The 113966-nt window shown below is 69.6% G+C and carries 103 protein-coding genes (2 of these 103 running past the window's edge); 54 read left to right on the plus strand and 49 right to left on the minus strand.

Translation table 11 applies throughout. The features are described from left to right. A protein-coding gene (locus tag ACWEQQ_RS06965; RefSeq protein WP_452338978.1) for a hypothetical protein crosses the window boundary here: on the minus strand, positions 1-178 show its 5' portion. The gene continues 101 nt to the left of window position 1, outside the view; 178 of the gene's 279 nt are visible here — the first part of the coding sequence; it begins with the start codon at positions 176-178; its stop codon lies off the left edge, out of view. A gap of 92 nt (positions 179-270) precedes the next feature. On the opposite strand from ACWEQQ_RS06965, the gene ACWEQQ_RS06970 reads away from it, so the two are divergent. Both ACWEQQ_RS06970 and ACWEQQ_RS06975 read left to right on the plus strand, forming a co-directional pair. Then, positions 271-882, plus strand: coding sequence for a TetR/AcrR family transcriptional regulator (locus ACWEQQ_RS06970; RefSeq protein WP_452347542.1), 612 nt, complete (start codon positions 271-273; stop codon positions 880-882). 127 nt (positions 883-1009) lie between these two features. After that, positions 1010-1189 (plus strand): hypothetical protein, encoded by a 180-nt coding sequence (locus ACWEQQ_RS06975; RefSeq protein WP_452347543.1) that lies wholly within the window; start codon positions 1010-1012, stop codon positions 1187-1189. Here the strand turns inward: ACWEQQ_RS06975 and ACWEQQ_RS06980 are convergent. From ACWEQQ_RS06980 to ACWEQQ_RS07015, 8 genes are read right to left on the minus strand one after another with little or no spacing between them, the layout of a single operon-like run. Then, on the minus strand, positions 1186-2184 hold the full coding sequence (locus ACWEQQ_RS06980) for a phosphatidylinositol-specific phospholipase C (protein WP_452347544.1): 999 nt from the start codon (positions 2182-2184) through the stop codon (positions 1186-1188). The two genes, ACWEQQ_RS06975 and ACWEQQ_RS06980, sit on opposite strands and share 4 nt — an antisense overlap. Positions 2185-2244: 60 nt before the next feature. Beyond that, a complete protein-coding gene (locus ACWEQQ_RS06985; RefSeq protein ID WP_452338975.1) occupies positions 2245-2913 on the minus strand; it encodes an FHA domain-containing protein in 669 nt (222 codons plus the stop codon). After that, entirely contained in the window at positions 2913-4202 is a 1290-nt protein-coding gene (locus ACWEQQ_RS06990) for a vWA domain-containing protein (protein ID WP_452347545.1), read from the minus strand. The genes ACWEQQ_RS06985 and ACWEQQ_RS06990 overlap by 1 nt, the downstream gene beginning before the upstream one ends. Beyond that, complete coding sequence (locus tag ACWEQQ_RS06995) at positions 4199-5302, minus strand: phosphatase (RefSeq protein ID WP_452347546.1); 1104 nt, start codon at positions 5300-5302, stop codon at positions 4199-4201. The genes ACWEQQ_RS06990 and ACWEQQ_RS06995 overlap by 4 nt, the downstream gene beginning before the upstream one ends. Continuing rightward, entirely contained in the window at positions 5299-7707 is a 2409-nt protein-coding gene (locus ACWEQQ_RS07000) for a tetratricopeptide repeat protein (RefSeq protein ID WP_452347547.1), read from the minus strand. The genes ACWEQQ_RS06995 and ACWEQQ_RS07000 overlap by 4 nt, the downstream gene beginning before the upstream one ends. After that, complete coding sequence (locus ACWEQQ_RS07005) at positions 7704-8885, minus strand: hypothetical protein (RefSeq protein WP_452347548.1); 1182 nt, start codon at positions 8883-8885, stop codon at positions 7704-7706. Before ACWEQQ_RS07005 ends, ACWEQQ_RS07000 begins: the two co-directional genes overlap by 4 nt. A gap of 7 nt (positions 8886-8892) precedes the next feature. Beyond that, positions 8893-9852 carry a glutamate ABC transporter substrate-binding protein gene (locus ACWEQQ_RS07010; RefSeq protein WP_452339036.1) on the minus strand — a complete coding sequence of 320 codons (960 nt, stop codon included), beginning with the start codon at positions 9850-9852 and terminating at the stop codon, positions 8893-8895. Between the two features lie 5 nt (positions 9853-9857). After that, positions 9858-11084: a hypothetical protein gene (locus ACWEQQ_RS07015; RefSeq protein WP_452338970.1), complete on the minus strand. Its 1227-nt coding sequence runs from the start codon at positions 11082-11084 to the stop codon at positions 9858-9860. A 360-nt stretch (positions 11085-11444) separates the two neighbouring features. Between ACWEQQ_RS07015 and ACWEQQ_RS07020 the strand changes: the two genes are divergently transcribed. The 3 genes from ACWEQQ_RS07020 (at position 11445) to ACWEQQ_RS07030 (ending at position 16175) form a co-directional block, all read left to right on the plus strand. Further along, positions 11445-12866, plus strand: coding sequence for an ammonium transporter (locus ACWEQQ_RS07020; RefSeq protein ID WP_452347549.1), 1422 nt, complete (start codon positions 11445-11447; stop codon positions 12864-12866). Then, positions 12866-13234, plus strand: coding sequence for a hypothetical protein (locus ACWEQQ_RS07025; RefSeq protein WP_452338969.1), 369 nt, complete (start codon positions 12866-12868; stop codon positions 13232-13234). Before ACWEQQ_RS07020 ends, ACWEQQ_RS07025 begins: the two co-directional genes overlap by 1 nt. Positions 13235-13343: 109 nt before the next feature. After that, positions 13344-16175 (plus strand): hypothetical protein, encoded by a 2832-nt coding sequence (locus ACWEQQ_RS07030; RefSeq protein ID WP_452347550.1) that lies wholly within the window; start codon positions 13344-13346, stop codon positions 16173-16175. Positions 16176-16208: 33 nt separating this feature from the next. Here ACWEQQ_RS07030 and ACWEQQ_RS07035 read toward each other — a convergent pair whose 3' ends face one another. The 4 genes from ACWEQQ_RS07035 to ACWEQQ_RS07050 all read right to left on the minus strand — a co-directional run bounded on the left by ACWEQQ_RS07035 (position 16209) and on the right by ACWEQQ_RS07050 (position 18934). After that, entirely contained in the window at positions 16209-16553 is a 345-nt protein-coding gene (locus ACWEQQ_RS07035) for a hypothetical protein (protein WP_452347551.1), read from the minus strand. After that, complete coding sequence (locus tag ACWEQQ_RS07040) at positions 16550-17722, minus strand: hypothetical protein (RefSeq protein WP_452347552.1); 1173 nt, start codon at positions 17720-17722, stop codon at positions 16550-16552. The genes ACWEQQ_RS07035 and ACWEQQ_RS07040 overlap by 4 nt, the downstream gene beginning before the upstream one ends. Positions 17723-17869: 147 nt before the next feature. Further along, entirely contained in the window at positions 17870-18448 is a 579-nt protein-coding gene (locus tag ACWEQQ_RS07045; RefSeq protein WP_452347553.1) for a hydrolase, read from the minus strand. A gap of 33 nt (positions 18449-18481) precedes the next feature. Further along, entirely contained in the window at positions 18482-18934 is a 453-nt protein-coding gene (locus tag ACWEQQ_RS07050; protein ID WP_379385248.1) for a MarR family winged helix-turn-helix transcriptional regulator, read from the minus strand. A 213-nt stretch (positions 18935-19147) separates the two neighbouring features. Between ACWEQQ_RS07050 and ACWEQQ_RS07055 the strand changes: the two genes are divergently transcribed. The 7 genes from ACWEQQ_RS07055 to ACWEQQ_RS07085 all read left to right on the plus strand — a co-directional run bounded on the left by ACWEQQ_RS07055 (position 19148) and on the right by ACWEQQ_RS07085 (position 25104). Further along, entirely contained in the window at positions 19148-19633 is a 486-nt protein-coding gene (locus ACWEQQ_RS07055; RefSeq protein WP_452347554.1) for a methylated-DNA--[protein]-cysteine S-methyltransferase, read from the plus strand. Further along, positions 19630-20355 (plus strand): 2OG-Fe(II) oxygenase, encoded by a 726-nt coding sequence (locus ACWEQQ_RS07060; protein ID WP_452347555.1) that lies wholly within the window; start codon positions 19630-19632, stop codon positions 20353-20355. Before ACWEQQ_RS07055 ends, ACWEQQ_RS07060 begins: the two co-directional genes overlap by 4 nt. 12 nt (positions 20356-20367) lie before the next feature. Beyond that, a complete protein-coding gene (locus tag ACWEQQ_RS07065; protein WP_452338963.1) occupies positions 20368-20625 on the plus strand; it encodes an Ada metal-binding domain-containing protein in 258 nt (85 codons plus the stop codon). Between the two features lie 34 nt (positions 20626-20659). Further along, positions 20660-21784 (plus strand): AAA family ATPase, encoded by a 1125-nt coding sequence (locus tag ACWEQQ_RS07070; protein WP_452347556.1) that lies wholly within the window; start codon positions 20660-20662, stop codon positions 21782-21784. 33 nt (positions 21785-21817) lie between these two features. Then, entirely contained in the window at positions 21818-22474 is a 657-nt protein-coding gene (locus ACWEQQ_RS07075) for a TetR/AcrR family transcriptional regulator (RefSeq protein ID WP_452347557.1), read from the plus strand. Between the two features lie 150 nt (positions 22475-22624). Then, positions 22625-23686: an esterase/lipase family protein gene (locus ACWEQQ_RS07080; RefSeq protein ID WP_452347558.1), complete on the plus strand. Its 1062-nt coding sequence runs from the start codon at positions 22625-22627 to the stop codon at positions 23684-23686. A gap of 92 nt (positions 23687-23778) precedes the next feature. After that, positions 23779-25104 carry a lipase family protein gene (locus ACWEQQ_RS07085; protein ID WP_452347559.1) on the plus strand — a complete coding sequence of 442 codons (1326 nt, stop codon included), beginning with the start codon at positions 23779-23781 and terminating at the stop codon, positions 25102-25104. Here the strand turns inward: ACWEQQ_RS07085 and ACWEQQ_RS07090 are convergent. Further along, complete coding sequence (locus tag ACWEQQ_RS07090; RefSeq protein WP_379403581.1) at positions 25035-26294, minus strand: PucR family transcriptional regulator; 1260 nt, start codon at positions 26292-26294, stop codon at positions 25035-25037. The genes ACWEQQ_RS07085 and ACWEQQ_RS07090 overlap by 70 nt on opposite strands. A gap of 159 nt (positions 26295-26453) precedes the next feature. Here ACWEQQ_RS07090 and ACWEQQ_RS07095 point away from each other — a divergent pair, with 159 nt between their 5' ends. Beyond that, positions 26454-27083, plus strand: coding sequence for a TetR/AcrR family transcriptional regulator (locus ACWEQQ_RS07095; protein WP_452347560.1), 630 nt, complete (start codon positions 26454-26456; stop codon positions 27081-27083). Positions 27084-27123: 40 nt separating this feature from the next. Here the strand turns inward: ACWEQQ_RS07095 and ACWEQQ_RS07100 are convergent, their stop codons facing one another. After that, positions 27124-28317 carry a hypothetical protein gene (locus ACWEQQ_RS07100; RefSeq protein WP_452347561.1) on the minus strand — a complete coding sequence of 398 codons (1194 nt, stop codon included), beginning with the start codon at positions 28315-28317 and terminating at the stop codon, positions 27124-27126. Between the two features lie 133 nt (positions 28318-28450). Between ACWEQQ_RS07100 and ACWEQQ_RS07105 the strand changes: the two genes are divergently transcribed. Continuing rightward, positions 28451-31465, plus strand: coding sequence for a helix-turn-helix transcriptional regulator (locus tag ACWEQQ_RS07105; protein WP_452347562.1), 3015 nt, complete (start codon positions 28451-28453; stop codon positions 31463-31465). 3 nt (positions 31466-31468) lie between these two features. Here the strand turns inward: ACWEQQ_RS07105 and ACWEQQ_RS07110 are convergent, their stop codons facing one another. Beyond that, a complete protein-coding gene (locus ACWEQQ_RS07110) occupies positions 31469-32488 on the minus strand; it encodes a sigma-70 family RNA polymerase sigma factor (RefSeq protein ID WP_452347693.1) in 1020 nt (339 codons plus the stop codon). Positions 32489-32557: 69 nt separating this feature from the next. Between ACWEQQ_RS07110 and ACWEQQ_RS07115 the strand changes: the two genes are divergently transcribed. Continuing rightward, positions 32558-32956 (plus strand): SgcJ/EcaC family oxidoreductase, encoded by a 399-nt coding sequence (locus ACWEQQ_RS07115; RefSeq protein ID WP_379385223.1) that lies wholly within the window; start codon positions 32558-32560, stop codon positions 32954-32956. An 88-nt stretch (positions 32957-33044) separates the two neighbouring features. Here the strand turns inward: ACWEQQ_RS07115 and ACWEQQ_RS07120 are convergent, their stop codons facing one another. From ACWEQQ_RS07120 to ACWEQQ_RS07145, 6 genes are all read right to left on the minus strand, one after another. After that, positions 33045-33560: a L,D-transpeptidase gene (locus ACWEQQ_RS07120; protein ID WP_452347563.1), complete on the minus strand. Its 516-nt coding sequence runs from the start codon at positions 33558-33560 to the stop codon at positions 33045-33047. Positions 33561-33739: 179 nt separating this feature from the next. Continuing rightward, positions 33740-34903, minus strand: coding sequence for an MlaD family protein (locus tag ACWEQQ_RS07125; protein ID WP_452339035.1), 1164 nt, complete (start codon positions 34901-34903; stop codon positions 33740-33742). 161 nt (positions 34904-35064) lie between these two features. Next, a complete protein-coding gene (locus ACWEQQ_RS07130) occupies positions 35065-36315 on the minus strand; it encodes a glycosyltransferase (RefSeq protein ID WP_452347564.1) in 1251 nt (416 codons plus the stop codon). After that, entirely contained in the window at positions 36312-37583 is a 1272-nt protein-coding gene (locus tag ACWEQQ_RS07135) for a condensation domain-containing protein (protein ID WP_452347565.1), read from the minus strand. The genes ACWEQQ_RS07130 and ACWEQQ_RS07135 overlap by 4 nt, the downstream gene beginning before the upstream one ends. 73 nt (positions 37584-37656) lie before the next feature. Further along, positions 37657-38655: an LLM class flavin-dependent oxidoreductase gene (locus ACWEQQ_RS07140; protein ID WP_452347566.1), complete on the minus strand. Its 999-nt coding sequence runs from the start codon at positions 38653-38655 to the stop codon at positions 37657-37659. Between the two features lie 133 nt (positions 38656-38788). Continuing rightward, entirely contained in the window at positions 38789-39493 is a 705-nt protein-coding gene (locus ACWEQQ_RS07145; RefSeq protein WP_452347567.1) for a hypothetical protein, read from the minus strand. Between the two features lie 98 nt (positions 39494-39591). Here ACWEQQ_RS07145 and ACWEQQ_RS07150 point away from each other — a divergent pair, with 98 nt between their 5' ends. Further along, positions 39592-40776 carry an acyl-CoA dehydrogenase family protein gene (locus tag ACWEQQ_RS07150; protein WP_452347568.1) on the plus strand — a complete coding sequence of 395 codons (1185 nt, stop codon included), beginning with the start codon at positions 39592-39594 and terminating at the stop codon, positions 40774-40776. Between the two features lie 16 nt (positions 40777-40792). Further along, entirely contained in the window at positions 40793-41872 is a 1080-nt protein-coding gene (locus tag ACWEQQ_RS07155) for an acyl-CoA dehydrogenase family protein (RefSeq protein ID WP_452347569.1), read from the plus strand. A gap of 196 nt (positions 41873-42068) precedes the next feature. Here ACWEQQ_RS07155 and ACWEQQ_RS07160 read toward each other — a convergent pair whose 3' ends face one another. Further along, positions 42069-44966, minus strand: coding sequence for a BTAD domain-containing putative transcriptional regulator (locus tag ACWEQQ_RS07160; RefSeq protein WP_452347570.1), 2898 nt, complete (start codon positions 44964-44966; stop codon positions 42069-42071). A 231-nt stretch (positions 44967-45197) separates the two neighbouring features. Here ACWEQQ_RS07160 and ACWEQQ_RS07165 point away from each other — a divergent pair, with 231 nt between their 5' ends. From ACWEQQ_RS07165 to ACWEQQ_RS07190, 6 genes are all read left to right on the plus strand, one after another. Further along, positions 45198-45971, plus strand: coding sequence for an RsiV family protein (locus tag ACWEQQ_RS07165; protein ID WP_452347571.1), 774 nt, complete (start codon positions 45198-45200; stop codon positions 45969-45971). A gap of 71 nt (positions 45972-46042) precedes the next feature. Further along, positions 46043-48538: an MFS transporter gene (locus ACWEQQ_RS07170; RefSeq protein WP_452347572.1), complete on the plus strand. Its 2496-nt coding sequence runs from the start codon at positions 46043-46045 to the stop codon at positions 48536-48538. Between the two features lie 15 nt (positions 48539-48553). Beyond that, complete coding sequence (locus ACWEQQ_RS07175) at positions 48554-48703, plus strand: hypothetical protein (RefSeq protein WP_452338944.1); 150 nt, start codon at positions 48554-48556, stop codon at positions 48701-48703. Between the two features lie 93 nt (positions 48704-48796). Next, the gene (gene tuf / locus ACWEQQ_RS07180; protein WP_452347573.1) at positions 48797-49972 is read left to right on the plus strand and encodes an elongation factor Tu; all 1176 of its coding nucleotides are present in this window, start codon (positions 48797-48799) and stop codon (positions 49970-49972) included. Positions 49973-50050: 78 nt separating this feature from the next. Next, entirely contained in the window at positions 50051-51220 is a 1170-nt protein-coding gene (locus ACWEQQ_RS07185) for an acyl-CoA dehydrogenase family protein (protein ID WP_452347574.1), read from the plus strand. 66 nt (positions 51221-51286) lie between these two features. After that, positions 51287-52747, plus strand: a complete 1461-nt coding sequence (locus tag ACWEQQ_RS07190) for a DUF222 domain-containing protein (protein WP_452347575.1) — start codon at positions 51287-51289, stop codon at positions 52745-52747. Between the two features lie 429 nt (positions 52748-53176). Here the strand turns inward: ACWEQQ_RS07190 and ACWEQQ_RS07195 are convergent, their stop codons facing one another. Together ACWEQQ_RS07195 and ACWEQQ_RS07200 are read right to left on the minus strand one after the other, a co-directional pair. After that, positions 53177-53992, minus strand: coding sequence for an SDR family oxidoreductase (locus ACWEQQ_RS07195; protein ID WP_452347576.1), 816 nt, complete (start codon positions 53990-53992; stop codon positions 53177-53179). Between the two features lie 10 nt (positions 53993-54002). After that, the gene (locus ACWEQQ_RS07200) at positions 54003-54206 is read right to left on the minus strand and encodes a hypothetical protein (RefSeq protein ID WP_452338939.1); all 204 of its coding nucleotides are present in this window, start codon (positions 54204-54206) and stop codon (positions 54003-54005) included. 224 nt (positions 54207-54430) lie between these two features. Here ACWEQQ_RS07200 and ACWEQQ_RS07205 point away from each other — a divergent pair, with 224 nt between their 5' ends. Next, positions 54431-55459 (plus strand): AraC family transcriptional regulator, encoded by a 1029-nt coding sequence (locus ACWEQQ_RS07205; RefSeq protein ID WP_452347577.1) that lies wholly within the window; start codon positions 54431-54433, stop codon positions 55457-55459. A gap of 15 nt (positions 55460-55474) precedes the next feature. Here the strand turns inward: ACWEQQ_RS07205 and ACWEQQ_RS07210 are convergent, their stop codons facing one another. Both ACWEQQ_RS07210 and ACWEQQ_RS07215 read right to left on the minus strand, forming a co-directional pair. Continuing rightward, positions 55475-57199 carry an N-acyl-D-amino-acid deacylase family protein gene (locus ACWEQQ_RS07210; protein WP_452347694.1) on the minus strand — a complete coding sequence of 575 codons (1725 nt, stop codon included), beginning with the start codon at positions 57197-57199 and terminating at the stop codon, positions 55475-55477. A gap of 240 nt (positions 57200-57439) precedes the next feature. Then, a complete protein-coding gene (locus ACWEQQ_RS07215) occupies positions 57440-57646 on the minus strand; it encodes a hypothetical protein (RefSeq protein WP_452338937.1) in 207 nt (68 codons plus the stop codon). A gap of 263 nt (positions 57647-57909) precedes the next feature. Here ACWEQQ_RS07215 and ACWEQQ_RS07220 point away from each other — a divergent pair, with 263 nt between their 5' ends. Continuing rightward, on the plus strand, positions 57910-58572 hold the full coding sequence (locus tag ACWEQQ_RS07220; RefSeq protein ID WP_452338936.1) for a lysophospholipid acyltransferase family protein: 663 nt from the start codon (positions 57910-57912) through the stop codon (positions 58570-58572). A 314-nt stretch (positions 58573-58886) separates the two neighbouring features. Here the strand turns inward: ACWEQQ_RS07220 and ACWEQQ_RS07225 are convergent, their stop codons facing one another. Both ACWEQQ_RS07225 and ACWEQQ_RS07230 read right to left on the minus strand, forming a co-directional pair. Continuing rightward, the gene (locus ACWEQQ_RS07225) at positions 58887-59276 is read right to left on the minus strand and encodes a RidA family protein (RefSeq protein WP_452347578.1); all 390 of its coding nucleotides are present in this window, start codon (positions 59274-59276) and stop codon (positions 58887-58889) included. A gap of 86 nt (positions 59277-59362) precedes the next feature. Further along, positions 59363-59662, minus strand: coding sequence for a hypothetical protein (locus tag ACWEQQ_RS07230; protein WP_452347579.1), 300 nt, complete (start codon positions 59660-59662; stop codon positions 59363-59365). Here ACWEQQ_RS07230 and ACWEQQ_RS07235 point away from each other — a divergent pair. Both ACWEQQ_RS07235 and ACWEQQ_RS07240 read left to right on the plus strand, forming a co-directional pair. Continuing rightward, entirely contained in the window at positions 59617-60501 is an 885-nt protein-coding gene (locus tag ACWEQQ_RS07235) for an MFS transporter (protein WP_452347695.1), read from the plus strand. The genes ACWEQQ_RS07230 and ACWEQQ_RS07235 overlap by 46 nt on opposite strands. Then, complete coding sequence (locus tag ACWEQQ_RS07240; protein ID WP_452347580.1) at positions 60498-60956, plus strand: SRPBCC family protein; 459 nt, start codon at positions 60498-60500, stop codon at positions 60954-60956. The genes ACWEQQ_RS07235 and ACWEQQ_RS07240 overlap by 4 nt, the downstream gene beginning before the upstream one ends. Positions 60957-60981: 25 nt before the next feature. Here ACWEQQ_RS07240 and ACWEQQ_RS07245 read toward each other — a convergent pair whose 3' ends face one another. From ACWEQQ_RS07245 to ACWEQQ_RS07270, 6 genes are all read right to left on the minus strand, one after another. Beyond that, positions 60982-62532 carry a flavin-containing monooxygenase gene (locus ACWEQQ_RS07245; RefSeq protein ID WP_452347581.1) on the minus strand — a complete coding sequence of 517 codons (1551 nt, stop codon included), beginning with the start codon at positions 62530-62532 and terminating at the stop codon, positions 60982-60984. Between the two features lie 10 nt (positions 62533-62542). Further along, the gene (locus ACWEQQ_RS07250) at positions 62543-65140 is read right to left on the minus strand and encodes an SDR family NAD(P)-dependent oxidoreductase (protein WP_452347582.1); all 2598 of its coding nucleotides are present in this window, start codon (positions 65138-65140) and stop codon (positions 62543-62545) included. 28 nt (positions 65141-65168) lie between these two features. Next, positions 65169-66725 (minus strand): flavin-containing monooxygenase, encoded by a 1557-nt coding sequence (locus ACWEQQ_RS07255; protein WP_452347583.1) that lies wholly within the window; start codon positions 66723-66725, stop codon positions 65169-65171. Positions 66726-66846: 121 nt separating this feature from the next. Further along, positions 66847-68298: an ABC1 kinase family protein gene (locus tag ACWEQQ_RS07260; RefSeq protein WP_452347584.1), complete on the minus strand. Its 1452-nt coding sequence runs from the start codon at positions 68296-68298 to the stop codon at positions 66847-66849. A 146-nt stretch (positions 68299-68444) separates the two neighbouring features. Continuing rightward, positions 68445-69248 (minus strand): amino acid-binding protein, encoded by an 804-nt coding sequence (locus ACWEQQ_RS07265; protein ID WP_452338926.1) that lies wholly within the window; start codon positions 69246-69248, stop codon positions 68445-68447. A gap of 153 nt (positions 69249-69401) precedes the next feature. Next, positions 69402-69737: a TfoX/Sxy family protein gene (locus ACWEQQ_RS07270; RefSeq protein WP_379428042.1), complete on the minus strand. Its 336-nt coding sequence runs from the start codon at positions 69735-69737 to the stop codon at positions 69402-69404. Between the two features lie 140 nt (positions 69738-69877). Between ACWEQQ_RS07270 and ACWEQQ_RS07275 the strand changes: the two genes are divergently transcribed. Further along, a complete protein-coding gene (locus ACWEQQ_RS07275; protein WP_452347585.1) occupies positions 69878-70081 on the plus strand; it encodes a hypothetical protein in 204 nt (67 codons plus the stop codon). Positions 70082-70090: 9 nt separating this feature from the next. On the opposite strand, the gene ACWEQQ_RS07280 is transcribed toward ACWEQQ_RS07275, so the two are convergent. The 4 genes from ACWEQQ_RS07280 to ACWEQQ_RS07295 all read right to left on the minus strand — a co-directional run bounded on the left by ACWEQQ_RS07280 (position 70091) and on the right by ACWEQQ_RS07295 (position 73511). Continuing rightward, entirely contained in the window at positions 70091-70630 is a 540-nt protein-coding gene (locus tag ACWEQQ_RS07280; RefSeq protein WP_452347586.1) for a DUF4333 domain-containing protein, read from the minus strand. A 168-nt stretch (positions 70631-70798) separates the two neighbouring features. Next, entirely contained in the window at positions 70799-71425 is a 627-nt protein-coding gene (locus tag ACWEQQ_RS07285) for an MBL fold metallo-hydrolase (RefSeq protein WP_379428039.1), read from the minus strand. After that, the gene (locus ACWEQQ_RS07290; RefSeq protein WP_452347587.1) at positions 71425-72510 is read right to left on the minus strand and encodes an S-(hydroxymethyl)mycothiol dehydrogenase; all 1086 of its coding nucleotides are present in this window, start codon (positions 72508-72510) and stop codon (positions 71425-71427) included. Before ACWEQQ_RS07290 ends, ACWEQQ_RS07285 begins: the two co-directional genes overlap by 1 nt. 122 nt (positions 72511-72632) lie before the next feature. Beyond that, positions 72633-73511 carry a LysR family transcriptional regulator ArgP gene (locus ACWEQQ_RS07295; protein ID WP_452347588.1) on the minus strand — a complete coding sequence of 293 codons (879 nt, stop codon included), beginning with the start codon at positions 73509-73511 and terminating at the stop codon, positions 72633-72635. Positions 73512-73584: 73 nt separating this feature from the next. Here ACWEQQ_RS07295 and ACWEQQ_RS07300 point away from each other — a divergent pair, with 73 nt between their 5' ends. Then, on the plus strand, positions 73585-74202 hold the full coding sequence (locus ACWEQQ_RS07300) for a LysE/ArgO family amino acid transporter (protein WP_452338921.1): 618 nt from the start codon (positions 73585-73587) through the stop codon (positions 74200-74202). Between the two features lie 128 nt (positions 74203-74330). Here the strand turns inward: ACWEQQ_RS07300 and ACWEQQ_RS07305 are convergent, their stop codons facing one another. From ACWEQQ_RS07305 to ACWEQQ_RS07315, 3 genes are all read right to left on the minus strand, one after another. Continuing rightward, positions 74331-75140, minus strand: coding sequence for a hypothetical protein (locus ACWEQQ_RS07305; protein ID WP_452338920.1), 810 nt, complete (start codon positions 75138-75140; stop codon positions 74331-74333). 88 nt (positions 75141-75228) lie between these two features. Continuing rightward, complete coding sequence (locus ACWEQQ_RS07310; protein ID WP_452347589.1) at positions 75229-76239, minus strand: Gfo/Idh/MocA family protein; 1011 nt, start codon at positions 76237-76239, stop codon at positions 75229-75231. A gap of 14 nt (positions 76240-76253) precedes the next feature. Continuing rightward, complete coding sequence (locus ACWEQQ_RS07315; protein WP_452347590.1) at positions 76254-77258, minus strand: LacI family DNA-binding transcriptional regulator; 1005 nt, start codon at positions 77256-77258, stop codon at positions 76254-76256. A gap of 252 nt (positions 77259-77510) precedes the next feature. Here ACWEQQ_RS07315 and ACWEQQ_RS07320 point away from each other — a divergent pair, with 252 nt between their 5' ends. The 20 genes from ACWEQQ_RS07320 (at position 77511) to ACWEQQ_RS07415 (ending at position 102169) form a co-directional block, all read left to right on the plus strand. Then, positions 77511-78428 (plus strand): TIM barrel protein, encoded by a 918-nt coding sequence (locus tag ACWEQQ_RS07320; RefSeq protein ID WP_452347591.1) that lies wholly within the window; start codon positions 77511-77513, stop codon positions 78426-78428. A gap of 18 nt (positions 78429-78446) precedes the next feature. Continuing rightward, complete coding sequence (locus ACWEQQ_RS07325; protein ID WP_452347592.1) at positions 78447-79442, plus strand: sugar ABC transporter substrate-binding protein; 996 nt, start codon at positions 78447-78449, stop codon at positions 79440-79442. A 19-nt stretch (positions 79443-79461) separates the two neighbouring features. Next, positions 79462-80517, plus strand: a complete 1056-nt coding sequence (locus tag ACWEQQ_RS07330; RefSeq protein ID WP_452347593.1) for an ABC transporter permease — start codon at positions 79462-79464, stop codon at positions 80515-80517. Then, entirely contained in the window at positions 80514-81326 is an 813-nt protein-coding gene (locus ACWEQQ_RS07335; RefSeq protein ID WP_452347594.1) for an ATP-binding cassette domain-containing protein, read from the plus strand. Before ACWEQQ_RS07330 ends, ACWEQQ_RS07335 begins: the two co-directional genes overlap by 4 nt. Next, a complete protein-coding gene (gene iolC / locus ACWEQQ_RS07340) occupies positions 81323-82261 on the plus strand; it encodes a 5-dehydro-2-deoxygluconokinase (RefSeq protein WP_452347595.1) in 939 nt (312 codons plus the stop codon). Before ACWEQQ_RS07335 ends, iolC begins: the two co-directional genes overlap by 4 nt. Beyond that, positions 82252-83145 (plus strand): Cgl0159 family (beta/alpha)8-fold protein, encoded by an 894-nt coding sequence (locus ACWEQQ_RS07345; protein WP_452347596.1) that lies wholly within the window; start codon positions 82252-82254, stop codon positions 83143-83145. The genes iolC and ACWEQQ_RS07345 overlap by 10 nt, the downstream gene beginning before the upstream one ends. Continuing rightward, complete coding sequence (iolB, locus tag ACWEQQ_RS07350) at positions 83142-84044, plus strand: 5-deoxy-glucuronate isomerase (RefSeq protein WP_452347597.1); 903 nt, start codon at positions 83142-83144, stop codon at positions 84042-84044. The genes ACWEQQ_RS07345 and iolB overlap by 4 nt, the downstream gene beginning before the upstream one ends. Beyond that, a complete protein-coding gene (gene iolD, locus ACWEQQ_RS07355; RefSeq protein WP_452338910.1) occupies positions 84041-85906 on the plus strand; it encodes a 3D-(3,5/4)-trihydroxycyclohexane-1,2-dione acylhydrolase (decyclizing) in 1866 nt (621 codons plus the stop codon). The genes iolB and iolD overlap by 4 nt, the downstream gene beginning before the upstream one ends. A gap of 151 nt (positions 85907-86057) precedes the next feature. Then, a complete protein-coding gene (locus tag ACWEQQ_RS07360; RefSeq protein WP_452347598.1) occupies positions 86058-87560 on the plus strand; it encodes a hypothetical protein in 1503 nt (500 codons plus the stop codon). A gap of 108 nt (positions 87561-87668) precedes the next feature. Continuing rightward, on the plus strand, positions 87669-88820 hold the full coding sequence (locus ACWEQQ_RS07365) for a serine hydrolase domain-containing protein (protein WP_452347599.1): 1152 nt from the start codon (positions 87669-87671) through the stop codon (positions 88818-88820). Positions 88821-89147: 327 nt separating this feature from the next. Next, positions 89148-90080 (plus strand): alpha/beta hydrolase fold domain-containing protein, encoded by a 933-nt coding sequence (locus ACWEQQ_RS07370; RefSeq protein WP_452347600.1) that lies wholly within the window; start codon positions 89148-89150, stop codon positions 90078-90080. A 26-nt stretch (positions 90081-90106) separates the two neighbouring features. Continuing rightward, positions 90107-90682 carry a TetR/AcrR family transcriptional regulator gene (locus ACWEQQ_RS07375; protein ID WP_452347601.1) on the plus strand — a complete coding sequence of 192 codons (576 nt, stop codon included), beginning with the start codon at positions 90107-90109 and terminating at the stop codon, positions 90680-90682. Next, positions 90679-92082: an FAD-dependent monooxygenase gene (locus ACWEQQ_RS07380; RefSeq protein ID WP_452347602.1), complete on the plus strand. Its 1404-nt coding sequence runs from the start codon at positions 90679-90681 to the stop codon at positions 92080-92082. The genes ACWEQQ_RS07375 and ACWEQQ_RS07380 overlap by 4 nt, the downstream gene beginning before the upstream one ends. A 205-nt stretch (positions 92083-92287) precedes the next feature. Next, positions 92288-94240: an MFS transporter gene (locus tag ACWEQQ_RS07385; RefSeq protein ID WP_452347603.1), complete on the plus strand. Its 1953-nt coding sequence runs from the start codon at positions 92288-92290 to the stop codon at positions 94238-94240. 44 nt (positions 94241-94284) lie between these two features. Next, complete coding sequence (locus ACWEQQ_RS07390; protein ID WP_452347604.1) at positions 94285-95199, plus strand: winged helix-turn-helix transcriptional regulator; 915 nt, start codon at positions 94285-94287, stop codon at positions 95197-95199. A 69-nt stretch (positions 95200-95268) separates the two neighbouring features. Next, complete coding sequence (locus ACWEQQ_RS07395; RefSeq protein ID WP_452347605.1) at positions 95269-96729, plus strand: carotenoid oxygenase family protein; 1461 nt, start codon at positions 95269-95271, stop codon at positions 96727-96729. A 14-nt stretch (positions 96730-96743) separates the two neighbouring features. Continuing rightward, the gene (locus tag ACWEQQ_RS07400; protein ID WP_452347606.1) at positions 96744-97949 is read left to right on the plus strand and encodes an LLM class flavin-dependent oxidoreductase; all 1206 of its coding nucleotides are present in this window, start codon (positions 96744-96746) and stop codon (positions 97947-97949) included. Further along, positions 97942-99126: an acetyl-CoA C-acyltransferase gene (locus tag ACWEQQ_RS07405; protein WP_354846448.1), complete on the plus strand. Its 1185-nt coding sequence runs from the start codon at positions 97942-97944 to the stop codon at positions 99124-99126. The genes ACWEQQ_RS07400 and ACWEQQ_RS07405 overlap by 8 nt, the downstream gene beginning before the upstream one ends. 68 nt (positions 99127-99194) lie before the next feature. Then, on the plus strand, positions 99195-100919 hold the full coding sequence (locus ACWEQQ_RS07410) for a class I adenylate-forming enzyme family protein (RefSeq protein ID WP_452347607.1): 1725 nt from the start codon (positions 99195-99197) through the stop codon (positions 100917-100919). 26 nt (positions 100920-100945) lie between these two features. After that, on the plus strand, positions 100946-102169 hold the full coding sequence (locus ACWEQQ_RS07415; protein ID WP_452347608.1) for an acetyl-CoA acetyltransferase: 1224 nt from the start codon (positions 100946-100948) through the stop codon (positions 102167-102169). An 82-nt stretch (positions 102170-102251) separates the two neighbouring features. Here the strand turns inward: ACWEQQ_RS07415 and ilvD are convergent, their stop codons facing one another. After that, positions 102252-104105, minus strand: coding sequence for a dihydroxy-acid dehydratase (gene ilvD / locus ACWEQQ_RS07420; protein ID WP_452347609.1), 1854 nt, complete (start codon positions 104103-104105; stop codon positions 102252-102254). Between the two features lie 104 nt (positions 104106-104209). On the opposite strand from ilvD, the gene ACWEQQ_RS07425 reads away from it, so the two are divergent. Then, entirely contained in the window at positions 104210-104806 is a 597-nt protein-coding gene (locus ACWEQQ_RS07425) for a TetR family transcriptional regulator (RefSeq protein WP_452338897.1), read from the plus strand. Between the two features lie 7 nt (positions 104807-104813). Here the strand turns inward: ACWEQQ_RS07425 and ACWEQQ_RS07430 are convergent, their stop codons facing one another. The 3 genes from ACWEQQ_RS07430 to ACWEQQ_RS07440 all read right to left on the minus strand — a co-directional run bounded on the left by ACWEQQ_RS07430 (position 104814) and on the right by ACWEQQ_RS07440 (position 106767). After that, the gene (locus ACWEQQ_RS07430) at positions 104814-105188 is read right to left on the minus strand and encodes a nitroreductase family deazaflavin-dependent oxidoreductase (protein ID WP_452347610.1); all 375 of its coding nucleotides are present in this window, start codon (positions 105186-105188) and stop codon (positions 104814-104816) included. A 235-nt stretch (positions 105189-105423) separates the two neighbouring features. Then, positions 105424-105765, minus strand: a complete 342-nt coding sequence (locus tag ACWEQQ_RS07435; RefSeq protein ID WP_452338895.1) for a hypothetical protein — start codon at positions 105763-105765, stop codon at positions 105424-105426. A 159-nt stretch (positions 105766-105924) separates the two neighbouring features. Next, positions 105925-106767, minus strand: coding sequence for an NAD-dependent protein deacetylase (locus ACWEQQ_RS07440; RefSeq protein ID WP_452347611.1), 843 nt, complete (start codon positions 106765-106767; stop codon positions 105925-105927). Between the two features lie 125 nt (positions 106768-106892). On the opposite strand from ACWEQQ_RS07440, the gene ACWEQQ_RS07445 reads away from it, so the two are divergent. Continuing rightward, positions 106893-107684, plus strand: coding sequence for an SDR family oxidoreductase (locus ACWEQQ_RS07445; protein ID WP_452347612.1), 792 nt, complete (start codon positions 106893-106895; stop codon positions 107682-107684). A gap of 24 nt (positions 107685-107708) precedes the next feature. Here the strand turns inward: ACWEQQ_RS07445 and ACWEQQ_RS07450 are convergent, their stop codons facing one another. Then, positions 107709-108704, minus strand: coding sequence for a 1-aminocyclopropane-1-carboxylate deaminase/D-cysteine desulfhydrase (locus ACWEQQ_RS07450; RefSeq protein ID WP_452347613.1), 996 nt, complete (start codon positions 108702-108704; stop codon positions 107709-107711). A gap of 114 nt (positions 108705-108818) precedes the next feature. On the opposite strand from ACWEQQ_RS07450, the gene ACWEQQ_RS07455 reads away from it, so the two are divergent. Together ACWEQQ_RS07455 and ACWEQQ_RS07460 are read left to right on the plus strand one after the other, a co-directional pair. Continuing rightward, complete coding sequence (locus tag ACWEQQ_RS07455; RefSeq protein ID WP_452338891.1) at positions 108819-109682, plus strand: SDR family oxidoreductase; 864 nt, start codon at positions 108819-108821, stop codon at positions 109680-109682. A 21-nt stretch (positions 109683-109703) separates the two neighbouring features. Then, positions 109704-111014, plus strand: a complete 1311-nt coding sequence (locus ACWEQQ_RS07460; RefSeq protein ID WP_452347614.1) for a phytoene desaturase family protein — start codon at positions 109704-109706, stop codon at positions 111012-111014. 97 nt (positions 111015-111111) lie between these two features. Here ACWEQQ_RS07460 and ACWEQQ_RS07465 read toward each other — a convergent pair whose 3' ends face one another. Further along, the gene (locus tag ACWEQQ_RS07465) at positions 111112-111783 is read right to left on the minus strand and encodes a TetR/AcrR family transcriptional regulator (protein ID WP_452347615.1); all 672 of its coding nucleotides are present in this window, start codon (positions 111781-111783) and stop codon (positions 111112-111114) included. A gap of 70 nt (positions 111784-111853) precedes the next feature. Here ACWEQQ_RS07465 and ACWEQQ_RS07470 point away from each other — a divergent pair, with 70 nt between their 5' ends. Next, positions 111854-113272: a cytochrome P450 gene (locus tag ACWEQQ_RS07470; RefSeq protein WP_452338888.1), complete on the plus strand. Its 1419-nt coding sequence runs from the start codon at positions 111854-111856 to the stop codon at positions 113270-113272. A 35-nt stretch (positions 113273-113307) separates the two neighbouring features. Here the strand turns inward: ACWEQQ_RS07470 and ACWEQQ_RS07475 are convergent, their stop codons facing one another. After that, positions 113308-113966: the 3' portion of a TY-Chap domain-containing protein gene (locus ACWEQQ_RS07475; protein ID WP_452347616.1), read on the minus strand. 346 nt of this gene lie beyond the right edge of the window; the window shows 659 of its 1005 coding nt (coding positions 347-1005); its start codon lies beyond the right edge, outside the window; its stop codon occupies positions 113308-113310.

Here is a 113966-nt window from a genome sequence, read left to right on the forward strand (position 1 = left end):
CGCGTTCGGCGGCGAAGATATCCACCATCATGTCCGCCTGCCATCGCGGGGCACCGTAGCTCACCATCTGCTGCCGGAATTCCTCGTCGGAAACGGTGACGCGCTTGATGGTTCGGCCCGTGAGCTCGGCGGCGAGGGCGGCGACCTCGTCGAAGTCCATGGCCTGTGCGGCGGTCAATGGCGGTGTGGGACCGTCGAATCGACCCTCCTCGGCGAGGATCGCCGCGGCGAAGCCGCGGCCGATCTGCTGGAGCGGGGGGCCGGGACGCGGTGACCACTCGCGCGGTCGCCGACGCGGCCGGGTTGCAGCCACCGGCGATCTACCGGCTGTTCGGTGACAAGGACGGGCTGCTGGACGCCGTCGCGGAGTACGGTTTCGCGAAATTCGTGGCTGGCAAACGCATCGACCCCGACCCGGCCGATCTCATCGAAGACCTGCGGGCGGGGTGGGACCTCGCGGTCGAGTTCGGCCTGTCCAACCCCGCGCTCTATACCCTCATGTACAGCGAACCCGCCGGCGCCGGGTCGGCCGCATTCCAGGTCGGACTGGAGATCCTGCGCGGACGCGTCCGTCGGCTCGCTGCGGGCGGCTGGCTACGCGTCGACGAGCAGCCAGCGGCCGGGATCATTCACGCCACCGGCCGGGGCGCGGTCCTGACCTGGCTGTCGCTCCCGGAAGCTGACCGCAACCCGGCCCTGCTCACCGCTCTCCGAGAGGCCATGGTCTCCGCGGTCACTACCGAACAGCCTGCCGTTCGAGACGCCGGCCCGGCGGGCGCTGCTCGCGCTCTGCGCGCCGTCCTCCCCGAAGAGACAATGCTCACCACCGCTGAGCAACACCTACTCCGAGAGTGGTTGGACCGTCTCGCAACCGACCACTGACCGCGCCACGCAGCGTGGTCGGGACTCGACCGGGCGCTGCCATCCGCTCGTCGCCCCCGAAAGGGGTTGCGCCGCCGCATTCCTCAGGGCCGGCTGGTCGGTTGAGCCGGCCGAGGACTATGAGTTCATGGTGAGCACCGATTGGGTGACGCTGCGGTCGATGACCGGCTACCGGCTGGTCCGGCTGGCCGGAAAGATCGAGCCGGACCGATGGGACGAGCTGGTCTCGGTGTTCGCGGCGCAGGGCTGGAAATTCGGCGGCGAACTCTACGACGGCGACACGATTCTCGCCGAGGTCGAGCCTTAACCGATGTTCTTGGCGAGCAGGAGGTCGAGGACCCGGGTGTATTGGTCGGGGAAGTCCATGGGGACGATTCCGTAGTGGGCGGACTGGGTGGTGTGGGTGGTCAGGTAGTCGGCGAGTTTGGGCATGATCGCTGCCGCGTTGTCCTTGGGCCAGGCATTGTCGGCGAAGCTGGTGAAGTTGATGTACTCGAGGGTGTTGGCGGGGTCGGCGGCGGCCTTGTCGAGACAGGCCTTGACGTAGTCGAATTTGTCGCCGCCGGAGGAGCCGAAGTTCGAGGATCCGGAGTCGAGGCCGGCCAGGCCGTGGTCCTTGTAGTGGTCCTGGAGATAAATCCGGTCGGTGGTGAAGACGCCGTTGTCGCCGCCGGGCCATTGCAGGCAGCCCAGGGAATTGGCGAACTGGGCGATGAGGACGATGCGGCCGCGGGCCTCACCCAGCGCGGGGAAGCGGTTCTCCAGCCAGAACAGTGAGCGGTAGCCCTTGGTGTCGAGGTAGCCGTTGAAGATTCGCGCGAAATCGGCGCCCACGTCGTTATTGGTGCCGTCCTCCTTCTTGACCCGCATGACGAGGACTTCGCCGGGATTGCCGGCCAGGAAGGCCCGGCACTGGTCGAGCACCGTATCGAAGGTGATGCCCTGGTAGAAGCCGCTGTGGTACACGCCGAAGGAGTCCGCGGTGTGGTCCTGCAGGCCGTTGCAGCGGATGTCCAGGAAACGGATGCCGTGCGCGAATTGGTCCGGGAGCGACCAGTTCTGGGTGTGCGACCACTCGGTGCCGTTGGCGGCGCTGGTGCAGCAGGAGTCGTGGGTGCCGGGGATGGTGAGGCGCAGCAGGGAGGTGGTGTCGAGGAGCGCGGACATCCACGCCTGCGGTGATGCGCCGACGGTTCGCGCGTGCGGGATCGCCTGCGCCGCAGGGCCGGTCAGGCCGGTGGCGAGCGCGCCTGCGGCGGCGGCCAGGGTGGTGCGGGCGAAGTCTCGGCGGGTCAAGCTCATAGAGCGGGGAGCCTAACCTGGGCAATGGACCAAGATCGCCGTTTTGCCCGAATTGTGTGGTCAGCCCGGTTCAGTGGTCAGGGTGATGGTGGTCCAGCCGCCCACGTGGATGCGGTCCCCCTCCTGCAGTGGCACAGGCGTTTTCGGTGGGATGGGGTGGGGGCTGTCGTTGAGACAGGTGCCGTTGGTGGAGCCGAGGTCGGTGACCGTGAGCGTCCCGCCGTCGAGGTGCAGGATGGCGTGCGAGCGCGAGACCGCGATATCGGCGGGCGCGACCGAGAGGTCGATGGCGGGGTGCACGCCCTGCGAGACGCTGCGCTTGCCGATCAGGATATTGGGCCCCTGCAAGGGGATTCGGCGGTCGGGGTAGTAGTCGGGGAAGTCGACCCGCTCCAGATCGGGTCCCTTCTGCGCCTGCATGCGCGCGTAGTGCGCCCGGTCGGCGGAAATGGTGGCGACCCAGACCGGCGCTGCGGCTCCGTTCTCGACCGCCCCGGATTCGCCGCCGGTCGTCGCCGGCTCCGCGCTCACCGGTGGCGCGGGCGGAGGCGGCGGCAGCGCCGAGTCGTGTCCGCAGTTCTCGCAGAACCGACCCTCCGAGGGTGCTCCGCAGGACGGGCACATCGCCAGTTGCGGTGTGGCGCCACCGAATTGACCGCCCATCGGCGCACCACAGAAATCGCAGTAGTCGGTGGCGGTGGTCTCGTGCCCTTCTGTGCAGAGCGCCATCACGGCTCCTTGCGGACTCGGGCGGTCTTGGTGGAGCGGACGTCGAGGGCCATCTCGTCGGCGGGATCGATCTTGTTGCGCAGGCGAATGGTTCCGGTCCGCTCGTCCACCACGTCGACGACACTGAGCAGCAGCTTGGCGGTGTTCTCATTGCCCGACTCGCTGGCCAGGTGGTACGCGCGCTGGAGTTTGGCCGTGGCCGTGGCGAAGTCGCCCTGCTTGCGCGCGGTCAGGCCCTCCTGAACGGTCTGGGCCAGCTCGGCCTGTCCGGTGTAGTGCGCGACCCGGCGGCTGATGATCGCCGACTTGTCGGTATCGGTCGTCCAAACCGCCTTGACCAGACCCTGCCCGAGCACGTCGCCCTCGGCGAGCACGCTCACCCGCGCGGCCAGCTTCTCCCGATCCGGCGCGGCCGGCTCGAGCTCCAGCTGGATGTGATAGTCGCGATCCTCGGCGCCCCAGGAGCCCAGCGGATATTCGCCCACCTGCGGCCCGACCTCGGTGCGTCGCGCGGTGAGATCCTCGATGAACGGCGCGACCTGCTTGAGGAAGACGATCTTCGCGCCCACCGGTGTCCACACCCGCATGGTCAGGTCCGGAATCGCCTTCTCCATCGACGATTCCATCGTGGCCGCGAAATCCTGGGCCAGCAGATCCGCGGTCGCCACGGTGTCGATGGTCCCGTGCAGCGCGGAGGCGATGGGGCGCACCTCGTTCGGCTCCCAGTCCACCCCGACGCCACGGCAGTCGCAGGTGAAGACACCGATGGACTGGCGGATCTCCTCCGCCAGCCGCTCGGGCGTCTCGTGCTCGTTCTTGCCGTCAGTGAGCAGGATGGCGTGCACCATGGCCCCCGGGTGCTGCTGGGCGATCAGGCGCGACAGTCCCAGCCAGGTGCCGATCGCGGTGCCGCCGTGTGGAACCAGCTTGTCCAGCGCTCGCCGTGCGTTGGCGCGCTCCTGCGGGCTGGCCACCGCCGAGGGCCCGCGGTGCGGGAACACCACCTGCGCCTTGTCGGTACCCTCCACGATCGCGAACCGGGTGCCGTCGGGCATGACGTCCAGCGCCGCCAGCGTGGCCCGCCGGGCGCCCGCGAACTTGTCGGCCGCGCCCATGGACCCGGAGGTGTCGATGATCAGGATCTCGACCCGCGGCGGCGGCGCCACCGACACCACCAGATCGCCGGTGGCCTCGACGGTGACGATGGCGTCGACCGTGCGCACCCCCTCGGCGAGGAATGCGTTCTGGTCGATGGCTACCGAAATGCCTTTGTTCTCGGCGGAAGTCACGCTGTGTCTCCTGATGGTGCGAGGGACGGGACGGGTACGAGGGCGACGGTGATGTTGTCCTTGCCGCCCGCACCGAGCGCGTGCTCCACCAGGGCGCGCGCCGCGGGCAACGGCGCCAGCGAGCCGGTGAAGCGGGACAGGGCCGCTGCCTCGGGGAGGTAGTTCCACAACCCGTCGGTGCACACCAGCAGCACCCCGGGCGCGTCGGTGTGCAGGGTGCGCACGCAGGTGGGCGACCACTGGTGTTCGCTGTCGGCCCCCAGCCAGCGGGTGAGCACGTGCGCGTGCGGGCCGTCCATGGCGGTGGCCGCGTCCAGCACGCCGTTGTCGACCATGGCCTGGGCGAGAGAATCGTCGACGGTGAGCCGGTCGGAGTCGTCGCCGCGCAGCCAATAGGCGCGGCTGTCACCGACATTCGCGACGGTGATGTCCGCGCCGCCCTCGGCGTCGAACTGCACGATCGCCGAGACATAGGTGCACGACGGTGCTTTCCCGTCCGGCGAGCCGACCGCCTTGACCGCGTCGGCGGCGGCGGTGAGCCCGGCCATGACGCAGTCCTCGGCGGGCTGGTCCGCGGCGAGGGCGGCCAGGCAGGCGTCCAGCCCCGCCCGGGCCGCCGCACCCGAGGCGGCCTGCGGATCCTCGGAGGTCGACACCCCGTCACAGACCGTGATGACCGCGGCGGCCGGCCGATTCGGCACCGCGCCGTCCAGCACCGCCGCCGCGACCGCGTCCTCGTTGCGGGCGTGCAGCAGGCCGCGATCGGTGATCAGGCACGCGGTGCCCAGGTCGAATTCGAAGCGATCCCGTTCGGGCCCGAGCTCACCGCAGGTGGCGCAGTAGCCGTCCGGGTCGAATTCGGTTCCGCCGCAGCCGGTGCAGTCGGGCGGCGGACCGGATTCGACGGTGGCCGTGGCGCCGGTGGGTGCGAGCCGGGCACTGCGCGCCGCCTCGGCCACCGGCACGGTCGAGCCGGAGCCGGGCCGGAATTCCTTGGGCGGCAGCGCGATCACCCGGATGCCGAGTTTGCGGCCGCAGGCCTCGCAGAACCGGTCGGTATCGGCGGCGAAGGTGCCGCAGTGCGGGCAGCGGGCCGTCACAGCAGCGTCCTCGGGCGCACCGCATTGGCCTGCTCCACCAGGGCGATCCGTTCCCACATGTCCTCGGTCTCGTGCGCCAGGTCGCGATAACAGCGTTCCAAACCGGTACGTACCCCTTGTTGATCGAGCGCCACCCCCAGCAGCGGGGAGTGGTCGGTGGGCACCCTGCCCAGGCGCAGCCAGCGCAGCGCCGCGTCCAGGACTCGCAAACGGGCCTGCGCGGCACGGCGTTTCGAGTCGAGGGTCAGACTATCGATGCGTTTGCCGGCATCGCGAACCAATTGTTCGGTCAGCTCGGCGGGCTCGGCGACGGCCAGCAGCGTCTCGACCGCGGTGACCCCGGCCTCGGTGTGCACCGCCGAGGCGGCGTCGACCTGATCGAGCACCGTCACCGCGCCCGCCCGGTCGCCGGCCGCGCGCCGCAGCCGGGCCGCGCCGAAGGCGGCGCTGGTGAAGGAGCGGTCGGTGCGCCAGACCAGGTCGTAGTAGCGGGCGGCCCGCTCGCGCGCGGTCTCGGGGTCCAGTCCGTCCGCGGCCATGAGCTCGGCGGTGACGGCCAGGGCCAGCTTCGGGGCGGCCTCGCCCGGCAGCGCGCTGTAGAGGGCGTCGAATTCGGCTGCGGCGGCGGGCCAATCGCGCTGCAGCAGGCGGGCGAGGCCCGCGAACCAGGTCAGCCGCCAGTCGCCGGACAGCGTCTCGCCCACCGCGTCCAGTCGGCGCAGCGCATCGTCCGGATCGCCGAATTCCAATGCGGCTCGGATCAGCCGGAGCGGGATCTCCACCGACTCCTCGCGGCCGGTGACCACCGACTGCAGGCCCGCGGTGATCTCGCGCTCCAGGTCCTCGGGCGTGACCGCGCTGGTGGAGGCCAGCAGTGCCGCGCCGCTGTCGCTCGGGTCGACCAATGGAACCGGCAGCGCCGCGATGAGGGCGCGAGGATCACCGGGCAGCTGGTCACCGATGCCGAACACCCCGCGCGGTGGGCCGAACCGGGTGGACAGTCCCGACCGGGGTCGCCCGTCCTCGGTGGCCAGCACCTCGCGCAGAATGCCGGTGAGCTGATCGCCCATCTCGGTCATGGAGGTGAAGCGCGCGTCGGGCTCGATATCGGTGGCGCGCACCAGGAATCGGTACAGCGATTCGTGACGGGCCATGAGCGGTTCGAGCTCGGGACCGGGCAGCGGGCCGAGTTCATTGTTCACCGGCGGGATCCGCATGATGAGCGCCGCCAGCGTGCGGCCCACCGTGTACACCTCCGACGCGACGGTCGGCCCGGTCTGCGCGATCTCCTTGGCCTGGTAACCCGGTGTGCCGTAGATGGTTTCGTTCTGATCGTGCAGGCCGACGACCGCGCCGAGGTCGATGAGCTTGAGCTGCTCCTCGGTCTGCATGACATTGTCGGGTTTGAAGTCGCAGTAGGCGAGCCCGCGGTCATGGAGGTATTCGAGCGCGGGCAGCATCTCCAGGATGTAGGCGATGGCCCGCGCGGGCGGCAGATACCGCTGATCGGCCGTGCGCTGTTCGCGTAGTAGCTGTTTGAGCGATTTACCGCCCACGTACTCCATCACGATGTACCCGACCGGCTTGCCGTCCGGCCCGGTGTCCTCGGCGAAGTTGTAGATCCGCACGATATTCGGGTGATCGACCTGCGCGAGGAACCGCTTCTCCGCCACGGCCGCCCGCATGGCGTCCGCATCGCCGGTATTGAGCAGGCCCTTGAGGACCACCGGCCGGTCGTCGACCTTGTGGTCCACCGCGAGATAGATCCAGCCCAGGCCGCCGTGCGCCAGCGGGCCGAGCACCTCGTACTGGCCGCCCACCACATCCTGGCCGGACAGCTTGGGGGTGAAGGAGAATCGCGTCCCGCAGTGGGCGCAGAAGCCCTCGGCGCGACCGGGCTGACCATTGCGGCTGCGCCCGACCGGCCGATTGCACCTACCGCATTCGCGATGGTTCTCCGGCACCTCCGGATCGACGAGCACGGCCTCGGCCGGATCCCGGCGCGGCACCGACGGCACCTTGACCATGCCCGCGCCCAGCCGGCCGCGGCTGGCTCCGGAGGCTCCCGACCGTCCGGTGCGGACCGAGCGCCCGCTGCGGGAGGACCGGCCGCTGACCGTCGATCCCGTGCTCATCGCCGACGCGTGCGCGGTGGTGGCCAGCGCCGACGGCGACGCGGGCGCGCTGCCGCACACATCGCAGTAGCCGTCGAGAATCGTTCCGGTGCAACCGGGTTCGGCACAGCGGTCGGAGCCGACGGTGCTCGCCGCGCCGGCAGCGCTGGTCCCGGTCGGCGTGGCCGGCCCGCCCCCGGTGGCCGCGGGCGCCGCGCTCGGGGCGGTGCCGCAGACCGTGCAGTAGCCGTCCTCGATGGTCCCGGTGCAGCCGGGCTCGGTGCAGTTCATGATCGCCTCCCCGATTTCTGGTCGATGAGCTGGCGGTAGTCGGTGATGGCGCGGGTGACCGCGGCCAGATCGCAGGGCCGGCGCGAGAGCAGCCCCGCGGCGATGCGGGCGGCGGCGAGCACATCCTGGTCCTCGGCCACCCCCAGCCGGGCGGCCTTGGCGCGGTAGGAACTGAACCGCCCCTTCAGTTCCATCCGCCGATCGAGCAGGCCCTGCGCGAGTTGTTCATTGCGGGTCGCCGCGTCGAGCGCCCCGGTGATGCGTTGCCGCAGCTCCCACAGCACCGTGGCCACGGACGGATTGGCTTCCAGCGCGGTCAGTTCCGCGCTGTACACGGCACTGTCGTCCGGATGCCGGGGGAGCGGCGCGGCCAGAATGGTGCGCTCCACCTCGGTGCGGGCGCGATCGGCTCGCTCGTAGGTCTTGCGCAGTGCCTCGACCCGGGCCCGGGACCGTTCGATCGCCGCGTCCCAATCCGTCGCGATGGCCCGCAGTTCGGTCAGTACGGTCGCGGCCTCGCGCATGCGCCGGGACAACTCGCCCAGGCGACGGTCGAGCGCATCGGGTTCGAGGGCCAGGGGATCGGTGGCGACCTGCATGGCGAGGGCGTCGACATCGCTTGTCAGCGACTGTAATTCGGGAATCGACATGCCGGTGCGGCTCAGCTCCGCCTGCAGCGGCGCGATATCGGTCATCACCCGGGAGTGCACCGCCTCCACCGCGTCGAGCACCCGCACCACGGTCGGGAAGGCCGCGCGCATGCGGTCCAGCATCTCGGTGATGCCGATCAGCTCGATCTGCTCGCGCGGCCCGCTCAGCGAACGCTGTGACATCGGAATCGTGCTGCGCGACACCTCGACCGGCTGTCCGCGCAGCAGGCGCGTGAGCTCCTCCCGGTCCAGCGCGTCCAGGCGTCGCCGCCCGCGCGCGGTCCGGGCCTGGTCCAGCACGGTGCCCAGCCGCCCGAAGTCCTCCCACATGAGTTCCAGCGCCGCCCGCGCCGCCGCCCAGCGCTGCTCGGTGACACCGGTGGGCGGGAAGCGGCGCAACAGCACCAGCCCGGGATGCTTGTCCAGCTCCACCAGGGTCGCGGCGATGGTCTCGATTTCGCGTGCCCGCTCGGCGATTTCACGATCTATCTCGGCGACGCTGAGAATGTGCCCAGGATTCTCGTGCATGACCGGCTCAGTCGCTGTACTTGGGCGCCGGGGGACCGTTGGACGGCCCGAGCACGCTCAGCCGCTGGTTGTAGATCCGCTGCCAGGTACCGTCGGCGCGGACCCGCTCCAGCACGCCATTGACGAACCGCACGAGATCCGTGTTCTGCTTCTGCACTCCGATGGCGTACACATCGGTGGCCATGGCGTCGCCGACCACTTCGAGATTCGGGTCCTGGATCTTCAAGCCGTACAGCAGCGGCAGGTCGGTGCTGGCGGCGTCGACCTCGCCCTGCTGCAGCGCGGTCAGGCAGTCCAGCCAGTTCTCGATCCCGATCACGATGGGGCGCTGGGGAAGTGCGAACACCGCGTCCAGCGTCGTCGAGTTGGGGATGCCGCACACCTTCTTGCCGCCCAGATCGGCCGCCGAGCGAATGCCCGAGCCCTTGGTCACCAGCACCCGCTGGTCGGTCTCGAAATACACGGCGGAGAACTGGACCTGCTGGCGGCGCGCGCAGGTCGGCGTGAAGTTCTGCACGACCAGGTCGACCTCGTTCTTCGCCAGCGCATCCGCGCGATGGGCGGAGTCGATGGGACGCAGGTCCACGCGGCCCGGGTCGCCGAACAGGTCGCGGGCGATCTCGTGGGCGAGATCGATATCGAAGCCCTCGAGCTCGCCGGTCGACGGATTGCGGTAACCGAACAGGAATTGGTTCTGGTCCACCCCGATCCGGATCTTCCCGCCGGCGACGATGTTCGCCATCGTCGACTGGGCGGGCATGGACCCCGGCTGCGGTTGCGGACTCAGCGGCCGCAGGCTCGCGGTCGGGTTACAGGACTGGTCGGCGCGCTGATTGGGCGCGGTGGCGAGGACGGTGGCGCCCGCCGGCAGCCGGCTGCCGGACGGCAGCTGGAAGGGCGCGGCATCCGGCGTCGACCCGCACGCGGCGGCCAGCAGCGCCACGGCTGCCACCATCAGCATCCGCATCCGCTTCACAGGAACTCCTTCAACCGCGGCCACACCCCGACGACGATCGATCCCGCCGCCGCCAGCAGCAGCACCAGCGTGCCCAGCGGGCTCAGGGTGAGGGCATTTCCGGCCGTGTTCACATCGTCGCGCACTTCCTGGCGGGTGCGCTCGAGTTCGGCCTTCAAGGCGTCGTCGAGGGCGGTGAACTGGGCCGCGGATCCCGCGCCGTCGGTCTTGATCGACTGGTCGACCGCCCCGCGATAGTCGTTGGACTTGTAGGCGGCGAGCTCCTTCTGATGGCCGTCCTGCCAGCCCGAGAAGGCCTTCGACGCCGCGGAATTGCCGCTCAGCAAGCCGGCCAGATCCGCGCGCAGCTGGTCGCTGCCGGCGGTGAAGCGCTGCTCGCTGGCGTCGACGTCGCCGCGGGTGATGAGCTGCAACGTCTCCTCTGTGCGCGCCTGCTGGGCGAGAATCCTTGCCTGCGCGAGCCTTTCGAAGCGGGCGGTGGCCCCGGTGTCGATGGCCGCCGTGGTCGCGGCCGTGGTGGCGAGGATCCACAGCAGCGCTACCACCGTCAGACCGCCGGCCGTGACCACGCCCGGATTGATCCAGCGGTTGGTTCGCCGCACCAGAATCCACGAGCCGTAGCCGCAGGCCGCGAGCAGCAGCACCAGCGTGCCCGCGCTCCACCAGGGCAGCCCGGTGATCGCGCCCTGATCGCTGTGCAGCTGTGCGAGGCGAATGTGCTCCAGTTCGCCCGCGTCCTTCAGGATCGAGCCCTGCATGAGCGCCGACGCCTGCCGCAGATACGCGGAGCCGACCGGCAGGCCCTGCCGGTTATTGGCCCGCGCCGCCTCGACATAGCCGGTGTAACTGGGCAATTCGGCCGAGATCCGGCCCAGGATGGTGCGGGTCTCGGCGTCCGCGGCGCCGGTGGTGGCCTCCGCGAGCGCGGCGGCCGCGTCGGTCAGCGCGTTCTCGTAGCGGATCCGCACCTCGGGCGACTCGATCCCGCCGGAGAGATAGGCCGTGGACGCCGCCGCGTCGGCCGTGGACAGTGCCACGTACAGCCGCTGCGCGGCATTGGCCAGAGGTTCGGTGTGTGCCAGGACGGTGTCGTGGCGTGTGATCTTGGTGCTCTGCTGCTCGGCGGTCACCAGGCCGCCGAGCAGGGCCAGCAGTGCGAGGGCAGCGCCCACCGCACCGATGACGCCGGGCGCGGTGCGCACGAAGCGTCGCGTCCATTGCATGCCCCCGCGAGTGATCGCCGCTGAGCGACTGCGAATGGTCGCCGGTAAGCGACTCCTCAACTCCGTTTCCCCCGTTCGACCGGCCGGTGCTCCCCGTAGCCAGATCGTACGGTAGCGATCGCACCCTGTCGATCGAGTTCCAACCGGTCGGAATTCGCTGAGCGGGTCCATCATTTCGAATGCACGTGCATTCATGACCGGACCATGAAATCCAGATTTAACCGCGTGTAATCGCCGGGAAATGTTCCGGCACAACACTTGGTTCACCCGATGTGACCTTAGACACCTTATGTCACAACGTAATTTAGTGCTGGAGCGAGTCTGGTGCCTGCCCGCTCCGCGGTGAGGTAGCGCTGAAACATGTCACCGTATCCCGACTGGCTGAATCCCGGCGACAATGCCTGGCAGTTGGTAGCCGCGACTCTAGTCGGCCTGATGAGCATTCCCGGTATCGCGATCTTGTATGGCGGTCTGGTGCAACGCAAATGGGCCGTCAATACCATGCTCATGGCGTTCACCGGATTCTCGTTGGTCCTGGTGGTGTGGGTGCTGTGGGGCTTCAAGATGGGGTTCGGCGAGCCCGTCAAACTGGGCCCAGGAATACTGCGGGCCGCAATCGGCAAGCCGCACACAATTCTGAGTTCCAATAATCAAGAGCAGGCCGTGATTCCGCTGCTCGACGGGCTCATGCCCAAGTTCCGATTCTCCCAGACCACGCTGGCCTACTTCCAGTTCGTGTTCGCGGGCATCACACCGCTGTTGTTCCTGGGCAGCGTGATCGGGCGCATCAATTTCAAGGTGTGGCTGATCTTCGTCCCGCTCTGGTCGACGCTGGCGTATTCGGTCAATGCCTTCCTGATCTGGGGCGGCGGCTGGTGGTCGCAAATGGGTGCGCTCGACTACTCGGGTGGATATGTCATCCACCTGGCCGCGGGCACCACGGGCTTCGTGGCCGCGGCGGTCATCGGCCCGCGGCTGACCCGAGACCGGGAACGGGCGGTGCCCAACAACCTGCCCATGGCCGCGGCCGGGGCGGGCATCCTGTGGCTGGGCTGGAACGGCTTCAACGGCGGCGACCCGTACTTCTCGGGTGCGGATGCCTCACTCGCGGTGATCAATACCAATCTCGCCACCGCGGTCGCGGTGCTGACCTGGGTGATCTGGGACATGCTGGCCGGTCCGTCGCGGCGGCCCAATTTCCTCGGCGCGGTCAACGGCATGATCGCCGGCCTGGTCGCCATCACCCCGGCGGCCGGCTTCGTGAACAGCTTCGGGGCCATGGTGATCGGTCTGATCGCCTCGACTCTGGTGTGGCTGTCCTGGAACAAGCTCGGGCGGACCCGGCTGTTCCGCAAGGTCGACGACACCCTCGGCGTGGTGCACACCCACGGCGTGGCCGGGCTGGCGGGCGGCATGCTGGTCGGCGTGCTGGCCGACCCGAACATCCGGGTGTACCTGGGCACCGGCGGCGCGGCCGACGCCACCTACGGCGGCTGGCTCTACGGGCACAATCCGAAACTGCTGCTCTGGCAGGCGGGTGCGGCCGCGACGGTGATCGTCTGGGATGCGCTGGTCACCTTCGTCATTCTCAAGGTGCTGAGCCTGTTCATGAGCCTGCGCATGCCCGACGAAGTGCTCGAGACCGGTGACGTCGGAGCACACGAGGAAGAGGCGTATCCGGACGACACGCTCGTCCACGCGCAACCGTCCGTGCGGAAAGTGGTGCGAACGGAAGCGGCCGTGCGGCAGGACGGAGCGGAGATTCCGGCCAAGGAATCCTGATGTCGGCGCCGCTGCACCTCGGCGGCATGATCGGTTACCACAATATGGACCCGGGCGGCGGTGCGGACGCGAAACTCCTCACGCTGGTGGTGCCGCCCGGCCTGTTCGATCAGATCAAACAGGCCCTCGCCGCCTTCGGTGTGCGGCGCATGGTGGTCACCCAGGTCTATCGCGTGGACGACCGTGACAACCGCGTCGAAAGCTATCGCGGACAACGCTTCGAAACCGATGTCTCCGCCGGACTGCGAGTCGAATTACTCGCCCGGATCGAGGATGTCACCGATCTGGTGCGCATGATCGGCCGGATCGGCTCCAACCACGAAGCCTCCAATATCGAGATCTGGATGATCGACGCCCGCCGCTTGTGAACGGCCGGAAAACTCGATTGCCGCGCTTCCGCCCCGATCGTATGGTCGGGGCGGGAGTGTGCCGTGCTGATTCGAGGCGGCGTGGCAATTCATCGGTGGGAGTTCGGGTTTGGCAGTGCAGTTGGCCTTCGGCGTGGTCGCGGAACGTGATCGGCGCGCCTGGCTGGTCGAGACGGGGGAGGCGATCGACCACGACGGGCCCGAGGGTGCGGCGGTCGTCCTGGGCGCACGGGACAGCGATCCCGCCCGCGTGGCCATCGCCTGCGCCGACCTGGCCGGGCTCATCGAGCTCGGCGGCACGGTAATCGCCGGGGCCGGAATCGATCTCGGCGACGGTTTCGTGTCCGCACGGCTGGCGGGCGCCGGCGGTGACCGGCGGGACGCGGTGCTGGCGGCCCTGCGGGTGCTCAAGGTCGGCGGCGGCCGGCGGCTCGGGGATCGGACGGCGACCCTGGTCGCGCTGTTCGGGGTGACGGCCACCAAACCCGTGGGCGCGGCCGCCGAGCAGGCCATCGGCGAGGGACGCTGGGCCGCAGTGGTATTGGCGTCCGCGGCGGCGGATCTGCTCGGACCCGAGCAACTGGTGCGGGTGCTCGAGCTGCGCGCGCCCGACGGCATCGATCCGGTGCCCGACGGCGCGGCGTCGGTGCTGGCGGCGAACCTGGGCCGGGTCCTCGAATCCTGCTCGCGCCCACGGCGGCTGGAGCTGGTGCTGGACCTGTGGGAGCAGGTGTGCGCGCGGCAGCGCGCCGTGCTCGAGCGCGAGCGGCTGCTGGCGAGCCATGATCTGAGCGGACTGGAGTCGCTGCGCGAACGTTCGAACCGGTTCTACGAGCAGCAGCTGGTCGAACTCGCGCAGGGATCGACCCCGGGGCCGCTCACCCTGCCGACGGCCATTCGATTTCGCCCGACCTGGCGCAATCTCTGGAAGCACTGCGCCGAGCGGATGATCCAGGACGCGCTCGCGGCCACTGTGCTGCTGCGGGCCGCCGTCGCGGTGCACGAACTCGGGGTGGTCGCGGGCATCGACCGGGTGCGCGAGGAGATCGCCGTGGTCTCCGGGATGCTCACCTCGCGAGAGATCAAGGCGGCCAGGTATCCCGTCGGTGAGCTGAACGCCCTGCCCGTGCGGCCCGGTGTCCATGTTCGCGAGATCGATGCGTGGCTGCGGCAGCAGCAGCCGCGCAACGCCGCCTATGAACGCTTCGTGCGCGCTCGGATGCGGACCGCGCTGGCTTCCGCGATCGTGGTCGCCGAACGGTGCCGGATGCTGCTCGGCATCGACATCCCAGCACGCTCGTTCCCGGCGGAACACTGGGATTCGAACTCGCTGCGGGCCTGGCGCGCGGTCGCCGGTTACACCGCGCAGCGGCCGCCCCAGGACTGGCGTTTCGACCCGATGGTGCGCGTCCACGATCAGCCCGGCCTCGCGGTCCGGCTGGCCGGGGATCCCGCCGCGGCCGAGCATGCCTCCGACCTGCTGTGGCTCGCCGACCTCGCCGATGCCATGGCGCGGGCGCGCGGACATGAGGCCGCCGTGCCGACGCACTACTACCGGGTACCCGACTTCGAGACGAATCCGCCGGCACCGCAACCGGATCCGCTGACGCCGCGGTCGGACTCCATCCCGCTCGCGGTCGCCGGAGCCGCCCAGCTGGTCGACCTCGGGGCGACCGTCCCTGCCCGGTGCCGGGACTGGGCGCGCCTGTGCGCCGGACTGGTGGGCAGCGGTGTCGTGGCCGCCGCGCTCACCAGCGAATTCGAGGTCGCCGAACCGGTCCTCGCCCACGACGGTGCCGGGTTGCCCGGCACGTCGCTGCGGATTCAGATCGCCCGCACCGCCACCCGGCTCGCGGAGTGGTCGGACCATATGGGCAATTGCATTGCGGGACAGTGGTATCAGAGTCAGGCCGTGCGCGGGCGGAGCATCCTGCTCGGCCTGCGCGACGAGCGCGACCACCTTCAGGTCAATGCCGAACTGCGCCGGGCCGGCCGCGGGTGGGCCGTGAGCGAGATCGCCGGACGATTCAACCAGGAAGCCGATCCCGCAGTGCGGCAGGCGGTCCGGGACTGGGCCGCGACCCTCCGCGTCGAGGAGCCGGAACCTGATCCGGTGGAGTTGGCGACTGCCGAGCCGCCCGCTCGGACCCGGCGCTCGGCACCTGATCCGGTCCGTGAGGTCGGTCCCGTACTGCACGAAGCGGTCCGCAAGGCGATGGTCGAGTCGGAAGCCGCCCTGCGCGTCCTCGCCGCTCTGGCCGGGGACACCGACGGCGATCCCAAAACGCTGACCGCCCTGCGTCGTTCGGGTACCGACCGGCTCACCGCCCTGTGCGTGACCTTCCTCGACGCCAACCCCGCCGCCCTGCCCGCCCTCTGGACCGCCGGCGGCAGCCGCCCCCTCGCCGCCGCGATCGAATCCCTGGACGCCGCCCTCCTGGGCCGCTACCCCCGCCTGCCCAGCGTCACGGCCGACGCACCCGTCCCGTCGAAACGGCTGCGCGCCTTGATAAAAGAGCCGGACATCGCCGCCGCCCGCAGCATGGACCTGATCGCCCAGCGCGTCCGCGCCGCCATCGGCCGCCTCGCCCGCCGCGGCGACCCCGCCCTCACCCACGCCATCACCCGCCACCCCACCCCCGACCTGCTCTGCCCCCTGATCCTCGCTACCACCTGTACCCCCACCCACTCCACCCCGGTGACCGCGATCAGCGCCCCCCGAGCCACCACCGTTCCCGGCTACCCCGCCACCTCCCTCTCGGCCCCCGACGGCCCCTGGCTCACCGCCTGGCCCGCCGCCCTCGAACTCGGCACCCCCGACTCCGGCCCCGACCACGAAACCTTCTGGTCCCACACAGCCGACCACGGCCTCCTCATCCCCACCGCCTGGCTCGGTTCCGGCGGCTGGCCAGCCCTCTGGTCCCGAGCCCACCGGGAATAGCGTCGCCCTCCCGCGCAGGTATTCGGATCGTGCTCACGGTTGCTGGCTGCTGTTGTTCGCCGTGATCGGATCCGGCGACCGGTCGACAGGTTCGGGCTGGTTCTGCGGATCGCCTGGGTGTCGGAGGCGCGTAACCGTGTATGCCACAACGCGATACGAGAGGTAGGCGGGCACGATCACCAGCAACACGATGCGCAGCGCCATCAGGGTCGCGGCGACTGCCAGATAGCCCACGCTCATGCCGTCCGGGGAGCCGAATCCGTGTCGCTCCGACAGTGCCGCCAGGACGGGGCGCAGGGCGAGGTACAGGACGATCGGGATCAGCGGGAGCCGGATGAGACGCCATCCCGCGCGCAGCTGGGTGGTGGGGATTCTCATGTGGCGAGCTCCGGGCCGGAGGTGAGGAAGGCGAGTAGGAGGGCGTTGCCGATCACGCCCCCGTTGGCGAAGCGCAGGCGGTTGCCGCTGCGCAGGGGGAGGCCGGCGAGGTCGGTGGTGCGGAACAGGCGGGTGAAGAGGCCGCGGTGGCCGAAGGCGCGGGCCGGGGCGAGCGCGAAGCCGGTGGCCGAGACCGATATTCCGAGGATGACCGGACCGCTGTCGATATCTCCGGTGCCATCGGAACCCTGGCCGTACTCGTGGATGGCGCTGAAGCCCAGTATGTTTCGTTCCTGATGGAATAGTCCGGTCGCCAACTCCTCGGCGAGTGCGCGGTTCGCGAAACCGGCGAAGTAGGCCCCCAGCCCGGTCCCCGAGGCGCGTGGGGCATCGTGCGCGTGCGCGTCGACTCCCATGCGCTGCACCAGCAGTCCGGTGCCTCGATCGAGCTGGACCGCACGAACCTGTTGCGCCCAATGGGAGAGCACGGCCGTGTGGTCGACGCCGGTCGCGCGGCCGTGCACCGCGATGGCCGCGGCGACCGCCGCCACATCGGTGGGATAGGCCTCGCCCGGAAAGGTTTCCAGCAGTGCGGTCGGCGAGGCGAGCAGGCGGCGTCCGTAGGAGGCGACCACCGCGTCATCCTGGGCCGCGAGGTCGGGCGGGAACGCCGGGTCGACCAGCCGCGCCATCCCGAGCGCGAGCGCGGGATACGCGAGATACGCGTGCCCGTGCGGACTGTCCGGAACCGCCAGCCCGTCCTCGCCGTTCCAGGCCGCGGTGAACACGTCCCGCATCTCCGGCCGCAGACTCTTCGCTGCCGCACGAGTCGCGATGGGCGCGAACCGTTCCCGCCATTCCGGGTGCGCCAGACACACCTGAGCCAGCCCCAGGGCGGTCATCTGATGCGCGAGCAGCCCCCACATCCCGGTGATCTCCCCACCCGCGCCGCGCTCCCGCAGCTGATCATCGGCATCCTCGAACGCCACCAACTCCTGCGCAAGCCCACGGACCCGGCCCGAATCCCCATCGAACCACGCATCGGCATCCCGCCCACACCACCAGCCCGGCACCGACGCCGCCACCGACAACGCAGCCAGCAGCCCGGCCAGAATCGCAACCCAACGCCGAAACCTGTGTGCTCGAGGTATTTCGATCGGACTCCCCATGAGCCGAACCTACATTTCCCGCCCGACCCATGGCGACGCGGTGCGCAGTCGGCAACAAGATCAGGGAGCTCTCAGCGACGGAAATCGGACAGATTTCCGCAGCAGTGAGAGCGCCCCGATCTTGGTTGCTGGATGCTCCTGATCCGGTCAGAGCTTGGCGACGGCGTCCAGGACTTCCTCGGTGGTGGTGGTGACGCCGAGACGGGGGAAGATCTTCTCGACGGAGTGGGTGTGGGCGGCGGGGTCGCGGTCGGCGGCGGCGTCGGTGGCGACGATGACGTGGTAGCCGTGTTCGTGGGCGGCCCGGGCGGTGGATTCGACGCCGATGCTGGTGGCGATGCCGCCCAGGACGATGGCGGTGACGCCGCGGCGGCGCAGGTGCAGGTCGAGGTCGGTGCCGTGGAAGGCGCCCCACTGGCGCTTGGTGATCCGGATATCGGTGGGCTGGATGTCGAGTTCGTCGAGGAGTTCGTCCCAGCCGGGCGGCGGGGTGAATGCGCCGGCGGGCTGCATGGTGCGGCCGGGCGGCATGTCGCTGCCGTCCGCGGCGAAGGTGACGCGCACCAGGACGACCGGCAGACCCTTGTCGCGGAAGGCCTTGGCCAGCTCGGTTCCCCGGCGCACCACCTCGTCCGCGGGGTAGGGCTGGGTGGGGGCGGCGACGATACCGCGCTGCAGGTCGATGAGGACCAGAGCGGTGTTGGGATCGAGCAGGGTGTCGGTCAAGGTGCAATCCTTCTCTGGGAGTGGCGATTCCGGTCAGTCTTCGGTGAGCCGGGCGAGCAGCGGGATCGCGGCGATGAGCGAATCCTGTTCGCCGGGCGAGAGTTTGGTCGTGATCGCGGTGGCCAGCCAGTCTTCCTTGGCGTCGTGCGCCAGCCGGAGCAACCGCTGCCCCGCCTCGGACAGTGACAGCAGCACCTGCCGCTGATCGGTCGGATGCGGCGCGCGCACCACCAGCCCGCGCTCCTCCAGCACGGCGAGGGTGGTGCGCATGGACTGCGGCCGCACCCGCTCGGCCCGGGCCAGATCGGCGACCGACATCGGCCCCTCGTGTCCGAGCCGGCTCAGCGCCACCGCCTGGGAGGGCGTCATCTCGATTCCGGCCCGGGCCGTCCGCAACTGCCGCAACAGCCGGCTCGCCGCCACCCGCAGTTCGCTGGCGGCGGCGGCCACTGCTGCGGCCGACCTGTCCTCTCCGTTCGCGCTCACCGGCCCAGAGTGCCACAAACAAAGTCAAACTTGCAAGTTTGCCTGTCGAATTTGTGATCCTGCCAAGTGATCGCGGAGGAAGCGGGTGATCTCCACGGGCCCGGCCGACGTCTGTCCGAATGCCGCCAACGCGATGGCTGATTCCCGCCGGTCATCGGGGATCTGCTGGGCCAGAGTAGGTGAGGAAGAGACAAGAGGATGAAGGAGGAAGCGATGCGCGTTTACACCACGATGGCCAGCCCGGTCGGGGAGTTGCTGCTGGTCGGGGAGCTGCGGGGCGACTCGGTGGAACTGACCGCGGTGTCCATGGCCGGGAGCAAGAGCATTCTGGTGGAGGGGGAGTGGACTGCGGACGCCGAAGCGTTCGCCGAGGTGGTGGGGCAGCTGACCGCCTACTTCGCCGGGGAGCGGAGTGAGTTCGATCTCCGATTCGGCAGCGCCGGAACCGATTTCCAGCGGCGCGTGTGGAGTGCCCTGGAGGAGATCCCCTACGGGACCACCACCACCTACGGGGAGATCGCGGCGCGCATCGGCGCGCCCAGGGCAGCCGTGCGCGCGGTGGGTTCGGCCATCGGTGCGAATCCGCTGCTGATCGTGCGACCCTGTCACCGCGTGATCGGGTCCGACGGCTCGCTCACCGGCTACGCCGGGGGAGTGGAGCGCAAGCAGCAACTGCTGAACCTCGAGCGGGCCGCATGACCACCGCCGCCCTCGGCTCGGTGTGGGCCGGCCGGGTCGCCCAGCAGAAATGGGCGGCCCTGGCCGGTGAGCTCGACGACCACGGCCACGCGCTCACCGGCCCGCTGCTCACCGCCGCCGAATGCCGGACCCTGGCAGGGCTTTACGACGAGGAGGAGCATTTCCGCTCGACGGTCGACATGGCCCGCCACCGTTTCGGCTCGGGTGAATACCGCTACTTCACCCATGACCTCCCCGAGATCGTGGCCGAGCTGCGGTGGGCTCTGTATCCGAAACTGCTTCCCATAGCCCGGGATTGGGCCGCCCGGCTGGGCCGGCCCGGCACCTGGCCGGAACGCCTCGACGAGTGGATCGCCCAGTGTCATCGGGCCGGTCAGGTGAAGGGCTCGCAGATCCTGCTGCGCTACGGTCCCGGCGACTGGAATGCCCTGCACCGGGACCTGTTCGGCGACATGGTGTTTCCGCTCCAGGTCGTGATCGGCCTGGACGCGCCGGGCGTGGACTACACCGGTGGTGAATTCCTCATGGTCGAGCAGCGCCCGCGCGCGCAATCCCGCGGCGCGGCCATGGCGTTGCCGCAGGGGCACGGCCTGATCTTCACCACTCGCGATCGCCCGGTGCGCGGCACACGCGGCTGGTCGGCGGCGCCCATGCGGCACGGGGTGAGCCTGGTGCGGTCCGGTCAGCGCCACACCCTGGGCCTGGTCTTCCACGACGCCTGAGAGGGGAGGGCGATGGTGTACACCCTGCTCGGCGCGGACGGCCGCCCGTATGCCAGCCGGACCCCCGGCGTGCTGGGCGGCCATCGCCGCCTGAAGATCTACGGCCGCCTGGACTGTCCGGCCGCGCTGCGCGCCCTCGCCCGCGGCGGCTACACCGCCCACCGGGTCTTCTTCGCGGACGAGGCCACCGCGGTCGCGGCCGGCTATCGCCCCTGCGCGGTGTGCTCGCGGTCGGCCTATCGGGAGTGGCGGGCCGGACTCGCCGACTGATCGAGACCGGTTGGTAGCTAATACGCTGGACCCCATGCTGACCACGTTGGCCGTGGAGAACTACCGGTCTCTGCGCAAACTGCGGGTGCCGCTCGGCCGCCTGAACGTGGTCACCGGCGCCAATGGCAGCGGCAAATCCAGCCTCTACCGCGTCCTGCGCCTGCTCGCCGACTTCGCCCGCAATGGCGCGGTCGCCGGCCTGGCCCGCGAGGGCGGGCTCGAATCGACCATCTTCGCCGGACCCGGCCGCTCCGGACCGAACATCCCGCTCGTGCTCCGGGTCGGCTTCGCCGGCGAGGATTTCGGGTACGCCGCCGAACTGGGCCTGCCGATTCCGGGCCGATCGATGTTCGATGCCGACCCCGAGATCAAATCCGAGGCCGCCTGGGCCGGTCCCGTGCTGCGCCCCTCGACCGTGCTCGCCGATCGCGGCGGACCCGTGGTTCGCCTGCGCGACGAGGCCGGCGGCTGGGGCATGGTCCCGCACCCGATGAAACCGTACGACTCCATGCTGTCCGAGCTGGCCGATCCGCAACGCGCGCCGGACCTGCTCGCGCTGCGCGAGCGCATTCGCTCGTGGCGTTTCTACGACCATCTGCGCACCGACGCCACGGCCCCCGCTCGCGCACCGCAGATCGGCACCCGCACCCTGGCCCTGGCCCACGACGGCGCGGATGTGGCCGCGGCCCTGCGGACCATCCTCGAGATCGGTGACGCCGGGGCGCTGGCCGAGACCGTGGACCACGCCTTTCCGGGCAGCCGCGTCGAGATCGTGAACCGTGACGGCCGCTTCGAACTGCTGCTGCATCAGCCCAGGCTCTTCCGCCCGCTGGCCGCGCCGGAACTGTCCGACGGCACCCTGCGTTACCTGCTGCTGGCCGCCGCCCTGCTGTCCCCGCGCCCGCCGCAGCTGCTGGTGCTCAACGAGCCCGAGACCAGCCTGCATCCGGACCTGCTCGCCCCGCTGGGCCGGCTCATCGGCCGCGCCGCCGAGGACACCCAGCTCGTGGTGGTGAGCCATTCGGACGAATTGATCGGCGTCATCGACGAGTACGCCGACGACGCGACCATGATCGAATTGCTCAAACAGGAGGGCGTGACGACGGTGGCCGGACAGGAAACTGCGGATGAACCGCCCTGGTATTGGCCGGACCGTTAGTCGCTCGGTGACGTGGAAACCTATTCTGGGGACGTGAGTGTGGAAACCATCGGTGAACCGGGACCGCTGCCGCGTGGCCGGCACGGGCTGACCCGCGAACAGGTGGAGGCCTCGCAGTACCGGCGCCTGTGCACCGCCGTGCTGGAGGCGGTGGGTGAGCTCGGCTTCGCGGCCACCACCGTCGCCGATATCGTGACCCGGGCACAGGTGGCGCGCCGCACTTTCTACGCGGTATTCGGCGGGAAGGACGAATGTTTCGCCGCCGCATACGATCTCGCGGTCGGCGCGGCATTGGAACAGTTGCAGGAGACCGTCACGGGCCTCGAGGGCGTGAATTTCGCCGACCGGGTGCGGATTTCCTTCGAGATCTATCTCGGCGTGCTGTCCACGCAGCCCGGCGCCGCCCGCGCGCTGTATGTCGAAACCCTCGCGGCCGGACCGGGATTGGTGGAACATCGGCTGCGCGTCCACGAGCGATTCGCGGACTACATCATGGCGGTGGCCCGGGTCGGCGTGCGCGACGGCGATCTGACCGCCGAACCCGATCGGCAGCTGGTCGACATGCTGCTCGGCGGCATCGACGATCGGGTGCGCGCCTGCCTGCATACCAAGGGCGCCCAGGCGCTGCCCGAACTGGCGCCGTTGTTCACCCGCACCGCCATGGCCATTGTGAGCACACCGGCGCCCTGACGGCTGTTGGTCGCCACAATCGCCCGGCATCCATGCCGGGCCGCGCTGTCACCTGGCACAGCGCCCGTGACACGGGCCACAGCACGCTCCTACGGTCGCAATCGGATTCGACGCGTTCGGTCGGATCCGCCGGACGCAGTAGGAGATTTCATGAGGCCGACCATCCGTACCCTCGGCAGTGCCGTATTCGCCAGTGCCACCGCCTTCGCGGTCGCGTTCTCGACCGGCGTGGCGCGCTCCGAGCCGGATTCCATCGGCGACTCCGGCAGCAGTTCCGGCTCGGCGACCGTCAGCACCGCCTCCGACACCGTCGGCGTGGGCCCGGAGATGTCGTCCTTCCTGGCCGCTTTCGGCTACGGCCTGACCCACCCGGATGCCGCGCCGCCCGGATCCAATGACTGGAACTGCAAACCGACCGCGGAGCACCCCAATCCCGTGGTGCTGGTGCACGGCACCTGGCTCAATACCTACGACAGCTTCTCGTTCCTGTCCCCGCAGGTCGCCCGCGCCGGATTCTGCGTCTACGCCTTCAATTTCGGCCGTGAGACGCCGCTGAGCGGTGGCGGTGTCGGGCCGATCCTGCCGGGCCGCTACGGTGTCGGGCCGATGGAGGACTCCGCCCGGCAGCTCGGTCAATTCATCGATCGGGTGCTGGCCGCCACCGGCGCGCCCGCGGTCGATGTGATCGCCCACTCCCAGGGCGGACCGGTCACCAGCCAGTACCTGAAATTCGAGGGCGGCCTCGGGAAAGTCGGCAAGGTCATCAGCTTCGGCGCGACCACCCACGGCACCTCGCTGCTCGGCATCGCCACCCTCGGGCGCATCATCACCGATCTCGGCCTGAACATCCTCGGCTTCTACGAGCCGCTGATCGGCCAGGCCAATACCGAGCAGGTCCTCGGCTCGCCGTTCTACGCGAAGCTGAATGCCGACGGCGACACCGTGCCCGGCGTGGCGTACACCGCCGTCGGCACCACCCACGACGAGATCTCCAACCCCTACGAGTGGACCTTCCTCACCCCGGGCCCCGACGCCCCCGTGGAAAACCTCACGCTGCAACAGGATTGCCCCGAGGACGTCTCCGATCATCTCACCATCATGTACTCGCCCCGGGCGGCCTCCATCGCGCTGCACGCCCTGGACCCGGCCGCCCATCCCGAGCTGGTCTGCACCTTCAACCCCTGGATGATCGGCGGCAGCGGGCACATCTGAGCGACGTCCGGGGGCGCTCGCTCCCGAATCACCAGCACGAGGGAGGCCGGGGACTTGCCCCGGCCCTCTGGCTTCTCTCCGAAAGGATCACGATGACGATCGGCGATGCCGTCGAATCCGGCAGTTTCACAATGGAATCCGACCCGCCGCGCGGGGATCCCCGGCTACCCGGTGAGGATCCGTTCTACCGTTCGCCGATCGACCCGGGATCGGTTGCGCCGGGCACGATCCTGCGGTCGCGGCCGGTGCGGCTCGGCCTGTTCGGGCGCATTCCGCAGCGCGTCCGAGCCTGGCAATTGCTGTACCGCAGCACCGATCTCAACGGCCGGCCGGAGGCGACGGTCACCACCGTCCTGCTGCCCTGGGACGCGGAACCGTCCGCGGACCGCCCACTGCTGTCGTTCCAGTGCGCCATCGACGCCGTCGCGCCGAAATGCTTCCCCTCCTACGCTTTACAGCACGGCGCCCGCGCGCTGGGCGCCATCCCGCAGGTGGAATTCCCGCTCATCGCCGCCGCACTGGCTCGCGGCTGGGCGGTCTCGGTGCCCGATCACGAGGGCATCAACGGCCACTTCGGCGCGGCCCGCGAGCCCGGCCACCGTGCCCTCGACGGCCTGCGGGCCGCCCTGCGCTTCGCACCGCTGGGTCTGCATCCGCGCACCCGAATCGGTCTGTGGGGCTACTCCGGTGGCGGTCTGGCCACGGTGTGGGCGGCTGAACTCGCCGCGAGCTATGCCCCCGAACTCGATATCGTGGGCGCGGTCGCGGGCTCACCCGTGGGCGATCCCGCCTCGGCCTTCGTGCGCCTGAACGGTTCTCCCTTCGCGGGATTCGCGATGGTGTTCACCTCCGGGCTGCGCCGCGCCTACCCGGAACTGGACGGCTGCGTGCAGGGCCTGGTGTCGGCGGAGTACCTCGAACTGCTCGACCGCGCCGAATCGATCGCGACGTTCCCGCTGCTGGCCCGCTATGCGGGCCGAAATGCCAACCGGCACATCAAAGGTGGCCTCGGCGCGCTGCTGACCCGGCCCGAGATGCGGGCGGTGCTCGACGACATCCAGCCGGGCGCGCAGGCTCCCGCCATGCCGCTGTTCGTGGTCCAGGGTGTCAATGACGAGGTGATCGCGGTCGCCGACGTCGATGCGCACGTGCGGCGCTATCACGCCCGCGGCGCGCACGTCCGCTATCTGCGCGACCGGCTCAGCACGCATCTTCCCTTGCAGTTCATCGCGATTCCGGTGATGGTGGACTGGCTGGCCGACCGTCTGGCCGACCGGCCACTGCCGCCGTCGGAGGTGCGCACCGTCTGGTCGGTGGCCGCCTCGCGACGCGCCCTGTCCGAGCACCGTCACTTCGCCGCGCTGCTGGCGACCATGGTGTCCGGCCGCCCGATCCGCACCCGCTCGGACTTCCGATAGCTGCGCGCCACCAGCGCGGACCGCAGGTACCACAGCCCGGACGGCTGGGCCGGATCGAATCCGGTGAGCTGCCCGATCCGTTTGAGCCGATTGTCGACGGTATTGGTGTGCACGCCCAGCACACGCGCCGTATGCCGTCGGCTCAGGTCGTTTCCGATATGACGGCGCAGGGTTTCCAGCAGTTCCGGGTAGGCGTCCAGCGGATCGAGCAGGGTGCCGAGGTATTCGCGGGCCGGGCCCGGCCGGGTCAGCTGGTACTCCATGGCCAGGTCGTCGAAGCGGTGCAGGCCGGGCGCGCACTCCAGGCGGTGCACCATGTCCAGCAGTTCGTGCGCCTGCTCGGCGGCCTCCGGAATGCGGTGCGTCTCGGTGTGGATGACGGTGGCGGTCACCGGAACCTGTGCGGCCGTGGACAATCCGTCGACCAGGTCGCCGAGCTCGGCGGGCGTCACCTCGGCCGCGGGCAGCAGCACCGTGCCGCCGTCGGCGCTGAGCAGCGACAGCGCCCGGCCCCGACCGCCGCGGGCCAGCTCGGACTGGACCCGCCGCAGCTTGCGGCGGGCCACCACCTCACCGTCCACCCGGGGATCGTCCTCGCCCGGATGCGACGGAATGCTCAGTGCCAGCACGTAATACGACTCGTCGATCTCGATGCCGCCGGCGCGGGCCATGGTCGAGGCGGGATGCCCCGCCAGCAGGGCCGACGCCACCGTGTGCACCGCGGTGTGATGCTCGGCCACCACCGCCCGGTGCTCGCGCACATAGGACACCGCGAATGCCGAATCCACGATGGCCAGCACCTCGAACAGCCGGCGCGCGGTGACCGCGAGCCGGGCGTAGTCCTCGGGCCCGGTGGCGTCCACGATGAGATCGAAACCCACCGCGAAGCCGTCGTGCACGGCGCGGTGGATGGTCCCGATGGGAATGCCCTCGCGCGCCCAGTCCGCGCCCGCGCGTTGCAGCCGTTCGACCTTGGCGCTCACGTCACGGCCCTCCAGTACCCCGGCCGCGAGTTCCAGGCAGGTGCGGGTGACGGCGGTGACCTCCCCGCGCAGCGCGTCCCCGGGCAGGGTGCCGCAGCGGGCCACGTGTTCGGCGAAGTGCGCGACCAGGGCGGCGGACAAGCCGCGCGCATCACGCAGCGGTCCGGAAATCGGTGCGGCCGTGAGGGGTTGCGTTGCCTTGATCATGCGCGAATCCTCCACAGCTGTCTGGGAACGCCAGCGTTCCTACTGGCCCGTAACTGTAGCGTGGGCCACCTGGCGCGGCAATATCGATTGACCGCTTCCGCCGCGGACGGCCCATTGCCAGGGCCGTTTCCGGCACAGGTCAGGAGTACGATCGGCCGTATGGAAAGCCCGGTTCCGGCAGCGGATGCCACCGAGATCACCGACAAGCGGCTGCTGCGCGGCTCGCGTACCCGCAAGGTGGTGCTCGGCCGGGCCGTGGACATCGCCTCGCTGGACAGCCTGGAGGGCTTGAGCTTCGGTCGCCTGGCCACCGACACCGGCCTCAGCAAGGCGGGCATCCAAACCCTGTTCCGCACCAAGGAAGCCCTGCAACTCGCCACCATCGACTACTTCCGCACGGTCTTCGTCGACACCGTCACCCGGCCCGCCCGGGCGAAACCCCGTGGCGCCGAACGCCTGCGGGCCCTGATCGAGCTGTGGATCGACTACGCCGCCGGCCCCTGCTTCGAGGGCGGCTGCTTCCAGTCCGCGAACCTGGCCGAATTCGACAGCCGCCCCGGGCCGGTGCGCGATGCGCTGGTGGCCAATCAGCAGGACTGGCTCGACCTGCTGGCCGGCGAGCTGTCCTACGCCTGCGACCACGGCGAAATCGCCGCTCTGGACGCCGATCTGGCGGCTTTCCAGATCGACGCGGTGCTCGCAGCGGCGAATACCGCACTGCGTCTGGGGGACGACAGTGCGGTGTCGAAGGTGCGCCGGACGGTGGAGGGCTTCCTGGCCAAACCCTGATCAGCGGTGAGGCCCTTCGGTTTTCGGGCCCCGCGCACGATCAGCAGCCGGGCTTGCTCCAGAACGCCGTGCCCTCGACCTGCACCACCGGGCATGCGGTCTTGTTCCGGCTGCGTCCGGCATTGCTGTCGACGGTGCTCACGAGGGCGTCGGCGCGGCCCCGGCCCATCAGCGGGTGGTTCCTCAGAACCGCGTCGACGGTGCCGCCGTCCGCGTCGATGGTGAACGGGCAGGACACCGTCGCCGTTCCGTTTCCCGGCATCGGCTGGACGCCGGTGCACAGCGGTGTGGGCATGACGATCCCGTTGACAGTGAGCACCATCTGGTACCACACGGCGATGTCGTCCGGGTGTGGCGTGGGGTTCGTCGCCGCGCCGAAGGGCTGCCGTGCGCTGGTCAGGGTTTCGATCGCGGTGCAGTCCGGTCCGCACGGGTCGCTCCAGCTGCCCGCGACGGTGATCTTGGTTTCCGAGTCGGTGGCGTTCTCGGTCGCGGCGGCCGCGTTCCGGAGGTCGCGGTAGAGCCCGGCCACCTCGTCGGCGCTCAGGGGCGCCACCCGGATGTCGAAGGCCGGCTCGGTAATTCGATCGACCTGGCCGGAGCTCACATAGGTGGTGACGGCGCCGCTGATGATCGGGGTGGACCGGTGGCCGTCGATGGTGATGGGCACGCCCGCCGTGACCGGCCGGTGCGCTTCCGCATTGGGGTCCAGATGCCGCCCGAGGGTCGCAGGAGTCAGGGCCGCCGGCAGGTCGAGGCCGCCGATCGCCGGGGGTTCGAGCAGCTGCCGGCCGTCGGAACGGGCGGCGTCGTCGGCGGAGAAGCCGTAGGCGATCCAGGCCTCGGTGTTGCCCTGTACGAAGGTCTTGTCGCCGATCCGCTGGTACGACAAGGCTTTTCCAGGCGCGAATTCGAGAGTCCCGGACGCGTCACCGACATTCGTGACCCGCAGGTCCACGGTCGCCTGCCTGCCGTCCTGCCCGGTCAACCGGCCGGTGTAGTGCGCTCCGGGCGCATTGATCAGGGCCAGCCGGGCGCTGTTCAGATCCGCGCGCGTGGCCGCGGCCGGCGACCGGTGTGACTGCCCGATGAGCAACCATCCCGCGATCGCGAAACCCGCCACCAGGACCACGACCAGGAACAGGATCACCGGCCACCAACGCCGGCGCTCGCCGGGATCCGCCGCGGCCCACATTCCGTGCACCGACTCCACCGCCGGGTTCTCGACTGTCATTCCTGCCCATCCACATACCGATAGCTCACGCGTTAGCGCCGCGTGCACTATAAGCTGCCCGAACCTGTGAACGGGGTGCGAAATGGCCTGTCGAGTGGGCGAATTGCGACAGTCACGGCATGATCGGGGAGTGGTGAGTTTCCCCGGTAGCAGTGTCCTCGTTGGGCGGGCGGCAGAGGTGTCCGCGCTGGTCGAGGCGGTGGGTGATCCAGGTACACAGACGGTGTTGATCGCGGGGGAGGCCGGGATCGGGAAATCCCGGCTGGTGGGGGAGTTCACCGAGCGTTTGGACTCTCGGGCGATGGTGCTGCTCGGTCGCTGCCCGGAGCTGGGGACAGGGGGCGTGGCCTACGCGCCGTTCCTGGCGTTGCTGCGCGGGCTGGTGCGGCAGCTCGGCGGCGAGGCGGTGGCCACGTTGCTGCCGCCGCATCCGGCGCTGGCGAACTGGCTGCCGCAGTTGGCCGTTCACACCGGCGGCGCCGCCCCGGAGGCCGACCGCATCCGCCTGTTCGGCGAAATCCTCACGCTGCTGGAGCAACTGGCCATGACTCGGCCGGTGGTGCTCATCCTCGAGGATCTGCACTGGGCCGATGACGCCAGCCGTGAGCTGCTCACCTTCCTGGCCGCCAATCTCGCCGACGCGGACGCCCTGCTGGTCGGCACCTACCGTCCCGGCGAGGCCGGACCGCTGCGCGGCCTGGTCGCCGAACTGCGCCGCAATCCGGGCGTGCGGGTGCTGGAACTGCACCCGCTGACCCGCCACGAGGTGGGCCGCCAGCTCGCCGCCCTGCTCGCGCGCGAGCCCGAACCCCGGCTCATCACCAAGGTTTTCGAACGCAGCGGCGGCAACCCGCTGTTCGTCGAGGCGCTCGGCCAGTGCCCCGACCAGCTGCCCGCCGACCTGACCGACCTGCTGCTCGGCTTCCAATCCGGCCTCTCCGCAGACGCTCTCGCCGTGGTTCCCCCGGCCGCCGTCCTCGGCTCCCCGATCCACCACGAACTGCTGGCCGCCATCGTCGACCTACCCCCGGACGAACTGGACCGCGCCCTACGGGAATTGGTCGACCGCCACCTGCTGCACACCACCGAGACCGGCTACGAATTCCGGCACGGCCTCATCCGCCAGGCCATCTACGACCGGCTGCTGCCCGGTGAGCGCACCCGCCTGCACGCCCGTGCGGCCGCGGCGCTGCGCGCCCGCGGCGAGGCCCTCGACGCCGAATCCCGCGCCGACCTGGCCCGCCACGCCCGCGCCGCCGGGGATCTGGAGCAGGCCCTGCGTGCCTACTGGTCGGCCGCCACCGCCGTCCCCGCCACCCACCCGGAACGCCTCCGGCTCCTCGAACAGATCCTCGTTCTCTGGGATCGGGTGCCCGATGCCGAGCGGATCCTGCCCACCACGAAACTGGCTGTCCTGGAACAGATCGTCGATGTCGCGGTGGCCTGCGGCGCGACCGAGCGCGGCATCGCCGCCGCCGACGCGGCGCTGGCCCTGCTCGACCCCACCGGCGATATCGCCCCGGCCGAGTCCGCTACCGGAAGCACCGAGCCGAGGTCGGGCCGCCGCTCGGCCGGCCGGGACGACGGCGAGCGCGCCGCCGAGGCGGACGCCGACCGGTGCGAGGTCGAGCGGGTGGCGCGGATGTATCGGCGGCGGGCTTACCTGCGGGGGACCACCGGAGCCGGACCGGGAACGGATCTGGTGCGGGCACTGCAGCTGTTGTCGGTGGCGGGTGCCGGTGCCGAGCGGGCGGAGGCGCTGGTGCAATCGGCCTCCGCGCGGATCTTCCGAGGCGACGCCGCCGGGTCGGCGTCGGACGCCCGTGCGGCGCTGGTTATCGCCCAGCGACTGGAGGCGGACGCCCTCGTGGCGCGGGCGCACGCCCATCTCGGGCTGGCGGGGGCCGCCGCGGCGGAGGTGGCGGGGGATGGTTCATCCGGGCCGGAATCGGCGGCCGCGAACGAAACCGACTGGGCGCTGGATCATTTCGCCGAAGCTCATCGCGCGGCCGCCGCGGCCGGGGACGCGCGGATCGTGGTGGATGTCGCCACCTGGGAATCGGCGGTGCTGGTCGCGGCCGGGCGGTACGACGCCGCCATCGCCGCTGTCCGGCAGGGACTGCGGGCCGCGCACGAGTCGTTCCGGTTCTCCGAGTCCGCACCGATCCTGTTCGTCAAATGGGCGCAGGCGCTCGCCGCGCTCGGCCGCTGGGACGAGGCCCGGGCCGTGGTCGACGAGACGCAGTTCGACCAGTTGCCGCCGCTCAGCCGGGCGGCGCTGACCCTGTGTCTCGCGCGAATCTCCCTGGCCGAAGGGAACATCGGCGCGGCGCGGGAAGCGGCGGCCGAGGCCGGGCGGTTGCTGGGTGACAGCCGGTGGGCCGCGCAGTATCGGCTCGAACTCGTCGCATTGACCTGCGCCGTGGACTCGGCGGCGGGCGACGAGACCGGGGCGGCGGCGGTACTGGCCGGCGTGCTCGCCCAAGGGGACGGTACCGCAACCCTGTTCGCGCATCCGCACGACGCGTGGCCGCTGGTGGCGCTGGCCGCCCGAACCGCCGGAGCGCCCGCGGAACTGCTCGCGCTGGGCGACACACTGCCCGCGGTGTCGCCGGTCGATGCCGCCTATCGCGCCGTCTTCACCGCGCGGCTGGCCGGTTCGGCGGCGCGCTGGTCGGAGGCGGTCGCCGCCTGGCGCGCCGTCGAGCGGCCGCACGAGATCGCCGCCGCGCTGCTGGACGCGGCGGAATCGTATGCGGCCGAAGGGAATCGAGCAGCCGCGGACCCGGCCGTGCGGGAGGCCGCCGAGATCGCGGCCCGGCTGGGTGCACTGCCGTTGCAGGAGGCGGCCGCACGGCTGGCCGACCGGGCCCGCCTCACCGCCGGGCGAACGACGGAAGCGCCGAAACCGCACGGCGGCACCGTGTCCGGCCGGCACGGCCTGACTCCGCGCGAGCTGGAGGTGCTGCGGCTGGTCGCCAAGGGCATGAGCAATCGCGGCCTGGCGGCCGAGCTGTTCATCAGCGCCAACACCGCCGGTGTACACGTCTCCAGGATTCTCACCAAGCTCGGCGTGGCCAGCCGGACCGAGGCCGCGGCCTTCGCGCACGACCACGGCCTGCTGGCGTCCTCCGGTGACAACGTCTGAGACTCAGGGCAATCGGGCCGGCAGGTCGAAGAGCCGGAAGATCTCCTCGACCTGGTAGGCGATCAGGTTGGTGACCAGGCCGTCACGAATCGTGAAGACCTGCAGGGTGTGCAGGGCGTACCCGTCGCCGTCGCGGACGTAGGCCGCCAGTGCCGGCTGGCCATTGGCCCCGATCGGCACCAGGCGCCAATCGCTGCCGTTGATGTCGAAGACACGCGCCATGAACCCGATGTAGTCCGCGCGCCCGACGTACCAATTGAGCATGGGCGGCATTTCCATGATCACGTCGTCGGACAGCAGCTTCTCCAGCGCCGCCAGATCGGCATTGCGGAACGCGGCGACATAGCTGTCGACGACGGCCCGCTGCTCGGCGCTCTCGGACACCTCGTCCTCGCGAATACCGCTCTGGCTCAGCGTCTTCCGGGCCCGCTGCAGCGCGCTGTTCACCGCTGCCGGGGTCATGTCCAGCGCCCGCGCCACCTCGGCGGCCGGCCAGTCGAGCACCTCGCGCAGCACCAGCACCGCCCGCTGCCGGGCGGGCAGTTGCTGCATGGCCGCGACCAGTGCCAGCCGCAGACTGCCCTGGGCCACCGCGGCTTCCGACGGATCGCCGAGCAGCGCGTCCGGAATCGGTTGCAGCCAAGGGATTTCCCCGCCGTGCACCAGTGCCTCGCGCGGATCGTCACCGGGTTCGTGGCCGAGTCCGGAAGGCATGGGCCGACGGCCGCGCTGTTCGAGCGCGGTCAGACAGGCATTGGTCGCGATCCGGTACAGCCAGGTCCGCATCCCGGCCCGCTTCTCGTCGTAGCTGTCGCGTGCCCGCCAGGCCCGCAGGTAGGTCTCCTGCACCAGATCCTCGGCGTCCTGCACCGATCCGAGCATGCGATAGCAATGCGCGAGCAATTCCCGTCGGTAGCGGCCGGTGTCCGCCTCGAAGTCCACGTTCGCCATGCTCTTGCTCCTCGAATCCGGGCCCTGCTCCTCGAATCCGGGCCCTGCCGAACTTTGTACACCCGCGGCGATGAATCGGGCACGGCCCGCCGGTAGGTACTCGTGAGCCGCTCACCGCGGCCGCGATCCGAGGAGGAAACCATGACCGATACCGCCGTACAGACCGACCGCGAGGCCGTCCTCGACGTCCTGACCAACCTCTACCGCGCCTGGGCCGCCAATGACGCCGACGCCTTCGTCGCCGACTACGACCCCGACGCCACCACCGTCGTGCGGGGCGTGGTGAACGTGGGCCGCGAGGCGGTCAGGACCTCCATGGCCGCGGGTTTCGCGGGCCCGCTGCGGGATTCGCACACCGTCGACGAACCGCAGTCGGTCCGCTTCCCGGCCCCCGGCACCGCCATCGTGGTCAGCCGCAGCGCGGTGGTGCCCGCCGGGGAGACCGAGCCGCCGGCCGACGGCTGGATCGTGGCCACCTGGGCCCTGATCCAGCGCGACGGCCGCTGGCTGGTGACCTCGTACCACAACTGCCCGGCGTAGCCGCCCGAATGTCCGGCGCGTTCCGGACATGAGCGAGCCCCCTCCGGACAGGTGCCGGAGGGGGCTCGCCCACGCATTCCCGTCGTCGTTACGGCACGACCTCGACGGTGTCACCCGGGTTCAGGTAGTTGAAGAACTCGCGCGCCCCGTCCGGCGTCATGCGGATGCAGCCGTGCGACTTCTTGTCCACCGGTCCGATGTGGAAGGCGATGTCCCCGTTGAAGAACACCGCATATTCCATCGGAGCGTTGTGCATGGTGCTCCAGTGGAACGGCTTCTTGAACGACACGTGGAACACGCCCGGCGGCGTCTCGAATCCGGGCATGCCGTGCGAGATGGGCGTGGGGCCGAAGATGACCTTGCCGTTGTCCATCAGCCACGCTTCGTTGCTGCCGAGCTTGAGGCAGGCGCGAGTACCCGCCGTCTGGCACGGCGCGTTGACATCGCTGGGTGCGATGCCGGGGACGATCGCCGGAACACCGGGAACGTCCGGACCACCGGGCCACAATGGTTCGGCTTGCGCGGGCGTCGCCGCGAATCCTGCGACCGCCACACCGGCGATGACCGCCGATCGCGCCGCCAAGCCGAGGGAACTTCTGCTCATCATCGAGTTTCGACCCTCTCCTAACCTTGGCCCGCCGCCCTGTTCGATGCCGCTCTCAGGGCAAAGGGACATTGTTCGTTGGCACAAGCATGGGACCACTGGGTACCGGTGATCATTCTGACTGGTGGAAATCGAGATTCGCGGGATAAACCGCGACAGGCGCGCCGACACGCCCGAATTCACCGAACGGGTGGCAGCGTGCGCTGATTCGGGTCGACTCCGGTCGGCCGGTGCGCGCCATTGTTGGCGACATCCGGGCGCGGCGCGTTGGCGGATCCGCGAATCTGCTGGTCGTCGGGCGGATTGTCGCAGTAGTTCCAGCTGCTGAAGACGGGCACCGTGGCGATGGACGGGGGCACGGTCCGGGTCGGATAGTTGCACCACGGCCGCAGCCAGGCGTCCACGATGGTGTAGAACTCGCCGTCGTGGGCGGGCACGCCCATGGCGGAGGAGCCGACCACCAGCGCCGGGAACAGGGCGCGCAGCGCGGGCAGCCGCAGCAGCGCGGCCCGCACGATGGCGGACATGGTGGTGGCCAGGCTGTGGATCGGATCCATGTTCCGGTCCAGTACCGCATCGGCGATGCCCAGCTGTCCGGGTGCGCGGTCGAGGAGTTGCCGTAATTCGGCGTCAGCGGCGCGGGCCTGGTCGACCACGACCGACGCATTGCGGGTCAGCGTGCCGAGATCGGGCTGCGCGTGCGAGGTGGTGCCCGCGATGACGCGCAGATTCTCGATGAGGCTGACCGTCTGCGGCAGCCGGTTGTCCAAACCCGTGGTGGCGATGCTCAATCCGTCGATGAGGCCGCGCAGCTGATCGGGCCCGCCGCTGAGCGCGGTGTCCAGATTATCGAGGATCACCGCGAGCTTGTCGGGATCGATCTGCGCGATGAGCTCGCTGGTGTTCGTCAGCGTCTGGGAGACGGGCGTCGGCGTGGTGATCTTGCCGGGGTTGAACCGCACCACCTGCCCATCGTGCAGGTAGGGCGGATTGTCGGTGTTGGGCCGGAAGTCGATGTACTGCTCGCCCGCCGCCGACAGCGCCGAGACCGCGATCTGCGTATCGGCCGGAATCCGGTACCGCTTGTCGATTTCCGCGACCGCCGACACCATGGCGCCGCCGTTGCTGATCTCGATCGCCTTGACCGATCCCACCCGGTACCCGCGCCAGGTGACGTCGTTACCCGCCTGCAAACCGCCGGAGCGATCCAGTTGAACGGTGACGGTGTAGGTGCTGCCCGGTGCGCGCACCCGCGCCACATGGATCGCCAGATACGCCGCCCCGACTGCGAGTAGCAGGATCAGCGCCAGGTTCGACATCAGTGTCTTGTGCCCGCGCAGCACGCTCAAATGGCCCGCCTCCACCGCTGATCAGCGCTAATAGGATCGATGCATAGCAAACACCAGGCGAAACTGCGCGCTATCTAACCACAGTCGGGGCGTGGAATCCGGCGTGGGCGGGCCCGGGCGGGGCGGACCGCCCTCGGGCACGGGTGGGTGGTGGATCAGCCCTTCGCGTGTGCGGCCAGGTGGGCCTCGATGGCCTTCACGGCGAGGCCGACGCCGTCCTCGGCGGCGATCCGGGCGGCGAGCCGAGTGGCATTGTCGCGCAGGGCGGTATCGGTGATGGCCTGCTTCAGCGCGGCGGTGAGCCGGTCCTCGGACAGCTTCGAGTAGGGGATGGTGGCCGGGCTGACGCCGACATCGATCAGGCGTTGCGCCCAGAACGGCTGGTCGGCGTATACCGGCGCGCCGATGGCCGGCACGCCCGCGCGCAGGCCCGCGGCCGTGGTTCCGGCGCCGCAGTGGTGGACCAGCGCCGACATGTGCGGGAACAGCCAATCGTGCGGCACCTCACCGATGGTCAGCACATCGTCGCCGGCGACATCGAGTTGCAGCCAGCCGGTCTGCACGATGGCGCGCACGCCCGCCCGCGGCAGCGCGGCGCCGATGATCGTCGACATCCGGGCGCTGCCCGCGGCGCTGTCGACCATGCTGCCGAAGCCGAGGAAGACCGGAGCCGGTCCGGCGTCGAGGAATTCGACCAGGTCGGCGGGCGGCTGCCAGTCGTCGGGGCGCGGCGGCCACCAGTACCCGGTGACCTCCAGGCCGGGCCGCCAATCGCCCGGGCGCGGCACGACGCTGGGCGAAAAGCCGTTCAGGATGGGCCATTCGGCCGCGGTCCGGCCGCGGCGCAGGTCGAAGGCCGAGATCGACGGCAGTCCGAGTGCGCGGCGGAACCCGGCGATGGTGCCGGCGTAGAAGCGGTCGTTGAACCAGGCCCCGAAGTCGCCGGCCAGCCGGTTGCCGCGGGCGCCGAAGTCGTAGGCGCCCAGGGCCGCCGGGGCGTGGGCGGCGGTCGCGGACAGCGGCTGGAAACGCAGGCCGATCGCGGGGATGCCCTTGGCCTCGGCCAGCGGCAGGCCCGCGTACTCGGTGGGCGGCGGCAGCAGCAGCGCGTCGGCGGGTTCGTCGAGCAGCGTCTCGATCATGCCGAGCCCCATGCTGCGAACGCCGCTGGGGGAGGAGAACTTCCAGCCTGCCGCCAGCCGATTGATATCGGTGTCGGTCATGTCGATGTCGATATCGAGCGGCATCTGCCGGAATTCGAGCCCGCACCCGGTGATCTGCTCGGCGAACATCCAGTGCGAGGCCACCACGACCTCGTGCCCGGCGTCGCGCAGGCCCACGCCCAGTCCCGTCAGCGGGGCGATGTCACCGCGGCTGCCGATGCCGACCAGGATGATCCTGCTCATCGCACCTCCACGGTCTCGAGGATCGACAGCCACCGGGTAACGATGGCCCGCATCCGCTCGGCGCCCAGCCCGCCGTCGGGCGAGTGCACCGAATAGTGCACCTGCTCAACGCCTTCGGGCTTGCTGGTGCCGAGGAACATGCTCAGATCGAACATGGTCAGCCGGGACTGTTCGCGCGACTGGGCGTCCGGAATCCACACGCCCACATCGCCGAGGAAGTTGAAGTAGAACTTGGGGAAGTTGAAGGTCAGGAAGTGCGGCCAGCTTTCGGGGTGATGCCAGCACAGCAGGGTGAAGTCCTCCGGGTGCGGCGGATAGGTGGCGATGGCGTCGCGCAGGCGCGTCTCGAGGCTGCCCGATACCGGCCGCAGCAGCCAGGGGTAGTCGTCGGAGATCCAGGCGACCGTGCGCGACAGGTCGGTGCCCGGCCGCAGGCGGCTGTAGCGGCCGTGTTTCTGCACCTGGATGGGCCGGGCCACGCCGGTGGCGTCCTCGATCGCCAGTCCCAGTGCCACGAGCAGGATCCGGGTGTAGCTGGCGTCGTAGGCGGCGGGCAGCTCCACCAGCAGCCGCTGGGCCAGCGCGCCGTCGATGACGCCGTCGAAGTGCGCCGATTTCGGTGTGGCCGAACGGATCTGCTGATTGGGTTCGCTGTCGGAGGCCGCCAGCCAGTAGTCCCGTTCACCCACCCGGGTGGGTGCGTGGCCGTCGAGGAACTCCGCCCACTCCGAGCCGGTGGTGGTCTCGGGCGGCAGCGAGATCGCCTCTCCCGCTTCCCATTGCCGGACGTAGGTGGCGATGTCGTCCCACAGCACCCACATGGCGACGCCGTCGATGGCGACGTGGTGGGCGGTGAACAGCAGAATGTTCACGTCGTAGGAGCGGGTGAGCAGTACCGCGGTGACGACCTTCCCGGCGGGCGGATCCAGCCGCAGGTTGGCCCGGGCGGATTCCGCGTCGATCAGCTCCATGAGCGCGCCGGGGTCGAGGCTCTCGATATCGATGGTCCGCACGTCGACGCGGGCCGGGTCGATGACGCCACCGGATTCGGGTTCGATCTCGCAGGCCGCGCCCTCGCCGTAGCTGTAGCGACTGCGCAGGGCCTCGTGCGTGTCGATCAGGGTATTGACCAGTCGCTGAGCTTCTTCCAGCCCCATCGCCACCGGCACCGGGCAGGGAATGGTGACACCGAAGACGGCCGGGTTCGGGTCCCAGGTCAGGAATTTCTTGGCGGCGGCCGTGAGCCGGCCGGGGCGCAGATCGGTCATGCTTGTCCTAGCGATCGGGTACTTCGGAAGCGAAAAATGGTGTGGGCCAGGGTGATCGGGCGATGGCGGTGGGCTAGCCGACGGCGGGAGCGAGCTCGATGCGCGAGAGCACCTCGTCGCCGAGCAGGCGCAGGGCGGCCCAGCCCTCCTCGATCGGCAGCCCGCCGATCAGGGGGTTGATCAGGATTTCGGTACGGCCGCCCGCGATCTGGTCCCGCAGCTCGCCGGGGGTGAGGATCTCCAGGTAGCCGTGCGCCCGTAGCGCATCCACCGAATCCGGCACCGTCTCGTGCGGGCGCGGCACTCCGTCCCGTCGCCACGACGCGTACTCGCGGATCTCGGTCAGAATGTGCGGGCCGTAGCTGTGCCAGGCCGCATCCGGATCGGTGTGCAGCAGGGTGAGTCTGCTCCCGGGTTCGGGCTTGTGAACGAAACCAGTTGTGCCGCAACGCGCCAGCTCCCGGTAGTAGAGCTCCTCCACCTCCGGCATGGCCATCGGCAGCGACAACGGCAGCCCGAACCGCGCCGCCCGGCGCGCGGCCGCCGCGCTCATCCCGGCGATGAGCAGTTGCGGATGCGGCGTGCTGCAGGGCTTGGGCGTGACGTCGAAAGGTTGCCCATGGATCTGGATGGGTTCGTCCCGCCAGGCCGCGATCATGATCTCCAGGGCCTCGTCCATGAGCTTGCCCCGGCGCGTGAAATCCCGGCCCAGCGCGGCGTATTCCTCGGGCCGGTAACCGATTCCGGCGACCACGGTCAGCCGACCGGCGCACAGATTGTCCAGCACCGCCAGGTCCTCGGCCAGCCGCACCGGCTCGTACAGCGGCACCAGCAGCGCGCCGATGCTGATCCGCATCCGCTCGGTCCGCGCCGCCACCGCGGCGGCCAGCAGCAGCGGCGCGGGCAGCCACCCGGTCCCCGACCCGTGGTGCTCTTCGCAATTGACGACCGTGAACCCGATCCGATCGGCGTACTCCGCCATCTCCAGCGCGGCCCGGTACCGCTCGCGATGCCCGGCCGCCGGGTCGTTGACATTGGTCATGTTGAGCCGGAGCGCGGCCACCACGTTCATTCAGCCAATATCGACGCCGAAACCGCTGTCCGGCAACACTCTTCGCCGCCCCGGCCAGGTACTCGGCGCGGGCCCGCAACCACCGCGAGAGGCTCGCCGCCCTCCGGTGCTATCGGCAGGGGTACCGGGAGCGTCAGGGGGATGCGACAGGGTGCGGGGTGTCGTCGAGGAGGCCGAGTTGCGCTGCGCGGACCCCGATCTGGAAGCGGCTGCGCACCTCGAGCCGGATCATGAGGTCGGCGATGTGGCGGCGGTAGCTGCGCAGCGACATGCCCAGCCGGCGGGCGGCGGCTTCGTCGATCAGTCCGAGGTTGAGGGTATTGAGCACGGCGCGGGCGGTGGGGGTGATCTCGACTCTCACGGTGTCGAGGTGCCCGGCCAGGCCGTGGCCGGACTGCCAGCTCAGCAGGGCGAACTGATGCAGCGCGCGCAGCAGGGCGGGTTCGCGGACCAGGTAGGCGTAGGGGTGGTCGGCTCCCGCGCCGCTCCACAGCACCGCCACCGTGCGGTCGATGATCAGCACATTGTGAAAGTCGTTGTCGGTGACCCGGATCTGTGCGCCCTGCGAGGAATGCCGCAGCAGGGGCCGGCGGTCGCGCAGTTCCAGATAGTCCGGGGAGTAGAGCAGCCGCACCTGCTTGCCCGCGGCCAGCAGGTCGTCCACGACCACCTGCCCGAGCCTCAGGTGATCACTGGAGTGGGTGGGATTGGAGACCGCCACCACCGCCTCCCGCCGGGCATGGCGGAGCAGGTGGTGGACGTCCTGATCCCAGTGCCCCTCCTGGCTGAACCGGACGATGCCGGTGGCCAGGGCGCCGGTCTGCTGTCGCTGCATCACTTCCCCGATCGTGACACCGGCACCGGTCGCGCCCGGTGGATCTGGCAGCTTCCTGCCAGCCGGGCGGATCCGGCCTCGCGGCTTCCTACCTTCAGCCTATGCACATCAGTTTCAGCGATGAACAGAACCGGCTACGTAAACGGCTGCGCGAGTATTTCGCCGACCTCGTCACCCCCGAGGCGCGGGCGGCGCTGCGCCCGGGTTCGGGCGGCGAGCACGGCGACGGGACCGTCTACAAGGACGTGGTGCGCCGGCTGGGCGCCGACGGCTGGCTCGCCCTGGGCTGGCCGGAAGAGCATGGCGGACAGGGCCGTCCGATGCTCGATCAGCTGATCTTCCTGGACGAGGCCGCCGCCGCGGGCGTGCCGGTGCCCTATCTCACCGTGAACACGGTCGGGCCGACCATCATGCGCTACGGCACCGCGGAGCAGCGGGCGTTCTTCCTGCCGAGGATCGCGCGCGGCGATGTGCACTTCTCCATCGGCTATTCCGAGCCGGGTGCCGGGACGGATGTGGCTTCGCTGCGCACCCGCGCCGTGCGCGACGGGGACGAGTACGTCATCACCGGCGAGAAGATGTGGACCAGCCTCATCGAGTACGCCGACTACGTGTGGCTGGCCGCGCGCACCGACCCGAGCGCCGGCAAGCACGCTGGGCTGTCGATCTTCATCGTTCCCACGGCGGCCCAGGGGTTTTCGTGGACCAAGGTGCACACTATGGCCGGGGTCGGCACCAGTGCCACCTACTATTCCGAGGTCCGGGTGCCCGCCGCCAATCTGGTGAGCGGGGAGAACCAGGGGTGGGCGCTGATCACCAATCAGCTCAATCACGAACGCGTGGCGTTGGCCTCCGCCGCGCCGCTGCAGGAATCGTTGCGGCAGGTGACCCAGTGGGCGCGCGCCACCGTCCTCCCCGACGGTTCCCGCGTCATGGACGCCGAATGGGTGCGGCTGCACCTGGCCCGCGTGCACGCGCACGCCGAGTATCTGAAGCTGCGCAACTGGCGGACCGCGTGGGCGGCCGACCGCGGTGCGCTCGGCCCGGCGGATGCCTCCGCTACCAAGGTTTTCGGGACCGAGTTCGCCATCGAGGGATATCGGCTGCTCATGGAGGTGCTCGGCGCCGAGGCGGTGATCCGCGCCGATTCCCCGGGCGCGCTGCTGCGCGGGCGCATCGAACGCTGCCACCGGTCCGCGCTCATCCTGACCTTCGGCGGCGGCGTCAACGAGGTGCAGCGCGACATCATCGCCAAGAACGCCCTCGGCCTGCCCGTCACCCGCTGAGAAGAGGAGTAGCACTATGGATTTCGAATACACCGACGCGCAGCGGGAACTGTCGGAATTGGCTCGTGAGCTGCTCGCCGACTGGGCCGGCCGCCATCCCCGGCCCGGCGATACCGGGTTCGATCCGGACCTGTGGCGGGCCATGGCGGGCGCGGGCCTGCTGGACGCGGGGCTGCCCGAGCGTGCGAACGGCGGCGGCTACGGGCTGCTGGAACAGTGTGGCGTACTGACCGAGATCGGCCGGACCGTCGCTCCCGCACCGTATTCCACGAGTATCGCAGTGGTCGCGGCGACACTGGCCGAGTTCGGTGACGACGCGCAGGTGCAGCGCTGGGTGCGGCCGCTGCTGCGCGGCGAGACCACCTTGGCGCCGGCGCTCGCGCGTGACTTCGTCGCGTTCGAGGCCGAGCGCGGCGGGAACGGCTGGCGCATCCGTGGTTCGCAGTCGGTCGTCGCGGACGCGGCCTTCGCGGACGGATTCCTCGTCGAAGCCCGTTGCGGCGCGAATTCGATGCTGCTCCTGCTGGATCGGGGCGCCGACGGCGTCACCGTGACCGGGCAGCACGTGGTGAACGGAACGGACGCGGCGGTGCTGGAACTGCGTGATGCGCAGGTCCCGGATCGGGATGTGATCGCCGCGCCCGAGGCCGCCGCCTGGGCCCGGCGTCGCGCGGCGGTGGCCGCCTGTGCGCTGCAACTCGGCATCCTCGAACGCGCTCTGGAAATGACCTGCGAATATGCCCGCACCAGAAAGCAATTCGACAAACCCATCGGCTCGTTCCAGGCGGTGCGCCAGCGCCTGGCCGACGCCTATATCGATGTCGAAGCCGTTCGCCTGACGCTCTGGCAGGCCGCGTGGCGCGAATCCCATGGGCTCCCAGCGGAATCCGAGGTCGACGTGGCGAAATTCTGGGCGGCCGAGGCCGGTCACCGCGTCGCCCACGCCGCCATCCACATCCACGCCGGCACCGGGATCTACCTGGACTATCCGATGCAGCGCTACTTCACCGCGGCCAAACGCGCCGAGTTCGAGGCGGGTGGCGCCACCGCGCACCTGCGCACACTGGGTGCGCGCCTGGACGCGGATCTGTCCTGAGAGCTTCGGGGAAGGGGCCGGAGGCGCCGCCGGCCGGTGCCGGCGGCGGCTATCCGATCTGCATGAGCCGGATGCGCACCCCTCGTGCGCACGCGGGCATGACCTCATCGCGCGCGAGTACCCCGGGTGTTGCAGACCCGGGGAACCCGCGTGCCTGCACGCTCCCACGGGCCGATAAAAAGCGAATAAACATTCTCTATCCGGTGGCCGGTCCCGGTGCGAACAGCGTCGCCAGTGTCGGTGCGGGCAGCCCGGCGCGGCGGAAGATCTCGGCCGCGTCGGCGTGCTCGCGGGCGGCGGCCTCGTGATCGCCGCGCGCCGTGCGGGCGGTCGCGCGCAGGGACAGCGCCCGCGCCCGGTCGAGGGGATCGGCCGCCTTGCTCAGCAGTCGCAGGGCCTGGGTGGCCTCGCTTTCCGCGGCGGCGTCGTTCCCGGCGCGCAGGTGGATCTGGGCCAGCCGGGTGCGCGCCCAGCCCTCCCACAGGCGCACGCCATTGCGATGGGTCATGCGCACCGCGTCCTCGGCCAGTGCCAGCGCGAGCGCGTGCTCGCCGAGCATCGAACGGGTGGCGGCCAATTCGTGGGTGGCCCAGCCCAGTGCGACCGCGTTCGACGACTCCTGGGCCAGCGCGATGGCCCGCTCGGCCACCGCGACCGCCTCCGCGTACTGGCCGGATTCGCACAGTGTGCGGGTGGCCAGGGCCAGGATCCACGCCTCCAGCGACCGATCGTCGAGTGCGCGGGTCCAGGCGATGGCATTGGCGTAGTGCCGATGCGAGTCCTTGGTATTGCCGGTGCGCCGATCCGCCACCCCGAGCAGGATCTCGGCCAGCACCTGCAAGCGCCGTTCGGCATCGTCGGCGGGCTGCGAAATGGGTTGCAGGAACTCCAGACTCGCCTCCACCTCGCCCAGCCCGATCTGCATCATGGCGCCCAGCGCCACCCGTAGCCGTCGCGCGCTGGCATGGTCGCCGTCGCGGATCGCGGTGTCCAGCAGGGCCTTCAGGCCGTCGGCGAGCTCGCGGGCGCGGCTGCCGGTGTCCATGAGCTCCGACATCACCCAGGCCAGATCGGCCGCCAGCGCCACCGCCCGCCCGCCGAGCCGGGCCGCCTGGCGGTGCAGTGCGATGATCACCGGCCGTTCGACATCGTTCCAGGACTGGCCTTCCGCCCCGCCGGCGAAGGTGTGGCCCGGCACGGTGGTGGGCACCAGCAGCAGCGTGGTGTTGCTGTAATCGAGTGCGCCGAGCAGGTTCTTGGTGCTGGCCAGGTAGTAGTCCAGCAGCCGGACCACGATCTCCGATTCCCGTTCGCCGAGATCGCGGTTCGCGGCGGTCCCGGCCAGCCGGGCCGCGAACAGCCGCAGCAGGTCGTGGAAGCGGTAGCGGCCGGGCGCGGGCGTCTCCAGCAGGCTCAGATCGACCAGCGATTCGCACACCAGCTCGGCCCGCGCCACCGGCACGCCCAGCAGTGCCGCGGCCCCGTCGACCGGGAAGTCCGGCACATCGGCGCGGGCCAGCATGCGAAACGTCCTGGCCTGCTCGGTGTTCAGCTGCCCGTAGCCGAGGCGGAAAGCCGCCTCCAGGGTCAGGTCGCCGGTCTGCAGTACCTCGAGGCGCTGGCTCTCGTCGGCCAGCCGCTCGGCCAGCGAGGCGATGGTCCACTGCGGCCGTACCGCCAGCCGCGCGCCGACGATGCGCACCGCCAGCGGCAGGCAGGCGCACTGCTCGATCACCGCGTAGGCCGCATCCCGTTCGGCCGCAACGCGTTCGGCGCCCAGGATGCGGGTCAGCAGCGTCATGGCCTCCTTGCGCTCCAGCACGTCGAGGCGGGTACGCCGCACCGCGGGCAGTTCGGTGAGCGCGGAGCGGCTGGTGATCAGCACCGCGGTACCCGGCGTACCGGGCAGCAGCTGCGCCACCTGGGCGCTGTCGCGGGCATTGTCGAGCACCACCAGAATCCGCTTGTCGCTCAACAGTGTTCGCAGGTGTGCGGCGCGATCGTCCACGGCGGGCGGGATATCGCCCTCGGCCACCCCGAGGCCGCGCAGGAATCCGCCCAGCGCGTCCCCGGGCGGGATCGGTTCGGGGTCGACGCCGCGCAGGTTCACATACAGCTGCCCGTCGGGGAACCGGTCGCGCACCTGATGGGCGATGTGCAGGGCGAGGGTGGTCTTGCCGACTCCGCCCATGCCGCCGACCGCCGAGATGGCCACCGCCGGTCTGTCGCCGGTGAGCTGGGCCGCGATCTCCTCCGCGACCCGGGACCGGCCGGTGAAATCGGCGATGTCGGGCGGCAATTGGGCCGGGGTGACCACCGCGCGGGCGGCCCGCGGCACGGGCGGCAGCTCGGCGCGCAGGATCCGCGCGTGCACGTCGCTGAGTTCCGGTCCGGGCTCCACGCCGACGCCGTCGACCAGGGCGCGGCGGGCGCGCCCGTATTCCTCGAGTGCCTCGGCCTGGCGGCCGGAGTGGTACAGCCCGGTCATGAGCAGTGCGCGGAAGCGTTCCCGCAACGGATGCTCCTCGATGAGCGGCCCGAGTTCGGCGACCGCCTCGGCGCTGCGGCCGGTTTCGATATCGAGGGCGAGGCGGTCCTCGAGGATGGAGAGCCGCCACTGTTCGAGCCGGGCCCGCTGCCGCTCGGCGTAGGGCCCCGGCAGTCCGCCCAGCGCGGCGCCCTGCCAGCGGGCCAGCGCCGACTCCAGGGTGTCGCGGGCGTTGCCCGGATCCTCGTAGCGCAGCCGCTCGGCCGCGGCGACCTCGTCCTCGACGTCGTGAATATCGGTGCGCCCGGGCGGGAGTCGCAGGGCGTAGCCGTCGCCGATGGAGATCAGCAGGGTGGAGGGTCCGCGGTTGACGCGGTCGGGTTCCAGTTCGCGCCGCAGTTTGGCCACGTGGGTACGCAGCGCGGGCACGGCGCGCAGGACCGGGTCCTCGCCCCAGATCCCCTCGACGAGCTCGGCGGCGGTGACCGCCTTGCCCTCGCGCAGGAGCAGTGCCGCCAGCACAGCGCGCCGCTGTGGCGGACCCAGATCCAAGGGCGTGTCCCCACGCCATGCGCGGACCTCGCCCAGTACGGCAAATCTCAGCAAACCGACCTCCCCGTCCGGGAGTCTAGAGGGGTCGAGACAGCGACGATTCGCCGACTATCCTGCACCGATTCACGCCTTCCCTCGGGGAATGGGTCCGTGGTCCGGACCGTCACCCATCCTGCGCGCCGCAGCGGCCATTGGTGCGTCATTGGCCGCTTCCAAGCGGCGAGTCCGACCCTGATCGCGGGCGCCGCACCGAGACGGCCGCCCCCGATCGTCTGGAGGCACCCCATGGGGCTGAAGTCCGCCGCCGTCATCGCCATGTGCGCCCTGGCCCTGGGGCTGGCCGCCTGCCAGGCGCAGCACGCGTCCACCGGTCCGGGCGGCGTCGGCACGCCGGCCTCGACCGTGGAACCCGCCGCCGACCAGCAACGCGGGCACGGTCGCTTCGTCGCCACCACCGAGCACCTGACCAGCAGCGGCAAGGGCAGTGTCGGCTTCGACATCGACGTGCCGCAGGTACGGGTCGAGGGCACGGGCGTGAACTGGCCCGCCGGACGGGAATTCGACGATGCCATGGTGCAGGGGCTGTGGACCTACGTCGACCAGCACCAGGATCCCGCGGTGATCACCGACCCGAACAAGTCGAGCACGGTCGAGCGCATCGGGACGCACGTGCTCAGCGGGGTGCTGTACCTGCGCGTCGACTTCCACGGCGCGCACCCGGAGGACCGGCTGTTCTCGCATGTCACGAATATCGATACCGCGCAGGAGATCACGCTCGCGAGCCTGTTCACCAACGAGCAGCAGGGGTTGAATGTGCTGGCGGCGCAGACGAAGACGCAGCTGACCCGCACCCGGGTCGCCGATGTCGTCCGGTTCGACGACGTCACAGCCGCCGCCCCCACCTTCCAGGTCTGGACCGCCACCCAGGTCGGACTGCACGTGTACTTCCCACAGGGGCAGATCGGGCCCGAGGCGGCCGGCGTCGTCGACGTCACCGTCCCGTGGCCGGACCTGAACGACGTGCTGAAGCCGGGCATGCTCGCGGTGCTGTCGAGCTAGCGCCGGCCCGGCCGGCCGCCACGCCGATCGAAACCGGACAGCCGGTCCTGCCTGCCACGTAACCTGTGGACGTGGCAATCGGTGACACGTCGCGCGGCGCGGCGCGGCCCGGAATCGCGCTGGCCACCGTCACCGCGGTCCTGTTCGTGACCTTCCTCGACACCACCGTGGTCTCCGTCGCGCTGGCCGACATCCGGTCGGAGCTCAGCACCGATGTCGTGCTGCTGCAGTGGGTGGTCAATGCGTACACCCTGGTCTTCGCGAGCCTCATGCTGGCGGCCGGATCCCTCGGCGACCGGTGGGGACGCAAGCGGGTCATGGTCGCCGGGTTGGCGATCTTCTGTGCGGGATCGGTGATTTCGGCGCTGGCGGCGAGCGTGCCGATGCTCATCGCCGGTCGCGCGGTGATGGGACTGGGCGCGGCCGCGTCCGAGCCGGGCACCCTGTCGGTGCTGCGGCAGGTCTTCCCCGATCCCCGCGCCCGCGCCAAGGCGCTCGGGGTGTGGGCGGCGGTGTCCGGTCTCGCCCTGGCCGCCGGGCCGGTGCTCGGCGGCGTACTGGTCGGGGCGTACGGCTGGCGATCGATCTTCTGGTTCAATCTGATCCTCGGCGTGGTGGTGCTGGCCGCCGCGCTGCGCTATGTGCCCGAGAGCGCGGATCCGCAACCGGGGCAGCTGGATTGGCTCGGCTCGCTGCTCGGCGCGATCTTCCTCGGTGCGGTGATCTATGCCGCGATCAGTGGCGAGCACCGCGGATACGGCGCACGCCCGGTGGTCGCGCTGTTCGTGCTGGGCGGGCTCGCGTTCCTCGCGTTCGTCGCCGTCGAGAACCGGGTTCGCAACCCCGTCTTCGACTTTCGCTATCTGCGGCTCCCACCGGTGCGCAGCGCACTGTTCGTCGCCTTCGCGGTCTACTTCGGGGTCTTCTCGATCTTCTTCTTCACCGCGCTGTATCTGCAGGTGATGATTCACTACTCGGCCGGGCGGACCGCGGCGGTGTTCGCGCCGATGGCCGTGGCGATCATGCTCGGAGCGGTGGCCGCCGGATTCTGGGTCGCCCGTACCGACGCCCGCACGCCGATGTTCGCCGGCTGTGTCGTGGGTGCGGCGGGCATTCTGCTGACCCGGCACGCGCTGGACGGCACGGTGGAGTTCGCGCCGCTGGCCGCCACCCTGGCCGTCGCCGGTCTCGGGTTCGGCGTCGCCGTGGTGCCGCTCACCGCGGCGGTGCTGACCGGTGTACCCGCCGAGCATTCGGGCATGGCGGCCGCGGCCACCAACACCATGCGGCAGGTCGGGGCGGCCGTGGGCGTCGCGGTCCTCGGCTCGCTGGTCAACGGTTTCCTCACCGCCGATCTGCGGATCCGCCTCACCGAGCTCGGCCTGCCCGCCGACCTGCAACCCATCGCCATCGACGCGGTCGAACGCGGCCGCATCCCACCGGGCCTCGACCTGGCCACGGCCATCAAGTACGCACCGCACGTCCACGAGGTCCTGCAGACGGCGACCGTGGCCTTCCGGCACGGACTCGATGTGGCGCTGGTGGTTTCGGCGCTGGCGATCCTGACGGCCGGGGCGTTCACCGCGCTCACCGGGCACGACGCCGACTCCGTGCGCTGGTGGCGCGAACTGCCCCCGGCCATGGGGGCTTTCGTCATGGCGACCGGAATCCTTTCCGTCGGAACGCATCTCACCGGATACGAGACGGTCTCACGGCTGCTGCTGGCGCTCGCGGGCATCATCTGGCTGGTGCTGGCCGCCGATTTCGTCTCCCGGCAGCTGTGGGATCACGACCGCTGGGTGTCCGAGGCCGACACCCCGGCCGCCCTGACCGCGGTGGCCGCGACGACCGTACTGGGGACCCGGCTGTGCCTGCTCGGCTGGCAGGTGGTGGCCATCGCCCTGCTCGTGGTCGCGACGGTGGTGTGGCCGATGCTGCTGGTCATGGTGATCCGGCACTGGAACCGGCGGATGCCGGGCGCGGTGTTCCTGGTCTGCGTGTCGACCGAGGGTCTGTCGGTGCTGGCGGCCACCCTGGCGCAGGACGGTGCCGGCGACTGGCTCGCCGCCGCGGCACTGGTGTGTTTCGTGCTCGGATTGCTGTTGTATCCGGTGGCATTCGCGCATTTCGACATCGCGGAGATCTGGCAGGGCGCGGGGGACCAGTGGGTCATGACCGGTGCCCTCGCGATCTCGGCCCTGGCCGCGTCCAAACTCACCGCCTGGCAGCAGTGGACGGGAATCCCGCATACGGTGCTCGGGGCAGTGACGCTGGCGCTGCTCGTCGTGAGCCTCGGCTGCTACGCGATTCTGGTCGGGGCCGAGGTGATTCGCTTCCGCCCCGGATACAACGTACGGCGGTGGGCAACGGTGTTCCCGCTCGGTATGACCTCGGTCGCGGCGCTCTCGACCGGCGCCGCACTGTCGCTGTCCTGGGCGTGGACCCTCGGCCGTGTGCTGCTCGTGGTGGCGATCGTCGTCTGGCTGCTGGTCGTGGCGGAACTCGCCGCGACCAGCCGGCCCGGCCGTACCGAGCCCACTCGGCTCACCGGGGCGTCGGATCTCTGAGTGACGGTGTGCCGGATGGTGATCGGGAAAATCGATTGCGCCCGAGCCGATCCGCCCGGCACGATCGTCGGCATGTTCGCACAGTCCATCGCCGCATTCCCCGCAGTCGCGGGCGCGATGGCTGCTGCCCTGGTGGTCTTCGCATTCGACGGCGCACGACGCTGACCTTCTCCGGGACGTCCCGGGACCTCAGACGGGGAAGGTCGGCTCGCTGCTGAGGTCCCCTCGAAACCTTGACTCCCGGTTGGAGAACCGATCATGGCCAAGCAGGCCTATGTCCGCACCAAGCCGCACCTCAACATCGGCACCATGGGGCATGTCGACCACGGCAAGACCACACTGACCGCCGCCATCACCAAGGTGCTGGCCGAGCGCGGCGGCACCGCCTTCGTCCCGTTCGACCGCATCGACCGGGCGCCGGAGGAGATCGAGCGCGGCATCACCATCAATATCGCGCACGTCGAATACGAGACGGCCACACGGCATTACGCGCACGTGGACATGCCGGGGCACGCCGACTTCGTGAAGAACATGATCACCGGCGCGGCCCAGCTGGACGGGGCCATCCTGGTGGTGTCGGCGGACGACGGCGTCATGCCGCAGACCGCCGAGCACGTGCTGCTGGCCCGGCAGGTGGGTGTCGAGCACATCGTGGTCGCGCTCAACAAGGCCGACATCGCCGACGGCGAGCTGCTGGAGCTGATCGAGCTCGAGGTGCGAGAGCTGTTGTCCGCCAACGGATACGACGGCGACGGCGCTCCCGTGGTGCCGGTGTCGGGGCTGCGGGCGCTGCAGGGTGACGAGCACTGGTCGGTGCAGCTGCTGCGCCTGCTCGACGCTGTCGACGACTACGTGCCGATGCCGGTGCGCTACCTCGACGCGCCGTTCCTCATGCCGGTGGAGAACGTGCTCACCATCACCGGTCGCGGGACCGTCGTGACCGGTGCGGTGGAGCGCGGACGCGTCCAGGCGGGCGACCGCGTCGCGGTGCTCGGCTTCGGCGGCACGATCGAGTCGGTGGTCACCAGCCTCGAAACCTTCGGCCGGATCATGGAATCGGCCGAGGCGGGCGACAATGTGGCGCTGCTGCTGCGCGGCGTGCAACGCGGTCAGGTGGCGCGCGGCCAGGTGGTCGCGGCGGTCGGCAGCATCGCGGTGCACACCGGGTTCACCGCGCGGGTGCGGCTGCTGACGGCGTCGCAGGGTGGTCGGCGCACGCCGATCGTCACCGGATACCGGCCGCAGTTCTTCGTCCGCACCGGTGACGTCTCCGGTCAGGTGGCGGTGCCGGAGGGCCGCGCGATGCCGGGTGAGACCGTCGAGGTGGCGGTCACGCTCGACCGCGCGATCCCGCTGGAGCCTGGGCTCGGCTTCGCGGTCCGTGAGGGCAACCTGACGGTCGCCGCGGGGACGGTCCTCACCGTCGACGGCTAGCGGCGAACGAATCCCGGCCACTCAGTGTGGCCGGGATTCTCTCATCCGGCGTGCGAATCGTCGTCGACGATGGGGTTCATGGAACGTGGGCACTATGGGGACGACCATCGCGCATTCGCCGAACTGGCACGGGGTTTCGTGCGCAAGGAGGTCGCGCCGCACTATCTGGAGTGGGAAGAGGCGGGGATCGTGCCGCGCTCGGTCTTCGCGCGGGCGGGCGAGCTGGGACTGCTCGGATTCGCGGTACCGCAGACCTACGGCGGGCTGGGGGTGGCGGACTTCCGCTTCAATCAGATCCTCATCGAGGAATTCATGGAGGGTGACGGCGCGGGAGTAGGGCTGAATTTTGCGCTGCACAATGACATCTGCACGCCGTATCTGGTGGAACTGACCACCGAGGAGCAGCGGCAGCGGTGGCTGCCGGGATTCGTGGCGGGGACGCTGATCGCCGCCATCGGCATGACCGAGCCGGGCGCCGGGTCGGATGTCGCCGGAATCCGGACGGCCGCAGTGGATATGGGCGATCACTTCCTGGTGAACGGCACGAAGACGTTCATTACCAATGGGATCAATGCCGATCTGGTGATCACGGCGGTGCGGACCTCCGCCGAGCGGCACCAGGGCGTGACCCTGATGGTGCTGGAACGCGGGATGGCGGGCTTCGAACGGGGGCGTAACCTCGACAAACTCGGCCTGCACTCGCAGGACACGGCCGAGTTGAGCTTCACCGACGTTCGCGTGCCCAGAGAGAATGTGCTGGGCGAGGTGGGACGCGGCTTCGAATACCTGATGCGCAACCTGGCCCAGGAGCGCATGCAGATCTCGGTGGCCTGTCTGGCGCGGGCGCGGGTGGCGCTGCGCACGACCATCGAATATGTCGGCGGCCGTGAGGCTTTCGGGCAGCCGATCGGGGGGTTTCAGAACACCAAGTTCACCCTCGCCGATGTTGCCACCGAGGTCTCGGTCGCCGAGGCGTTCATCGACAAATGCGTTCTGGAGCTGAACGCCGGTCGGCTCACGCCGGCCGATGCGGCCAAGGCCAAACTGTGGGCTTCGGAGATGGAATTCCGGTGTATCGATCGGTGTCAGCAGTTGTTCGGTGGGTATGGGTACATGCGCGAGTATCCGATTGCGCGGGCGGCGGCTGATGCGCGTATTACTCGCGTGTATGGCGGCACCTCCGAGATTATGCGCGAGATAATCGGCCGCGACCTGAATTTGACCGACCGGTCTCGGGGTTGGAAATAGTGAAGTATGGTGCGATACTGGATAATTCGGATTCCTTGAATGATCTTCGGGCGGTAGAATGGGGGTATGGATTGGGGCGGGCAGATCATCGACGACATCACCGCGGTGGACGCGGTCGGTATGGTGGGTGACGCGCTCGATGTGCTGATTCAGGATCCGCTGGGACCGATCAGTGACGACGACCTGCTGGACGTGATGCGGGAATGGGAAAGCCACCGCCGTCGCATGGCCGCGTTCGAACACAAACTGATTCGTGAGGTCGAGAACCGGAACCTGCCCGAAAAGGCGGGCGTGAGGCAGACTTCGACATTTCTCGCTCAAACCTTGCGGCTGGGACACGCCGAAGCCCGCGCGCGATGCAACGCCGCGCAGTTGCTGGGTGTGCGTCAGGAAGCGGGTCGGGTGTTGGAGCCGTGGCTGACCTGGACCGCTGCCATGCAGGAAATCGGTTTGGTGTCGGTGGATTCGGCACGCATGATCGGCAAGATCATGGACCGGATCCCCGAGAGTGTCGACGCCGACCTGCGCGACCGCGCCGAGTTCCAGCTGGCGCACTTCGCAACCCAATCCACCGTCGACGACCTGCCCAAAGTCGGGGACCGCATCCTGGGCTACCTCGACCCCGACGGCGCCCTCACCAAAGACCTCGACCGGCAACGCCGCCGCGGCATCACCCTGTCCAAGCAGGGTGTGGACGGCATGTCCACGATGACCGCCGACCTCACCCCCACCGCGCGGGCGCTGTTGGATCCGATCTTCGCCGACCTGGCCCGGCCCGGCATGTGCAACCCCGCCGACCCCGAAAGCCCCTGGAGCACCGAGGGACTCGACACGGAGGCGTTGGAAGCGGTCGCCAAGCGTGACACCCGCACCCCCGCGCAACGCAACCACGATGCGCTGGTGGCGTTCCTGCGCCCGGAAATGGGCCCGACCAACCTGGGCAAGCACCGTGGCCTGCCGGTCTCCACGATCATCACCATGAGCCTGGCCGAGGTCGAAGCCGCCGCCGGGGTCGCCACCACCGCCTCCGGCGGCACGGTGCCCTTGGAGGAGGCGTTGCGGTTGGCGCAGCGGTCCAAGCCGTTCCTCGCGATCTTCGACCACGCGGGCATGCCGTTGCACCTGGGACGTAGTGAGCGGCTGGCGAACTCGGCGCAGCGGTTGGCGTTGATCGCCACCGAACGCGGCTGCACCCGTCCCGGCTGCAATGCTCCGGCCACCATGACCGCCGTGCACCACATCACCGAATGGACCCACGCCGGCGCCACCGACATCGAGAACCTGACCCTGGCGTGCGATGCCTGTCACGCGATGATCCACGACGGGCCCGGCGGCTGGAAAACCGTTGTCATGCCCCCGGATTCCGAACACGCCGGGCGGACAGGGTGGATCGCGCCACTACATATCGACCCGACCCGCACCCCGCAGGTCAACGACCGCCACCACGCGGGGGAGTTGATGGCCGCCAAGCTGGCCCAGATCCGCGACCGCACCCGCCCACCAGTGCGATGGTGGTCACGCCCCTGACCCCCGGTCGAGCCTCACCGAAGGTGAGGCCCTCCAGGCTGCCTGCACCGCCCGCGGCCTCGGCCACCACGCCGCACTACATCAACTGGCCAACCGGCTCGTCGGCACACTGCACGAGACCCGCAGTCACTACGACGAGACAACCGCCTGGTCACACCACCTCGAAAACACCACCACCGCTTGACAACTCGCCATGGAATGGCTGCCCCCACCGGACCGGGGCTCACGCCAAGCTGGGAGCCGCTGGCCGCCGATCCCGGCCCGGGACTGCAAGGATCACCTTCTACAGACGCACCGACGTAAAGTTTCAAAATGGTGGGGGCTGGAACGGGAGTTCGGCCTCGCAAGCTCGGCCCCCTCTCCCCTCCAGGCATCTTTTGTCCTTTGATCTTTTCTCTCTTTAGTTCCTGGCTTCTTTGGCTTTGGTTCTTATCGTTTGAGTCCTTGGGCGGTCGCGATCAGCCGCTCCATCGCAGTGCGGGGCAGGATGCGGCGAATTGCGAACATCAGCGGGGCATTGCTTCCTACCGCATACAGTGGCTTCGGCCGGTCCGAGTCGGCTGCTGCCACAATGGTTTCCGCGACTTTCTCGGGCGGGATCCCTTTGCTCATCTGGCTGTCGAGCGTGGCCATGAACTTGGTGAACTCCGCGGCGTGCGGAGAGTCTTCAGCGATGTACTTCATCCGTCGCTCGCTCAGGCCGGTGTCGATCTGGCCGGGTTCCACGGTGGTGATCCAGACGCCGTACGGCGACTCTTCGAAACGGGCGGCGGTCGCGAATCCGCGCAGTGCCGCCTTGGTCGCAACGTAGGAGGAGCGGTAGGGCATGGGGAAGCTCCCCAGCATGGATCCGACCATGACAACGCGCCCGTAGCCTCGCTCGCGCATTCCGGGCAGCACCGCCTGTGTCAGCGATACCGCACCGAACACGTTGAGCTGGAACAGCCTTTCGATCGCTTCCCGGGGCAGTTCGGCGAGCGGTCCGGCCTGGCTCTCTCCGGCATTGTTGATCAGTATGTCGATCGCGCCGAGTTCGGTGGTGAAGCGGTCGATCGAGTCGAGGTCGGTGATGTCCAGTGCGCGGTACTCGACTCCGGCCACGCGGTCGGCGGCGGCGATGGAGTCGGGGTTGCGGCTGGTGCCGATCACCTTGTGGCCGCGGGCCGCGAAGGCAGCGGCGGTGGCCTTGCCGATGCCGGAGGACGCGCCGGTGACCACCACGGTACGGGTCGTGTTGCTGCTCATACGGCAGACGTTATCGGGCTCGGCGGGACTCCGGCCAGGTGGTGGGCCGGCGTTGTGTCTGGACGTCGGGCCATGAACACAGGATCTCGGTGCAGTGGGCCTGGCGGCGTTCCGCGGCCGTCTCGCTGGTAACCGACCGGATGCCGAGCCACATACCGATGCCGAAGGCGGGTGCCGCCAGCGCGGGAATTAGCAGGATGGCGGTGAAGCTCATGGTGGGCAGGCCTCGATTGCTGGTCGTCGTCCGGACCGGATGTGGATGAATCGCAGGGGGGCACCGGCTGTTACGTGACGAATCGCGTGTCGACCGAAACGCATCATGTGTCGCATTCGAATCTGTCGGTTGCGCCACACCGGACGGTCTCTCGTTGATATGTTTCGCCAACCCGATGGGGAACAGACATTTGGTCGGGAGTAGTCGAAGAGGACGACGCGTACATGTTCGACTGGGATCTAGTCAGAAACACCTCCGGCGTGCACATCGTGGCGCGGCTCGCGGAGGAACGGGGGATGCCGGTGGGGGAGTGCCTGGCCGGCACGGGAGTGCCGCCCGAGGCGGTGATCGACAGATATGCGGAACTGTCTGCGCGGCAGGAGCTTACGGTGGTGCGCAATCTGCTCGCCCGATTCGGGGACGAATCGGGGCTGGGCGTGGAGGCAGGGCTCCGCTATCGCGTCTCGCTCCATGGACCGTGGGGGCTGGCGCTGCTGGCCAGCCGCACGCTGCGGGACGCCGTGCAGGTTGCCCTGCACTGCGTGGAGCCGGCCTTCGCCTTCGGGCGATTGAGCTTCGAGGAGGCGGATGGCGAAGGGCGGCTGCGGTTCGATGATTGGGAATTACCCGAGGAGGTCCGCGCCTTTCTGGGCGAGCGGGTCATGACCGGTGTTCAGGTGATCGCCCGGGAATTGTTCTCCGTGGGAGTTCCGGTGCGGCGCTTGAGTTTCCGGCACGGCGCGCCCGCCGATACCGTGCGATATCGGTCGGTCTTCGGGGTGGAGCCGGACTTCGGCGCGGCCGGCACCGAGCTCGCGTTCGACGCCGCCCACCTGGATGTGGCGCTGCCGCAGGCCAACGAGTGGGCGCGCAGTCGGTGCGAGCAGATGTGCCGGGACCTGCTGGCCCGGCGCCACGCTCGCACCGGCGTCGCGGGCGCGGTGCGGGATCTGCTGATCCGCAATCCGGGGGTGCTTCCGGATCAGTCGGCGGTGGCGGCCGAGATGTATGTCAGTGCGCGCACGCTGTCGCGGCGGCTCCACGAGGAGGGCACCTCCTTCCGCACACTGCTCGACGAGGTGCGGCAGGCGTTGTCGGAGGAACTGCTCGACCGGACCGATATGACCACCGAGCAGGTGGCGGGGCGGCTGGGCTACGCCGAGGCCGCCTCCTTCATCCGGGCCTTCCGGCGATGGCAGGGTTGTCCGCCCCAGGAGTATCGCGCGCGCGGCAGGATGCCCGAGCTGGTGTAGCCGCGGCGCTCGGTGTCAGTGCTGCGCGGTCAGGAAGGTGCCCGCGTGCAGCGTGGTGCCGAAACCGGGCGCGAACTCGCCGTACTCGTAGACCAGGTGGCCGCCGACCACGGTGGCGGCTACCGCACGGTCATTGCGGTTGACCATGCGCTGCAGGCCCGCGACGCCGGGGAACGGCGCCTCGGCGTAGGCGCTGCTGGAGCCGTCGAAACCGGCGGGGTCGATGACGGCGATATCGGCGCGGCCGCCGGCTCGCAGGTGACCGGCGTCCAGGCCGTACCAGTCCGCCAACTCGCCCGTGACCCGGTGGATCGCGGTCTCGAGCGGCAGGAATCCGCGCTGGTGCGCGCGTTCGAGCAGGCGCAGCCCGAAGTTGTAGAAGGCCATATTGCGCAGGTGCGCACCGGAATCGGCGAAACCCACCTGCATCATGGGCGAACACTGCAGCCGGTCCAGCACCTCCTCGCGGTCATTGGCGATGACGGTGCGCCACCGGAGCTTCGGGCCGTGCGTGACCGCCAGATCCAGCAGGGCGTCGGCGGGATCGATGCCGCGTTCGTCCGCTACCGCGCCGAAGGACTTGCCGACGACCTCCGGCTCGGGGCAGGACACGATCACCGCGTCGTACAGGTCGCGGTTCCACACGCGCGGGCCGTACTTCTTGGCCAGGTCCTTGCGGAAATCGCGGCGATAGGATTCGTCTGCCAGCAGTTCGCCGCGCTTCATGACGTCGCGGATATTGAGTGCGGCGACCCCGGAGCCGAACTCCTCGAACACCACCAGATCCACGCCGTCGGCGTACACCTCGAACGGGACCGGCAGGTGCTGCCACCGGAAGCGTGCTCCGCCAACGGTATTCACGATCCACGCCGCGGTGGTGGCGGCACGGGCGACGGTACGGTCGGCCTTGACGTCCATGCCGGCGATGAGGGTGGTCTTGAGCGGCTTGCGGAAACGGCCCGCGCTCTCGGCGAAGTAGCGGGCGATCTCGGCGCGGGCGGTGAGGTTGGGCGTGCTCTGATGCACGCGGCCGCGGCGGCGCAGGATCGCATTGAGGGCGTGGTACTCCCGCCAGGTGGCATACGTGGAGGGCAACTGCCGGGTGGGGAATCGGACGCCCTCCAGCTTGGAGAACGAGCTGCGAATCGTGGACAGCCCCAGGAATCCGGCGTCGAGGGCGTCGTCGAGCATGGCGCACATGCGGGCCAGCTCGGCCTCCGTCGGCCGTGCCGCGGCATCCACCGCGCGGGCCAGGCCCATCACCGTGACGCGCATATCCGAATGTCCCAGGAAAGCAGCGACATTCGCGCCGAGCGGATGGTCGGCGATGGCCTTCGCGTAGGAGTGCGGGCCGTCCCAGTCCTTGTGCTCCTTGACGGCCGAATGCACCGCGTCCCACGGCAGTGCCTCGACGCGCGCGAACAGGTCGGCGCAGTCCTCGGCCCCCGAATACACGGTGGACAGCGAGCAGTTTCCGAGCACGACCGAGGTGACCCCGTGCCGGACCGATTCCCCCAATCCGGGATTCCCGAGCACCTCGGCGTCGTAGTGGGTGTGCACATCGAGCATGCCGGGCATCACCCATCTGCCGGTGGCGTCGACCGTGCGCTCCCCGTCCGGAATCTCGCCGCCGATGACCGTGACCTTGCCGTCGGTCACCCCGACATCCGCGCGGACCGGCGGCTTCCCGGTGCCGTCGAACACCGTGCCACCGCGTATCACCAAGTCGCACCGAGCCATCGCCATCACCCTGTTCCTCAGCTCGCCATTGAGGGTTTTTTACAGGCTATAACCGAAATGTGCGGTTGGTCACGGTTCATTGTGGCGGGAAAATCATCGTTGCGGCCCACGCCATAGGGCCACGACCTGGGACTGTCCATCGTGTCCCAGGTCGCGGCGCTCCATGCCGCCACGCCGCAGGTCGAATCGGATTCCAGCGGAATGGTTTTCATCCTCATCTTCGCGATCGGCGAGCAGCGCTCAGTGAGGCGTGGGGCAGAACGGTTCGCATGATGCGGGTGGTGCCGGTGCCGGTGCCTGTGGTTCCTCGAAGTGCGCGGAATTCACCAGCAGCAGGACTGCGATGGCGAATACGAGCACCGCGGCGGACGCGACCGCCACGAATCCCCAGTTGAGTCTCGGGAAGGTGATGACCTTGGTACCGTCCTCGACGACGAGGAAGAGCACCGCGGCATTCCCCGGCGATCGGGACAATTGGGACAAAACGGTGTGACGCCACCAGTTTCCAGTCATGGCAGCACTCGCCCCTTGCTGAATTCTGTTGGGATTCTGCTGTGAGTACAGCAATCTCCAGGCTACGCCCGAAAAATCGCCATAGCAATCTGCTATTGTGCGATTTCCGCTCGGCCCCTGAGTAGTTCTGCGGTGGCGCGTACCCCGCCGCCCGGCGAGTATGAAAACCATTGCCGGACTATCCATGTGGGAGAGCAATGAACGCCGATGCACGACGCCCCAAAGGGCTGGGCAAACGAGCCTGGCTGACAACGCACCTGGTCCGACGCATTCTCCGCACGCTGGCGTGGTCGAACTTCGTCCACGTCACCGTGATCGGCCGCGACCGGATCCCGAAAACCGGCCCGGTCATCATCGCGAGCAACCACATCTCGATGCTCGACGCGGTCTTCCTCTGGGGAGCGCTCCGCCGCCGCGCCATCGCCATTGCCATGGCCGAACTGTGGTCCTGGCCGGTTATCGGCTGGCTTGTCCGTCGCCTGGGCCAGATTCCCGTCATTCGCCGCGACTCCGACTCCGGCCGCAATGCCATGGCCCACGCAGAGCGAATTCTCCACCACGGCGGTGTGCTCATCATCTACCCGGAAGGCCGCCTGGTCCCGCCCGGCGACCACGAACCCTACAAACCCGGCGTAGCCAATCTGGCCTTGACAACCGGCGTCCCCATCATCCCGGTAGCCACCACCGGCACCGACAATGTCCTCCCCATCCGCCGCGCCGCCACCCCCGCCCGCCCCTTCAACCGCCGCCACCCGGTGACCATCCACTTCGGCGCGCCCATCAACCCCGCCGACTTCGACAATCCCGAAAAGCTCCTGGACCACCTCCGCCACCAGATCGAATCTCTCCAAACCCCTTGACTCCGGCTGAGGTCGCCGCGTGAATGTGCAAGTAATCCCAGGCCGACTGCTCGAAGCGCCGACACCGGGGGCGACCGGGATGGATCGCCGAGCCTTCGGTGAATTCATCGGTCCCCGAGGCGAACTCGCGTCCTACGCGTTCGGCTGGATGGCTGAAGCCGACCCGCACGCCGCCCGGTTCACCGCCGGCATCGGGGCGGGGAATCCTGGCGGTGGGACCTTTCATGCGGTGGTGTTCGTGCACGACAACACGCATGCCTTCGCCCTCGTCGACGACCCGTTCGAGAAGGTCCCCGCGTGCAGGAAGAGCGCGGCTACGGGAGTATCGCGTCGGCTTCTATTTCGACCAGGAGTTGCGGGTCGATCAGCTGGGAGATTTGGAGCATGGTGGCGGCGGGGCGGATGTGCGCGAAGACTTCGCCGTGGGCCTTGCCCACTTCTTCCCAGCGGGAGATGTCGGTGACATAGATTCGAGTGCGGATGACGTTTTCGAGGGAGGCGCCGACTTCGCTGAGGGCGGCGGCAATTCGGCGGAGAGCTTCGCGGGTTTGTTCGGCGATATCGTCGCCGCCCACGGGCGGGCCGTCGGGGGTGGCGGCGGTGGTGCCGGCCACCGCGATCCATTGGCCGACGCGGACCGCGCGCGAATAGCCGACGATCGGCTCCCATTGGGCACCTGAGGAAACAAGCTGTCGAACGGTCATCGTCCTATTCTGCACACTGCCGGGAGTGTGCAGCGGACCGGAGCTACCTCCGCGCTACAGGCCGACACCGTGGCGGAAGTGGTGCGTCATCGATCGGGCAGGACCTGGCACAGGGCTTCGAGTGCGGGGCCGAAACCATGGTCGGAGGGCGTGCCGTAGCCGATGACCAGACCGTCGCGGTGCGGCATGCGGGCGGCGGGGTGGCGGTAGCGGCGCAGGCCGTCGAGGGCCAGACTGCGGCGGCGGGCGGCATGCAGGGTGGAATCCTCTGTGCCGTCCGGCAATTCGAGGACCGCGTGCAGCCCGGCGGCGATGCCGCTGACCCGGATGTCGGTGGCTTCTGGTCCATCGCGGGCGGCATCGCGCTGCGGCTGGTGCCCGAGCATCAGGTCGCCCGCGCCACCGCGGTCATCTTCGGCGGTGTCGAAACCGCCTCGGTGCTGGGCGTTCCCACCGGCACGTTCCTCGGCGACCGAGCGGCTGGCGCACCGCCTTCGCCGCGGTCGGCGTGCTCGGCCTGACCTCGGTGGTGTGCATGGTCTTCCTGATGCCGAGCCTGCCGGCCGAGCAGTCGGTCCACCTGCGGGACCTGCCGGCGGTGTTCGAATCCAATGCGGCCCTGCGCCTCGCGCTGATCCTGACCTTCCTGGTGATCACCGGCCACTTCCTGGCCTATACCTTCGTGCGCCCGATCCTGCACGAGCACGGAGTCGACGATCGCGCGACCGGGGTGCTGCTGCTGGTATTCGGCATCGCCGGCATCTGCGGCAACTTCCTCGCGGGCGCGCTGGTCGCGAAGAGCCTGCGGCGCACCACCCTCGGCATCGGGGTGCTGCTGGTCGCGGCCATGGCCGCGCTCGCCCTCTTCGACACGAATATCGTTGCCGCCGGTACGATCCTGATGCTCTGGGGCCTCGGCTACGGCGCCGTCCCCGTCACCTTCCAGACCCGCATCCTGCGGGCCGCCCCGGACACCACCGAAGCGGCGTCGTCCCTGTTCGTCTCGACCTTCAATTTCTCGATCGCCCTGGGCGCGCTGGCCGGCGGCATCGCGGTCGACCACGCGGGCCCGCTCAGCGTCCTCTGGCTCGGGGGGTGGTTCGATTCTGGCCGCCCTGTCGATCCTCGGCGGCCGAGCCCGGACTCCCCGGCGCGCCGTCGCCTAGCCGGTCCGGCCTCCCCGATCGTGGTGGACGGCCCGAGGGGTGGTTCGATCGGGGTATGAGCGACGGTGGAGAAGCCAGGCGAGTTGTGTCCGCAGAGCGTGAGATAGCCGCCGGGGCCGTGCGGATATTCGAATTGATCGCCGATCCGGCGCAGCAGCCCCGCTGGGATGCGAACGACAATCTCGCGCAGGCGGAGCCCGGGCAGCGGGTGCGGTCGGTCGGTGACGTCTTCGAGATGACGCTCACCCATGGCGGGGTCCGCCAGAACCGGATCGTGGAATTCGAGGAGGCGCGCCGAATCGCCTGGCTGCCTTCGGAACCCGGTGCACAGCCGCCCGGCCACCTGTGGCGGTGGGAGCTGGAGCCGTTGGGCGACAACCGGACCCGCGTGACCCACACCTACGACTGGACCCATCTGGCCGATGAGAAGCGCCTGGCCCGGGCGCGCGCCACCACCTCGGAGAAGCTGCAGGCATCGGTCGATCGGCTGGCGGCGCTGGCCGAAGAGGAGTGATCGGCCGACTGCGCGCCCAGGGTTCTCAGGAGGCCGCGTCCTGGAGCTCGCGCACCGCGGCGGTGCTGTAGCGGTAGTCGTCGAGTGGGAAATGCCTATTTTCCCAATACATTTCCAATTGGGTCGAGGGCCGGAAGGCCGCGCCGTGGCCCTGGTAGTTGATGTAGTAGGTGTTCGAGGTGATACAGCCCTGGGTGAACAGGTGGGTCCGCTTGGCCCGCCTGTCCATCCGCGCGAAGTACTCGTCGTGCGGCTGCTGCCGCACCTCCACCCGGGTTGCGCCGCGCCGGCGAGCCTCCCCGATGACCCGCGCCGCGTGCGCCGAGGTCGATTCGATCAGCGGAATATACGAACCGGGCGCGTAAGCGTAGGGCCCGACGATCAGGAAGGCATTGGGGAACCTGGGCACCGACACCCCCTGATAGGCCTGGAAGCGGTGCTCGTCCCAGAACTCGCCCAGTTCGAGCCCGTCGCGACCGTAGATCGGATAGGGCGGCGTGTACCCCTTCTCCATCACCTTGAATCCGGTGGCGCACAGCACCATATCGAATTCCCGCTCCCGCCCGTCGGCGCTGACGATGCCGGTCGGCGTGAAATGCTCGATGGCCTCGGTGACCAGATCGACATGCGGGAGGGTGAACGTCTTGAAATACGAGTTCGAGATCGACGGCCGCTTGCACCCGAAGCGGTAGTCCGGCGTCAGCTTGCGGCGCAGCTCGGGATCGCGCACCTGACTGAAAAGAAAGGCCTTCATGGCGGTTTCGGCCGCCGTCATACCCATCGAGGTCAGCCGCGGATAGTTGGAGATGGCCAGCCCTGCCCCCAGCCCCGCGTTCACGCCCACATTGCCGAGAAGGCGCACTGTCCGCTGTAGCGGCGCGAAATTCAGCACCGCGTTCGCGACCGGCCCCATAGGGAAGTCCACCTTCGGCCCGATCCAGATGGCCCGCCGCTGATACACGGTCAGCTGAGCGACCTGCTTGGCCAGTTCGGGAATCACCTGCAGCGCCGTGGCTCCGGTGCCGATCACCGCCACCCGCTTACCCCGGTAGTCGTAGTCGTGATCCCACCGGGAACTGTGCATGATCTTGCCGGTGTAGTCGCCGACCCCCGGAATATCCGGATTGTGCGGCTGCTCCAGCCCGCCGACCGCGCCGATCACATAGCGTGCCGTGATCTCCGTGCCGTCCTCGAGGGCGATCCGCCACAGATCCCGCTCCTCGTCGAAAACCCCGAGCACGACGCCCGATCCGAGCCGCAGCTTGCCGCGCAGCCCCTGCCGATCGACGACCTCCTCCGCGTACCGCTGCAATTCCGCGCCGGGCGCGAAGAATCGCGACCAGTGCGACCGCGGCTGAAACGAGAAGTTGTACACCGGCGACGGAATATCCACGGCCACACCGGGATAGGTATTGGCCAGCCAGGTGCCGCCGACCTTCGGCCACTTGTCGACCAGGACGAAGTTCTCGACCCCGATGCGGCGCAGCGCGACACCCGCGCCGATCCCGCCCAGACCCGCACCGACGATCACGACCTCATGGGTGGGCCGGGGCTGGGAACCATTGGTAGCGATCATGACTGAGACCTCACGTCCTGGATGGATCGGATTCGAGAGCGCCGCCGGACTCGGCCGCCGCGCGCGCCCGCGCGATGACCTCCGGAAGCTGTTGCCGCCGTAACTTGCCCGCGGTCGTGCGCGGCAGTTCGGGCACGAACACGATGTCGCGCGGCACCTTGTAGCCGGCCAGCGTGGCCTTGATGTGCCGTTGCAGGGTGCGTGCCCCGGCCCGCGCCCCGGCCCGGAGCACCACGGCCGCCGCCAGCCGCTGCCCGAAATCGTCGTCGGGCACCCCGACGGCCCCGGCGTCGGCCACCGCCGGATGCGCCAGCAGCGCCTCCTCGACCTCCTGCGGGAAGACGTTCTCGCCGCCGGAGACGATCATGTCGTCGGAGCGGCCGTCCACGAACAGCCTGCCCTCGGCATCGACATGCCCGAGATCACCGGAGTCCATGTGCTGTCCGACCATCGTCTTGGTCCGGCCGTCGCTGTAGCCGGCGAACACGCCCGGGTTCTTGTTGACGATCCGCCCGGTGACACCGGTGGGCACCTCGCGGCCGTCGCCGTCGACGATGCGGATGTCCACGATCCCGGTCAACGGCCGCCCCACGGTCCCGGGCGCGGCCCGCAGATCCGCGGGCGTGGCGAAGGTCCCCGCGCCGGTCTCGGTGGAGGCGTACGCGTTGAACAGCACCTCACCGAACTCGTCCATGAAGGCGGTGGCCAGCCAGGCGGGCAGGGGAGCGGCGCCGCACACCACCATCCGCAGGCTCTCGAGGTGATGGCCGCGGCGGTCCGCCGCCGGCAGATCCATGATCCGCTTGATCATGGTCGGCACCAGGCAGGCGATCTGCACACCGTGCCGCTCGATATCGGCGAGCACGGTGTCGGCGTCGAACCGGTCGTGCACGATGGCGGTCGACCCGAGCAGGAACGCCGCGGCGAGCGCCAGGAACCCGTAGGTGTGATGCAGCGGCGGGGCGATCACCATGGGCCGTCCGAGCCGCGGAATCGTTTCGATCCGGGCCAGGTCGCCGAGCGCGAGCACCATGCGCGGGCTCAGCCCGGCCAGCACGGACCGCGCGCCGAGTGTGCGGGGCGCGCCCTTGGGTACTCCGGTGGTGCCGCCGGTGAGCAGAATGATCGAGCCCCCACCCGCGGGTTCGCGCACCGGCGGCCCGCCCGCGGCGACCAGGTCCGCGACGGTCGGTAAGCTGTCCGCGGCGCCCCGCACCACCACCCGCCGACCCCGGTATCCGGATTTGTCGATCGCGGTATGGAATTCGCCGTCGTACAGCAGCAATTCCACGCGTTCGCGGTCGAGCACCTCACCGATCTGCGGCCCGGCGAAGCCGTAGTTCAACGGCACCAGATCCGCCGAGAGCCGCGCCGCCGCATAGGCCGCGATCACGAATCCCCGATGATTGCGGCACAGCACCCCCACCCGCTGCCCGCGCCGCACATCCCAGCGCGCCCGCAGCGCCGCCGCCAGCCGCTGCACCTGCCGATCCAGCTCGGCCGCGGTGATCGGGCCGTCGTCGTCGATCATGGCGGGCCGATCCGGGAACCGCGCGGCGCACACCGACAGTGCCGTGGCCAGTCCGACCCCACCGCGCAATGCCCGGGCCAGCTGGGGAATCCGGGTGGGCGGCACCAGGTTCAGCGCGCCGCTGGCCGGAATCCACCCGGCCACCGTCACCGCGTCGTCGATCAGGTTGGCGGCTCGCTCGACCCGCCCGATCGGCCCGGCCCAGTCGACCGGCCGATTGTTCCAGTTCCCGGCCTTCGCGTATGTGGTCAGCAGCCGTTGCGCCGCACGGGAATTGTCCAGCGCATAGGACAGGGGCGCGCCGGCCCGCTCCCACCACGGCCGGATCGCCAGGGGACGGTCCACGATCGCCCGGCACACCATGCTCGCCGCCTCCTCGGTCGACATGCTCGGGGTGTAGCGATAGATCCGGTACGGCCCCAGCATGTCCGAGCGCACCAGTTGCAGGTGAACGGTCGTGACATCGATGCCGTCCGCGCGCAATTCCGGTGCGGCGCCGCGCATCCAGGAATTGAACGCGGACTTGGAGGCGATATAGGCCGTCCAGCCGACACCCGGGCCGTGCACACCGGCGGTACTGATATTGACGATGTGCCCCTGCCTGCGCGCCCGCATGGACGGCAGCAGGCTCAGCACCAGGCGCATGGGGCCGAGGAAGTTGATGCGCGCGGTGTCGTCGAAATTGTCCCAGCGGTCCAGCGAATCCGACAGCCAGCGGCGAATCGATCGACCGGCATTGTTGACGAAGACATCCACGTGCCCGTGCTCCGCCAGTACGCGCGTGATGAGTGCCGCGCAGGCCTCGGTATCGGAGAGATCCGCCGGATAGGGGTGGACGGTTCCCGGGAATTCCGCGGTCTCCGAACGTAATTCCGCCAGCAGGGACTCGCGGCGGGCGACTGCGAGCACGGTCGCGCCATTGGCGGCCAGGCGGCGCGCGGTGGCCCGCCCGACGCCCGAGGACGCACCCGTCACCAGGATCACCCGGCCCGTCACGGCCGGTGCCAGGCGGCGGTCGCTGATGCCGTATCCGGCCGCGCCCAGTGCGATCCGGACCGATTTCGGCAGTTCCATCATGGCTCGACTTCCTTGTCGAACGGCGGGGTCAGGCGGGCAACCGCTCGAATTCGTAGTCGGCGAACGGGAAGTGACGATGCGCCCGCTGCGCCGAGAAGAATCCGGTGGGCCGGATATAGGTGCTGTCGCCCTGCGAATTGCGGTAGTAGGTGGGCACGTGCGCATTCAATTCGGCCAGGTAGTAGCGCATGGCCGCGCCCCGCCGATACACGCGGCGGTGATAGGCGTCGTGCACGTCCTGACGGATGGCCACGAATGTCGCCCCGCGTCGCCGCGCCTCCGAAATGGCGCGCACCGCATGGTCGGCGGTCATCTCCACGAAGGCGTGCCAGCCGCTGCCGGTCCACGAATACGGGCCGACCAGCGTCCACCGATTGGGCAGCGCGGGCAGCGAGACGCTCTCGTAGGCCTGCAACCCCTGCTCGGTGAAATACTTTCCGAGATCGACACCGTCGCGGCCGACCACCATCCCGGGCGTGTACGTCTCCGGATCGGAGAACACGTGATAGCCGGTGGCCAGCACGATCAAGTCAAATTCGCGCTCGACGCCGTCGGTGGTGCGGATGCCGTGCGCGGTGAATCGTTCGATGGGCGTGGTCACCAGGTCGACATCGTCCCGGTTGAACGCCAGCAGATACCCGGTGTTCAAGGTCGGCCGCTTGGCGATCGGCCCGTAGTCCGGGGTGAGGCCCACCCGAATCCCGGGATCGCGCACCATGAGTCGCAGCAGACCGCGATAGCCGCGAATGGCGGTCGTATCGAAGGCCCGCATGGCCGGCCGCACCACCGCCGGCGGTGCGTTCGACATGCCGCGCAGGGCGGCGTCGACCACCACCAGCACCGCGCCGTGCAGCGTCGCCTGCAGCCCGGGGACCTGCAGGGCCAGCTGCACCGCGCGCGGAATCCGCGGATTGGGTTTGGGCAGGCACCACACCGGCGTGCGCTGGAAGACGGCGAGGCTGCCCACCGCGCCCGCGATCGCCGGCGTGATCTGCACCGAGCTCGCGCCGGTGCCGATGATCGCGACCCGCTTGCCGGTGAGGTCGTAGTCGTCGTCCCAGTCCGAGGGGCGCTGAATCGTGCCCTGGTACAGCGCCAATCCGGGAATTCCGGGATCGGTCTTCGGACTGATGAACGCCCCGACCGCGCTGATGACGAACCGCGCGGTCGTCACCTCGCCAGTGTCGAGGTGCAGCGTCCAGCGGTGCCGGTCCTCGTCCCACTCCTCGCTGACCACGGTGGTCCCGAACCGGATGTGCGGATAGAGCCCGAACCGCCGCGCCACCGTCATGTGATATCGCTTCACCTCCGCGCCGGAGGCGAACAGCCTGCTCCAGTTGGGGTTTCGCGCGAACGAGTACTGGTAGGCCAGGGACGGGATATCGACTTCCAGCCCCGGGTAATGGTTTTCGTGCCAGCTGCCGCCGACCTCGTGGGCCCGTTCCAGCAGGACGAAGTCGCGCACCCCGGCCCGCTTCAGCTTGACCCCCGCGGCAATGCCGCCGGGCCCCGCGCCGATGACGGCGACCTCGTGGTCCGGAGCCGAAAGCTCAGGAGGGCGGATGTCTTTGGATGCAGTGGTCACGACGGGGACCTTCCGGACAGACTCCGGCGCTACGTTGCGCCTGTCACCCAGGGTAGTTCTGTCTGGGACAGTGATCAAGACCTTGGGGTGACGGTGAGCCCGCAAGCCGGTCCGGTGCGGCTCAGCCCGCCGCGAACCCGGTCGCCGCCGCGCCCGCCCGGCGCAGCCGCACGGCCTCGAGATCGGCCGGCTGCCCGCCGCGCGCCCGATGCCGGTCCATGACCGCGCTCAATTCCGGTGACCAGCGGAGGATCTCGGCGCGCATCGGCCCGGTCGTCGCGAGCTGCGCGACCAACCCCAGCAAGGTGACCAGTCCGCGCTGGAACGGCATCAGATACGCGGGTATCCCGAGCTGGCGGTACACATTGTCCAGCCTGGGGCTCATGGCGTCGCGGGTGCGGCCGCGCAGCCACTCGGTATCGACCCGGGACGTCTCGTGCCGCAGCAGTTCGGTGAACGGCAGCAGCTTCTCGGCCAGCCCCGCGCTGTCCAGACCGCGCTGCTCATCGGTGAACCCGTGGCTGCGCGTGGCCCGGTCCAGCTCGGCCGGCCCGCCATTGATGAGCGCGTCGGCCAGGTCGTGTACCAGCGCCGGGAACTGGGCCGGCGGCCACGCCGGGCAGGCCCCGAAATCCACCACGCCCAGGCGGCCGTCGGGCAGCACCCGGAAATTGCCGGGATGCGGATCGCCGTAGAGCAGCCCCGAGCGCGGCGCGGACGACCAGAAGAACCGGACCGCCAGCATGCCCACCCGGTCGCGCTCGGCCTGCGCGCCCGTGGTGATCAAGCGGGACAGCGGAATTCCGTCCAGCCACTCGCTGACGATCACATCGCCGCACTGCGCCACCACCTGCGGCACCCGGAAATCCGGATCCCCGGCGTAGGCTTCCGCGAAGCGGCGCTGGCTCTGTGCCTCGGCCGCGAAATCCAGCTCCATGCGCAGGCATTCGGCCAGCTCGTCCACCACCGCGCGACCGTCGGTGTGCGGCGCGAAAACCGGTGTCAGCCAGGCCAATCCGCGCAGCCGCTGCAAATCGCTGTCCACCGCCGCGCGGGCGCCGGGGTACATGACCTTGACCGCCACCGCCCGGCCGTCGTGCCAGATCGCGCGATGCACCTGGCCGATGGTGGCCGAGGCGGCCCGGCGATCGTCGAATTCCCGGAAGTTGTCCCGCCAATCCGGGCCGAAGGACGCCGCCAGCACCGTGTGCACGGTGCGCGGCAGCATGGGCGGCGCGGCGTCCTGCAGCCGGGCCAGCGCGATCCGATAGGGCTCGGCCAGCTCCGGCGGCAGGGCCAGCTCGTAGATGCCCAGCACCTGGCCCAATTTGGCGGCGCAGCCCTTCAATTCGCCCAGCACCTCGGCCATGTGCTCGGCGGTGCGCAGCTGGATCTCCCGATCGATCTCACCCGCCGGCCGGCCCAGTGCCCGCTTGCCGGCCCCGGCCGCCTGCCGCCCGGCGTAGGCCAGCGGCACCGCGGCCAGCTTCGCGGTGCGAATCACTGTGCGGGCAGGCGGATTCCCGCCGATGTCCGCATCCCCCCGTCGCGCACCGCTTCGCCGCAAACTCATCGATCAACCAACCCCTAGCGCGCGTTTCGATCGAATGCGCATCACGGAGTCTGCCACGAAGTGAAACTATGCGGTACGAAAACCTGTACGCCCCGGTACCGCGTCCTGAATGGTGAGATGCGCGAAGGGAATCCGCTGGTGACGGGTCAGTGCCGGGCGGTGACCAGGGCCAGATCGGTGAGCCGGTGTGCGCGGGCGACCTCGGCGGGCGTGAACGGCTCCCCGGTACGCAGGAAGGTCATGGCCGCGAGATCGTCGTGCGGACCGATCTCTAGCAGGGTGCCGCCGGGCGCGCGGCCCGGGTCCGGATCCGGAACGTATTGCGCACCCAGCAGTTCGGCGATCACCAGCGGCAGTTCCGCGGGGTCGGCGGCCACCCGCGCGGCCAGTCCCAGTGCGCGCGTCTGGCCGTCGACCAGGGTGAGCGCCGACGCGGGCCAGATGCCGGCGGCGACCCCGCCCGCGCGGGCGATGGCCTGGGTCAGCCGCTGCGGGCCGAGCTCGGCCGGTGTGGAGACCACCAGCTCGTCGAGCACGCCGTTCTCCAGGTGATGCACGTGCACGGCCAGGATGTTGGCCCGCCGGTCGGCGAGCTGCTTGGCCAGCAGTTCCAGCCGCCCGGGCTTGTCGTCCAGGTGCACCCGGATGCGCCAGAGCCGCTCGGCGCTGTCGAGACGGTGGCGGTGGCGCAGTTCCGGGGCGTGCAGCCAGCGGCCGAGATAGCGCATGGCGCCGGGTTCGACCACCCAGATGACGAGGATGGTGGCGGCGACGGCGAGCACGGAAACCGTTGCCAGATAGGGCAGTTCGAGGTGGACGACCAGGGCGTGCAGGGCGAGTTCGACCGGGAAGACCGCGGCGAGTTTGGCCAGCGCCATGCGGGTGCGTTTCGGATGGGGCAGACGACCGCAGACTTCGCAGGCCAGCGTATGAATCTCGGTTTGCCTCATGTTCACCACAGTGCTGGACGCAGGTTTCCCCGGCTGTGGTGCGGTGTAAAGAAGGGGTGACGGATCCCGGCAAACCTCTTGCGGCAATTGGTCATTCGGTGAAGCGGGACACAGTCGCGCCGGAGCTGTGCCCCGGCGCACACCGATTGCGCCCTATTTGGGCGGTAGCGTCTTGGCGAAATCGACCCCGCGCCGCACCCACTCGTCGAGCACATCGTCGTCGGCGACGGTCGCGGTGGTGACGCGCAGCCACCCGTGCATCTTCTTGCCGCCCATCTCCATCGGCTCGACCGACCCCGCCCGCAGCAGCGCCGCGGAGGTATCCGGATCGGTCCGCACCATCAGCCCGCCCTTGCCGCTGGCCGCGACGGCCATATTGCCGCCCACCAGGAACGCCAGGCCGCCGAACATCTTCTTCTCGACCACATTGACCAGTTCGGGCCCGAGCGCGTCCCGAATCCGGTCGGCCAGCTCCTCGTCGTATGCCATACCCGGCATTGTGACCCACCCGACCGACAGATCCGGGCCGCGGCGCGGACTCGGGGCCCGGCCGGGCGCGGACCCACCGCCACCCCGCGCTACCGCCGGATCGCCGCGAGCTTCGGCCGGCTGGCGCACGAACAGGGCCTGTGCGGCTGCTGACCTGGCTCATCGACCGCATCCGGCCCGCCCTGGACCAGTTGGACGACCTCGCCTTCGTCACCGACACCGTGGCCGCGCTCCTGGCGCGCGGCAACGGGGCGCGGCGTCGGCTCAATGCCTTCCGAACCCGCGGCCAGCTCTCGGACGTGGTGGGTGAACTGGCCGAGGCCACGCTCTATACGTGCCGATAGTCCCCGGTGTCAGGGCATCGGCTGGTCGTCGACGATCATGTCGTAGTTGACCTTCGAGCCTTCCACGTTCGTGGTCTTGGCGGTGACGCCCCAGCGGGTGCCGTCGGATTCGGTCACCACGCACCGGATGGTCGAGCCGGTGGCGCCGCGCAGCAGGCCGTTGCAGGTGGAGGACTGCGGGGCGGCGCCCACCTTCGACTGGTAGAAGTTCGAGACACTGGAAGCCACATCGTCCGGCGCGACGAAGGCGTCGGTCAGGGTCAGGTCGTAGTAGACGTCCTTGCCGTCGACCTTGGTGACCTTCGCATTGATCGCCCAGGTCTGCCCGTCGGCGGAGGTGGCGGTGCAGGTCTGGGTGGCGTCCACCTTGGCGGGCAGGCTGCCGTCGCAGGTCACGGTTTTCGCGTCCTCGTGCGACTTGTCCTTGTAGAAGCTGGTGGCCTTCGTCTGCATGTCGCTCTTGCTCACCGAGTCCGAACCTGATGATGAGCACCCCACGGCGAGCAGCGGCACGAACGTCAAGGCCAGAGCGGCTGTCAGTTTTCTCATGGACAACTTTAGGCGCCGGTTTGCCGGGAAAATCTCGCGAATGAGCTTGCGAAACCGGCGAATCCGGCGTGTCCGGGGCTGGCGCGCCGCGGTGCGGGGCGGATTAGGGAACTTGACAGAGGACCGGTCCGGCGATCTGCGCCGGACCGGTCCTGCTGCCGCGATGGGTCAGTTCACCCGGGCGCGCCACTCCTCGAGCTGTGGGGATTCCGCGCCGATGGTGGTGGATTCGCCGTGCCCGGTGTGCACCAGGGTCTCCGGCGGCAGGGTGAGCAGACGGTCGGCGATCGAGTCGACGATGGTGCCGAAGTCCGAGTAGGACCGACCGGTCGCACCCGGCCCGCCGTGGAACAGGGTGTCACCGGTGAACACCACGCCCAGGTCGGGGGAGTGGAAGCAGACCGCGCCCGGGGCATGCCCCGGGGTGTGCAGCACGTGCAGTTCGGTCCCGCCGACCTCGATCACCTGTTCGTCGGACAGCTCGCCGTCGGGGCTGGTCTCCGGATGCGTGTGCTGCCACAGCACCAGGTCGTCGGGATGCATGAGCACGGGAGCGCCGGTGGCCCTGGACAATTCGGGCGCGACGCGAATGTGGTCGTCGTGCGCGTGGGTGACCAGGATGGCCTTGACCTTGCGGGTGCCGATGACATCCAGGATCGCCTCGACATTGTGGGGCGCGTCGATGACGACGCACTCCAGGTCGTCGCCGACCACCCAGACATTGTTGTCGACGTCGAAGGTCTCGTTGTCGAGGCTGAAGGTGCCGACGGTGACGGCGTGGTCGATGTGCGCCATCAGAACACCACCACCGAGCGCAGTACGTCGCCGTGATGCATCTTGGCGAAGGCGGCTTCGATATCGGTCAGCGAAATAGTCTCCGTCACAAAGGCATCCAGGTCCAGACGGCCCTGCTTGTAGAGCTCGACGAGGTAGGGGAAGTCGCGTGAGGGCAGGCAGTCGCCGTACCACGAGGACTTCAACGATCCACCGCGGGAGAAGAAGTCGATGAGCGGCATCTCGAGGGTCATCTCCGGTGTCGGCACGCCCACCAGCACCACGGTGCCGGCCAGATCGCGCGCGTAGAACGCCTGTTTCCAGGTCTCGGGGCGGCCCACGGCATCGATCACCACGTCCGCGCCGAAGCCGTCGGTGAGTTCCTGAACCCGTTCCACCGCATCCTCTTTGGCGGCGTTGACGGTGTGGGTGGCCCCGAATCCGGTTGCCCACTCCAGCTTCCGCTCATCGATGTCGACCGCGATCACGGTGGTCGCGCCCGCCAGCTTCGCGCCCGCGATGGCCGCGTTGCCGACCCCGCCGCAGCCGATGACCGCGACCGAGTCACCGCGGCCGACCCCGCCGGTATTGATGGCCGCGCCCAGCCCGGCCATGACACCGCAGCCCAGCAGCCCCACCGCGGCGGGGGACACGCTGGGGTCGACCTTGGTGCACTGCCCGGCGTGGACCAGGGTCTTCTCCGCGAAGGCGCCGATGCCCAGGGCGGGGGTGAGCGGGGTCCCGTCGGTGAGGGTCATGGGCTGGGAGGCGTTGAAGGTCGAGAAGCAGTACCAGGGCTTGCCCTTGCGGCAGGCGCGACACGAACCGCACACCGCCCGCCAGTTCAGGATGACGAAATCGCCGGGCTCGACATCGGTGACGCCCTCACCCACCGATTCCACGATGCCGGCGGCCTCGTGCCCGAGCAGGAACGGGAATTCGTCGTTGATGCCGCCCTCGCGGTAGTGCAGGTCGGTATGGCACACCCCGCAGGCCTGCACCCGCACCACGGCCTCACCCGGACCCGGGTCCGGGATGACGATGTCGGTGACTTCCACCGGGGCGTTCTTCGAGCGTGCGATGACGCCGCGCACAGTTTGGGACAACGAAATTCCTTCCTGGCTAACCGCAATGCCTTCGACTATCGCATCCGACCCCGCCCACGTCATCTATTACCCCGGGTGACGGAAAACGAATCTCCTTGTGGCCGATCGCAACCTGTGGCCTTTCACAACAGGGATTCCGCGGCGGCTTCGGCGATCGTAGCGGCCACGAGGGTCAGTGCCGGGGAATCGAGCCGCCATTGCTGCCAGTAGAGCGGGACATCTACGAATACCTTCTCATCCAGCGGAATCAGCTCGTCCTCGGGGCGGATCATGAGGTCGGGGATCATCCCCCAGCCCATGCCGGCGCATACCGCGTCATTGAATCCGGCCGAGGACGGGATGTAATGCCGGGGCGGATCCACGGGCTTGCGGGTGTAATGGCGCATGAGCCGGAACTGCAGATCGTCCTTGCGGTCGAACAGCACCACGGGCGCGTGCGCGAACGATTTCGCATTCGCGCCGTCGGGAAACCAGGTGCGGGCGAAGGCGGGCTGGGCCATGGGCCGATAGCGCATGGCCCCCAGTCGCCGCACCGCACAGCCCTGCACCGGCGCGGCGGTGGAGGTGATGGCCGCCATGACGGTGCCGTCGCGCAGCAGGCGGGTGGTGTGTTCCTCGTCCTCGCGATGGATGTCGAACGACACCCCGGCGGCGGCGCGGCCGAGCGCCGGAATGACCCAGGTCTGCAGCGAATCGGCATTGACGGCAATGGGAATGACCACCCGGGCGGCGCCGGGCTGGTGCACGTCGCCGAGCTCGCGCGCGGTATCGCTGGTCAGCAGCTGGATTTGGCGGGCCAGCCGCAGCACCGTCAGCCCGGATTCGGTGGGCTGCACCGGTTTGGTGCGCTGCACCAGGATGCGGCCCGCGGCGTCCTCCAGCGCCTTGATGCGCTGGCTGATTGCCGACGGTGTCACGCTGAGCCTGCGGGCGGCGGCGTCGAAGGTGCCCTCGCTGATGACGGCGTCGAGCGCGCGCAGTTGGTCGAGCTGCAGATCCATAGTAAGAAATCGTAATGGTGCCTCAGAATCTTTAGCTGGCCTGGTGCTGGACGCCTGCCCTACTTTCGAGCGTGTGAACGCATCATCGGCGGCCCTGGCGGCCATTTCGGGACTCGGATTCGGCCTGTCGCTCATCGTGGCGATCGGTGCGCAGAACGCCTTCGTGCTGCGTCAGGGGATCCGGCGCGAGCATGTCCTGCCGGTGGTCGCGGTGTGCATCGGCTCCGACGTGATCCTCATGACCCTGGGTGTCGCGGGCTTCGGGGCGATCGTGAACTCGGCCCCGATGATCATGACCATCGCCAGGTACGCGGGGGCGGCCTTCCTGCTGGGCTACGCCGCCCTCGCCGCCAAGCGCGCGTTCTCCGCCTCCGCCCTGTCCGCGGGCGGCGGCGCGCCCATCGCGCTGGGCGCGGCCGTGGCCACCTGCCTGGCCGTCACCTGGCTCAACCCGCACGCCTATCTGGACACCGTCGTACTGCTGGGATCCTTCGCCAATACCTATGCCACCCCGGATCGCTGGTTCCTCACCGCGGGAGCCATTGCGGGCAGCCTGATCTGGTTCGTCTCGCTCGGCTTCGGCGCCCGGCTGCTGGCCCCGATCTTCGCGAAGCCGCGCGCGTGGCGGGTGCTGGATTCGGTGATCGCCCTCGTCATGACGGGTCTCGCTGTCGGTTTGCTGGTGAGCTGAAACCCTGGGTGGCGGTGACGGCGGTCACATGCGTCTCACCGACGGCCGGATCGCCGAGGTGTGGGGCGTGGCCGACACTCTCACCCAGCTGATCCAGCCGGGTGTCGTCACCCTGTGGGAAATCGGTCTCAGGACACGGGCTTCCACGCGCCGACGTAGTTGCCGTTGTTGTTTCCGCTGGTGGGCAGGCAGGTGACGGCCCGGCCGCTCGAGGACTTGGCCACCACGTCCTTCTTGAGATTGCAGATCGTGCCGGGCTCGTGCGTTCCGCTGGTCACGGGTCCCGGGCTGTCCCACACATAGGTCGGCGTGGTCGATCCCGCGCGGCGCGAGCACAGCAGCTGGGTGCCGTTCGGGGCGTAGCCGAAGGTCCCGGCCTCGGTCGCGTTGCACGGGAATCCGAGCGAGGGCGTGCTGACCGACAGCCAGCGGAGCGTGTCGTCTCCGGCCACATTGCAGGTCAGGACCGAGCCGTCGCCCGCGACAGCGGTCTGACCGGCCTGGGTGCAGGTCCCGCTGACCGCGGCCGCGCTGGTCGTCGTGGCGGTCGTGGTGGTGGTGGTGGTCGTCGTCGTGGTGGTGGCCGTGTCGGGCGCCGTGGTCACCTCGGCCGCCTGTGCGGTTGTCGTGGGTGACGCGGGTGTGGTGGTCGTGAGCACGATGCGCGTCGGCGCGGGGCCCGTCGTGGCATTCGGTGCCGCGTTCCAGCTGCCGTGGCCGGACAGGAGCAGGCCGCCGATGGCCAGCAACGCTACGGCGATCGTGGCCGTGAGACCAATGATCACGTACCGGCTGGCCTGCGAATTCCGCGGCCGGCCGCCACCGGGCCCGGCCTGCCGCCCGTCGTGGTCCTCGCGCACCGCGTCGAACACGACGGTGTCCTGCGTCCACAGCTCGTCCTGCGGATGATAGCCCGGTGGTATCGAATTGCCGCTCATCCCAATAGCTCTCGTCTCGGTGGTCCCGCTGTGATCACCGGGCACACCGAAGGGTAAACGGGGAGACCGCGCTGCGGTAGCCGAAGTTTCAGCGGCGGATGTCGGCCAGCCGCACCGGCTTGCCCTGATGCCGGGACAGCTCGCAGGCCTCGGCGATGTAGAAGGCCTCCAGGGCGTCGGCGGGCGGGCACGGATTTGCCAGCCGGCCGGTGATCACGCCCAGGAAGGTGGCCAGCTCCTCGGTGTAGGCGCCGTGGAAGCGGTCCATGAAGCCCGGATAGGCGGGCAGGCCCGAGGGCGATTGGCCGGGTTCGACCGAGTGCAGCGGAGCGCGCTCGTCGAGCCCGACGATGGCATTGCCCTGAGAGCCCAGCACTTCCAGCCGCACGTCGTAGCCCGCACCGTTGTAGCGGCTGAGCGCGACATTGGCCAGCGAGCCGTCGTCGAGGCGCAGCACCACCGCGGCGGTGTCGACATCGCCCGCCTCGGCGAAGAACCGGTCTCCGCGATTGGATCCGGTGGCGTAGACCTCCACCACCTCGCGGCCGCTGACCCAGCGGATGATGTCGAAATCGTGGACGCCGCAATCGCGGAACAGGCCGCCCGAGCGCGGAATGTACTCGGCGGGCGGTGGCGCGGGGTCGAGGGTGGTGGCGCGCAGGGTGTGGATCCAGCCCAGATCCCCGGCGGCGACGGCGGCGCGCGCGGCCCGGTACCCGGCGTCGAAGCGGCGCTGGAAGCCGATCTGGACCGGCACGGTCGAGCGCTCCACGCGTTCGACCACCTGCAGCGTGCCCAGAATGTCTGCGGCGATGGGCTTTTCGCAGAAGACCGGGATGCCGCGGTCGACGGCGGCGGTGATGAGGGCCGGATGGGAATCGGTGGCGGTGGTGATGACCAGGCCGTCGATACCGGCGGCGAAGAGCGCCTCGACATCGGGCGCGTACTCCACCTCGAGCTTGTCGGCGGTGGCGCGGGCGCGTTCGGCATCGGTGTCGGTGACGACGACCGCGCCCACGCCCGGTAGGGCCCTGAGGGTTTCGGCGTGGGAGGTGCCGATGCGGCCGGTGCCGGCGAGGCCCACTGTGATCGGGGACATGGCGATGGCTCCTGTCAGTCGCGGGGTGGGGCGGTGGTCGAGCGGACGACCAGGGACGGCTCCAGGCGTTTGCGCACCGGGTCGGTGCGGTCGGCGCGCAGTCGCTCGGTGAGGGCCTCCACGGCCAGCCCGCCGATGCGGGTGCGCGGCTGGTCGATGGTGGTGAGTGCGACGTGCCGCAGCGCCGCCAGCGAGGTGTTGTCGTACCCGACGACCGAAACGTCCTCGGGCACACGCAGTCCCGCCTCTTCGAGCGCGGCCATCGCGCCCACGGCGTTGAAATCGTTGCCGCACACCAGTGCGGTGGGAAAAGTGCCGGGGGAGAAGATGTTCAGCAGGGTGCGGACGGCGGCCGCGCCCCCCTCGTCGGTGTGCTCGCTGGGAATCACCATGGGTTCGAGGTGGTAGCGGGCCATGGCGGCGGTGTAGCCCTTGCGCCGCGGCGGCGCCGCGAAGGCCGCGCCGCCGTCGAGGTGCACGATGCGCCGATGTCCCAGGGCGACAAGGTGATCCACGGCCAGCGCCGCGCCGAGCTCGCCGTCGTCGTTGACGGTGTCCACGGCCGGGCTGGTGGAGGTGCGTGAGACCAGGACGACCGGGCAGCGCGCCGCCGCGTCGCGAATGGCGGAGGCCGGCAGCACCGGGGAGAGCAGGATGACCCCGCCCGGGCGGAAGCCCAGCAGGCTCTCCAGCGCGGTCCGTTCCCGTGTCGCGCTGCGGCGGCCGGTATTGAGGATGAGCTCCAGTCCGGCCTGCCGCGCCGCCTCGTCCATGCCCTCGACCACATCGGCGAAGAAGGGATTGCGCAGGTCGGACACCATGACTCCGACGATATTGGAGGTGCGGCTGGCCAGCGACCGCGCCATGGCGTGCGGCTGGTAGCCGAGTTCGGCGGCCGCGGTGAGCACCGCGCGGCGGCGGTGCTCGCTGACCTTGGGGGAGTTCCGCATGACCAGCGAGACCAGTGCACGGGAGACGCCGGCGCGGGCGGCGACGTCCTCCATGGTCGGTCTGGTCATGGTCGCCTCCCGTCGGTATCGATGTGTGTCGCACGCTACAGCGTTGCCGTGGCCCGAGGCAATGGAGCGCTCTAATCGGATATTCTGGACATCGGTATCCGGCGCCATTTCGCCTGGAAGGCAGCATTTTCCAGGTTTACGCACTACTTTTCGGCACATGTCGAACCCTTGACACCGGAGTGAGCCAGGTTACATTGTTGGAGCGCTCCAACGAGCCTCACCGATGGCCAACGACGGGTCTGGGAAGTGCCGATGACCGAACCGCTCCATCCACTGCGTATCACCCCCTTGCGCATCGCCGCCGCGCCGATCTCCTGGGGAGTCTGCGAGGTCCCCGGCTGGGGGCATGTCCTGGAACCGGACATCGTCCTGGCCGAGATGGCAGACCTCGGCATCACCGCCACCGAGTTCGGCCCGCCCGGCTACCTACCCGACGACCCCGTCGAGCTACGAAAGACCCTGAGCACCTACGGTATTGAGCCGATCGGCGGCTTCCTCGCCCTGGTGCTGCACCGCGAACCCGACCGGGCCGTCACCGCCGCCCGCGCCGCGGCCGAGCGGTTCGCGGCGGCCGGCGCCGAGATCCTGGTGCTGGCCGCTGCCACCGGGCAGGACGGGTACGACACCCGGACGCCCCTCGGTGATCGTGAATGGCGGACCCTCATCGACACCGCGGCCGTGGTCGGCGAGATCGCCGCCACCCACGGCCTGCGCGTCGCTCTGCATCCGCATGTGGGCACCCACGTCGAGACGGCCGCCGAGGTCGATCGCTTTCTCGCCGACTCCGGGCTGGACCTGTGTGTGGACACCGGGCACCTGCTCATCGGCGGCACCGACCCGGTCGATCTGGTCCACCGTCACGCGGATCGCCTCGGGCATATCCACCTCAAGGATGTCCGCGCGGCCGTGGCCGCCGAAGTACGCAGCGGCAGTATCGAATACAGCGAGGCCGTTCGGCAGGGGCTCTATGTTCCGCTGGGTACCGGAGATGTCGATATCGCGGCCCTGATCCGCGCGGCGCACGCCGGGGGATACCGGGGCTGGTACGTGATCGAGCAGGACACCGCATTGCGTCCCGGCGCTACCGCCGCGGGCCCGACGGGCGACGCTCGGCGAAGTCTGCGATACCTGGCCGAGATCGGCGCCGGTCTCGCCTCGGCTCGGATCTAGTGGGAGGTGACGACGACGATGTCCGCAATCTCCCGATCGCGCGGCCGCCGCTGGCTGCGCCTGTCGCCCTGGCTCGCGGCGGCGGCCGTGCTCGCCGCCTGTAGCGGCCCCGGTGCCGATGTCACCGGACCCGCCCAGGCCCCGGTCGCGGTGGGCACCCTGAAGTCGGTGGCCGTGGTGACGCACGGCTCGCCCGGTGACGCCTTCTGGAACGTGGTCAAGAACGGTGCGGAAGCCGCCGGGAAGGATCTTGGTGTCCGGGTCGAGTACAACTCCTCGGGCGATCCGACCCAGCAGGCCAAGCTCATCGACAATGCGGTGGCCCAGGGCGTGGACGGGCTGGTGGTGTCCATGGCCAACCCGGACGCGCTGAAGCCGTCGGTCGAGAAGGCCGTCGCCGCCGGGATTCCCGTGGTGACGATCAACTCCGGGGAGGCCGAGAGCGTCCAGTTCGGGGCCATCGGCCATGTCGGCCAGAGCGAGCGCCTGGCCGGTGAATCCGCCGGGAAGCGGCTGGCCGATGCCGGAAAACACAAGATGCTGTGCGTGATCCACGAGGCCGGGAATGTCGGCGCGAACGAACGCTGCGCCGGCGCCACCCAGGGCTTCGGGGCCGCGACCACGCTGCAGGTGGATATCAACAACCCGACCGATGTGCAGTCGCGCATCAAGGGCGCGCTGGAGGCCGATCGCTCCATCGACGCGGTGCTGACGCTGAATTCGCAGATCGCCGCCCGCGCGGTGGACGCGGTGCGCGAGTCCGCGTCGAAGGCGACGGTGGCCACCTTCGACCTGAATTCCGATGTGGTGAGCGCGATCCGGGCCGGGACGCTGTTGTTCGCGGTGGATCAGCAGCAGTACGAGCAGGGCTATCTGCCGGTGGTGATGCTGAAGCTCTACAAATCGAACCTGAACACCGTGGGCGGCGGCCATCCGGCGCAGACCGGCCCCGCGTTCGTGGACAAGAGCAATGTCGATGCCGTCGCCGCGCTGGTCGGCCAGGGCACGCGGTGACCCGGCGGGAGACGATGAGATGACAACGACGACAACGACATCCGAGACCACCACGGTCGCGCCGCCGCCGGATCGGCTGGCCATCCTCAACCGGCTGGTGGCCCGCCCCGAGGTGGGCGCGCTGCTGGGCGCGGGGGTGGTCTTCGTGTTCTTCGGTCTCGTCACCACGAAATTCCTGAAGCCACTGGGTATTTCGACCTGGCTGGACGACGCCTCCACGCTCGGCATCATGGCGGTGGCGGTGGCCATGCTCATGATCGGCGGCGAGTTCGACCTGTCCACCGGCGTGATGACCGCCTCCACCGCGTTGATCACCGGGCTGTTGGCGGTGCACGCGGGCTGGAATGTCTGGCTCGCGCTGGTGGTTTCGCTGGTCTTCGCGCTCACGGTGGGTGCCCTCAACGGGTGGGTGGTGATGCGCACCGGATTGCCGAGCTTCATCGTCACGCTGGGCACCTTTCTGGCACTGCAGGGCCTGAATCTCGGTGTGACGCGCTGGGCCACCGGCACCGTGCAGGTGTCGGGCGTGCGCGGCGCGGACGGATATCGGTCCGCCGGTTGGGTTTTCGCCTCCACCACCAAGATCGGCAATGCCAGCATCCAGGCGTCGGTGGTGTGGTGGATCGTGGTCACCGCCATCGCGGCGATCGTGCTGGCGCGCACCCGGTTCGGCAACTGGATCTTCGCGGTCGGCGGCTCGCTGCCCACCGCCCGCGCGGTGGGCGTGCCGGCCACCCGCACCAAGATCCTGCTGTTCATGACCACCGCGTTCGCGGGCTGGATCGTGGGCGCGTGCAACCTCCTGCGGTTCGCAGGCGTGCAGGCCAATCAGGGTGTGGGACTGGAGTTCCAGTACATCATCGCCGCGGTGATCGGCGGCTGCCTGCTCACCGGCGGGTTCGGTTCGGTGGTGGGGGCGGCCATCGGGGCGCTCATCTTCGGCATGGCGCGGCAGGGCATCGTGCTGGCGGGCTGGAACAGCGACTGGTTCATGCTGTTCCTCGGCGTGCTGCTGTTCTCGGCCGTGCTGGTCAACAACGCATTCAAGAAGCGGGCGGAAAGGGTACGCCGATGACCGCGACGGACAACGACAGCGCCGGGACCGCGGTGCCGCTCATCGAAACGGTCGGCATCGGAAAGAGTTACGGCGGCGTGGTGGCGCTGCGCGACGTGTCGACGGTGGTGCAAGCCGGTGAGGTCACCTGCGTGCTGGGCGACAACGGCGCGGGCAAATCGACGCTGATCAAGATCCTGGCGGGCGTGCACCAGCACGACACCGGGGAGCTGCGCATCGAGGGGCAATCGACGCGGCTGTCCTCGCCGCGTGCGGCGCTGGATCTCGGCATCGCCACCGTCTACCAGGATCTGGCGGTGGTGCCGCTGATGAGCGTGTGGCGCAACTTCGTGCTCGGCTCCGAGCCGGTCAAGCGCTACGGCCCGCTCGAGCTGCTGGATCGCAGGCAGGCGCAGGACATCGCGCGAAAAGGTCTGGCGGACATGGGGATCGACATCCCCGATCTGGAGCAGCCGGTCGGCACGCTGTCCGGCGGTCAGCGTCAGTGCGTGGCCATCGCGCGGGCGGTGCACTACGGGGCCAAGGTCCTCATCCTCGACGAGCCGACCGCGGCCCTGGGTGTGAAGCAGGCCGGTGTGGTGCTGCGATATGTGGTGCAGGCGCGCGATCGCGGACTGGGCGTCGTGCTCATCACCCACAACCCGCATCACGCCTACCCGGTCGGCGACCGCTTCCTGCTCCTCAAACGGGGCGCCACGCTGGGCAGCTACGAGAAGTCCGCGATCGATCTCACCGAGCTGACCCGGCAGATGGCCGGCGGCGCCGAACTCGAAGCGCTGCAACACGAATTGGAGCGGGTGGTGCCGTGACCGAGCTGGAGGTGCTGACGATCGGCCGGGTCGGCGTCGACCTCTACCCCGAGCAGAGCAGGGTGCCGCTCGCCGAGGTGACGACCTTCGCGAAATTCCTCGGCGGCACGGCCACCAATGTGGCAGTGGCGGCGGCGCGCCTGGGCCGCCGCGCCGCGGTGCTGACCAAGGTGGGGCCGGATGGGTTCGGGGATTTCGTGCGCGATGCCCTCGAAGGGTTCGGGGTGTCGGCACGGTACGTGGGGACGGCGGCGGGACTGCAGACGCCGGTGGTGTTCTGCGAACTGAAGCCGCCCGCGGACCCGCCGCTGCTGTTCTATCGCGCGCCCATCGCGCCGGACCTCACCCTCACCGAGGACGAGATCCCCTGGGACGTGGTCGATTCCGTGCCGCTGCTGTGGGTGACCGGGACCGGGGTGAGCGCCGAACCCGGCCGCACCACCCAGCGGGCCATCCTGGAACGCCGGGCCCGGCGCGGGCACACCGTGCTGGATCTGGACTACCGGCCCATGTTCTGGCCCGATGCGGCGACCGCGCGCACCGAGATCGGCTGGATGGTCGACCACGTGAATGTGGTGGTGGGCAACCGGGCCGAGGTGGAGGTGGCGGTCGGCACCGCCGATCCCGACACCGCCGCGGACCGGCTGCTGGCCCGCGGGGTCCGGCTGGCCGTGGTCAAGCGCGGCGCGGAGGGCGTGCTCATCGCCACCGGCTCCGAGCGCTGGACGGTGCCGCCCTGCCGGGTGGAGGTGCTGTGCGGGCTGGGCGCGGGCGACGGATTCGGGGGCGCGCTCATCCACGGGCTGCTGTCCGGCTGGGCTCCGCATCGCCTGGCCGCCTACGCCAATGCCGCCGGCGCGCTGGTGGCATCGCGGCTGGCCTGCGCCGATGCCATGCCGACCGATGCCGAGATCGAGGAGATGCTGTGCACCTGAACGATGCGCGGTGGTACGAACTGCTGCACACCCGCGCCACGGACCCCGAGGCCGTCCGGCGCGCCTACGCCGACCGGCGGCGACGCGCGAACCTGCTGTCGGACCGCGGCACCCTGTTCCTGGTGGCCGCCGACCACCCGGCCCGCGGCGCGCTCGGCGTCGGCGCCGACCGCACCGCCATGGCCGACCGCCGCACCCTGCTGGAAAGGCTGCTCATCGCGCTGGCCAACCCCGCCGTCGACGGCGTGCTCGGCTCGCCCGACATCGTGGAGGAATTGCTGCTGCTGGACGCCGTGCACGAGAAGATCGTCATCGGCTCCATGAACCGCGGCGGGCTGGCGGGCGCCGACTGGGAGATCGACGACCGCTTCACCGGCTACGACGCCGAAGCGCTGGTGAAGTACCGCCTCGACGGCGGGAAAATGCTGCTGCGCCTGGTCGATTCGGATCCCGGCACCATCCCGACCCTGGAGGCCTGCGCCCGCGCGGTCTCCGAACTGGCCGAGCACGGGCTCATGGCCATGGTGGAACCCCTGCCCTACGCCCGCGACGCCGACGGTGCGCTGACCATGCACAAGGACTCCGCCTCACTGCAGCGAGCCATTACCGTCGCCTCCGGTCTCGGGGTCACCTCCGCCTACACCTGGCTGAAAATACCTGCGCCCGAGGATGTCTCGGTGCTCGACGCCACCACACTCCCCGTCGTCATCCTCGGCGGTGCGCCCTCCGGCGACCCGGAATCCGATCTCGCCTCCTGGGGCGCGGCCCTGCGCCACGATGTCGCGCGCGGCCTGGTGGTGGGCCGCAGCCTGCTCTACCCGCCGGACGGGGATGTCGCCGGTGCGGTGCAGGCCGCCGCCCGGGTGCTGGAGGCGGCACGATGAGCTCGGTGCTGAAGGACCTGCATCGACCGGCCGGAACGCTGGCGGATTCGGGCGATCCCGTGCTGCTGACCCCGGAGGACGCGGGCTGGTCCTACGCCGGGTTGCGGGTGCTGCGGCTGGCGGCGGGGGAGCGGCGGGTGGTGAGCACCGGGGACTTCGAGGCGTTCGTGCTGCCGCTGGCCGGGGCGTGCACCGTGCGGGTGGACGGGCTGGTGTTCGAACTCGCCGGGCGGGATTCGGTTTTCACCCGGGTGACCGACTTCGCCTATGTGCCGCGCGACGCGGAGGTGGAGCTGACGACGGTGGACGGGATCGAGGTGGCGCTGCCGATGGCGCGCTGCGCGAGACGGCTGGACCCGAAATACGGTCCGGCCGAGCAGGTTCCGGTCGAGGTGCGCGGGGCGGGGCGGGCGACGCGGCAGGTCACCAACTTCGGGACGCCGGGCGCGTGGACGCACGCCGACAAGCTGAACGCGTGCGAGCTGCTCACGCCCGACGGGAACTGGTCCTCGTATCCGCCGCACAAGCATGACGAGGCCTCCGAGTGCGAGGTCGTCAACGAGGAGATCTATTACTTCCGCATCGCCGGGCGCGACGGAATCGCCACGGGGCCAGAGGGTTTCGGGATGCACCACATCTACACCGCCGACGGCTCGCTCGACGAGACCGTGGCGGTCCGGGACGGCGATGTGTTCCTGGTACCGCACGGCTATCACGGTCCGTGCACGGCCGCGCCCGGGTACCCCATGTACTACCTGAACGTGCTGGCCGGGCCCGCGCCCGAGCGATCCATGGCCTTCTGCGACGACCCCGCGCACGCCTGGATATGGGCGGCATGGGCGAGCCAGGCGGCGGATCCGCGGTGCCCGGTCACCTCCCACGAAGGACGGCTCGCATGAAGCTCACGACCGCGCAGGCCCTGGTGGCCTGGCTGATCGCCCAGCGCTCCGAAACCCTCGAAGGCGACGAAGTGCCGCTGTTTCCCGCGGCTTTCGGCATCTTCGGGCACGGCAATGTGCTCGGCCTCGGGACCGCGCTGGCCGAGCATCGCGACGAGCTGCCGCTGTGGCGCGGGCACACCGAGGAGGGCATGGCCCTGGCGGCGGTCGGGCTGGCCAAGGCCACGCAGCGGCGGCAGGTCGGGATCGCCACCTCCTCGATCGGTCCGGGCGCGCTGAACATGGTGACGGCCGCCGGTGTGGCACACGCGAATCGGCTGCCCGTGCTGCTGCTCCCCGGGGACACCTTCGTCAGTCGCGCGCCCGATCCGGTGCTGCAGCAGGTCGAGCACTTCGGCGACCCGACCGTCACGGTCAACGACGCGTTTCGTCCGGTGAGCCGCTATTTCGACCGGATCACCCGGCCCGAGCAACTGCTCGCGACCCTGCCGCAGACGGCGCGGATCCTCACCGACCCCGCCGAGGCCGGGCCCGTGGTGCTGGCCCTGCCACAGGACGTGCAGGCCGAGACCTACGACTTTCCGGACGCCCTGTTCGAGCCGGTCGTCCATCACGTGCCCCGCCCACGGCCGGATCGGCGCGGCATCACCGAGGCCGCCCGCGTCCTGCGCGACGCACAGCGTCCCCTGCTCGTCCTCGGCGGGGGTGTGCGGTATTCCGGTGCGGGCGGGCAGGCGCTGGAATTCGCTCAGCGCCACGGGATTCCGGTGACCGAGACGACCGCGGGCCGCACGCTGGTCCCGCACGACCATCCGATCTACGCGGGACCGCTGGGCATCACCGGTGCGGCGTCGGCCAATACCCTCGCGGCGGCGGCGGACGTGGTGCTGGCGGTCGGCACCCGCCTGCAGGACTTCACCACCGCGTCCTGGACCGTCTTCGCGCCGGAAGTCCGTCTGGTCCACATCAATACCGCCCGCTTCGACGCCGTGAAGCACGGCGCGCTGGCCGTGGTCGGCGATGCCGACGCCACCCTGCGCGATCTGGAACCCGAAGTCGGCGAGTGGCGCGCCGACCCGGACTGGACGGCACGGGCCGCCGCGGTCCGGGCGGACTGGGACGCGCACATCGACAAACTGCGCGCGCCGACGCCGGGGACGCCCAGCTATGCGCAGATCGTCGGCGCCGTGAACGATCTCAGCGGCGCCTCCGACTACGTCATGACCGCCTCCGGCGGGTTGCCCGGCGAACTGGTGGGCGGCTGGCGCGCGGCCGGTGGCGTACCGACCATGGATGTCGAATACGGCTTCTCCTGCATGGGATACGAGCTCGCCGGAGCCTGGGGTGCGGCGCTGGCCCGGGCGCGATCCGGTGCCGTGGAACCGGAGGGCCTGGTCACCACCCTGCTCGGGGACGGCTCCTACCTGATGCTCAACTCCGAGCTCTTCTCCGCCGCCTTCGCCGGGCATCCGCTGGTCGCGGTGGTCTGCGACAACGACGGGTACGCGGTCATCGCGCGACTGCAGCAGGGACAGGGGGCCGAGCCCTTCAACAACTTCTACGCGGATTGCCGCACCAATCACGCCACCCCGCCCCGGGTCGACTTCGCCGCGCACGCGCGGGCATTGGGTTGCGCGGTGTTCACCGCGAGCGAACTCGGCGAGTTCCGCGACGCCTACGCCGGCGCCCGCGACGCCGCCCGCACCGGGCAGCGGCCCGCGGTCGTGGTGGTCCGCACCCGCCCGTCGACCTGGACCGAGGCCGGCGCCTGGTGGGAAGTCGGTGTGCCGCAGCATCTCTCGGGACGCGCCGAATACGACCGGAACAAGCCCGGGCAACTGCGCTACACGCGTCCCGCATGATCGACGCCGCCACGCGCGGGTGCTCGGAAATCCGGGCATCCCGCCGGTTGGGCGGCCCGCGCGCCGAATATATGGCAGACTCGGCGCAAACACGCGGACGGTCGCCGATCGGGAAGGCGCGTGCACGGGTTACGGGAGTTTGAAGGTCGCAATGGATCTCAGCGCCATCGAGCGCCAGGTGGCCGCGGATCGCGGGGCCGCGCGGGACCGGACACCCGAAACCGAGCTGGCACTGGCCACCTCGCTGTGTGAGCTCGCCCGCGCGCTCATGGCCACGAAGAACGACTCCGCCCAGCGGGATCGGTCGGCCTCGGCTCTGGAGCCCGCGCAGGAGGCGGTGCTCATCCGGCTGCGCTGGCTCACCGCCGGGCATGTCACCGCGCCCTTCGCCGCCGAGGTGACCGAGGCGCTGCGGTTGTTCGAGCAGGCCGCCCGCACCATCGGGCATCGGGAGCTCGCCACCTCCACCATCCGCAATGCCTGCCAGGCGTATCGGCATGTGGCGCAGAACTATCCGCTCGCGGCGGGCGCGTCCGCGGACGCGCTGTCCAAGTGCAGCGTGTGGCTGTGTCGGCTGGACCCCAAGGCCGCGGTGGCGGCGGGGGAGGACGCGGTGCGCATCCGTGCCGGGCTCTTCGCCGCCGACCCGGATCAGGCCAACCGCTACCTCGCCTCGTTGAACACTCTGCTGCGCACCCTCATGGTGGGCCGCCAGCGCAAGCAGGCGCTGGCCATGTACCGCGAGTGCTACGCGGGTGTCACCACCCCGGCCATGACGCAGCGGCTGCGCGAAATCCGGGTCGAGGACATCGGATTCACCAGCAAGACCGTCACCGCCCTGCGCAAGCTGGAGTGCGCCACCCTCGAACGCGCGGGCTACCTGACCCAGCAGCAGATCCTCTATCAGACGGCCGGTGACCTGGCCACCATCGAGGAGATCAACTGGCAGCTGGCGCTGGTCGGCCTCAAGCCGCTCGCCGCGGGCGCGCTCCCGGACCAGCCGTCCAAACCGGTGGAGATCGGCACCTCCTTCGGCGCGCTGAGCGTGCGCTGCTCCTCGCGCAATGCCGTCACCCTGGTGCGCGCGGCCATCCTCGCCGCCTACACCGCCGACGGCGCGCAACCCGTGCCCAGCTCGGCGTATCTCGGTGTCGACGAAAAGCACTGGAGCACACCCGAACCCGAGCCCAACCGCGCCGAACGACTCGGCGGGGACGTGGTCCTGATCGAGAAGGTCTCCGAGCACTGGGTCTCGGTGAAGAGCCTGAACTGGGAGGTGGCTCCCGTCGGCCGCCACCCGCTGGCGCTGCGCCTGTCGCAGGAGTGGCCGGTCGTCAGCGTCACCACCACCGAGCAGATGTCCTACGAGCTGTGCTGGTACGAAGGCGGCGCCGCCACCCAGTACGCGGCCCTCGGTCTACCCGCGGCCCAGACGCCGCTCGAAAAGCCGCTGGCCCCCTTGGATTTCAAGGCCCTGTCCGACTACGGCGCGGACTACGCCTCCGAGACCCAGGTCCGCTCCGCGTTCGGTAATACCACCATGTTCACCAAGCTCACCTGCCTGCCCGGCAGTGGTATTCGCCAGGCCGCCGAGGCCGGGCCGCTGGCGTCGCACGGCTCCAACATCCTGTATTTCCGCGGCGTCGACGAGTAGTCGGCGCGCTGTTCGCTGCCCCACCGGATATCTCCACGAGGTATCCGGTGCCGGCGCATGTCGTGTCGAGCACTGGCCTGCAAAATTAGAACGTGTTCTAATTCGGTCATGAACGGATTCGTGAAGGGCGAGGTCGATCCCGCCTTCCGGGCTGTGCGCGAGGTGTTCGAATCGAGCTTCGCCGACGGGCGGAACGCGGGGGCGGCGGTCGCCGTTTTCGTGGACGGGCGGGCGGTCGTCGATCTGTGGGGCGGCGTGGCGGATGCGCGGGCGAACCGGCCCTGGGAACGGGACACCCCCGTGGTGACCTTCTCCTGCACCAAGGCCCTCACCGCCACGGCCGCCCTCGCCGTGGCCCACGACCGGGGAATCGGCTGGGACGAACCGGTGACGACCTGGTGGCCGGAATACGGTGCGGCGGGCAAGGAATCGACGACGCTCGCGGACCTGCTGGCCCACCGCGCCGGGCTGCCGGCCTTCGACCGCCCGGTCTCGGTCGAGGAGGCCGCGGATCCGGCGGCCATGGCAGCGCTGCTGGCGGCGCAGGAGCCGATCTGGGCGCCCGGCGCCGAACACGGCTATCACGCGCTGACCTTCGGGTGGCTGGTCGGCGAATTCGTCCGCAGGCATACGGTATCCACGGTCGGCGACTACGTGCGCCGGCACTTCGGCGCGGAGCTGTGGATCGGCGCGCCGCCCCACATCTCGCGGCAGTCCGCGCGCACTGCTTTCCCGCCTGCCTCGGAGATGGCCTGGACCGATCCTGGCCCGATCGACGCGGACGCGGTCACCAGGATGGCCGCCGCCTTCCGCGACCCTGGCTCACTCACGATGCGCGCCTCCACGAATCCCGTTGGCTCGTACAACAAGCCGGAGGTTCTGGCGGGCGGCTGGCCTGCCTCCGGCCTGGTCACCACCGCTCGCGCGCTGGCCCGCTTCTACGGCGACCTGGTGGGCGGTGCCCTGCTGCCCACGGCCGTGCTGCGCGACGCGGTCCGTGAGCAGGTGCGCGGTCCCGACTCGGTGTTGTTGCTGGAGAGCGCCTTCGGGCTCGGATACATGCTCCCGTGTGAGAACTTCATCCTCCCCGAGCCTGCCCGCTCCTCGGCGTTCGGCCACCCGGGCGCGGGGGGCGCACTCGGCCTCGGCGACCTCGACAACCGTGTCGCGATCGCCTTCACTCCGAACCTGCGCCGCGACTGGCTCTCCGGTGATCGCCGCGCCCACGACCTGGTCGCCGCCACCTACAGCGCCCTGTAACCGGGAGCCCCGGATGCCGGATGGCGTAAGTCATCCGGCACCCCTGTACGCGGCGCGTTCCGGCAACTCCGTCGGGCAGCCGCGCCGAGATCTGGATCGGCTCGGCCGTCCTGCTGCTCACCCTGGTGGCGGTGCTGGTCGCGGTGCTGCGGCAGCGGTGAGCGAGGCTGCGATCCCGTGCCCGGCAGACCGGGCAGGGCACCGAGATAAGTCTCCGTGCGCGCCGAGTACCCGCTGAGCAGCAAAATGCTGCATAGGGTTGAAGTGTACGAAACGGTTTCGTACACTTCAGGAGTCCTGATGATCGGCAGCGCGGGGAGGGCTGAAATGTCCAGTGTTAGAGCGCATCTGATGATGTGCGCGATGCGAGTGCTGTGTGTTCGGCGTGGTCTCGACGGGGACGAGCGGATTCGGCGGTCGATCGCGGCGGATCGGCGGAAGGGGCCCGCCGTGCCATCGGCCGCGCTCCGGGCGCGGCTGGACGTGCGGGAGGAGGAGTTCGAGGGACACGGCGTCTATGTCCTGGGTCCGCGATCCGGGCAGCCTCGGCGGCGAGTGCTGTACCTGCACGGGGGCGGCTGGGCGCGGCCCATCACCGACCCGCACTGGGAGACGATCGCGAAACTGGTGGAGCTGCTGGACTGTTCGGTCACCGTTCCGATGTATCCGCTGGCACCCGAGCACACCGCCCGGGAGATCTTCGCGTGGCTGATATCCCTCTACGCCGACCGGGCATCCGGCGACGAGCTGGCGCTCATGGGTGATTCCTCGGGCGGCAACCTCGCGCTGTCCCTGGCGATGCAGGCCCGCGATCGCGGGCTCCCCGCACCGGCGCGGCTGGTCCTGCTCTCGCCGCTGGTGGACGCGACCGTCAGTGATCCGGTGATCGACGAACTCGACCGGATCGACCCGATCATCCCCGCCCGCGGGCTACGAGTGCTGACCCGGATGTTCGCCGGTGATCTCGATCTGAGCGACCCCGTGGTCAGCCCGCTGTTCGGGAGTCTGGACGGGCTGCCGCCGATCGCCCTCTTCAGCGGGACGCGCGAGATCCTCAGCGCCGACGCCCATCGGCTCTGGTCGAAGGCGACAGCGTTGGGCTTTCCGCTGACCTGGCACGAGTATCCGGGGATGCCGCACGTCTGGCCGCTGTTCCCGATTCCCGAGGCGCGGCGCGCGCTCGACGAGATCGCCGCCTTCGTCGTCGGTGCCGGCGGGATCGATCGGGGCCTGTCGCGAGTGCCGGGATTCACGGGGTGAACGAAACCGTGTCGTACTCTTCGGTCGTGGTTCGAGGACAACAGCGTGTCGACGCGATCTTGGCGGCAACCGTGGACCTGGTCGCCGAGCGCGGCTACCCGGCATTGACCATGGACGCGGTGGCCGCGCGTGCCAATGCCAGCAAGGCGACCATCTATCGCCGCTGGCGCAACAAGGCCGAGCTGATCAAGGCGGCGCTGGACGCCCACGACGCCCAGCAGAATGCCGACATCCCGGATACCGGCGGCCTGCGCGGCGATCTGGTGGCGGTGCTGGAAACATTGCGCGACAAGGCGTCCGACCGGATCGCCGCGATGATCGAAGGCCTGATCGCCGCCATGCGCCATGATCCGGAGCTGGCCGCCGCACTCCGGGAGCACACGGAGAACGAGGAGCTGTCCCCGTTCCACGACGCGCTACACCGCGCGATCGCCCGTGGCGAACTACCCGGGGACACCGATACCGAACTCATCCACGACGTGGCCGAGGCAATGATCATGCGCCAGTTGCAGATCGGCGCCCCTTTCGATGCCGCCTTCATCGACCGCCTCGTCGACGACGTCCTACTCGTCCTACTCCAGCATCGAGGAACCACGCAGTGACCGTTCTGATCGTCGGCGCCGGCCCGACCGGGCTCACCCTGGCCTGCGACCTGGCCCGCCATCACGTGCCGTTCCGCATCGTCGACAAGGCCGCCGGAGTCTTCCCGGGTTCCCGGGCCAAGGGTCTGCAACCGCGCACCCTCGAGGTGTTCGAGGACCTCGGCGTGCTCGACGCCATCCGGGCCGGCGGCGAGCCCTTCCCGAAATTCCGTCTGTACCACGGGCGGGAGGTGGTGTGGGAGCGCACGGTTTCCGAGATGCTCGGCGCCCCGGGCCTCACTGCCTCACGGGCGGTGCCCTATCCCGGCACCTGGCTCATTCCGCAATGGCGGACCGAGGAAATCCTGCACGCCCACCTGACCGAACTCGGCGGGCAGATCGAGTGGAACACCGAAATCATCGGTGTCACACAGGATTCCACCGGCGTCACAGCACAGACCGCTGACGGTGAGATGCGCGCCGACTATCTCGTCGCCGCCGACGGTGGACACAGCACCGTACGGAAGGCGCTCGGCGTCGGTTTCGCGGGCGATACCTTCGAGACCGAGCGCACCCTGATCGGCGACGTGCGCGCCGACGGCCTGGATGGCCGGTTCTGTCACATCCTGACCGGGAACGGTGCTGTGGGCGACCGCTTCTCGCTGTGGAACCTGCCGGACAGCGACCACTACCAGTTCGTCGCCTCGATGCCCGCCGACCAGGTGCCGGACCTGACCCTGGACGGGGTGCGCCGGCTGTGCGGGGACCGCTCCGGCCGCACCGACATCCGCCTGCACGATCTGCGATGGATCTCGCTGTACCGGGTGAGCGTCCGCATGGTCGACCGGTATCGGGTGGGCCGGGTGCTGCTGGCGGGCGACGCCGCCCACGTACATTCCTCGGCCGGGGGACAGGGCCTCAACACCGGGGTGCAGGACGCCTACAACCTCGGCTGGAAACTCGCGGCCGTGCAGGCCGGTGCGGACCCACAACTGCTGGACACCTATGCGGCCGAACGAATGCCGGTCGCGTCGGCCGTGCTGGGCCTGACCACCCAGCTGCACCGGCAGGACTTCCACGGCGGCGGGGCACCGGCCATCCACCAGCTCGACATCACCTACCGCAACGGTCCGCTGGCGCTCGACGACCGCAGCGAACCCGGCGAGCTCCGCGCCGGAGACCGCGCCCCCGACGGACTCTCCTCCTCCGGCACGAGGCTTTTCGATGTCTTCCGCGGACCGCATCACGCCCTGCTGGCCTTCGGCGCCCCCACCCCCGACCTCGGCGTCCCCGCGATCGCCGTGCCGATAGCAGAGGGCTACGACGTGGCCCCGGGCACCTACGTCCTGGTCCGCCCCGACGGCTATGTCGGCGCGATCAGCGAATCCGCCGAAGTCATCGGGAAATACCTGCGGCGCTGACTTCGGGGTGCGTTTCCGGGCCACTCGGCAACTCCGCTGCGAGTGTCTGGAACACGCAATTTGTCGCAACTGTCCAGTGCGGATTTCGGTAACAGTGATTCAAGTCACTCATGACCGCTACCCTGTTTTCACCCGGCTGCTCGTGCTGCGTCGCGAAGGGCTTTTCGGCTGCGCGAAACGCCGTGGAGAGAAAGGCGTCTCGAACATGATTAGCACACCGACCGCGGTACACCCGGCCGCGGACTTTCCCCCGCCGACGCTGGTCACCGGGCTGTGGCGGCGCAAGCTGCCGCACTATCCGGAAACGCCCGCCCGATCCTGGTATCTGTTCCTCGTTGTCGTCGTGTCGGTAGCGCTGTACTACCAGCTGTTCGTGTCCGGCGCGGTCGGCAATCAGCTGATCGCCTACTTCAATCTGAGCTTCCGGTACTTCGTCGGCATCTTCATCATCGGCGCGGCCTTCGGGGCCGTGGCCTCGGTGGTGACCGGGGTGCTCGACCGGTGGGGGCGGGCCAATATCGTCGCCTACGGCACGGTGATCACCTCGCTGCTCACGCTGTTCGCGCAACCGCAGTGCACGACCAAAGAGGCGTACCTGGCCGTCTACTGCATGATCAGCATCGTCGAGGGCGCGGTGCTGGTGGCCACGCCCGCGCTGGTGCGCGACTTCTCGCCGCAGCTGGATCGCGCCTCCGCCATGGGGTTCTGGACCCTCGGCCCGGTGCTGGGCGCGCTGGTCACCACCGAGATCTCCACGCACACCCTCGACGCCCACCCGGACTGGCAGTTCCACTACCGGCTGGCCGGCATCATCTGCACGGTGATCTCCGTGTTCGGCCTGATCGGGTTGCGTGAGCTCAGTCCGAGACTGCGCGACCAGATCATGGTGTCGCTGCGCGACAAGGCGCTGATCGAGGCACGGGCGCGCGGACTGGATGTCGAGGCGCTGGAACGCAATCAGTGGAAGCAGATGATGCATCTCGACATCGTCGGCTCGGCGCTGGCCATCTCGATCTTCCTGGCGTTCTTCTACACCATCGTCTCGTTCCTGCCGGTCTACATGGCGACCAACTTCGGCTTCACCGCCGCACAGGCCAATTCGCTGGGCAACTGGTACTGGATCGCCTCCGCCATCTCACTGGTGCTGACCGGCATCGTGTCCGACGCGATGAAGGTGCGCAAACCGTTCATGGTCTTCGGCGCGATCATCAGCATCATCGGCTGCTACCTGTTCCTCAGCTACACCGACAAACCCGGCACCGACTACTACACCTTCGCGGCGGTCATGAGCTTCACCGCCGTCGGCACCGGCATCGCCTACTCCACCTGGATGGCGAGCTTCACCGAGACGGTGGAGAAGCGGAATCCGGCGGCCACGGCGGTCGGGCTCGCGGTGTGGGGCGGCGTGCTGCGGACCGTGGTGACGTTCGTGCTGCTGGGTCTGCTCTTCGTGGTCACCGCCGCGGGCACGCTGGTGAACTACGGTCCGCGGCTGCAGACCATCAATGCCAAGTACCACGACGAGATCGCCACCATCCAGACCGTCGGCGCGGATACGCTCACGGCCCTGGGCAAGAATCCGAATGACGAAGCGGCACAGGTCGCCGCGCTGGTGAAGCTGACCGGCGATTCCGCCTCGGACGTGAAGACCACCGTCGAACTCAATGCCAAGTACCCGGACGAGCTGGCCACGCTCCAGGCGATCGACACGCAGGTCCTGGTGAAGCTAATGACGAACCCGAACGATCAGGCGAGCGCGGCGACCGCGGTCGGCCAGGTCGCGAAGAAGTTCAACATCCCGCCGGATCAGGCCATCGCCCGGATCACGGCCGCGCAGAAGGTGCCGGTCGATCAGCTCGCGGTGGCCTCCCAGACCGGACCGGCCCTGACGGCGGCGAGCGCCAAGCTCAAGGCCGTGAGCGCCATACCCGCCGACGATCTCGCCTATCTGTCCGCGCACGGGCAGGACGTGAAGCAGGCCCAGATCGACTCGCCCGAGCAGTGGAAGCGCTGGTGGTGGATCTGCCTGGTCGCGCAGATCTGCTTCATCCCGTTCGTGTTCATCATGGCCGGACACTGGAGCCCGAAGAAGGCGGCCGAGGAGGCGGCCGAGCACGACGCGGCCGTGGAGCGTGAGCTGGCGACCATGACCGAGTAGGCGGAAACCGTGCAGGTCCCCACCCATAAAGTACAGTTATTGAAGTGACGAATCCGGTAGCCGCGACCTTCGATCTGCTCGGCGATCGCCTGACGCTGACGATCCTGCGGCACGCCTTCGTCGACCACGCGCGCCGGTTCACCCAGTGGGCCGATCGCGCCGCAGCGCCGCCCGCCGTGCTCACCGCGCGGCTGGCGGCGCTCGTCGATGCCGGGGTGCTGGTACGCACGCCCCGGCCGGGCGCGGTCGATCGCTACGAATACCGGCTCACCGACCTGGGTTTGGCGACCTGGGAGATCCTGGTGTGCGTCTGGTCCTGGCAGCGGGAGTGGACGGCCGAGTGGGCGCTGCTGCCGGAGTTCACGCACACCCGGTGCGGGCATCGCGGCCCGCCGGTCGTCATGTGCCGGGGCTGCGGCCGCGACGTCACCGCCCACGACACCGAGGTGGAACTGGATCGGGATGCGCTGTGGCGCCTCACCTCCGGCCGCCGGCGCTCGGTGCGGGCGGCCCCGCTCGCCCGCGGCGACGCGCGTTTCGACGAGATCATGGAGGCCATCGGCGACCGGTGGAGCGCGGCCGTCACCGGGCTGGCCCTGGCCGGGGCGCGGCGGTTCTCGGATTTCCGTGCGGCACTGGGCATCTCACCGACCACGCTCACCGAACGGCTGGCGCGCCTGGTGGACGCGGGCATCCTGCAGCGGCCCGAGCCGGACGGGCGCGACTATCGGCTGACCCCGCGCGGGCGAGCGCTGTTCGGGGTCTTCGCCTTCCTGCTGGCCTGGTCCCAGCGCGCACATCCGGAGACGCCGGAACCGGGTCTGAGCCTCCGGCACAAGGAATGCGGCGCGGTGCTGGTCCCCGCGCTGCGCTGCCGGGGCTGCGCGGCCGTGCTCGGCCGGCGGGACGTGCGCTTCGAGCCGCCGCCCGAGCGCCCGGCTCTTGACAGCCCTGAGTGAGACGCGTATCACTTCATTAACTGTAGTGAATCTCGCCGGGTGTCGACTCCCGGTCGCTGGAGGCTTCGCATGCCGCTCAACGAAGAACTCATCGCTCCCGCCGCCGAGGCGCTCACCAACCCGTATCTGGAAGGCCCGTACGCGCCCTGCGCGCAGGAGACCACGGCCACGAATCTCACTGTGCTGCACGGGGAGCTGCCGGCCGACCTCGACGGCGTCTACGTCCGCAACGGCCCCAATCCGCAGTTCGCCCCCATCGGCCGCTACCACTGGTTCGACGGCGACGGCATGCTGCACGCGGTCCACTTCGAGAACGGCCGGGCCACGTACCGCAACCGCTTCATCCGGACGGGCGAGTTCGATGCCGAGCACGCGGCGGGAACCGCGTTGTGGCGCGGCGTGATCGAACCCTGGGAGCACAATCCGCCCGGTGACCGCCGCGAGCGCAATGCGGCCAATACCGATGTCGTCTACCACCACGGCAATCTGCTGGCCCTGTGGTACCGGGCGGGCAAGCCCTACGCGCTCGACCCGGTCAGCCTCGAGACCCGCGGCGTGGACACCTTCCAGGGCACCCTGCGCGGCGAGGTGTCGGCGCACGCCAAGGTGGACGAGCGCACCGAGGAACTGCTGTTCTTCGACTACGGCATCCATTCGCCGTATCTGCGCTACGGGGTGGCCGACCCGGGCGGCACCGTCACGCATTTCACCGGGCTGGAACTACCCGGCCCGCGTCTGCCGCACGACATGGCGATCACCGAGAATCATTCGATCCTCATGGATCTGCCGCTCTACAACGATCCGCGCGCGGCCGCGGCCGGCCGCTTCAAGATCTTCTTCGACCGCACGCTGCCCAGCCGGTTCGCGGTGCTGCCGCGGTATGGCGAAGGGGCGCAGTCGAAGTGGTTCGAGGCCGAATCCGGCTACATCTACCACACCGTCAATTCCTGGGAGGAGGGCGAGGAGATCGTCCTGGTGGTCTGCCGGGTCTCCGAACCCAGCCCGGTGTCCGACCGCGCTCACCCCCTGGCCCAGCTGCTGGCCTATCTGCGCCCGGAAGCGAAGCTGCACAGGTACCGCTTCAACCTCCGCACGGGCGTCACCCGCGAGGAGGTCATGGACGACGTCAACACCGAGTTCCCCGTCATCGATCAGGGCCGCACCGGCCGCGCGGGCCGCTACTCGTATCAGATGCGGCTGTCGGTCGACCGCACCATGATCTTCGACGCCGTCATCAAATACGACATCCGCACGGGCGCAAAGCAGACCGCGCCCTTCGGCGACGGCATCTTCGGCAGTGAGCTCACCGTGGTCCCGCGCCCCGGCGGCACCGCCGAGGACGACGCCTGGCTCACCATGTTCGCCCACAACAACCACACCGGTCTCGGCGAGGTGTGGATCTACGACGCCGCCGACCTCACCGCGGGCCCCGTGTGCCGCCTCGGCCTGCCGGTCCGGGTCCCGCTCGGCTTCCACGCCACCTGGGTCAGCGGGGACCGCATGCGCGCCGCCGCCCGCCCGCTCTCCTGAAAAAGGTTGTCCGCGTGCCCCTTCCGCATCTGAGTGTCAGCCTCCCGTACTGGCAGAACCGTGACCCCCTGGATGCCCTGCTGGTGGCCGAGGCCGCCGACAAGCTCGGCTTCCACCGCCTCTGGATCGGCGAGATGGCGACCTTCGACGCCTTCGCCCTGGCCACCGCCCTGGGCCGGGCCCCGGGCCGGATCCCGCTGTGCCTCGGCCCGCTCGCCGTCGGCGTCCGCAGCCCCGCGACCATCGCCATGGGGACGGCCACCGTGGCCGCCCTCACCGGCCGCCCGGTCGACATCGCCCTGGGCAGCTCCAGCACGGTGGTGGTCCGTGACTGGCACGGCCGCCGAAGGCACCGCACCGCACGGCATCTGGAGGAGACGACCCGGATCGTGCGCGCCCTGCTGGCCGGGGAGAAGGTCGAATACGACGGCCTGATCGAACGCATGCGAGGATTCCGTCTCCGCCTGCCCGCCCTGCGCCCGACCCTGGCCCGCAGCGGATACGGACCGGATGGGCCGGCCGAGATCGGCTGGCCCAGTGTGGGATCCGAGCACGGCCGGGCATCCTCGAACGGCCATGGCCGAGAACATCGGTCGCGGCACCCCACTGGCGGCCCGTCCGGCGGCGAGATCATTGTCGCGGCCTTCGGCGAGCGGGCGCTGGAGGCCGCCGCGCGCTGCGCCGACCGGGTGGTACTGAATCTGGTGACCCCGGCCCAGGTTGCCCGATGTGTCACCGCGCTGGGCGAATTCGCCGCGCGGGCCGGGCGCGCGGCGCCGCCGGTCTCCGTGTGGGTGATCGCGGCCGCGGATCCTGACCCCGACATGTACACGACCGTCCGGCAGGGTGTCGTCGGATACCTGCGCGCCCCCGGGTATGACGCCATGTTCACCGAGGCCGGATTCGGAGACGTGGTCCGGCTGGCGCACGGCGGAGCCCATCCGCGTGCGGTGCTGGCGGCCATTCCGGATGAATTGCCCGCAGCCGTAGGCATGTTCGGCGATACCCGAACAGTGGCGGCCCGCCTCGGCGAGTACGGGGACGCGGGCGCCGACGAGGTGGTCATCGTGCCGGTGACGACGGCCGACGACCCGGCCGGATATCGGACCCTCGACGCGCTCACCGGGATCGTTACGGGATCGGGCCCCGGAGTGCCGGAGACTGGCGGAGAAGAGTCCGACCCGGAGTCGGCAGAACAGCGGAGGCATATCGATGAGTGAGGCGTTCGTCTATGACGCGGTGCGGTTGCCGCGGGGGCGGGTGCGCAAGGGTGGGGGCACCTTGGCGGAGGTTCCGCCGTACGAGTTGTTCGGGCAGTTGCTGGCGGCGCTGGAGGAGCGGGGCTGTCCGCCGGCGGCGGTCGACGACGTGCTGGTCGGGGTGAGTACCGCGGTGGGGGAGCAGGGTGCGAATGTGGCCCGGGCCGCGGTGTTGTGGGCGGGATGGCCGGATTCGGTGCCGGGGGCGGTGGTTTCGCGACTCTGCTGTTCCGGTCTGGACGCGGTGGAGGGCGCGGCGGCGCGGGTGGCGGCCGGGTTCGCGGATGTGATCGTCGCGGGCGGGGTGGAGTCGATGTCGCGGGTGCCGATGCTGGCGGATCGGCCGGCCATCGCCGGGGACGCCGATCTGGGGGAGCGGACCGGGTTCGTCACCATCGGGGTGTCGGCGGATCTCACGGCGGCCGAGTACGGCATCACCCGGCCGGAGCTGGACGCCTTCGCGGTGCGGTCGCATCGAAAGGCCAGCAGCGCAGCCACATCGGCGTCGGTGATCCCGGCCCGCAAGGGCGGCACCGTGCTGCTCGCCGCCGACGAGGGCGCGCGGCCGGACGCGTGCGCGTCGGCCTTCGCGGCGCTGCCCACCCTGTTCGGAGCCGATCCGTCCTGGGAGCGGGTGGCCCGCCGGACGCCGCAGGCGCGGCGTCCCGTCGCCGGGCTGCACACCATTGCCACCGCGCCGCAACTGGCCGACGGGGCTTCGGCACTGCTGCTGGGCAATCGGCGCGCCGAGCACATGCTCGGGCGGCCGCCGGTGGCGCAGATCGTGGGCACGGCCCAGACGGCCGTCCGCTCACCGCTGCTGACCGCGCCGACCAGTGCGGCCCGGGTGGCCCTGCAGCGGGCGGGCATCTCGCCCGCGCAGCTGGATGTGATCGAGGTGAACGAATCCTTCGCCGTCACACCGCTGGTGCTCATGCGTGAGCTCGGAGTGGACGCGGCGCGGGTGAATCCGTCCGGCGGTGCGGTGGCGGTCGGGCATCCGCTCGGCGCGACCGGCGGGATCCTCATCGCCCAGGCGCTGGACGAGCTGCGCCGCCGCGACGGCGAGCACGCGCTGGTCGCCATTCCCGCCGCGCTCGGGCTCGGCTCGGCCGTGGTGCTGCGTCGCATGACCTGACCCGCGGCCCGCACTGTCACCGGACCAGCTGCGCCGTCACCGGACCAACTCATCACCAGGGAACTCCGATGGTCGAAATCTCCTCCTCCGCAACGACGTCCCCCGCCCGCCCGGTGCACGCCTGCCATCCGGCGGACACCGTGCGCACCTACCTCGAGCGCGGCTGGTGGCAGCCCGAGACGATTCCCGACGTCTTCCGCCACCGCGTCACCGAGGCCCCCGACGCGCCCGCCATCACCGACCCGGCCAACCTGGCGGACCTGACCGGCGCGCACCCGCGCACCCTCACCTGGCGCGAACTCGACGACCACGTCAGCGATATCGCGGCGGTCCTGCTGGCCAACGGGATTCGGCAGGGCTCCACCGTCGCGATCCAACTGCCCAACTCGATCGCCCTGACCGCCGTATACCTCGCACTGTGGCGGCTGGGCGCGGTGGCCACGCCGATGCCCGCGTCGTTCCGGCGGCACGAGCTGTCGGGCATTGTCGCGGCGACCGTGGCCGAGGCCGTCATTACCGTTGGGGCGCTGGGAGATCGGGCACTCGCGGCGGAGGCGCTGACGGTTATCGGCGGGCAGGGCGCTGTCTTCGCCTTCGGGCCGGGCGTCCCGGAGCAGGCGATCGCCCTCGACGGCCCGGTCGGCGCAGCTGCCCGCAAGCGGGTACGTGACTACACCTGTGCGCTCCCCGTCACCGTCAACGATCGCATCACCATCTGCTGGACCAGCGGCACCGAGGCCGCGCCCAAGGGCATTCCGCGCTGCCACGGCGACTGGCTCGCCGTGGCGGGCGGCGTCCAGGACGGGCTCGGCATGACCCCGGATTCGGTGGTGCTCAACCCCTTTCCCATGGTGAACATGGCCGGATTCGCGGGCTCGTTCCTGCCGTGGCTGCTGGCGGGCGGGCATCTGGTCCAGCACCACCCATTGGATCTGCCCGTGTTCTTCCGGCAGCTCGCCGAGCACCGGGTCACCCACACGAGCATGCCGCCCGCCCTGCTCACCATGCTGCTGCAGAACGACGCCCTGCGCGCCCGCGCCGACCTGTCCTCGCTGCGTACGGTCGGCTCCGGCGGTGCGCCGCTGCCGCCGCCGGTGGTGCGGCGCTGGCAGGAGGAACTGGGCATTCAGGTGATCAACTTCTTCGGATCCAACGAGGGAGTGAGCCTGCTGGGCACACCGGCCGATCTACCGGATCCCACCCTGCGCGCCCAGCATCTGCCGTACTACGGTGCGGCCGGGGTGCGCTGGTCCACCAGACTGGCGGAACGGACAGCGGTGAAACTGGTCGACGTCACCACCGGGGCGACGGTCACCGAGATCGGCGGACGCGGCGAACTGCGCCTATGCGGCCCGGCCGTCTTCGGCGGCTATCTGCCCGGCACCGCCACCGCCGAGCCCTTCGACGACGAGGGATACCTGTGCAGCGGTGACGTTTTCGAACGATGCGGCGACGGCGGCCGGTACCTGCGCTTCGTCGACCGCGTGAAGGAGATCATCATCCGCGGCGGCATGAACATCGCGCCCGCCGAGATCGAGGGGCTGCTCATCGACCATCCCGCGATCGCGGATGTCGCCGTGGTCGGCTACCCCGACGCGGTGCTCGGCGAAAAATGCTGTGCCGTGGTCGTTCCCGCGCCCGGCGCCACCGTGACCCTCGCCGACCTGGTCGAGCATCTGCAGGCCCGCGAGGTCGCCTCGTTCAAACTACCCGAGCGCCTGGAGCTCACCGATACGCTGCCGCGCAATCCGGTCGGCAAACTGCTGCGCCGGGAACTACGCGCCCGGCTCTGACCACTCTTCGATCGCAGGAGGACCCCGTGTCCGTGCACATTCTGGGCGGCGGCCAAACCGATTTCGCCGTCAACTGGCACCGCGTCGGCCTCGGTTTCGACGCCCTGATCCGCGCCGTCCTGGACGAGACGCTCGCCGCCGTCCGCCTCGACGCCACCGCGATCGAGGTGATCCACATCGGCAATGCCTTCGGCCAATTGTTCACCGGCCAGGGCCAGCTCGGCGGCATGCCCGCCACCATCCATCCTGAGCTGTGGGGCATTCCGGCCGCCCGCCACGAGGCCGCCTGCGCCTCCGGCAGCATGGCCGCCCTCGCCGCCATGGCCGATCTCGAATCCGGCCGCTACGACTGCGCACTCGTGATCGGCGCGGAGCTGGAGAAGACCGTCCCCGGCGGGCAGGCGGCCGCCTACCTGGGCGCGGCGGCCTGGGCGGGCCACGAGACTCAGGACACCGACCTGGTGTGGCCGACCCAGTTCGCCGCCATCGCGGCGGAATACGACCGGCGCTACGACCTCGATTCCGCTCACCTGCGCGCCATCAGCGCGCTCAATATCGTGAATGCCCGCTCGAATCCCCGTGCCCAGACCAGGAATTGGTCCTACACCGACGCTAGCTTCACCGCCGACGACACCGCCAACCCACCGGTGGCCGGTGTCCTGCGCCGCCAGGACTGCAGCCAGATGACCGACGGCGCGGCGGCCGTGATTCTCGTCTCGGACCGGTTCCTGCAGCGGCACAGCACCATCCGCCCCGACACCACCGCGCTGATCTCGGGCTGGGGCCACCGCACGGTCGGCCTTTCGCTCGACGCGAAGATCCACGCCTCTGCCGCCGAACCCTATGTCTTCCCACACCTGCGCACCGCGGTCCTCGACGCGCTGTCCCGCGCCGGTCTGGCCGATATCCACCAGCTCGGCGGCCTCGAGGTTCACGACTGCTTCTCCATGTCGGAGTATGTGGCCATCGACCACCTCGGCCTCACCGCGCCCGGCGAGAGCTGGAAGGCCGTGGAATCGGGCGACATCACCCGCACCGGCAGCCTGCCGATCAACCCCGGCGGCGGGCTGATCGGCATCGGCCACCCGGTCGGCGCGACCGGTGTCCGCATGCTTCTCGACGCGTACAAGCAGGTCACCGGACAGGCGGGCGACTGCCAGCTGCCGGGCGTCACCCGCTACGGCACCGTGAACATCGGCGGCAGCACCACCACGGTCGCGAGTTTCATCGTCGAATCCGTGCCCGGCTGACCCCGGGACGGCCCGGGGTCGCCGCCACACCGGACGCGGGCCGTGCGCACCGTGGTCACCTCTCACCCGGCGAGTTCGGTTCTCACCCGGCCAGTTTGGCGGGGTCGCGCACCGCGCCCCGGTCGGCCGAGGTGGCCAGCAGGGCATAGGTTTTCAATGCCAGCGAGATCTCACGCTCACGATGGCGCGGCCGGTAGCCGCCGTTCGCCTCCAATTCCGAGCGGCGGGTGGCCAATTCGGCGTCGTCGACGTGGAGGGTCAGGGAGCGCGACGGGATGTCGATGGTGATGGTGTCGCCGTCCTCGACGAGCGCCAGCGGGCCACCCGCCGCTGCCTCTGGGGAGATGTGGCCGATGGAGCAGCCGGAGGAACCGCCCGAGAATCGGCCGTCGGTGATCAGCGCGCACTCCCGGGCCAGGCCCAGGCCCTTGAGATATGAAGTCGGATACAGCATTTCCTGCATGCCCGGCCCGCCGCGCGGACCCTCGTAGCGAATGACCAGCACGTCACCGGCCTTGATCCGGCGCGACAGGATCGCCTCGACCGCATCCTCCTGCGACTCCACCACCACGGCGGGACCGGTGAAGGTGTGCATGTGCGCGGCCACGCCCGCGGACTTCACCACAGCCCCATCGGGAGACAGGTTGCCGCGCAACACCGCGAGGCCGCCGTCGCGCGAATGGGCATGGGCGACATCGCGAATGCAGCCCGCTGCGGCATCCAGATCGAGGGCGTGCCAGCGCTCGGACTGGGAGAAGGCGCTGGCCGACCGCTTGCCGCCGGGAGCGGCGTGGAACAGCTCCCGCGCCGCCGCGGAGGGGCGCTCGGCGCGCACGTCCCACTCGGCCAGCCACGCGTCGAGTGAATCCGCGTGCACCGCATGCACATCGCGGTGCAGCAGTCCGGCCCGGTTCAGCTCGCCGAGCAGCGCCGGGATGCCGCCCGCGCGGTGCACGTCCTCGATCAGATAGTCGCCATTGGGCGCCACCTTGCACAGGCACGGCACCTGCAACGACATCTTCTCGATCTCGGTGAGCGTGTAGTCCAGCCCGGCCTCCTGCGCCGCCGCGAGCAGGTGCAGCACCGTGTTGGTGGATCCGCCCATGGCCAGGTCCAGGGCCATCGCATTGTCGAAGGCCTGGTGGGAGGCGATGTTCCGGGGCAGGACCGAGGCATCGTCCTCGTCGTAGTAGCGGCGCGCCAGGTCCATGACCGTGCGTCCCGCCGCCCGGTACAGCTCGGCCCGGGCGGTGTGGGTGGCCAGCGTGGTGCCGTTGCCCGGCAGCGCCAGGCCCAGCGCCTCGGTGAGGCAGTTCATGGAGTTGGCGGTGAACATGCCCGCGCACGAGCCGCAGGTCGGGCAGGCGTTCTCCTCGATGCGCTCCAGATCCGCGTCGGACACTTCGGGCGAGACCGCCTCGGCCATGGTGACGATGAGGTCGAGCCGGCTGCGCACCGTGCCGTCGACCAGCACCGCGGTGCCGCCCTCCATCGGTCCGCCGGAGACGAACACCGTCGGGATGTTCAGTCGCAGGGCCGCCATGAGCATGCCCGGAGTGATCTTGTCGCAGTTGGAGATGCACACCAGCGCGTCGGCGCAGTGCGTGTTCACCATGTACTCGATCGAATCCGCGATCAGGTCCCGGGACGGCAGCGAGTACAGCATGCCGCTGTGCCCCATGGCGATTCCGTCATCGACCGCGATGGTGTTGAACTCCCGCGCGATACCGCCCGCCGCCCGCACCGCCTCGGAGACCATGCGGCCGACCGGCTGGAGGTGGGTGTGGCCCGGCACGAACTCCGTGAAGCTGTTCGCGATCGCGATGACGGGCTTGCGGCCGATATCCGCCGAGGGCACGCCGCTGGCCCGCATCAGGGCGCGGGCCCCGGCCATGTTCCGTCCGTGCGTGACCGTACGGGAGCGCAACTCGGGCACGATGCCACCTCCTCCTCAATCTGCAACCAGATGGTTGCAACCGTGTGGTTGGAGTTTGCCACGCCCGCGGGCCCAAACGCAACCGTGTGGTTGGAGATGGTTGGATGGACGTCATGGCGTGGGATACCGAGAGGACCAGACGGCTGCTGCTCGAGGCGGCGGTACTCGAGTTCGCCGAACGCGGACCCGACGGCGCCCGGGTGAACGCCATCGCGGCCCGCGCCGGGATCAACAAGGAACGCATCTACCAGTACTTCGGCGACAAGCGCGGCCTGTTCGAGGCCGTGCTCACCGACCAGCTCGAGCAGCTCGCCGCCGCCAGTCCGCTGACCGCCGACAAGGCCGGCGACCTGGCCGAGTACGCCGGGCACGTCTTCGACTTCCACCGCACCCACCCGCAGTTCCTGCGCCTCATGTACTGGGAAGGACTGCAACCGCAGGACGGTCAGCTGCCGGGCGAGTCCGCCCGCGCCTCGCACTACGCGGACAAGGTCGCCGCGCTGGCGGCCGCCCAGCGGGCGGGCGCCCTGCCGGACGAGGTCGCCCCCGGCTACCTGCTGTACGCGGTGGCGGCCCTGGCCGCCTGGTGGTTCGCCGCCCCGCAGGTGGTGCGGATGATCCTGGGCGCGGACGCCGACGATCCGGAAACCCTGCGCGCGGCATTGGTCACGCTGGTGCGCCGGCTCGAGGTCCGGGACTAGCGGCGCGTCACTCCCCGGAAGCGATGTCCGCGACGAACAGCGGGAGCCGGCGGGCGGCGATCCGGGCGGGGAACGGGACTTCCGGGCCCGCCTCGCCGCGGCCGACTATACGGGGATTGACGAGTTTGTACTGGCGAAAAGCGTGAGAGGTAGCGGCTTCTCCGGCGGCGAGAACGTTTTTGATCCAATCGGTCCGGCCGTGGCCCATGACCACATAGAGCGAGCCGTCGAAGCGAAAAGCGTTGACCGGTGTGGAATACGCTCGGCCCGACTTGCGGCCGCGGTGTTCGATCACGGCGAACCCGGGCAGATACGGCGCGAGCGGGCGAACCACCGGGTTCATATACCTGACCTGTAAGCGGTCCAGCCACGCCGGGAACATGTTGGGTTCGGTTGTCGGCATTTCGGTGCCCCCCTTGTCCGCGCCTGATGTCTCAGACAGACTACAACCTCGCTCCCGGCCAGCGAGGATTCGGCGCGTCGACCGCGAGTGCTGCGTGAAGGAGGACTGATGGTGTCACCGGCTCCAGCCCCCGACGACATGCCGCTCGACGGAGTCACCGCTGTAACCCCGGGAAGGCCGCCGTCGGAGGTCGGCTGCTGTGTGCGGTATTCGCTCAGCTCTTGGCCGCGGGCTCGGCGGTCTGCCCGGCGTGCTCGGTGGTGTCGGCCGTACGCTCCGCTCTGATGTCGGCCTGCCACTTCTCGAAATCGGTTCGCATCACCTCGATCTGATGTTCGAGGGCTTCTCTGGTGTCCGACCACCACTTCTGGGCGACGTCCCGCAGTTCGGCCGTGGTCTTCTCGAACTCGCTGCCTTCGCGCTCGAAGGTCGCCTCCAGCTCCTCCCGACGTGCCTGGAGCGCGGCGCGGTTCTGCTCGCGCGCCGCGGCGGACGACTCCTCGAACCGCTTCACCTGTGCGGCGAGGTCCATCAGCGATTCCGACAATGGTTTCATAGTCTTGTCCTCTCGAATCTCTGGATCCGCGTTGGGGATCCGGCATCGGCCACCACCAAGCCTGGCTTCCGCGACCGGCGGGTCCAAGGGCAGAACGTCCTCTGAAATACCTGCCACTCGGCATCGATTGCCCCGTCCGCCGCGTTGTGTCGGTCGAAATCAGCTGGGGATGAGGGCGTCTGACAATGCGGTGAGTACAGGGGCGCAGCCGGTGTCGAGAATGAGGGTGGCCAGGGCATCGGCACGGGTGCCGCCGCGGTTCAGGATGATGAGCGGGCGGCCGGATTTGGCGGTGCGCCGGGCGAAGCGGAGACCGGACATGACCGTCAGGGACGAGCCGACGACCAGGAGGGCGTCGGCGGAGTCCACCAGGTCGAGGGCCGCCGCGACGCGGGGTTTGGGGACCGATTCACCGAAGTAGACGATGTCGGGTTTGAGGAGGCCGCCGCAGTGCAGGCAGTCGACCATGCGGAAAGAGTCGGTGTCGGTCACGACGGCGTCGGCGTCCGGCGCGACTTCGAGGCCGTCGAGCAGGATCGAATCGGCGAAGCCGGGATTGGCTGCTTCGAGGCGATCGGCCAGAGCCATGCGCGACGTGAGGGCGTCGCAGTCGAGGCAGCGAACGCGGGCGTAGACACCGTGCAGATCGATGACCCTGTGATGACCGGCCTTGGTGTGCAGCAGGTCCACGTTCTGGGTGATGAGGCCGCTGACGAGGCCCGCATGTTCCAGCTGGGCCAGCGCCCGATGCGACGGATTCGGCCGGGCCGCATCCATACGCCGCCATCCGACGTGATTGCGCGCCCAATAGCGTTGGCGGAACAACGGATCGCCGATGAACTGCTGATAGGTCATCGGGGTCCGGGGCGGGGCGTCGGCGCTGCGGTAATCCGGAATGCCGCTGTCGGTGGAGATGCCCGCGCCCGTGAGCACGGCCATGCGGCGGCCGGAGACCAGGTCCAGCAGGCGATCGAGCTGCTGCGCGGAACCGGAATCGGGCATGCGGTCAGCCTACGACGCGTCCGTCGGGTGCCGCCGGTCACGTCGTGTCACATCCGCCGGCCCTGCGTCGTCTCTTTGGCAGGACGCCACCACGGCGGCGGCGCGAGACGAAGGAGATGGTCATCATGGCGAAGACGGTTCTGGTCACCGGCGGCACCGGCACCCTGGGCAGCCTGGTCACCCCGCTGCTGCGGGAGGCCGGCGTGCACCTGCGCGTGCTGAGCCGCACCGCGCGGATGGCGCAGGACGGCATCGAGTACGTGGCCGGCGACCTGCAGACGGGCGCGGGTATCGCCGAGGCGGTCGCCGGCGTCGACACCGTCCTGCATCTGGCGGGCACCACCAAGGGCGACGGTGAGAAGGCGCGCACCCTGGTCGAGGCCATCCAGGCCGCGGGCGTGTTCCCGCACCTGATCTACATCTCGGTGGTCGGCGCGGACCGGATCCCGGTGGAGAGCGCCATCGACCGCCAGACCATGGCCTACATGGCATCGAAGCGGGAAGCCGAACTGGTGGTGGAGAATTCGGGCCTGCCGTGGACCACCCTGCGCGCCACCCAGTTCCACGACCTGCTCTTCACCATGGTCTCGGCGTTGGGCAGGATGCCGCTGGTGCCGGTCTTCGACTTCCGCTTCCAGCCCATCGAAACCGCCGAGGTGGCAGCACGATTGGTGGAATTGACCCTGGGTGAGCCCGCGGGCCTGGTCGACGAGATCGGCGGCCCGCGCATCTACAGCATGAAGGAACTCGAGCGCAGCTACCTGGAGGCCACCGGCCGCCACCGTCCGGTCTTCACCATGAAGGTCCCGGGCAAGGCGGCCCGCGCGTACGCCGCGGGCGGCAACCTCACCCCGGAGCACGCCGCCGGCGGCCGCACCTGGGAGGAATTCCTGGCCGCCAAGCTCGCGGTCGCGTGAGCGGACGACCTGCGGAAACCGGTGTCAGCGCGGTCCGTTGGTGTTGAGGTACACCACCGGACCGTCGAACCGGCCGTGCGCGTTCATGTCCAGCAGCGCGGCCATGGCTTTCGCGGTGTAGACCGGCTCCAGCCGCATGTGCTCCCGATCCTCCGAAAGTGCCAGTGCCGTAGCTGCTTCCGGCATCGGATAGCCGTATCCCGGACCGAGGTAGTCGGTGACGATATCTAGATTGGCGGTGGGGGAGAGGTGCTCGGGTAACCGCGCGCCGCGGGACCGCAGCAGCCGCTCGGTACGGCCCGCCAGCTTGGCGAGCGCCGGTTCGTCGAGGCGCAGCGTGTCGTTCACGACCACACCCACCACCCGCGTGCGCAATCCGGCCAGCCGCAAGCCGAGTGACAGCCCCGCCGCCGTCCCGCCCGACCCGACCGGAATCACGATATGGCCCGGCTCCGGAATCTCCCCGGTGCTCACCTGATCCGCCAATTCCAGTGCGGCCTCGACATATCCGAGCGCACCCACCGGCGACGACCCGCCCGCGGGCAGGAAGTAGGGCGGTCGCAGGCCGGTGAAATGCCGGGCCAGCAGATACGGAGCACTCAGGATCGTGCGCGCCTTGGTGTGGGTGAAGTGCAGTTCGGCGCCCGAGGCCCGCAATCGCTCGAGTTGTGCCCGCACATGCTCGTCGACCGGCTGATCCACCAGCGCCAGCACGGTTTTCAGCCCGTGTTCGCGCCCGTACAGCGCGGTCGCCAGCCCCCAGTTGGTGCCCAGCCCGCCCACCGTCACGATGGTGGTCCGCTGCCGGCGCAGTGCGTCGGGCAGCAGCCATTCCAGCTTGCGGACCTTGTTGCCGCCCCAGCCGCCGTCACCGAAAGCGCTGTCGTCCTTGAGCCAGATGTCGGCGCCCGCCGTGTCGAGGGCCTCCAGTCTCCGCACCGGCGTCGGGCCGGTCCCCAGCCTCACGTGGGGCAGGGTCCGCTGGAGCTCGGGGTAGCGGCGGTGCAGGTGCGGGGTCATCACGCCAACCCTATCGACTGTCCAGTTTTTCGACGAGTGTGGCGGGCAGCACACGGGCGCCGGATTCGCTCCTGCTACGTTCCGAACTGTCATTAACTTCGGCAAGGAGATTTCATGCCTGGTGTAACCGATCGCGTCGTCATTGTCACCGGAGCCGGTGGCGGACTGGGCCGGGAGTACGCATTGCTGCTCGCCCGCGAGGGCGCGCTGGTCGTCGTCAACGACCTCGGCGGTGCGCGCGACGGCTCCGGATCCGGGCACAATATGGCCGACGCCGTGGTCGAGGAGATCCGCGCGGCCGGCGGCACCGCCGTCGCCAACTACGACAGCGTCGCCACCGAGGAGGGGGCGAAGGCGCTGGTCCAGACCGCGATCGACAGCTTCGGCGCGGTGCACGGCGTGGTCAACAACGCGGGCATCCTGCGCGACATGAGCTTCGTGAAGATGACCCCCGAGGCCTTCGAGGCCGTGCAGCGCGTGCACCTGTTCGGCTCGTTCTTCGTCACCCACGCCGCCTGGCCGCACTTCCGCGAGCAGGGTTTCGGCCGCGTCGTCATGGCCACCTCCACCTCCGGCCTGTACGGCAACTTCGGCCAGGCCAATTACGGCGCAGCCAAACTCGGCATGGTCGGCATGATGAACACCCTCGCCATCGAGGGCCGCAAGTACGACATCGGCGTCAATGCCGTCGCGCCCATCGCCGCCACGCGGATGACCGCCGACATCGCCTCGGCCGAGATGCTCGAGAAGCTGCCGCCCGCCCAGGTCGCGCCCATCGTCGGCCACCTGATGAGCGAGGACTGCACCGACTCCGGCATGGTGCTGGTGGTCGGCGGCGGGTCGGTGCACCGGACCCAGCTGTTCGCCAACCAGCCCGTGTTCTTCAGTGAGGTCCCGACGATGGACCAGGTGCGGGAGAATTGGAGTCGTATTACCGATATGTCCGACGCTCGGCCCGGGGTGAACCCAGCGGGCTGAGCCTGCTCGAGGGGGCTCGCCATGAGCGAGAACACGTGGGACGCACTGGTTGTCGGAGCCGGGGCGGGCGGGCTGTGCGCGGCCGCCCGGCTCTCGCACCACGGCTACCGGACCCTGGTGGTCGAACGCCTGGACCGGATCGGCGGACGAGCCTCCACCACCGAACTCGACGGTTTCATCGTCAACACCGGCGCGGTGGTCGTCGAACTCGGCGGCATCACCGAACGGACCTTCGAGGAGGTGGGCGCGAAATTCGAAGTGCGCCCGGCGGATCCGCCGATTCTGTTCCGCATCAACGGCCGTGACGTGGATGTCACCAGCGGCGGCTGGGGGCTGCTCATCTCCCAGCTGACCCGCCAGGGGGCCAAGCTGCTCACCGGAATCGGCGCGGCCCGCGCCGACGGCGGGCTGCCCGACCGGGAACTGTCCACCGCCGACTGGGTGCGGCGATACACCAAAAACGATGCGGTGCAAGGCATCTTCCGCAATATGTGCGGCTCGATCTTCGCCGTCGGCTCGGAGGAGCTCCCCGCGCGCGTGTTCCTCACCTACTTCACCCGCGCGTCGGCGTTCAAGAAGCTCGGCTTCTGCCCGGACGGCACCATCGGTATCTGGAAGGCCCTGGCGGAGGTGGTGGAACGCAATGGGGGACAGGTGCGTCTGGGCAGCGAGGTGCAGCAGCTGCTCGTCGAGGACGATCGCGTCGTCGGGGCCCGCATCCGGCACGAGGGTGAAACCTCCTATGTCTCCTGCGCTTTCGCGGTCAGCGACATCGGGCCGTCGGCCACATTGGATCTCGTTGGCCCCGAACATTTTCCGTCCGACTATGTCGGCTCGGTGCTGCAACGCGACCTGCCGTGCGCCATGATCTCGGTCAACTTCGCCAGCCGGGAACCGCTCATCGACGCGCCCGGCCTGCTCAGCTTCGCCCGTACCAGGCGGCTGTGCTACGTCGCCAACTTCACCGCCACCTGCCCGGAGATGGCCCCCGAGGGCTGGCACCTCTACGTCGGCACCGGGGTGCCCAAGCCGTCGGTGGGCGACTTCGACTCCGAGGCCGAAACCGCGCTCGTGCTCCAGGATCTGCGCGAGGAGATCCCGGGCTTCGACACGGCCCGCATCCTGTCCATCGCCGTCACCCGCGACGACTGGCCACCCCAGCGCACGGTCGCCGGCTACGACCTGCCCCACGACACCCCCATCGCGAATCTCTGGAACGTCGGCGACGCGGTCAAGGAGTACGCCAACGGCGGCATCACCGCCTGCACCGAGACCGCGAAGATCGTCGTCGACGAGATCATCGCCAGCGGCGTGGGTCGATCCGCAACGTGACAACTGATTTCGTGGCGATGAGGGTAACTCGGGGGGCACCCCCAGGATCGATTCGGCGCCTGACCGGCAGCACGCGTGCGCGGCCGGCAACGGCTCGTCAGCCGGGCGCTGAAGTCCCGGGGAGGCGGATCAGCTCGGTGATTCCGGGGAGCCGGTCCACCATGGCCACAACGTAATCCGCGACGATCCCGATCAGCACGGGCCGCTCCACCTTCAGGCCGCCGTCGAGCCAGACCAGGATCAGCTCGGCCGCGCCGCCGGTGATCAGCTGGGCCAGTGCGGTCAGGGCGGTGTCCTCGCCCTCGGGAAGGTCGAGCAGCACCCGCGTCTGCTCGATGAGCAGCTGCGCCACCCGGCGCATGCCCTCGAAGCGGCGGCGCATGAGCATCTCGCTGCCGTAGGCCTGCGCGAAGGCGATGTTCGCCCGGCGCGGATCGTCGGTCACCGTGATGATGAGCGCCGCCACCCCGGCCCGCAGCTTCTCCTCGGGCCCGCCGGGGGTCTCGGTCATGGCCGTGCGAGCCTGCTCGAGGGCCGCGCCCTGCACCTCGTCCAGCAGCGCGGAGGCCAGCGCGTCCAGACCGGTGAAGGATTCGTAGAAGAAGCGCGGCCCCACCTTCGCCTGCTCGCACACCCCGCGCACGGTGAGCGCGGCCAGCCCCTGCGTGCCGACGATCTCGAGGGCCGCGTCCAGCAGCCGTCGTCGGCGCTGCTCCCGGCGCTCGTCGGTCGTGGTGCCGCGATAGGTCCCGTTGAAAGCTCGCGTCACCCTGACAGCTTGGCACAGAAATCGGGAAACGACCGTTTACGGAAACTTTCGTTTCCGCTACCGTTGAGGCATGGCTGTGCGAAAAGCCGTGGTGAACCATCGAATTCAGTGCCGCGCCGCCGGGGTACTGGAGCGCTATCCCAGCGTGCCGCGGGCACTCGCGACACCGCCGCCGGGCAGCGGGCTCAAACCGGTGATGGGTGACTACGGCCCGCCGGGCATCGGCCACGTGGTGAGCACCCTCGCCGACCCCCTCACCTTCGGCCGCGACCGGATGCGCCGCTACGGTCCCGTGCAGTGGATGGGCGTCTTCGGGCGGCAGGTGGTGGGCATCGGCAGCCCGGCCGCCGTGGAGGAGGTGCTGCTGGACCGCAAGCACGTGCTCTCCGCGCAACAGGGCTGGGAATTCCTCATCGGCCCGTTCTTCCGCGGCGGAATCCTGCTGCGCGACTTCGACGATCACGCCTATCACCGCCGGATCCTGCAGCAGGCCTTCACCCGCCCGCGGCTCATCGGCTACCTCAACCTCACCACCCCGCGTATCGTGCGCGGCGTCGACTCCTGGCGACCCGCCCCCGATTTCCCGCTCTACGACCACGTCAAGCGCATGCTGCTGGAACAGGCCACCGTGGTCTTCGCGGGCGCGGAACTCGGTCCCGAGGGCACCCGCCTGTCCCAGGCCTTCGAGGACGCCGTGCACGGCGGCAAGGCCATCATCCGCACCAATATGCCCGGCGGCGTGTGGAATCGGGGCCTGCGCGGCCGCCGGCTGCTCGAGGACTACTTCCGCCGGGAGCTGCCCGCCAAGCGCGCCGGCGACGGCGAGGACCTGTTCAGCGTCCTCTGCCACGCCGAGACCGAGGACGGCGAATCCTTCACCGACGCCGACATCGTCGACCACATGATCTTCGTCATGATGGCCGCCCACGACACCAGCACCCTGGCCATCTCCATGCTGGCCTACGAACTGGCCCGGCACCCGGAATGGCAGCAGCGGCTGCGCGAGGAATCACAGGCGCTGGGCAAACCCACCCTCGACTACGCCGACCTGGACCGGCTGCCCGCCCTGGAGATGGCCTTCCGCGAGACCCTGCGCATGTACGCCCCGGTCGGCCAGATGGTGCGAGAAGCGCTGGAGGACACCGAGATCGCCGGGTACTTCATCCCCAAGGGCGCGCTGGTCATGGTCGGCTCGTACTCGATGATGCGCAGCGAGGAGTACTGGCACGACCCGGACGTGTTCGATCCGGAACGCTTCGATCCCGCACGCGCCGAGGACAAGTCGCACCGCTTCGCCTGGCCGCCCTTCGGCGGCGGCGCGCACAAGTGCATCGGCCGGTACTTCGGCGGCATGACCGTCAAGGCCACCATGCACCGCATGCTGCTGAACTACCGCTGGAGTGTGCCGGACGGCTACCAGGTGCCCCTGGTCGCCGGTACCGGCCCGACGCCGGCGGACGGCCTGCCGATCCGCCTGCGCCGGCTCTGAGTCTCACCCGCCCCCGGCGACCGCCGAATGGCGGGTCACCGGACGTCGCGCGGAATCCCGAGTTCGATATCCAGATAGCGCAATTCCGGATCGCGGCGGCGGCCGTTGCGGAACGCCCGGAACACCAGATCCTGCGGATGCCCGACGGTGAACACCTCGGTGAAGGTGGCCACCGTCCGCCGCGGCGCGCCCTCCAGGCTGGGATTGAACCCGGTCTTGGCCAGCGGCCCCTCCCAGATGAGCGCCGCCCCGCCGGGCACGCTGTGCGGGGCGAAACTCCAGCCCAGCTCGCGCATGCGCCGGTCGAACTCGCCCGCGCCCAGTCCGGCCACATCCCAGCCGCTGGCCTCGTTGAAAAGCTGCCTGCCGTGCAGGAATTGGACGAAGCACGGGTCCGGTCCGGGGTGCGGAGTGCTGAGGTTGATCACCCCGTCCCAGGGCAGCGTGGTCAGCGCCCAGCTCAGCCTGTCCTCGAAGTCGGCCCAGTTCGAACACGCCACCGGCGCTTCGCGCTCGCTGGGGCGGTCGGCGGGCAGGCCGTAGCTGCCGCTGCCGGGCGCGTCCATGCTCCAGGTGGCGAAACGCAGCCGGTCCCCGTCCATGTCGAGCCCGTCGCGCAACACCGCCACCACGGATTCGGCCACGCCGCGCCGATGATCGATCGACTCCCCGCGCTGCCATCCGGTGCTCCATT

The sequence above is a fragment of the Nocardia sp. NPDC004123 genome (assembly GCF_053603795.1).

Excerpts from the sequence above, each read along its gene's own strand:
- ACWEQQ_RS06975 (WP_452347543.1), top strand. The coding sequence starts at position 1,010 with ATGGTGAGCACCGATTGGGTGACGCTGCGGTCGATGACCGGCTACCGG.
- ACWEQQ_RS06980 (WP_452347544.1), bottom strand. The coding sequence starts at position 2,184 with ATGAGCTTGACCCGCCGAGACTTCGCCCGCACCACCCTGGCCGCCGCC.
- ACWEQQ_RS06985 (WP_452338975.1), bottom strand. The coding sequence starts at position 2,913 with ATGGCGCTCTGCACAGAAGGGCACGAGACCACCGCCACCGACTACTGC.
- ACWEQQ_RS07000 (WP_452347547.1), bottom strand. The coding sequence starts at position 7,707 with ATGAACTGCACCGAGCCCGGCTGCACCGGGACCATCGAGGACGGCTAC.
- ACWEQQ_RS07005 (WP_452347548.1), bottom strand. The coding sequence starts at position 8,885 with ATGCACGAGAATCCTGGGCACATTCTCAGCGTCGCCGAGATAGATCGT.
- ACWEQQ_RS07010 (WP_452339036.1), bottom strand. The coding sequence starts at position 9,852 with ATGCGGATGCTGATGGTGGCAGCCGTGGCGCTGCTGGCCGCCGCGTGC.
- ACWEQQ_RS07015 (WP_452338970.1), bottom strand. The coding sequence starts at position 11,084 with ATGCAATGGACGCGACGCTTCGTGCGCACCGCGCCCGGCGTCATCGGT.
- ACWEQQ_RS07020 (WP_452347549.1), top strand. The coding sequence starts at position 11,445 with ATGTCACCGTATCCCGACTGGCTGAATCCCGGCGACAATGCCTGGCAG.
- ACWEQQ_RS07025 (WP_452338969.1), top strand. The coding sequence starts at position 12,866 with ATGTCGGCGCCGCTGCACCTCGGCGGCATGATCGGTTACCACAATATG.
- ACWEQQ_RS07035 (WP_452347551.1), bottom strand. The coding sequence starts at position 16,553 with ATGAGAATCCCCACCACCCAGCTGCGCGCGGGATGGCGTCTCATCCGG.
- ACWEQQ_RS07040 (WP_452347552.1), bottom strand. The coding sequence starts at position 17,722 with ATGGGGAGTCCGATCGAAATACCTCGAGCACACAGGTTTCGGCGTTGG.
- ACWEQQ_RS07055 (WP_452347554.1), top strand. The coding sequence starts at position 19,148 with ATGCGCGTTTACACCACGATGGCCAGCCCGGTCGGGGAGTTGCTGCTG.
- ACWEQQ_RS07060 (WP_452347555.1), top strand. The coding sequence starts at position 19,630 with ATGACCACCGCCGCCCTCGGCTCGGTGTGGGCCGGCCGGGTCGCCCAG.
- ACWEQQ_RS07065 (WP_452338963.1), top strand. The coding sequence starts at position 20,368 with ATGGTGTACACCCTGCTCGGCGCGGACGGCCGCCCGTATGCCAGCCGG.
- ACWEQQ_RS07070 (WP_452347556.1), top strand. The coding sequence starts at position 20,660 with ATGCTGACCACGTTGGCCGTGGAGAACTACCGGTCTCTGCGCAAACTG.
- ACWEQQ_RS07080 (WP_452347558.1), top strand. The coding sequence starts at position 22,625 with ATGAGGCCGACCATCCGTACCCTCGGCAGTGCCGTATTCGCCAGTGCC.
- ACWEQQ_RS07085 (WP_452347559.1), top strand. The coding sequence starts at position 23,779 with ATGACGATCGGCGATGCCGTCGAATCCGGCAGTTTCACAATGGAATCC.
- ACWEQQ_RS07090 (WP_379403581.1), bottom strand. The coding sequence starts at position 26,294 with ATGATCAAGGCAACGCAACCCCTCACGGCCGCACCGATTTCCGGACCG.
- ACWEQQ_RS07095 (WP_452347560.1), top strand. The coding sequence starts at position 26,454 with ATGGAAAGCCCGGTTCCGGCAGCGGATGCCACCGAGATCACCGACAAG.
- ACWEQQ_RS07100 (WP_452347561.1), bottom strand. The coding sequence starts at position 28,317 with ATGACAGTCGAGAACCCGGCGGTGGAGTCGGTGCACGGAATGTGGGCC.
- ACWEQQ_RS07115 (WP_379385223.1), top strand. The coding sequence starts at position 32,558 with ATGACCGATACCGCCGTACAGACCGACCGCGAGGCCGTCCTCGACGTC.
- ACWEQQ_RS07120 (WP_452347563.1), bottom strand. The coding sequence starts at position 33,560 with ATGAGCAGAAGTTCCCTCGGCTTGGCGGCGCGATCGGCGGTCATCGCC.
- ACWEQQ_RS07130 (WP_452347564.1), bottom strand. The coding sequence starts at position 36,315 with ATGAGCAGGATCATCCTGGTCGGCATCGGCAGCCGCGGTGACATCGCC.
- ACWEQQ_RS07135 (WP_452347565.1), bottom strand. The coding sequence starts at position 37,583 with ATGACCGATCTGCGCCCCGGCCGGCTCACGGCCGCCGCCAAGAAATTC.
- ACWEQQ_RS07140 (WP_452347566.1), bottom strand. The coding sequence starts at position 38,655 with ATGAACGTGGTGGCCGCGCTCCGGCTCAACATGACCAATGTCAACGAC.
- ACWEQQ_RS07150 (WP_452347568.1), top strand. The coding sequence starts at position 39,592 with ATGCACATCAGTTTCAGCGATGAACAGAACCGGCTACGTAAACGGCTG.
- ACWEQQ_RS07155 (WP_452347569.1), top strand. The coding sequence starts at position 40,793 with ATGGATTTCGAATACACCGACGCGCAGCGGGAACTGTCGGAATTGGCT.
- ACWEQQ_RS07165 (WP_452347571.1), top strand. The coding sequence starts at position 45,198 with ATGGGGCTGAAGTCCGCCGCCGTCATCGCCATGTGCGCCCTGGCCCTG.
- ACWEQQ_RS07175 (WP_452338944.1), top strand. The coding sequence starts at position 48,554 with ATGGTGATCGGGAAAATCGATTGCGCCCGAGCCGATCCGCCCGGCACG.
- tuf (WP_452347573.1), top strand. The coding sequence starts at position 48,797 with ATGGCCAAGCAGGCCTATGTCCGCACCAAGCCGCACCTCAACATCGGC.
- ACWEQQ_RS07185 (WP_452347574.1), top strand. The coding sequence starts at position 50,051 with ATGGAACGTGGGCACTATGGGGACGACCATCGCGCATTCGCCGAACTG.
- ACWEQQ_RS07190 (WP_452347575.1), top strand. The coding sequence starts at position 51,287 with ATGGATTGGGGCGGGCAGATCATCGACGACATCACCGCGGTGGACGCG.
- ACWEQQ_RS07195 (WP_452347576.1), bottom strand. The coding sequence starts at position 53,992 with ATGAGCAGCAACACGACCCGTACCGTGGTGGTCACCGGCGCGTCCTCC.
- ACWEQQ_RS07200 (WP_452338939.1), bottom strand. The coding sequence starts at position 54,206 with ATGAGCTTCACCGCCATCCTGCTAATTCCCGCGCTGGCGGCACCCGCC.
- ACWEQQ_RS07205 (WP_452347577.1), top strand. The coding sequence starts at position 54,431 with ATGTTCGACTGGGATCTAGTCAGAAACACCTCCGGCGTGCACATCGTG.
- ACWEQQ_RS07210 (WP_452347694.1), bottom strand. The coding sequence starts at position 57,199 with ATGGCTCGGTGCGACTTGGTGATACGCGGTGGCACGGTGTTCGACGGC.
- ACWEQQ_RS07220 (WP_452338936.1), top strand. The coding sequence starts at position 57,910 with ATGAACGCCGATGCACGACGCCCCAAAGGGCTGGGCAAACGAGCCTGG.
- ACWEQQ_RS07225 (WP_452347578.1), bottom strand. The coding sequence starts at position 59,276 with ATGACCGTTCGACAGCTTGTTTCCTCAGGTGCCCAATGGGAGCCGATC.
- ACWEQQ_RS07230 (WP_452347579.1), bottom strand. The coding sequence starts at position 59,662 with ATGCTCGGGCACCAGCCGCAGCGCGATGCCGCCCGCGATGGACCAGAA.
- ACWEQQ_RS07240 (WP_452347580.1), top strand. The coding sequence starts at position 60,498 with ATGAGCGACGGTGGAGAAGCCAGGCGAGTTGTGTCCGCAGAGCGTGAG.
- ACWEQQ_RS07245 (WP_452347581.1), bottom strand. The coding sequence starts at position 62,532 with ATGATCGCTACCAATGGTTCCCAGCCCCGGCCCACCCATGAGGTCGTG.
- ACWEQQ_RS07250 (WP_452347582.1), bottom strand. The coding sequence starts at position 65,140 with ATGATGGAACTGCCGAAATCGGTCCGGATCGCACTGGGCGCGGCCGGA.
- ACWEQQ_RS07260 (WP_452347584.1), bottom strand. The coding sequence starts at position 68,298 with ATGAGTTTGCGGCGAAGCGGTGCGCGACGGGGGGATGCGGACATCGGC.
- ACWEQQ_RS07265 (WP_452338926.1), bottom strand. The coding sequence starts at position 69,248 with ATGAGGCAAACCGAGATTCATACGCTGGCCTGCGAAGTCTGCGGTCGT.
- ACWEQQ_RS07270 (WP_379428042.1), bottom strand. The coding sequence starts at position 69,737 with ATGGCATACGACGAGGAGCTGGCCGACCGGATTCGGGACGCGCTCGGG.
- ACWEQQ_RS07280 (WP_452347586.1), bottom strand. The coding sequence starts at position 70,630 with ATGAGAAAACTGACAGCCGCTCTGGCCTTGACGTTCGTGCCGCTGCTC.
- ACWEQQ_RS07285 (WP_379428039.1), bottom strand. The coding sequence starts at position 71,425 with ATGGCGCACATCGACCACGCCGTCACCGTCGGCACCTTCAGCCTCGAC.
- ACWEQQ_RS07295 (WP_452347588.1), bottom strand. The coding sequence starts at position 73,511 with ATGGATCTGCAGCTCGACCAACTGCGCGCGCTCGACGCCGTCATCAGC.
- ACWEQQ_RS07305 (WP_452338920.1), bottom strand. The coding sequence starts at position 75,140 with ATGAGCGGCAATTCGATACCACCGGGCTATCATCCGCAGGACGAGCTG.
- ACWEQQ_RS07310 (WP_452347589.1), bottom strand. The coding sequence starts at position 76,239 with ATGTCCCCGATCACAGTGGGCCTCGCCGGCACCGGCCGCATCGGCACC.
- ACWEQQ_RS07315 (WP_452347590.1), bottom strand. The coding sequence starts at position 77,258 with ATGACCAGACCGACCATGGAGGACGTCGCCGCCCGCGCCGGCGTCTCC.
- ACWEQQ_RS07320 (WP_452347591.1), top strand. The coding sequence starts at position 77,511 with ATGACCGAACCGCTCCATCCACTGCGTATCACCCCCTTGCGCATCGCC.
- ACWEQQ_RS07325 (WP_452347592.1), top strand. The coding sequence starts at position 78,447 with ATGTCCGCAATCTCCCGATCGCGCGGCCGCCGCTGGCTGCGCCTGTCG.
- ACWEQQ_RS07330 (WP_452347593.1), top strand. The coding sequence starts at position 79,462 with ATGACAACGACGACAACGACATCCGAGACCACCACGGTCGCGCCGCCG.
- ACWEQQ_RS07335 (WP_452347594.1), top strand. The coding sequence starts at position 80,514 with ATGACCGCGACGGACAACGACAGCGCCGGGACCGCGGTGCCGCTCATC.
- iolB (WP_452347597.1), top strand. The coding sequence starts at position 83,142 with ATGAGCTCGGTGCTGAAGGACCTGCATCGACCGGCCGGAACGCTGGCG.
- iolD (WP_452338910.1), top strand. The coding sequence starts at position 84,041 with ATGAAGCTCACGACCGCGCAGGCCCTGGTGGCCTGGCTGATCGCCCAG.
- ACWEQQ_RS07360 (WP_452347598.1), top strand. The coding sequence starts at position 86,058 with ATGGATCTCAGCGCCATCGAGCGCCAGGTGGCCGCGGATCGCGGGGCC.
- ACWEQQ_RS07365 (WP_452347599.1), top strand. The coding sequence starts at position 87,669 with ATGAACGGATTCGTGAAGGGCGAGGTCGATCCCGCCTTCCGGGCTGTG.
- ACWEQQ_RS07370 (WP_452347600.1), top strand. The coding sequence starts at position 89,148 with ATGTCCAGTGTTAGAGCGCATCTGATGATGTGCGCGATGCGAGTGCTG.
- ACWEQQ_RS07385 (WP_452347603.1), top strand. The coding sequence starts at position 92,288 with ATGATTAGCACACCGACCGCGGTACACCCGGCCGCGGACTTTCCCCCG.
- ACWEQQ_RS07395 (WP_452347605.1), top strand. The coding sequence starts at position 95,269 with ATGCCGCTCAACGAAGAACTCATCGCTCCCGCCGCCGAGGCGCTCACC.
- ACWEQQ_RS07405 (WP_354846448.1), top strand. The coding sequence starts at position 97,942 with ATGAGTGAGGCGTTCGTCTATGACGCGGTGCGGTTGCCGCGGGGGCGG.
- ACWEQQ_RS07410 (WP_452347607.1), top strand. The coding sequence starts at position 99,195 with ATGGTCGAAATCTCCTCCTCCGCAACGACGTCCCCCGCCCGCCCGGTG.
- ACWEQQ_RS07425 (WP_452338897.1), top strand. The coding sequence starts at position 104,210 with ATGGACGTCATGGCGTGGGATACCGAGAGGACCAGACGGCTGCTGCTC.
- ACWEQQ_RS07430 (WP_452347610.1), bottom strand. The coding sequence starts at position 105,188 with ATGTTCCCGGCGTGGCTGGACCGCTTACAGGTCAGGTATATGAACCCG.
- ACWEQQ_RS07435 (WP_452338895.1), bottom strand. The coding sequence starts at position 105,765 with ATGAAACCATTGTCGGAATCGCTGATGGACCTCGCCGCACAGGTGAAG.
- ACWEQQ_RS07440 (WP_452347611.1), bottom strand. The coding sequence starts at position 106,767 with ATGCCCGATTCCGGTTCCGCGCAGCAGCTCGATCGCCTGCTGGACCTG.
- ACWEQQ_RS07445 (WP_452347612.1), top strand. The coding sequence starts at position 106,893 with ATGGCGAAGACGGTTCTGGTCACCGGCGGCACCGGCACCCTGGGCAGC.
- ACWEQQ_RS07450 (WP_452347613.1), bottom strand. The coding sequence starts at position 108,704 with ATGACCCCGCACCTGCACCGCCGCTACCCCGAGCTCCAGCGGACCCTG.
- ACWEQQ_RS07455 (WP_452338891.1), top strand. The coding sequence starts at position 108,819 with ATGCCTGGTGTAACCGATCGCGTCGTCATTGTCACCGGAGCCGGTGGC.
- ACWEQQ_RS07460 (WP_452347614.1), top strand. The coding sequence starts at position 109,704 with ATGAGCGAGAACACGTGGGACGCACTGGTTGTCGGAGCCGGGGCGGGC.
- ACWEQQ_RS07470 (WP_452338888.1), top strand. The coding sequence starts at position 111,854 with ATGGCTGTGCGAAAAGCCGTGGTGAACCATCGAATTCAGTGCCGCGCC.